The sequence below is a fragment of the Salmonella sp. SAL-020 genome, from assembly GCF_017372215.1.
Lineage (GTDB): Bacteria > Pseudomonadota > Gammaproteobacteria > Enterobacterales > Enterobacteriaceae > Salmonella > Salmonella enterica.
The window spans coordinates 4191368-4306710 of sequence record NZ_CP071690.1 but is presented as its reverse complement, the minus strand read 5'-3'; the positions used below and the strand labels follow the sequence as shown (position 1 = coordinate 4306710).

86 protein-coding genes and 2 pseudogenes (1 of these 88 cut by a window edge) are annotated in these 115343 nt (G+C 51.1%); 51 read left to right on the top strand and 37 right to left on the bottom strand.

The window, feature by feature from the left end:
* Window positions 1–28 precede the first annotated feature (28 nt).
* The 3 genes and pseudogenes from J1G48_RS20850 to J1G48_RS23475 form a co-directional block, all read right to left on the bottom strand.
* Window positions 29–757 carry a hypothetical protein gene (locus J1G48_RS20850; RefSeq protein WP_000587744.1) on the bottom strand — a complete coding sequence of 243 codons (729 nt, stop codon included), beginning with the start codon at window positions 755–757 and terminating at the stop codon, window positions 29–31.
* Between the two features lie 578 nt (window positions 758–1335).
* Window positions 1336–1623: a DapH/DapD/GlmU-related protein gene (locus J1G48_RS20845; protein WP_001675416.1), complete on the bottom strand. Its 288-nt coding sequence runs from the start codon at window positions 1621–1623 to the stop codon at window positions 1336–1338.
* 30 nt (window positions 1624–1653) lie between these two features.
* Window positions 1654–1879 (bottom strand): annotated as a pseudogene (locus tag J1G48_RS23475) (hypothetical protein); the annotation flags it as partial.
* Window positions 1880–2201: 322 nt separating this feature from the next.
* Here J1G48_RS23475 and J1G48_RS20840 point away from each other — a divergent pair.
* Complete coding sequence (locus tag J1G48_RS20840) at window positions 2202–2549, top strand: Mor transcription activator family protein (RefSeq protein WP_000615248.1); 348 nt, start codon at window positions 2202–2204, stop codon at window positions 2547–2549.
* Window positions 2550–2679: 130 nt separating this feature from the next.
* Here the strand turns inward: J1G48_RS20840 and lysC are convergent, their stop codons facing one another.
* Window positions 2680–4029: a lysine-sensitive aspartokinase 3 gene (gene lysC, locus J1G48_RS20835; protein ID WP_000136394.1), complete on the bottom strand. Its 1350-nt coding sequence runs from the start codon at window positions 4027–4029 to the stop codon at window positions 2680–2682.
* 387 nt (window positions 4030–4416) lie between these two features.
* Here lysC and pgi point away from each other — a divergent pair, with 387 nt between their 5' ends.
* The 6 genes from pgi (at window position 4417) to psiE (ending at window position 10837) form a co-directional block, all read left to right on the top strand.
* Entirely contained in the window at window positions 4417–6066 is a 1650-nt protein-coding gene (gene pgi, locus J1G48_RS20830) for a glucose-6-phosphate isomerase (protein WP_000790036.1), read from the top strand.
* A gap of 443 nt (window positions 6067–6509) precedes the next feature.
* Window positions 6510–6752, top strand: coding sequence for an exopolysaccharide production protein YjbE (gene yjbE / locus J1G48_RS20825; RefSeq protein WP_001541297.1), 243 nt, complete (start codon window positions 6510–6512; stop codon window positions 6750–6752).
* A 63-nt stretch (window positions 6753–6815) separates the two neighbouring features.
* The gene (locus J1G48_RS20820) at window positions 6816–7454 is read left to right on the top strand and encodes a YjbF family lipoprotein (protein ID WP_000824806.1); all 639 of its coding nucleotides are present in this window, start codon (window positions 6816–6818) and stop codon (window positions 7452–7454) included.
* Window positions 7451–8188 (top strand): capsule biosynthesis GfcC family protein, encoded by a 738-nt coding sequence (locus J1G48_RS20815; protein WP_000977891.1) that lies wholly within the window; start codon window positions 7451–7453, stop codon window positions 8186–8188. Before J1G48_RS20820 ends, J1G48_RS20815 begins: the two co-directional genes overlap by 4 nt.
* A complete protein-coding gene (locus J1G48_RS20810; protein ID WP_000750805.1) occupies window positions 8188–10284 on the top strand; it encodes a YjbH domain-containing protein in 2097 nt (698 codons plus the stop codon). Before J1G48_RS20815 ends, J1G48_RS20810 begins: the two co-directional genes overlap by 1 nt.
* Window positions 10285–10426: 142 nt before the next feature.
* On the top strand, window positions 10427–10837 hold the full coding sequence (gene psiE / locus J1G48_RS20805; RefSeq protein WP_000982752.1) for a phosphate-starvation-inducible protein PsiE: 411 nt from the start codon (window positions 10427–10429) through the stop codon (window positions 10835–10837).
* A 165-nt stretch (window positions 10838–11002) separates the two neighbouring features.
* Here psiE and malG read toward each other — a convergent pair whose 3' ends face one another.
* The 3 genes from malG to malE form a co-directional block, all read right to left on the bottom strand.
* A complete protein-coding gene (malG, locus tag J1G48_RS20800; protein ID WP_001252085.1) occupies window positions 11003–11893 on the bottom strand; it encodes a maltose ABC transporter permease MalG in 891 nt (296 codons plus the stop codon).
* 14 nt (window positions 11894–11907) lie between these two features.
* Window positions 11908–13452 (bottom strand): maltose ABC transporter permease MalF, encoded by a 1545-nt coding sequence (malF, locus tag J1G48_RS20795; RefSeq protein WP_000382570.1) that lies wholly within the window; start codon window positions 13450–13452, stop codon window positions 11908–11910.
* Window positions 13453–13583: 131 nt separating this feature from the next.
* A complete protein-coding gene (gene malE, locus J1G48_RS20790) occupies window positions 13584–14774 on the bottom strand; it encodes a maltose/maltodextrin ABC transporter substrate-binding protein MalE (protein WP_000695412.1) in 1191 nt (396 codons plus the stop codon).
* Between the two features lie 361 nt (window positions 14775–15135).
* Between malE and malK the strand changes: the two genes are divergently transcribed.
* The 5 genes from malK to ubiA all read left to right on the top strand — a co-directional run bounded on the left by malK (window position 15136) and on the right by ubiA (window position 20337).
* Window positions 15136–16245 (top strand): maltose/maltodextrin ABC transporter ATP-binding protein MalK, encoded by a 1110-nt coding sequence (gene malK, locus J1G48_RS20785; protein WP_000179176.1) that lies wholly within the window; start codon window positions 15136–15138, stop codon window positions 16243–16245.
* Between the two features lie 88 nt (window positions 16246–16333).
* A complete protein-coding gene (locus tag J1G48_RS20780) occupies window positions 16334–17692 on the top strand; it encodes a maltoporin (RefSeq protein WP_000973645.1) in 1359 nt (452 codons plus the stop codon).
* A 163-nt stretch (window positions 17693–17855) separates the two neighbouring features.
* On the top strand, window positions 17856–18773 hold the full coding sequence (gene malM / locus J1G48_RS20775) for a maltose operon protein MalM (RefSeq protein WP_000782497.1): 918 nt from the start codon (window positions 17856–17858) through the stop codon (window positions 18771–18773).
* A gap of 180 nt (window positions 18774–18953) precedes the next feature.
* Window positions 18954–19451: a chorismate lyase gene (gene ubiC, locus J1G48_RS20770; protein ID WP_000019219.1), complete on the top strand. Its 498-nt coding sequence runs from the start codon at window positions 18954–18956 to the stop codon at window positions 19449–19451.
* 13 nt (window positions 19452–19464) lie between these two features.
* Window positions 19465–20337 carry a 4-hydroxybenzoate octaprenyltransferase gene (gene ubiA / locus J1G48_RS20765; protein ID WP_000455249.1) on the top strand — a complete coding sequence of 291 codons (873 nt, stop codon included), beginning with the start codon at window positions 19465–19467 and terminating at the stop codon, window positions 20335–20337.
* A gap of 98 nt (window positions 20338–20435) precedes the next feature.
* On the opposite strand, the gene plsB is transcribed toward ubiA, so the two are convergent.
* Window positions 20436–22856: a glycerol-3-phosphate 1-O-acyltransferase PlsB gene (plsB, locus tag J1G48_RS20760; protein ID WP_000017360.1), complete on the bottom strand. Its 2421-nt coding sequence runs from the start codon at window positions 22854–22856 to the stop codon at window positions 20436–20438.
* 170 nt (window positions 22857–23026) lie between these two features.
* Here plsB and J1G48_RS20755 point away from each other — a divergent pair, with 170 nt between their 5' ends.
* From J1G48_RS20755 to J1G48_RS20735, 5 genes are all read left to right on the top strand, one after another.
* Window positions 23027–23395, top strand: coding sequence for a diacylglycerol kinase (locus tag J1G48_RS20755; protein WP_000002900.1), 369 nt, complete (start codon window positions 23027–23029; stop codon window positions 23393–23395).
* Between the two features lie 108 nt (window positions 23396–23503).
* Window positions 23504–24112, top strand: coding sequence for a transcriptional repressor LexA (gene lexA / locus J1G48_RS20750; RefSeq protein WP_000646079.1), 609 nt, complete (start codon window positions 23504–23506; stop codon window positions 24110–24112).
* A gap of 178 nt (window positions 24113–24290) precedes the next feature.
* Complete coding sequence (gene dinF / locus J1G48_RS20745; protein WP_001128105.1) at window positions 24291–25616, top strand: MATE family efflux transporter DinF; 1326 nt, start codon at window positions 24291–24293, stop codon at window positions 25614–25616.
* Complete coding sequence (locus J1G48_RS20740) at window positions 25613–25726, top strand: hypothetical protein (RefSeq protein WP_001575282.1); 114 nt, start codon at window positions 25613–25615, stop codon at window positions 25724–25726. Before dinF ends, J1G48_RS20740 begins: the two co-directional genes overlap by 4 nt.
* A 21-nt stretch (window positions 25727–25747) precedes the next feature.
* Window positions 25748–25957 (top strand): CsbD family protein, encoded by a 210-nt coding sequence (locus J1G48_RS20735; protein WP_001030592.1) that lies wholly within the window; start codon window positions 25748–25750, stop codon window positions 25955–25957.
* A gap of 98 nt (window positions 25958–26055) precedes the next feature.
* Here J1G48_RS20735 and zur read toward each other — a convergent pair whose 3' ends face one another.
* Window positions 26056–26571, bottom strand: a complete 516-nt coding sequence (gene zur / locus J1G48_RS20730; RefSeq protein ID WP_000416271.1) for a zinc uptake transcriptional repressor Zur — start codon at window positions 26569–26571, stop codon at window positions 26056–26058.
* A gap of 246 nt (window positions 26572–26817) precedes the next feature.
* Between zur and J1G48_RS20725 the strand changes: the two genes are divergently transcribed.
* The 3 genes from J1G48_RS20725 (at window position 26818) to pspG (ending at window position 29624) form a co-directional block, all read left to right on the top strand.
* A complete protein-coding gene (locus J1G48_RS20725) occupies window positions 26818–28128 on the top strand; it encodes a conjugal transfer protein TraF (protein WP_001039337.1) in 1311 nt (436 codons plus the stop codon).
* Window positions 28129–28215: 87 nt separating this feature from the next.
* Window positions 28216–29214 carry a tRNA dihydrouridine(20/20a) synthase DusA gene (gene dusA, locus J1G48_RS20720; RefSeq protein ID WP_001182227.1) on the top strand — a complete coding sequence of 333 codons (999 nt, stop codon included), beginning with the start codon at window positions 28216–28218 and terminating at the stop codon, window positions 29212–29214.
* A gap of 167 nt (window positions 29215–29381) precedes the next feature.
* Window positions 29382–29624 carry an envelope stress response protein PspG gene (pspG, locus tag J1G48_RS20715; RefSeq protein WP_000891414.1) on the top strand — a complete coding sequence of 81 codons (243 nt, stop codon included), beginning with the start codon at window positions 29382–29384 and terminating at the stop codon, window positions 29622–29624.
* 174 nt (window positions 29625–29798) lie between these two features.
* Here the strand turns inward: pspG and J1G48_RS20710 are convergent, their stop codons facing one another.
* Window positions 29799–30782: a quinone oxidoreductase gene (locus J1G48_RS20710; RefSeq protein WP_000235559.1), complete on the bottom strand. Its 984-nt coding sequence runs from the start codon at window positions 30780–30782 to the stop codon at window positions 29799–29801.
* A 64-nt stretch (window positions 30783–30846) separates the two neighbouring features.
* On the opposite strand from J1G48_RS20710, the gene dnaB reads away from it, so the two are divergent.
* The 6 genes from dnaB to J1G48_RS20680 all read left to right on the top strand — a co-directional run bounded on the left by dnaB (window position 30847) and on the right by J1G48_RS20680 (window position 36556).
* A complete protein-coding gene (gene dnaB / locus J1G48_RS20705; protein ID WP_000918353.1) occupies window positions 30847–32262 on the top strand; it encodes a replicative DNA helicase in 1416 nt (471 codons plus the stop codon).
* Window positions 32263–32293: 31 nt separating this feature from the next.
* Complete coding sequence (alr, locus tag J1G48_RS20700) at window positions 32294–33373, top strand: alanine racemase (RefSeq protein WP_001147297.1); 1080 nt, start codon at window positions 32294–32296, stop codon at window positions 33371–33373.
* A 185-nt stretch (window positions 33374–33558) separates the two neighbouring features.
* Complete coding sequence (tyrB, locus tag J1G48_RS20695; RefSeq protein WP_000486908.1) at window positions 33559–34752, top strand: aromatic amino acid transaminase; 1194 nt, start codon at window positions 33559–33561, stop codon at window positions 34750–34752.
* 186 nt (window positions 34753–34938) lie between these two features.
* A complete protein-coding gene (gene aphA, locus J1G48_RS20690; protein WP_000724435.1) occupies window positions 34939–35652 on the top strand; it encodes an acid phosphatase AphA in 714 nt (237 codons plus the stop codon).
* A 128-nt stretch (window positions 35653–35780) separates the two neighbouring features.
* Window positions 35781–36197, top strand: a complete 417-nt coding sequence (locus J1G48_RS20685) for a secondary thiamine-phosphate synthase enzyme YjbQ (protein WP_000270392.1) — start codon at window positions 35781–35783, stop codon at window positions 36195–36197.
* A gap of 2 nt (window positions 36198–36199) precedes the next feature.
* Window positions 36200–36556 (top strand): MmcQ/YjbR family DNA-binding protein, encoded by a 357-nt coding sequence (locus tag J1G48_RS20680; protein WP_000155666.1) that lies wholly within the window; start codon window positions 36200–36202, stop codon window positions 36554–36556.
* Here the strand turns inward: J1G48_RS20680 and J1G48_RS20675 are convergent, their stop codons facing one another.
* From J1G48_RS20675 to uvrA, 3 genes are all read right to left on the bottom strand, one after another.
* The gene (locus tag J1G48_RS20675; protein ID WP_000146599.1) at window positions 36557–36895 is read right to left on the bottom strand and encodes a membrane protein; all 339 of its coding nucleotides are present in this window, start codon (window positions 36893–36895) and stop codon (window positions 36557–36559) included. It abuts the gene before it with no gap.
* Window positions 36882–37337, bottom strand: coding sequence for a hypothetical protein (locus tag J1G48_RS20670; RefSeq protein ID WP_000432197.1), 456 nt, complete (start codon window positions 37335–37337; stop codon window positions 36882–36884). Before J1G48_RS20670 ends, J1G48_RS20675 begins: the two co-directional genes overlap by 14 nt.
* Window positions 37338–37468: 131 nt before the next feature.
* Window positions 37469–40294 (bottom strand): excinuclease ABC subunit UvrA, encoded by a 2826-nt coding sequence (gene uvrA, locus J1G48_RS20665; protein ID WP_000357725.1) that lies wholly within the window; start codon window positions 40292–40294, stop codon window positions 37469–37471.
* Between the two features lie 247 nt (window positions 40295–40541).
* Between uvrA and ssb1 the strand changes: the two genes are divergently transcribed.
* From ssb1 to siiF, 7 genes are all read left to right on the top strand, one after another.
* Window positions 40542–41072 carry a single-stranded DNA-binding protein SSB1 gene (ssb1, locus tag J1G48_RS20660; protein ID WP_000168322.1) on the top strand — a complete coding sequence of 177 codons (531 nt, stop codon included), beginning with the start codon at window positions 40542–40544 and terminating at the stop codon, window positions 41070–41072.
* Between the two features lie 1040 nt (window positions 41073–42112).
* Window positions 42113–42745, top strand: coding sequence for an SPI-4 type I secretion system auxiliary protein SiiA (gene siiA / locus J1G48_RS20655; protein ID WP_000389238.1), 633 nt, complete (start codon window positions 42113–42115; stop codon window positions 42743–42745).
* The gene (locus J1G48_RS20650; RefSeq protein ID WP_000875190.1) at window positions 42742–44130 is read left to right on the top strand and encodes a MotA/TolQ/ExbB proton channel family protein; all 1389 of its coding nucleotides are present in this window, start codon (window positions 42742–42744) and stop codon (window positions 44128–44130) included. Before siiA ends, J1G48_RS20650 begins: the two co-directional genes overlap by 4 nt.
* Window positions 44120–45439: an SPI-4 type I secretion system protein SiiC gene (gene siiC / locus J1G48_RS20645; protein WP_001541306.1), complete on the top strand. Its 1320-nt coding sequence runs from the start codon at window positions 44120–44122 to the stop codon at window positions 45437–45439. Before J1G48_RS20650 ends, siiC begins: the two co-directional genes overlap by 11 nt.
* Window positions 45436–46713, top strand: coding sequence for an SPI-4 type I secretion system protein SiiD (gene siiD / locus J1G48_RS20640; RefSeq protein ID WP_001081935.1), 1278 nt, complete (start codon window positions 45436–45438; stop codon window positions 46711–46713). Before siiC ends, siiD begins: the two co-directional genes overlap by 4 nt.
* A gap of 16 nt (window positions 46714–46729) precedes the next feature.
* Window positions 46730–63409 carry a non-fimbrial adhesin SiiE gene (gene siiE / locus J1G48_RS20635; RefSeq protein WP_001713859.1) on the top strand — a complete coding sequence of 5560 codons (16680 nt, stop codon included), beginning with the start codon at window positions 46730–46732 and terminating at the stop codon, window positions 63407–63409.
* A 39-nt stretch (window positions 63410–63448) separates the two neighbouring features.
* Window positions 63449–65515 (top strand): SPI-4 type I secretion system protein SiiF, encoded by a 2067-nt coding sequence (siiF, locus tag J1G48_RS20630; RefSeq protein WP_000358566.1) that lies wholly within the window; start codon window positions 63449–63451, stop codon window positions 65513–65515.
* Between the two features lie 277 nt (window positions 65516–65792).
* Here the strand turns inward: siiF and J1G48_RS20625 are convergent, their stop codons facing one another.
* Entirely contained in the window at window positions 65793–66074 is a 282-nt protein-coding gene (locus tag J1G48_RS20625) for a YjcB family protein (protein WP_000719058.1), read from the bottom strand.
* Between the two features lie 562 nt (window positions 66075–66636).
* Here J1G48_RS20625 and J1G48_RS20620 point away from each other — a divergent pair.
* Window positions 66637–68238 (top strand): EAL domain-containing protein, encoded by a 1602-nt coding sequence (locus J1G48_RS20620; protein ID WP_000083642.1) that lies wholly within the window; start codon window positions 66637–66639, stop codon window positions 68236–68238.
* Here J1G48_RS20620 and soxS read toward each other — a convergent pair.
* A complete protein-coding gene (gene soxS / locus J1G48_RS20615; protein WP_000019483.1) occupies window positions 68226–68549 on the bottom strand; it encodes a superoxide response transcriptional regulator SoxS in 324 nt (107 codons plus the stop codon). The two genes, J1G48_RS20620 and soxS, sit on opposite strands and share 13 nt — an antisense overlap.
* Before the next feature lie 86 nt (window positions 68550–68635).
* Between soxS and soxR the strand changes: the two genes are divergently transcribed.
* The 4 genes from soxR to J1G48_RS20595 all read left to right on the top strand — a co-directional run bounded on the left by soxR (window position 68636) and on the right by J1G48_RS20595 (window position 73549).
* Window positions 68636–69094: a redox-sensitive transcriptional activator SoxR gene (soxR, locus tag J1G48_RS20610; protein WP_000412686.1), complete on the top strand. Its 459-nt coding sequence runs from the start codon at window positions 68636–68638 to the stop codon at window positions 69092–69094.
* A 292-nt stretch (window positions 69095–69386) separates the two neighbouring features.
* Window positions 69387–70055 carry a glutathione S-transferase gene (locus J1G48_RS20605; protein WP_000958572.1) on the top strand — a complete coding sequence of 223 codons (669 nt, stop codon included), beginning with the start codon at window positions 69387–69389 and terminating at the stop codon, window positions 70053–70055.
* A gap of 348 nt (window positions 70056–70403) precedes the next feature.
* Window positions 70404–71753: a guanine/hypoxanthine transporter GhxP gene (ghxP, locus tag J1G48_RS20600; protein WP_000106907.1), complete on the top strand. Its 1350-nt coding sequence runs from the start codon at window positions 70404–70406 to the stop codon at window positions 71751–71753.
* A 149-nt stretch (window positions 71754–71902) separates the two neighbouring features.
* Window positions 71903–73549 (top strand): Na+/H+ antiporter, encoded by a 1647-nt coding sequence (locus J1G48_RS20595; protein WP_000402189.1) that lies wholly within the window; start codon window positions 71903–71905, stop codon window positions 73547–73549.
* 94 nt (window positions 73550–73643) lie between these two features.
* Here the strand turns inward: J1G48_RS20595 and J1G48_RS20590 are convergent, their stop codons facing one another.
* A complete protein-coding gene (locus tag J1G48_RS20590) occupies window positions 73644–74531 on the bottom strand; it encodes a LysR family transcriptional regulator (protein WP_000354962.1) in 888 nt (295 codons plus the stop codon).
* Between the two features lie 103 nt (window positions 74532–74634).
* On the opposite strand from J1G48_RS20590, the gene J1G48_RS20585 reads away from it, so the two are divergent.
* Window positions 74635–75045: a CidA/LrgA family protein gene (locus tag J1G48_RS20585; RefSeq protein ID WP_000257347.1), complete on the top strand. Its 411-nt coding sequence runs from the start codon at window positions 74635–74637 to the stop codon at window positions 75043–75045.
* Complete coding sequence (locus J1G48_RS20580; protein WP_001067096.1) at window positions 75038–75727, top strand: LrgB family protein; 690 nt, start codon at window positions 75038–75040, stop codon at window positions 75725–75727. The genes J1G48_RS20585 and J1G48_RS20580 overlap by 8 nt, the downstream gene beginning before the upstream one ends.
* Before the next feature lie 38 nt (window positions 75728–75765).
* Here the strand turns inward: J1G48_RS20580 and actP are convergent, their stop codons facing one another.
* From actP to acs, 3 genes are all read right to left on the bottom strand, one after another.
* Window positions 75766–77415: a cation/acetate symporter ActP gene (actP, locus tag J1G48_RS20575; RefSeq protein WP_000832535.1), complete on the bottom strand. Its 1650-nt coding sequence runs from the start codon at window positions 77413–77415 to the stop codon at window positions 75766–75768.
* A complete protein-coding gene (locus tag J1G48_RS20570) occupies window positions 77412–77726 on the bottom strand; it encodes a DUF485 domain-containing protein (protein ID WP_000999623.1) in 315 nt (104 codons plus the stop codon). Before J1G48_RS20570 ends, actP begins: the two co-directional genes overlap by 4 nt.
* Before the next feature lie 245 nt (window positions 77727–77971).
* On the bottom strand, window positions 77972–79930 hold the full coding sequence (acs, locus tag J1G48_RS20565; RefSeq protein WP_000083880.1) for an acetate--CoA ligase: 1959 nt from the start codon (window positions 79928–79930) through the stop codon (window positions 77972–77974).
* Between the two features lie 431 nt (window positions 79931–80361).
* On the opposite strand from acs, the gene nrfA reads away from it, so the two are divergent.
* The 7 genes and pseudogenes from nrfA to gltP all read left to right on the top strand — a co-directional run bounded on the left by nrfA (window position 80362) and on the right by gltP (window position 88600).
* Entirely contained in the window at window positions 80362–81798 is a 1437-nt protein-coding gene (gene nrfA / locus J1G48_RS20560) for an ammonia-forming nitrite reductase cytochrome c552 subunit (protein ID WP_000101770.1), read from the top strand.
* Between the two features lie 111 nt (window positions 81799–81909).
* Window positions 81910–82476, top strand: coding sequence for a cytochrome c nitrite reductase pentaheme subunit (gene nrfB / locus J1G48_RS20555; protein WP_000115065.1), 567 nt, complete (start codon window positions 81910–81912; stop codon window positions 82474–82476).
* Window positions 82473–83144, top strand: a complete 672-nt coding sequence (nrfC, locus tag J1G48_RS20550) for a cytochrome c nitrite reductase Fe-S protein (protein ID WP_001278036.1) — start codon at window positions 82473–82475, stop codon at window positions 83142–83144. The genes nrfB and nrfC overlap by 4 nt, the downstream gene beginning before the upstream one ends.
* Window positions 83141–84097, top strand: a complete 957-nt coding sequence (nrfD, locus tag J1G48_RS20545) for a cytochrome c nitrite reductase subunit NrfD (protein WP_000199678.1) — start codon at window positions 83141–83143, stop codon at window positions 84095–84097. The genes nrfC and nrfD overlap by 4 nt, the downstream gene beginning before the upstream one ends.
* Window positions 84090–86328: pseudogene (nrfF, locus tag J1G48_RS20540) on the top strand (heme lyase NrfEFG subunit NrfF). The gene nrfD and the pseudogene nrfF overlap by 8 nt, the downstream one beginning before the upstream one ends.
* Window positions 86325–86945, top strand: coding sequence for a heme lyase NrfEFG subunit NrfG (gene nrfG / locus J1G48_RS20530; RefSeq protein ID WP_000083244.1), 621 nt, complete (start codon window positions 86325–86327; stop codon window positions 86943–86945). The pseudogene nrfF and the gene nrfG overlap by 4 nt, the downstream one beginning before the upstream one ends.
* A 344-nt stretch (window positions 86946–87289) precedes the next feature.
* Window positions 87290–88600 carry a glutamate/aspartate:proton symporter GltP gene (gltP, locus tag J1G48_RS20525; protein ID WP_000793278.1) on the top strand — a complete coding sequence of 437 codons (1311 nt, stop codon included), beginning with the start codon at window positions 87290–87292 and terminating at the stop codon, window positions 88598–88600.
* A gap of 157 nt (window positions 88601–88757) precedes the next feature.
* Here gltP and yjcO read toward each other — a convergent pair whose 3' ends face one another.
* The 6 genes from yjcO to J1G48_RS20495 all read right to left on the bottom strand — a co-directional run bounded on the left by yjcO (window position 88758) and on the right by J1G48_RS20495 (window position 94776).
* Window positions 88758–89447 carry a Sel1 family TPR-like repeat protein YjcO gene (yjcO, locus tag J1G48_RS20520; protein ID WP_000771451.1) on the bottom strand — a complete coding sequence of 230 codons (690 nt, stop codon included), beginning with the start codon at window positions 89445–89447 and terminating at the stop codon, window positions 88758–88760.
* A gap of 176 nt (window positions 89448–89623) precedes the next feature.
* Window positions 89624–91771 (bottom strand): formate dehydrogenase H subunit alpha, selenocysteine-containing, encoded by a 2148-nt coding sequence (locus J1G48_RS20515; protein ID WP_011233236.1) that lies wholly within the window; start codon window positions 91769–91771, stop codon window positions 89624–89626.
* A gap of 354 nt (window positions 91772–92125) precedes the next feature.
* The gene (gene lpxO / locus J1G48_RS20510; protein WP_000457031.1) at window positions 92126–93034 is read right to left on the bottom strand and encodes a lipid A hydroxylase LpxO; all 909 of its coding nucleotides are present in this window, start codon (window positions 93032–93034) and stop codon (window positions 92126–92128) included.
* A 257-nt stretch (window positions 93035–93291) separates the two neighbouring features.
* Entirely contained in the window at window positions 93292–93726 is a 435-nt protein-coding gene (phnO, locus tag J1G48_RS20505; protein ID WP_001576546.1) for an aminoalkylphosphonate N-acetyltransferase, read from the bottom strand.
* A 151-nt stretch (window positions 93727–93877) separates the two neighbouring features.
* Window positions 93878–94321, bottom strand: a complete 444-nt coding sequence (gene yjdN / locus J1G48_RS20500) for a VOC family metalloprotein YjdN (protein ID WP_001131305.1) — start codon at window positions 94319–94321, stop codon at window positions 93878–93880.
* Window positions 94322–94440: 119 nt separating this feature from the next.
* Window positions 94441–94776, bottom strand: coding sequence for a zinc ribbon domain-containing protein YjdM (locus tag J1G48_RS20495; RefSeq protein WP_000056484.1), 336 nt, complete (start codon window positions 94774–94776; stop codon window positions 94441–94443).
* Window positions 94777–95243: 467 nt separating this feature from the next.
* On the opposite strand from J1G48_RS20495, the gene proP reads away from it, so the two are divergent.
* Together proP and pmrR are read left to right on the top strand one after the other, a co-directional pair.
* Window positions 95244–96746: a glycine betaine/L-proline transporter ProP gene (gene proP / locus J1G48_RS20490; RefSeq protein ID WP_000919710.1), complete on the top strand. Its 1503-nt coding sequence runs from the start codon at window positions 95244–95246 to the stop codon at window positions 96744–96746.
* A gap of 69 nt (window positions 96747–96815) precedes the next feature.
* Window positions 96816–96905 carry an LpxT activity modulator PmrR gene (pmrR, locus tag J1G48_RS20485; protein WP_000844399.1) on the top strand — a complete coding sequence of 30 codons (90 nt, stop codon included), beginning with the start codon at window positions 96816–96818 and terminating at the stop codon, window positions 96903–96905.
* Window positions 96906–96912: 7 nt separating this feature from the next.
* Here the strand turns inward: pmrR and pmrB are convergent, their stop codons facing one another.
* The 7 genes from pmrB to melR form a co-directional block, all read right to left on the bottom strand.
* Window positions 96913–97983: a two-component system sensor histidine kinase PmrB gene (gene pmrB, locus J1G48_RS20480; protein WP_001212189.1), complete on the bottom strand. Its 1071-nt coding sequence runs from the start codon at window positions 97981–97983 to the stop codon at window positions 96913–96915.
* Between the two features lie 9 nt (window positions 97984–97992).
* Complete coding sequence (gene pmrA, locus J1G48_RS20475; protein ID WP_000697899.1) at window positions 97993–98661, bottom strand: two-component system response regulator PmrA; 669 nt, start codon at window positions 98659–98661, stop codon at window positions 97993–97995.
* Window positions 98658–100301 carry a phosphoethanolamine transferase EptA gene (gene eptA, locus J1G48_RS20470; RefSeq protein WP_000919304.1) on the bottom strand — a complete coding sequence of 548 codons (1644 nt, stop codon included), beginning with the start codon at window positions 100299–100301 and terminating at the stop codon, window positions 98658–98660. Before eptA ends, pmrA begins: the two co-directional genes overlap by 4 nt.
* 133 nt (window positions 100302–100434) lie before the next feature.
* Entirely contained in the window at window positions 100435–101772 is a 1338-nt protein-coding gene (gene adiC, locus J1G48_RS20465) for an arginine/agmatine antiporter (RefSeq protein ID WP_000093130.1), read from the bottom strand.
* A gap of 139 nt (window positions 101773–101911) precedes the next feature.
* The gene (locus J1G48_RS20460; RefSeq protein ID WP_001217074.1) at window positions 101912–102673 is read right to left on the bottom strand and encodes an AraC family transcriptional regulator; all 762 of its coding nucleotides are present in this window, start codon (window positions 102671–102673) and stop codon (window positions 101912–101914) included.
* 297 nt (window positions 102674–102970) lie between these two features.
* Entirely contained in the window at window positions 102971–105238 is a 2268-nt protein-coding gene (gene adiA / locus J1G48_RS20455) for an arginine decarboxylase (protein ID WP_001669297.1), read from the bottom strand.
* A 232-nt stretch (window positions 105239–105470) separates the two neighbouring features.
* A complete protein-coding gene (melR, locus tag J1G48_RS20450; RefSeq protein WP_000106992.1) occupies window positions 105471–106403 on the bottom strand; it encodes a transcriptional regulator MelR in 933 nt (310 codons plus the stop codon).
* Between the two features lie 268 nt (window positions 106404–106671).
* On the opposite strand from melR, the gene melA reads away from it, so the two are divergent.
* Both melA and melB read left to right on the top strand, forming a co-directional pair.
* Window positions 106672–108027, top strand: a complete 1356-nt coding sequence (gene melA / locus J1G48_RS20445) for an alpha-galactosidase (RefSeq protein WP_001520868.1) — start codon at window positions 106672–106674, stop codon at window positions 108025–108027.
* Window positions 108028–108110: 83 nt separating this feature from the next.
* Window positions 108111–109541 (top strand): melibiose:sodium transporter MelB, encoded by a 1431-nt coding sequence (melB, locus tag J1G48_RS20440; protein ID WP_000028066.1) that lies wholly within the window; start codon window positions 108111–108113, stop codon window positions 109539–109541.
* A 97-nt stretch (window positions 109542–109638) separates the two neighbouring features.
* On the opposite strand, the gene fumA is transcribed toward melB, so the two are convergent.
* The 5 genes from fumA to J1G48_RS20415 form a co-directional block, all read right to left on the bottom strand.
* Window positions 109639–111285, bottom strand: a complete 1647-nt coding sequence (fumA, locus tag J1G48_RS20435) for a class I fumarate hydratase FumA (protein ID WP_000037202.1) — start codon at window positions 111283–111285, stop codon at window positions 109639–109641.
* Window positions 111286–111380: 95 nt separating this feature from the next.
* Window positions 111381–112721 (bottom strand): anaerobic C4-dicarboxylate transporter DcuB, encoded by a 1341-nt coding sequence (dcuB, locus tag J1G48_RS20430; protein ID WP_000899149.1) that lies wholly within the window; start codon window positions 112719–112721, stop codon window positions 111381–111383.
* Window positions 112722–112867: 146 nt separating this feature from the next.
* A complete protein-coding gene (locus J1G48_RS20425; protein ID WP_001576548.1) occupies window positions 112868–113134 on the bottom strand; it encodes a hypothetical protein in 267 nt (88 codons plus the stop codon).
* 316 nt (window positions 113135–113450) lie between these two features.
* Entirely contained in the window at window positions 113451–114170 is a 720-nt protein-coding gene (gene dcuR, locus J1G48_RS20420; protein ID WP_000611307.1) for a two-component system response regulator DcuR, read from the bottom strand.
* Window positions 114167–115343: the 3' portion of a sensor histidine kinase gene (locus tag J1G48_RS20415; protein WP_000682894.1), read on the bottom strand. It continues 455 nt past the right edge of the window; the window shows 1177 of its 1632 coding nt (coding positions 456–1632); its start codon lies off the right edge, out of view — the gene reads right to left on this strand; it ends in the stop codon at window positions 114167–114169. The genes dcuR and J1G48_RS20415 overlap by 4 nt, the downstream gene beginning before the upstream one ends.

Below are 115343 nucleotides of genomic sequence, written 5' to 3'. Positions count from 1 at the left end.
AAGCGCCGGCATTGAAGAGAAGGAAGCTTTAACGCAGTGATAACTTATATTGTTTCACTTTGCTTTGGATTGTGTTTTTTAAACTAAAATAAGGCACCCAAGGCAATGCTGTGTTCCAGGGGCGAGGGGAACCATGAAAACAGACTATGCTTACTCCGTCAGGTAATTTTCCATTACCTGTCCCATCGTATAGTTCAGGGTTAAAACCAATCATTTTTGGTGTTGCTATATTAGCTTTGTAACTAATAATTCTTCCGGGTAAGATGTTTTGCCATCTTTCAGCATCTTGACATATTCTGCCGATAAATCCTTGATCGCCATGATAGGGCGGGGTTCTTATGGCATTGATTTCCTTTTCAGGATTTTTCATAAATTCATCCCACACATTTTTTTTTGCGGGTGCAGGAATAAACATAATACCTGTTGCTGGCGCAACTGAAGCACCATGCTGAGAAAAGTCATTAAGTAATGTTATTTTTTTCATAGTTGTCAGAGGAGTAATATCTCCCACAACAACGCTATCTATATCAATATAGAGAATATCCTCATTACCAAGAACAGGATGCAGTGGATTGAAAAGTTCTAGTTTTGCCCACCATCCTGGCCAATCATACAAAAGAGGCGCTGTATTTACCCCTTTTATCTTTAGCGCATCTGTTAAACAAACAGAATCATAACCTTTGAGCTGCTTATGTAACCATTGAGCATGTTTTGTGGTGAAGTCTTTGCTTTGTCTGAGCACAGAAACAATAATCATTATATTCCCCGGTGAATATTAGGTGTTTTTAGCCATGTTCCACTATATTTAATGTGCTTTATATTGCAACAAAATTAGTGTTCATATGGTTATTGAAGTTTAATTACATTCAAGATGTGAATGTAATTAATTTGTTTATAATGTTATTAATATATGTAATGTAAGTTGATAAATGTTTTAATGATTGTTTTGTCTTTTATATTTCCATGGGGAGATATAAAATAAGAGTTGGGATGGGAGTGATCTTATTTCCCCTTTTTGTTTCTGGTGGTTTTTATGTTGCTGAATTGGATTAAACACTTCAGTGTTTAAAGCGCGAGGTCCGCAGTATTTTTATCCATCTTCTCAGGCAACCGGGAGGCAGGTATCCCGGAGTTGGACAGACTGCAGTGATGTTACGAGAACGATGCCCGATAGCGTTTACGCTACCGGGCCTTACTAAACGCTCTATCAGAATAGTGATGTAGACATCAGGTCAGAGAATGAACATAAAAATCATTCACAAAAGAAATGTTTTATTTTTAGTCTATTAACCTGACGAGAAAAGTCTATAAAATATTGCAATCTTAAGATTTAGATTAATCCCATTTTTTGTGATTTATTACTGGGATTACTTCTGATGTTTTTTTTGTAATATATATGCTATTTGCTGGAATGCTCTTATTTACAAATGACATTGCTCCAATAGTAACATTATCACCGATAGTAATAGAGCCTATAATGCAGGTGTTGGCTCCTATATCTACATTATTGCCAATAATAATGAAATCATCTTCTTTTAAACCTTGCTTGTTCCCTACTGTTGTATTTTGCTTAAGCGATAAATTACAACCGATACGAGCCTTTTTCGTGATGACGATCCCCATGTGATGCGGAATATCCAAACCATAGCCGATTACTGCTCCCAGCTCTATATCAATTCCAAATTTGGAATTTAGTTTGCGATTAATCCATAATCCAGTTTTTTTCTGTTTTTTTGAACTATAGATATACATCTCATTTGCCAGACGCCACCAAAATAAAAATTACGTCGGCGATTGTTATTGGCCTGCATAAGTAATCGACATAATGAAAATTCATTCCTGCGAATAATCTCATGCCGCCAGTATTCCCGTAATCCACTTCCTTTTTTAGATATGGAAAATAATAAGCAATGTAAGAGTTTGATTTTTTCTTCCTCCAATGAAGAAAGCTAGCTTGTTAAATAAATGTTATTATCGTAGGAGGTTCACGTATCAATTGGTAAAAATACTATAAGATGGTTTTTTATAATACTTCATTTGCTATGCAAACTGAACATTCTTTTAATTTATAATTAAATGCCGTTGATAGTAAATATTTATATATATTTTGAATGTATTGATGGGTAGTTATTTCACCGTTTTTTACGCTTCCCTTTTTGGTGCCGTCACGGGGAGCATGGTGCTGGATATGGAGATAAAATATGATTCAGAAATCAAAAGAAATGGTTCGGCTTCCGGAGATTATTAACGATCTGGCGTTTCATGCGTCGCAGGTACTTATTGAAAGCATGAATATTGATAGCGCGTCAGCCGAAAATGCCGGTCAGGCAATTGCTGACAGAATGATGCGCAACTGGGGCGGGCAAAGCATTTATTTCCCCAAAGGTATCTCTGGTCGAGCCTCGGAGCGGGATTATCAGATTTACAGCGAGTGCGATGGGCGTAATTATGCGGAGCTGGCCAAAAAGTACAATTTGACACTGCAGTGGATCTATAAAATCGTTAAGCGGGTCCACACGGAAAAACAGCACCAGCGGCGTATGCTGTAAGCGATATCGGGTATGGCGTATAGCGACAAGCGCTATACGCCGGGAGCTGCGACAGGCCGGATAAGGCGCTTGCGTCGCCATCCGGCAGCGTATTGCCTGATAGCGCTCACCCGCTGTCGTGTCAGGGCGATTATTCAAATAAGTTCTGATGTAGCTTTTGCACCACTTTCTCGGCATCGTCTCCCGGCACGAGGAAGCACAGATTGTGGCTGGAGGCGCCGTAACAAATCATGCGAATGTTGAACGGTTCCAGGACGCCAAACACTTCTTTACCAACACCGCAGGCTTTTGACAGGTTGTTGCCAATCAGCGCGACCAGCGCCAGTCCTTCTTCGACTTCGACCCGACACAGCGCGGAAAGCTCCATCAATAAGGATTGGGTCAGTAACGTATCGCCCGTGGAGGTGGAGCCGGTAGTATCCAGCGTCAGCGCAACGCTCACCTCCGAAGTGGTAATCAGATCTACCGAAATATTATGCCGCGCCAGAATGCCGAACACCTCTGCCAGGAAACCTCGTGAGTGCAGCATATTCAGGCTGTGCAGCGTCAATAGCGTTTGATTGCGGCGCAGCGCCAGCGCGCGGAACAGCGGCGGGTTTTGGGTTTTATTGCACACCAGCGTACCGCCCGCTTGCGGATCTTTACTGGAGCCAACGAAGACCGGGATATCGCTGCGCACGGCCGGGAGTAAGGTGGCTGGATGCAGTACTTTTGCGCCGAAGGTTGCCATCTCCGCCGCTTCTTCAAAGTCGATTTCATCAATTCGCTGCGCGACGGGCACTACGCGCGGGTCGGTGGTGTAAATACCGGGCACATCTGTCCAGATATCAACTCGCGCGGCATGGAGCGCTTCAGCCAGCAACGCTGCCGTATAGTCGCTGCCGCCGCGGCCTAATGTCGTGGTGCGGCCTTTGCTTTCACTGCCGATAAAGCCCTGAGTAATGACCAACGTTTCGCTCAGGCGCGGGAGCAACTGCTGCGCGGCCAGTTCCGCAAGCGCTGCGACGTCCGGTTCCGCACGACCAAAGCGATCGCTGGTACGCATCACTTTGCGCACGTCGAACCAGTGGGCCTGTACGTCGCGTTCACGCAGGATCTCAACAAATAGCAGGGTAGACATCAGCTCGCCGTGGCTGACCAGTTCATCGGTCAGGGCTGCCGATGTCGCCAGCGATGCCGCCTCCGCCAGAATAGTGATGTTTTCCAGCAGGCGTTCAATCTCTTCGCGAATGACATTCGGATGACGCAGACGATCAAGGATATCGAACTGGATTTTACGGATGGCGTCGAGCGTAGCGAAACGTTCGCCGGGCTCCATCCCTTCGGCCAGCGCCACCAGCAGATTAGTGATGCCGGCAGACGCGGAAAGCACGACTAAACGAACATTGGCGTCGGAAAGTACGATATCCGCGCTACGGTTCATGGCGTCAAAATCAGCGACGCTGGTACCGCCAAATTTGGAAACAACGATCTCTGTCATATCAACCTCGTGTCAGGAAATGAAAAACGCGACCATGGCACAAGGGCAGAACAGAAACCGGTGCAGGCGCAAATGCAAGTAACGTATTTATAAATAAAAGTTGTGGCCTGGACTGTCAACGTTGGGATTATGCGGATTTTTTATGCTGAGTTTAGGCTCAGTAACAGCGCTTATAACCCCGATACCCGTTTGTAGTATGTTGGCTTATCTATGCGCCCGGCGACTCACCCACTTGCCGCCTTTCTGCACCTCGAATTATTTAGGGTATATACTTTTTATCCTCATTCGACAGTGCCTGGGGCAACGGCACTAAAACAATCACACTTTTCTGTGACTGGCGTTACAATCGATCCCAGTCACAATTCTCAAATCAGAAGAGTATTGCTAATGAAAAACATCAATCCAACGCAGACTTCTGCCTGGCAGGCGCTCCAGAAACACTACGATGAAATGAAAGACGTTACGATCGCTGAGCTTTTCGCGAACGATAGCGACCGTTTCGCTAAATTTTCCGCGACGTTTGACGATCTGATGCTGGTGGATTTCTCCAAAAACCGCATCACCGAAGAGACGCTGGCAAAATTACAGGATCTGGCGAAAGAGACCGATCTGGCCGGCGCGATTAAATCCATGTTCTCCGGCGAGAAGATCAACCGCACCGAAGACCGCGCCGTGCTGCACGTGGCGCTGCGTAACCGTAGCAATACGCCGATCATTGTGGACGGCAAAGATGTGATGCCGGAAGTGAACGCCGTGCTTGAGAAAATGAAAACTTTCTCGCAAGCGATTATCTCCGGTCAGTGGAAAGGCTACACCGGTAAGGCCATCACCGACGTGGTGAACATCGGTATCGGCGGTTCCGACCTCGGCCCGTTCATGGTGACCGAAGCGCTGCGTCCGTATAAAAATCATCTGACTATGCACTTCGTCTCTAACGTTGATGGCACCCACATCGCTGAAGTGCTGAAAAAAGTGAACCCGGAAACCACGCTGTTCCTGGTCGCTTCTAAAACTTTCACCACCCAGGAAACCATGACCAACGCCCACAGCGCGCGCGACTGGTTCCTGAAAACTGCAGGCGATGAAAAACACGTGGCGAAACACTTTGCTGCGCTCTCCACCAACGCCAAAGCGGTCGGCGAATTTGGTATCGACACGGCCAATATGTTCGAGTTCTGGGACTGGGTCGGCGGTCGTTACTCGCTGTGGTCTGCCATCGGGCTGTCCATTATTCTGTCCGTCGGTTTCGACAACTTTGTCGAGCTGCTTTCCGGCGCGCACGCGATGGACAAGCATTTCTCCACCACTCCGGCGGAGAAAAACCTACCCATTCTGCTGGCGTTGATTGGCATCTGGTACAACAATTTCTTCGGCGCGGAAACCGAAGCCATTCTGCCGTACGACCAGTATATGCACCGTTTCGCCGCCTACTTCCAGCAGGGTAACATGGAATCCAACGGTAAATACGTTGACCGTAACGGCAACGCCGTGGATTACCAGACAGGCCCAATTATCTGGGGCGAACCAGGCACCAACGGTCAGCACGCGTTTTATCAATTGATTCACCAGGGTACTAAAATGGTGCCGTGTGACTTTATCGCCCCGGCTATCACCCATAACCCGCTATCCGATCATCATCAGAAGCTGCTGTCTAACTTCTTCGCGCAGACCGAAGCGCTGGCGTTTGGTAAATCCCGCGAGGTGGTTGAGCAGGAATATCGCGATCAGGGTAAAGATCCGGCGCAGCTCGAACACGTTGTGCCATTCAAAGTGTTTGAAGGCAACCGCCCGACCAACTCTATCCTGCTGCGTGAAATTACACCGTTCAGCCTGGGCGCGCTGATTGCGCTGTATGAGCATAAAATCTTTACGCAGGGCGCCATCCTGAACATCTTTACTTTCGACCAGTGGGGCGTTGAGTTGGGTAAACAGTTGGCTAACCGTATTCTGCCGGAGCTGGGCGATGATAAAGCTATTTCGTCCCATGATAGCTCTACCAACGGTCTGATTAACCGTTATAAAGCCTGGCGCGCCTGATGGCGCTGCGCTTATCCGGTCTACGTAATGCATAGCGTCTGTGGGCCGGATAAGGCGTTTCGCCGCCATCCGGCAAAAAGAGAATAAGATAATAAAAAGGCCGATATTCACATCGGCTTTTTTTATAAGATAATTCCGCTTGTCCGTCTTTACCCCCACAATTTTATATTGAGCTTAATCCTAAAATAAGCAATAACCAGAAAATCACTCTGCGTTATTTTCAGATTATACGGATGCCTTTGTGTTTTTATTTAATTCTAACTTATTGATTTGATTTACTTATTAATTAAATAGAGGATGTGTTGTTTCTTTAAAGTTTAATTATCCTAAAACCTCGCTGTTATTTCTCCCGGACATAATCCGCCTGCTTTGGTTGTGTATACTCGGTAGCGCCCGAAATTCTTTTGGGTAAATCTCCATTCATTCAATGAAGGGAAATTATGATGAAAAAAGTACTGTATGGCATTTTTGCCATAACCGCGCTTGCGGCGACATCTGTCTCGGCAGCCCCCGTTCAGGTGGGTGAAGCGGCAGGGTCGGCAGCGACGTCGGTATCGGCGGGAAGCTCCTCCGCTACCAGCGTTAGCACCGTAAGTTCGGCGGTGGGCGTCGCGTTAGCGGCAACCGGCGGCGGCGATGGTTCCAATACCGGGACCACGACCACCACGACCACCAGTACCCAGTAGTATCGGTACGTTTAACCATAACCACACTCCGGTGTGGTTATTTTGCCCCTCTGGAGAAGCGTCGTGAAGCGACTCGCACTTATCCTGATTTGCCTGCTATTACAGGCGTGTTCGGCCACCACTAAAGGCCTGGGCGATTCACTGTGGGACAGTTTGTTCGGTACGCCAGGCGTACAGCTAACGGATGACGATATTCAAAACATGCCGTATGCCAGCCAGTACATGCAGCTTAACGGCGGCCCTCAACTGTTTGTGGTGCTCGCTTTCTCGGAAAACGGGCAGCAGAAATGGGTGACGCAGGATGGCGCGACGATCGTGACGCAGCATGGCCGTCTGGTCAAAACTCTGCTCAGCGGTGACAACCTGATCGATGTGAATAATCTGGCGGCCGACCCGCTGGCGAAACCAGGACAGATTATCGATGGCGCGACCTGGACTCGCACCCTGGGCTGGACCGAACATCGCCAGGTGCGTTACGCCACCGCCCGCTCCGTTTTTACATGGCGAGGGACCGATAGCGTGAACGTCGGCAGTGAAGAGACCGCCGTGCGGGTGTTAGATGAAGAAGTGACGACCGATCAAACGCGCTGGCGTAATCGCTACTGGGTTGATAGTGAAGGCCAAATTCGCCAGACGGAACAGTATCTGGGCGCGAATTACTTTCCGGTGAAAACCACGCTGATTAAGGCGGCAAAATCATGATGAAAAGGATGATAAGCGCGCTGGCACTGGCCTTTATCGCGTCATCCGTCTTTGCCAGCGGCACTGTTACCGTTTTTACCCAAGGTAATAGCGAGCCTAAAACGCTGACAGACGCTGAACGTCTGCTCGATTTAGTCGGACAGCCGCGCCTGGCAACGAGCTGGTGGCCTGCGGCGGTGATAGGCGAAGAACAGGCGACCGTGACGGCGCGTCAGCAGCAGCAGGAACTTCTCGGGCGACTGGCGGCGCTCGGCGCTGAGGAAGATGGCGATGCGGCGGCGGCGATAAACACACTACGCCGACAGATTCAGGCGGTGAAGGTGACGGGCAGACAATTAGTGAACCTTGATCCTGACGTGGTTCGGGTGAGCGAACGAGGTAACCCGCCGCTGCAAGGTCACTACACGCTCTGGGTCGGGCCGCAACCCACGCAGGTGACGCTCTTTGGCTTGATTAGCCAGCCGGGCAGCCAGCCGTTCGTCCCTGGGCGGGACGTCGCCAGTTATCTTGAGGGTCAGCGCTTACTCAGCGGCGCGGATCGTAGCTATGCCTGGGTGGTTTACCCTGATGGACGCAGCCAAAAAGCGCCGGTGGCTTACTGGAATAAACGTCATATCGAGCCAATGCCCGGCAGCATTATTTTTGTCGGTTTTGCCGATTCCCTTTGGCGCGGCACGCCGAAGGCGATAAATGCCGACATTCTTCATACCCTGACGCAGCGGATACCGGAATAATGAAAAAAACACATCTGCTCAGCGTGCTGGCGCTGGGTATTAGCGCGGCCTGCCATGCCGAAACATATCCAGCCCCTGTTGGGCCTTCACAATCTGACTTTGGCGGCGTGGGCCTGCTGCAAACGCCGACAGCGCGTATGGCGCGTGAAGGGGAGATGAGCCTGAACTATCGTGATAACGATCAGTACCGCTACTACTCGGCTTCGGTTCAGCTTTTCCCGTGGCTGGAAACCACGTTGCGCTATACCGATGTCCGTACGAAAAAGTACAGCAGCGTGGAATCATTCTCCGGCGACCAGACTTACAAAGATAAAGCGTTTGATGTGAAACTGCGGTTGTGGGAAGAGAGTTACTGGATGCCGCAGGTGGCGGTTGGCGCGCGCGATATCGGCGGGACGGGGCTGTTTGATGCGGAATATATTGTAGCGAGTAAGGCCTGGGGGCCGTTTGATTTTTCATTAGGTCTCGGCTGGGGCTATCTTGGCACCAGCGGCAATGTGTCTAATCCTTTCTGTTCGTATAGTGATAAATTCTGTTCGCGTGATAACAGTTATAAAGAGGCCGGTTCCGTCGACGGTAGCGATATGTTTCACGGCCCGGCCTCGCTGTTTGGCGGCGTGGAATACCAGACCCCGTGGCAACCGCTACGCCTGAAGCTGGAGTATGAAGGCAATAACTATCAGCAGGATTTTGCGGGTAAACTGGAGCAGAAGAGCAAGTTTAACGTCGGCGCCATTTACCGCGTCACCGATTGGGCCGACGTTAACCTCAGCTACGAGCGCGGCAACACCTTTATGTTTGGCGTTACGCTGCGCACCAATTTCAACGATTTACGTCCCGCGTATCATGACAATTCACGCCCGCAATACCGACCACAGCCGCAGGATGCCATCCTGCAACATTCGGTAGTGGCTAATCAATTAACGTTATTGAAATATAATGCCGGTCTGGCGGACCCGAAAATCCAGGTCAAAGGCGATACGCTATACGTTACCGGTGAACAGGTGAAGTACCGCGACTCCCGTGAAGGGATCGTGCGCGCTAACCGGATCGTCATGAACGATCTGCCGGAGGGGATCCGCACGATCCGCGTGACGGAAAACCGCCTTAATCTGCCGCAGGTCACCACTGAAACCGATGTCGCCAGCCTGAAACGCCATCTGGAAGGCGAACCGCTGGGACATGAAACTCCGCTGGCGCAAAAACGCGTGGAGCCGATCGTGCCAGAGAGTACTGAACAGGGTTGGTATATCGACAAGTCGCGCGTTGATTTTCATCTTGATCCCGTGCTGAATCAGTCGGTAGGCGGCCCGGAAAACTTCTATATGTATCAGTTGGGCGTAATGGGAACCGCGGATCTGTGGGTCACAGATCATCTGCTCACCACGGGCAGCGTGTTTGCCAATATCGCCAACAACTACGACAAATTTAACTACACCAATCCGCCGAAGGACTCGCATCTGCCGCGGGTGCGTACGCATGTCCGTGAGTATGTGCAGAACGATGTTTATGTGAATAACCTACAGGCCAACTACTTCCAGTATTTTGGCAATGGTTTCTATGGGCAGGTCTACGGCGGTTATCTGGAGACCATGTTTGGCGGTGCCGGGGCGGAAGTCCTGTATCGCCCGGTAGACAGCAATTGGGCGTTTGGTCTGGATGCCAACTACGTGAAACAGCGTGACTGGCGTAGCGCGCAGGATATGATGAAGTTTACCGATTACAGCGTGAAGACCGGACATTTGACCGCATACTGGACGCCGTCGTTCGCCCAGGATGTGCTGGTGAAAGCCAGCGTTGGTCAGTATCTGGCGGGCGATAAAGGCGGTACGCTGGAGATCGCCAAACGCTTCGATAGCGGCGTCGTTGTCGGCGGTTACGCGACGATTACCGATGCGTCGCCGGATGAATATGGGGAAGGGGATTTTACCAAAGGCGTATATGTTTCCGTACCGCTGGATCTCTTCTCGTCCGGCCCAACCCGAAGTCGTGCGGCAATTGGCTGGACGCCGCTGACGCGTGACGGTGGTCAACAGCTTGGCCGTAAGTTTGGCCTGTATGATATGACCAGTGACAGGAGCGTAAATTTCCGTTAATACTCAGGCCGGATAAGGCGTTCACGGCGCTATCCGGCAAATTACCTTATTGAACAAAATATAAACACAAATAAAAAATATAGATGCCCGTCACATTTGTGCGTTATACAGAAACCTCGCCGCAGAGAAAGAGGGGGCTGTTATGATGCCATTATCGCGCTCACGTCTTGAGTTTATCGCCACGATTTTACAAAACGTACTAAATTTGGGGCTGCTTACCCTCGGTCTGATCCTGGTCGTTTTTCTCGGTAAAGAGACGGTTCATCTGGCGGATGCATTATTCGTGCCTGAGCAAGCCAGCAAATATGAACTGGTGGAAGGGCTGGTGATCTACTTTCTTTATTTCGAATTTATTGCGCTGATTGTGAAGTACTTTAAGTCTGGCCTTCACTTTCCGCTGCGCTATTTCGTGTACATTGGGATCACGGCGATTGTGCGCCTGATCATTGTCGATCATAAAACGCCAATGGATGTATTACTCTATTCGGCGGCGATCCTCCTGTTGGTTATCACGTTGTGGTTATGTAATTCGAACCGACTACGGCGAGAATAGGCGTCGCCACACCGTAACGGACGTATGGCGTGGCAATAAATCAGCTGCTGTCTATAACGCATAAAAAAAGCGCTCCGAAGAGCGCCAAAATACGACCATAAGTGGGGATAACATAACTTGAGGGCAGTGGCATTGCCCGTTGCCGGGCAGGTACTTCGATAAAACTTAACCTTTCACACCCCCAGCCGTCAGGCCGTTGACCAGCCAACGTTGCGCCAACAGGAACACCAGGGTGATAGGAATAGCTGAAAGGACGGCGGCGGCGGCAAAGTCGCCCCACAAATAGTTTTGCGGGTTGAGATATTGCTGCATACCCACGGCCAGCGTATAGCTGTCCACATCGCGCAGTAACAACGAGGCGACCGGAACTTCGGTAATCGCTGCGATGAACGACAGAATAAACACCACCGCCAGAATCGGTACGGAAAGCGGCAGCAGCACCAGGCGAAACGCCTGCCACGGGGTTGCGCCATCCAGCGCGGCGGCCTCTTCCAGCGAACTGTCGATAGTTTCGAAGTAGCCTTTAATCGTCCAGACATGCAGCGCGATGCCGCCAAGATAGGCGAAGATCACGCCGCCATGCGTATTCAGACCGATAAATGGAATGTATTGTCCCAGGCGATCAAATAACGCATACAGCGCTACCAGAGACAAAACCGCCGGAAACATCTGGAAAATCAGCATCCCTTTGAGCAGTGTTGCTTTACCTGGAAAACGCATTCGTGCGAAAGCGTAGGCGCAGGTGGTGGAGAGCGCCACGATGCCGATGGCGGTAATACCGGCGATTTTCACCGAGTTCCACAGCCACAGCAGGACCGGGAAGGGAGGCGGCGTTACCCGACCATCCGCATGTTCCACGCTGAAACCCAGCGCCAGCCGCCAGTGTTCCCAGGAGATTTTATCCGGGATCAGGCTTCCGGTGGCGAAGTTCCCTTCACGTAGCGAGATAGCGATGACCATCAGCAGCGGGAACATAATCGCTGCGATGAAAATCAGCAGCCCCAGGTGCGTGATGAGGAGACGCAGTTTCTGAGATTTGGGTTGGACCATAGCCATTGTTATTATCTCCCTTAATCAAACTTCATACGCGTGGCTTTCAGGTTCACTATTGCCAGCGCGCCTACCAGCAGGAAGATCAGCGTGGCAATGGCCGCCGCCAGACCGAAGTCCTGACCGCCGCCGCCTTCAAAGGCGATACGGTAGGTGTAGCTGACGAGCAAATCGGTATAACCGGCAGGCGTGGTGGTGCCGAGACGGTCTGGCCCGCCGTTGGTCAATAACTGAATCAGGACAAAGTTATTAAAGTTAAAGGCGAAGCTGGCGATCATCAGCGGCGTTAGCGGCTTAATCAGCAGCGGTAAGGTGATCTTAAAGAAATTCTGAAATGGACCGGCGCCGTCCATTGCGGAGGCTTCGTACAGGTCATCCGGAATCGCTTTCAGCAGTCCCATGCACAGGATCATCATGTAGGGATAGCCCAGCCAGGTATTCACGATAATCACCATTGCCCGCGCGGTGTTGGGGTCGCTGAACCAGGCAGGTTTAATGCCAAACAGCGCGCTCAGCATCATATTGATTTCGCCAAAGCTTTGGTTGAATAACCCTTTGAAAATCAAAATTGAAATAAACGACGGTACGGCGTAGGGCAGAATCAGCAGGACGCGGTAGATAGCTTTACCTTTCAGCGCTTCCCACTGTACGAGGCAGGCCAATACCATCCCAACCGCCACAGTTAACACCACAGTGAGGACCGAAAAGACCACGGTCCAGACGAAGATAGCGAAAAAAGGCTTCTGGATCCCTTCGTCGGTAAAGACGCGCGTAAAGTTTTTCGCGCCGATAGTAACGGTATAACCAGGACTGAGTTTTTCATCACCCCAGCTTCCGTCGGCGTTGATCGACTGATAATAACCGCTATCGTTATTTGGCCGGTATTTTACGCCGCTCTGGTTATTGGTAAGCAGGCCGTCATCAGCCAGTGTGTACAGCGGACGGGTACCGGAAAACTGACGCAGCGAGCTCATAATCACTTTACTTTCATCCGGCAGGACGGCGGTTATCTGGTTCAACGCCAGACGGTTCTGGGTGATTATCCGCAGATTGGCGCGTTCGCCGCCCGGCAGGGCATCGGTCTCTTTCAGCTGTAATTTTTGTTCGCCGCCGAAGGAAAATGCGTCAGACAGGTAATGTTTGCCCGTTTCTCCGTCGGTGAGGGCCAGTTGCCACTCGTCGCCGCTCGGGTAAAGACCGAAGTTATAGGTTTTTCCTGCCTGATAAGAACGGTCCATCAGCACTTGTTGGGCGCGTTCAAAGGTGAGCTGGTTGGTGCTGCTGTAGTTAGTAAAGGCGATAGCGATGGTGCACACCAGCGGGAATAGCACAAACAGCCCCATGCCGGCGAGGCCAGGGTAAACGTAGCGCCAGGCATAGGTTTTACGATTTGCGAAAATATACAGGCCAGCAGAGCTTAAAATCAGCGTCATGATGGCGAACAGATACTCCCCTTGTACGTACATTAAAACTACAAGGTAACCCACCAGCAGGCCCAGCAGACCAATTACTGACCATTTAAGCTGGTCGCTTTGCCACCAGTGTTTCTTTTTAATGACATCCATGGGGGTTTTCCTCTACAGCGTTGAAACTTCCTGGCCGGAGATGTGCCTGATGGCGCTGCGCTTATCAGGCCTACGGTGTGTTGTAGGCCTGATAAGGCATTTATGCCGCCATCCGGCACAGGCTCGCGGCATTACTTAGTGATACGGCTTTGTGCATCTTTCAGCGCGGCATCCACGGTTTGACGGCCGCTGGCGGCGTTGATCACAGCCGTACGTACCGCATACCAGAAGGCGGACATTTGCGGAATATTCGGCATGATCTCGCCTTTCTGGGCGTTATCCATGGTGGCGGCGATACGGGGGTCTTTCGCTAACTGCTCCTGGAAAGATTTCAGCGCCACGGCGCCCAGCGGTTTATCTTTGTTCACCGCTTCCAGACCCTGATCGGTCAGCAGGTAGTTTTCGAGGAACTCTTTCGCCAGCTCTTTATTCGGGCTGGCAGCGTTAATCCCCGCGCTCAGCACGCCGACGAACGGTTTCGAGGGTTTACCTTTGAAGGTCGGCAGCAGGGTGACACCGTAGTTGACTTTGCTCTTGTCGATGTTCGACCATGCCCACGGACCGTTGATGGTCATTGCCGTTTCGCCTTTATTGAAGGCCGCTTCGGCGATGGAGTAATCGGTATCGGCGCTCATATTTTTGTTCTTGATCATATCGATCAGGAAAGTCAGGCCCGCTTTCGCGCCGGCGTTGTCGACACCAACGTCTTTCACGTCATACTTGCCGTTTTCAAATTTGAACGCGTAACCGCCGTCAGCGGCGATCAAAGGCCAGGTGAAATACGGCTCTTGCAGGTTGAACATTATCGCCGACTTCCCTTTCGCTTTTAGCTCTTTATCCAGCGCCGGGATCTCTTCCCAGGTTTTCGGCGGGTTCGGGACGAGGTCTTTGTTATAAATCAGGGAGAGGGCTTCAACGGCGATGGGGTAGGCGATCAGCTTGCCGTTATAACGTACCGCATCCCAGGTGAACGGATAGAGTTTGTCCTGAAACGCTTTATCCGGAGTGACCTCCGCCAGCAGACCAGACTGCGCGTAGCCGCCAAAACGGTCGTGCGCCCAGAAGATAATGTCAGGACCGTCGCCGGTGGCTGCCACCTGCGGGAATTTCTCTTCCAGCTTATCCGGGTGCTCAACGGCCACTTTAATGCCGGTGTCTTGCTCAAATTTTTTACCGACCTCGGCCAGACCGTTATAACCCTTGTCGCCGTTGATCCAGATAACCAGTTTACCTTCTTCAATTTTGGCGAGAGCCGGGGCGGAAATCATCATCGTCGTAAGTGCGGATAATGCGAGGATGCCTACGCCAGTTTTAATCTTCATATCTCCCATCCTTTTTGGTGATGTACACAGAGGTGGTTTAACGGTCTCTAGTTTCTTTATACGACAACCTCTTTCCATCCTCCCCGCCCCTACGCCCCACCCCGACTTTATGTGATCTGTGTTGCATAAATGTGAGTAATGCGTGCTGGCGCACACAAAAACACGCCGATTTTTGCGGGCGGCATCACGAAATTCCTTTTCTGTCCGCGCCCGTGGTCTCAGGTGTTGTGTCCTCATCCTCCCGCCTCCTCCCCCATAAAAAAGCCGGGGGGTGGAGGATTTACCCCAGTCAGGGATCGCGCATAGTCAGGCCATCATGAATGTTGCTGTCAATGACAGGTTGTAACGAAGGGAGAAGGGCATGGCGAGCGTACAGCTACGAAATGTAACGAAAGCCTGGGGTGACGTGGTGGTATCGAAAGATATTAACCTCGATATCCATGACGGGGAGTTCGTGGTGTTTGTGGGACCGTCAGGCTGTGGTAAATCGACCTTGCTGCGTATGATCGCCGGGCTTGAAACCATCACCAGTGGCGACCTGTTTATCGGGGAAACCCGTATGAATGATATTCCGCCTGCCGAGCGCGGCGTGGGCATGGTATTCCAGTCTTATGCGCTCTATCCCCATCTCTCCGTTGCAGAAAACATGTCTTTCGGCCTCAAGCTGGCGGGCGCCAAAAAAGAGGTAATGAATCAACGCGTCAATCAGGTGGCGGAAGTACTGCAACTGGCGCATCTGCTGGAACGTAAGCCAAAAGCGCTTTCCGGCGGTCAGCGTCAGCGCGTAGCGATTGGCCGCACGCTGGTGGCGGAGCCGCGTGTGTTTTTGCTGGATGAACCGCTCTCTAACCTGGATGCCGCGCTACGCGTGCAGATGCGCATTGAAATTTCTCGCCTGCATAAACGTCTGGGCCGCACGATGATTTACGTCACCCACGATCAGGTCGAGGCGATGACGCTGGCCGACAAAATCGTGGTGCTGGACGCCGGTCGCGTCGCGCAGGTCGGTAAGCCGCTGGAGCTGTACCACTATCCGGCGGACCGTTTTGTCGCGGGCTTCATCGGCTCGCCGAAGATGAACTTCCTGCCGGTGAAAGTGACCGCCACCGCGATTGAACAAGTCCAGGTCGAACTGCCGAATCGCCAGCAAATCTGGCTGCCGGTCGAAAGTCGCGGCGTGCAGGTCGGCGCCAATATGTCTTTAGGTATTCGGCCGGAACACCTGCTGCCGAGCGATATCGCCGATGTCACCCTGGAAGGCGAAGTCCAGGTGGTCGAGCAGTTAGGGCACGAAACACAAATTCATATCCAGATCCCCGCCATCCGTCAAAACCTGGTTTATCGCCAGAATGACGTGGTGTTGGTAGAAGAGGGCGCCACATTCGCTATCGGCCTGCCGCCAGAGCGCTGTCATCTGTTCCGCGAGGATGGCAGCGCATGTCGTCGTCTGCATCAAGAGCCGGGTGTTTAAGGCCTCCATAAAAAAACGAAACGCAAAACCATTCGCAGTTTTAGAAGGTGGCAGCGTTTAAAGAAAAGCAATGATCTCAGGAGATAGAATGATGATTACTCTGCGCAAACTCCCACTGGCGGTTGCTGTCGCAGCGGGCGTAATGTCCGCTCAGGCAATGGCTGTCGATTTCCACGGTTACGCCCGTTCCGGTATTGGCTGGACGGGAAGCGGCGGCGAACAACAGTGTTTCCAGGCAACGGGTGCCCAAAGTAAATACCGTCTTGGTAACGAATGTGAAACCTATGCGGAACTGAAACTGGGCCAGGAAGTGTGGAAAGAGGGCGATAAGAGCTTCTATTTCGACACCAACGTCGCCTATTCGGTTAACCAGCAGAACGACTGGGAATCGACCGATCCCGCCTTCCGCGAAGCGAACGTGCAGGGTAAAAACCTGATTGAATGGCTGCCGGGCTCTACCATCTGGGCCGGTAAGCGCTTCTATCAGCGTCATGACGTACACATGATCGACTTCTACTACTGGGATATTTCAGGTCCTGGCGCAGGTATCGAAAATATCGATCTGGGCTTCGGTAAGCTTTCACTGGCGGCGACCCGGTCTACTGAAGCGGGCGGCTCTTACACCTTCAGCAGCCAGAATATTTATGATGAAGTAAAAGATACCGCTAACGACGTCTTTGACGTACGTCTGGCTGGTCTGCAAACGAACCCGGACGGCGTACTGGAGCTAGGCGTTGATTACGGTCGCGCCAATACGACCGATGGTTATAAGCTGGCTGATGGGGCATCGAAAGACGGCTGGATGTTCACCGCCGAACACACGCAAAGCATGTTGAAAGGCTATAACAAGTTTGTCGTGCAATATGCCACCGATGCCATGACCACGCAGGGTAAAGGCCAGGCGCGCGGTTCCGACGGTTCTTCATCTTTCACTGAAGAATTGTCTGATGGAACCAAAATTAATTACGCCAATAAGGTCATCAATAATAATGGCAATATGTGGCGTATTTTGGATCATGGCGCCATCTCGCTTGGTGATAAATGGGATTTGATGTACGTCGGTATGTACCAGAATATCGATTGGGATAATAACCTGGGTACTGAGTGGTGGACCGTGGGTGTACGTCCAATGTACAAGTGGACGCCAATCATGAGCACCCTGCTGGAAGTCGGCTACGACAACGTGAAATCTCAGCAGACCGGCGATCGTAACAATCAATATAAAATCACCCTGGCGCAACAGTGGCAGGCGGGCGACAGCATCTGGTCGCGTCCGGCTATCCGTATTTTCGCCACCTACGCGAAATGGGATGAGAAATGGGGCTATATCAAAGACGGCGATAACATTTCCCGTTATGCCGCAGCGACTAACTCCGGCATTTCCACCAACAGCCGTGGCGATAGCGATGAGTGGACCTTCGGCGCCCAGATGGAAATCTGGTGGTAATACGATGGTCATCTGACGTAACGAGGGGCGCAAGCCCCTCTGAAACATCAGGTCTGATGATGCTTGTAAGCCGAATAAGGCGCCAGCCGCCATTCGGCGATATGTTTGGGTTGGCGCGCTATTGCCTGGCTACCGCTGAACCCGCCTTATTGAGGTGAGAATAATGAAAATGAAGAAAAGTCTCGTCGCCCTCTGTTTAACCGCAGGGCTGTTCGCCAGCGTGCCGGGTATCAGCCTGGCGGAAGTGAACTATGTACCGCAAAATACCAGCGCCGCGCCCGCTATTCCTGCTGCTGCGCTACAGCAATTAACCTGGACGCCTGTAGATCAGTCAAAAACGCAGTCTACCCAACTGGCGACTGGCGGCCAGCGCCTTGACGTCGCCGGCATTACCGGCCCGGTCGCCGCTTATAGCGTTCCGGCGAATATCGGCGAGCTGACATTAACTCTGACCAGCGAGGTCAATAAGCAAGCCAGCGTTTTTGCGCCAAACGTGTTGATTCTTGACCAAAATATGACGCCTTCGGCGTTCTTCCCCAGCAGTTACTTTACTTATCAGCAGCCGGGCGTCATGAGCGCAGACCGGCTGGAAGGCGTGATGCGCCTGACGCCTGCGTTGGGGCAGCAGAAACTCTATGTTCTGGTGTTTACGACCGAAAAAGATCTTCAGCAAACCACTACGCTGCTCGATCCGGCAAAAGCCTATGCCAAAGGCGTCGGCAACTCTATCCCGGATATTCCCGATCCAGTTGCTCGCCATACCACTGACGGCGTGGTGAAACTGAAGGTGAAAACCAACAGTAGCTCCAGCGTATTGGTCGGGCCGTTGTTTGGCTCGTCCGGTACCGGGCCGGTAACGGTAGGCAATACCGCCGCGCCGGTCGCTGCGCCAGCGCCAGTCGCGCCGAAGAAAAGCGAGCCGATGTTGAACGATACGGAAAGCTACTTTAATAAAGCGATTAAGGATGCCGTAGCGAAAGGCGACGTCGATAAAGCGCTGAAACTGCTTGATGAGGCCGAACGTCTGGGATCGACATCTGCCCGTTCCACCTTTATCAGCAGTGTAAAAGGCAAGGGGTAATTATTTCCCCACAGTGCTGATTTTGCAGCAACTGGTGCGTCTCCTGGCGCACCTTTTTTTATCATTTCATGCGAATTGTTATTTTTTTGTTGCGCAACAGATCACTTAATTGTGATTGCGCCCCCCGTAATGTCTTTTCTGAGATACAATGACTTTAGGTTATGAATCGGAGAGTAAGGCATGTCACACCCTGCGTTAACGCAACTGCGTGCGCTGCGCTATTTTGATGCGATTCCTGCGCTTGAACCCCATTTGCTGGACTGGCTGTTGCTGGAAGATTCTATGACTAAACGTTTTGAGCAGCAGGGAAAGCGGGTAAGCGTGACGCTGATTCGGGAAGCGTTTGTCGGCCAAAGTGAGGTCGAGGAAGCATCAGGTTTACTGCCATCCGAGTCCCGCTACTGGTTACGTGAGATACTGCTTTGCGCTGACGGCGAGCCCTGGCTTGCCGGACGTACCGTGGTACCGGAATCCACGCTGTGCGGACCTGAACAGGTCTTACAACATCTGGGTAAAACCCCGCTTGGACGTTATCTATTTACATCATCGACACTGACCCGCGATTTTATTGAAATTGGACGCGATGCAACGCTGTGGGGGCGCCGCTCTCGACTGCGGTTGAGCGGAAAACCGCTGTTGCTTACCGAGCTTTTTTTACCTGCATCGCCGCTGTACTGAGAGGAAGATAAAGATGGAGTGGAGTCTGACGCAGAGTAAGCTGCTGGCGTTTCACCGTTTGATGCGTACAGATAAGCCTATTGGCGCGTTGCTGCTGCTCTGGCCGACGCTTTGGGCGCTATGGGTGGCGACGCCGGGTATGCCTCAGCTGTGGATTTTGGCAGTTTTTGTCGCTGGCGTGTGGTTAATGCGCGCGGCGGGCTGCGTGGTAAATGATTATGCCGATCGTAAATTTGACGGACATGTAAAACGTACGGTCAACCGGCCTTTACCCAGCGGCGCCGTGACAGAGAAAGAAGCGCGCAACCTGTTTGTGGTGCTGGTGCTGCTGGCGTTTCTGTTGGTGCTGACGCTGAACGCCATGACGATTCTGCTTTCCGTGGCGGCGCTGGCGTTGGCCTGGGTTTATCCCTTTATGAAACGCTACACCCACCTGCCGCAGGTCGTGCTGGGGGCCGCTTTCGGCTGGTCAATCCCCATGGCGTTCGCCGCGGTGAGCGAATCCCTGCCGTTGAGCTGCTGGCTAATGTTCCTCGCCAATATTCTCTGGGCAGTGGCTTACGATACGCAATATGCGATGGTCGACAGAGATGATGATATCAAGATAGGCATTAAATCGACGGCGATCTTGTTTGGTCGTTATGACACATTGATTATCGGGATTCTGCAGCTTGGCGTCATGGCGTTAATGGCGCTGATCGGCTGGTTGAATGGTCTGGGATGGGGATATTACTGGGCTGTGCTGGTGGCGGGCGCGCTGTTTGTCTACCAGCAAAAACTGATTGCGAACCGTGAGCGTGAAGCCTGCTTTAAAGCCTTTATGAACAATAACTACGTTGGCCTGGTGCTATTTTTAGGGCTGGCGATGAGTTACTGGCACTTCTGATGTCATGCCGGGCGGACCCGGCCTACAAAGCCAAAATTTTCAATACGTCATATCAGTTGCCCGATAAGCTTACGCCATCGGGCATTTCAGGCACTGGCTTACTCGCCCTGCGTCGCGCTTTCAATCGTCAGACGGACATCAGAGGTAATCAGATCGGCAAGCATCTGATATATCTTCATCGTTTCTGCCGGTTCGGCATCGCCCGTATCACTGATATAACCCTCATCCCGTAGCGTCAACACGAGTGAACTGAACACCGCTTTGTCGAAAAACTCCGGCGCGTTAATACCGTGCAGGACAGACAGACGTTGCGCCACGGTACGGCTTTCTTTCTCCAGCGTACTGCGGTTGATGGACGGATTGGCGCTCAACAGCCAGAACGTAATGGCATAACGCTGTAGCGTTTCGCGCGCGCCTGCCGCCAGCAGTTGCAGCGTACGGGAATGCGTCGGGTTGATATGCAGTTCATCATCCTGCAGGGTAATTAGCCCCTGACGCTGCATTTCACTGGCCAGCGCGTCAATGACCGAGGCTAACTCCTCGCGCTCCCAGCGCAGGAACAGCTCCGCTTTTAACATCGGATAGAGCGCTTCAACATGCTGCTGCAACGCATCACGCGAAATGCGACGATGCTGGGTGATAATCGCCGCCATCAGCGAAGGCATAATCAACATATGCGCGATATTGTTACGATAGTAGGTCATCAACACCGCCTGCTCGCGCGGCAGAATGATGATATCGCCAATGGTGTCTTTCTCGACCTCAAACTTATTCATCTGCAGCGCGTGAGCGATGAGCTCGCCAGCGCTGGCGGCAGGAACGGTTGAGTCTGTGGAATAAGGGACATTGCGCATCAGATCGAGATAGCAATCAAGCTGCTCGGTGAGCTGCTCGCGGGTGAGCGAGCGCTGACGCGACGCTAACAGCGCGGTACAACACAGGTTCATCGCGTTTGCCGCGCCAGCGTTGTTAATACGCACCATCAGATCGGCGGCGATACTATTTACCGTCGGCGTCAGCCAGGCTGGGCGTATGGCCTCTATAGGGTCGATAGATTCGCGCCACTCCGGCACATGCTGGTTCAGGTACGTCATGAGCGGCATCGGTTCGCCAAAGTTAACGTAGCCCTGACCCAGATTGCGCAGCTTGCTCAAGCCTTTCAGCATCTGCGGCAGGCTCTCTTTCTCTTTTGTCGCGCCGCGCAGTTCTTTCGCATAGGTGCCCACTTCCATGACGTGCTCATAGCCGATGTAAATAGGCACTAACGTAATTGGACGGGTACCGCCGCGCAGCATCGCCTGGATAGTCATCGACAGGGTGCCGGTTTTCGGGTCTAACAAACGTCCGGTACGCGAACGTCCTCCTTCGACAAAATACTCAACCGAGTAACCGCGGCTGAACAGCTCGCCCAGGTATTCGCGAAAGACGGTGGAATAGAGTTTATTCCCCTTAAAGGTGCGACGAATAAAGAACGCGCCCAGACGACGGAAAATCGGGCCAGCGGGCCAGAAATTAAGGTTAATGCCTGCGGCAATGTGCGGCGGAACCAGTCCCTGATGGTACAGCACATAAGAAAGGAGCAAATAGTCCATATGGCTGCGGTGACAGGGCACATAGACGATTTCATGCCCGTCGTGCGCCAGTTGGCGTACGCGCTCGGCGTTATGCACGTTAATCCCCTGGTACAGTCGGTTCCAGGTAAACCCCAAAATCCTGTCGGTCAAACGAATCATCTCGTAAGAGAAGTTCGCCGCGATCTCTTCCATCAGCGCAATGGCGTTTTGCTGCGCTTTTTCATGAGAGATTTTCTTACTGCGCGCTTCGTCTTCTACCGCGCGGGCGATCGCTTTCGAGGCCAGCAGTTTGTTAAACAGATCCTGACGGGCGGGCAGGCGTGGGCCAACCGCCGCCAGGCGCTGGCGAGCAAAGTGCATACGCGCCACGCGAGCCAGCTTCTGCGCGATGATTTTATCGGTGCCGTGTTCATCAGCCATGCGACGCAATGAGACGGACGGCGAGAATCGGACAAAGCTATCGCGACCCAGCCAGGAGATGGCAAAGAATTTCTGTACGCCGTTCAGCATACGTAAAGGCGGGTTATCTTCTCCCTTTTCACGACCCGGCGCGCGGCCAAACATCACGGAAACGGGCACCATCTGCACGTCCAAAGCCGGATTACTCCGATGCAGATCGAGATAATCGTGAAAAAGTTTCACCGACTCTTCTTTTGGCGTGTAATAGGTAAAGACACGCGGTCCGCCGTGAATAAATACATAGCGTGGCAACAGCGCGCCGTCGATCTCCAGCGGCTCCAGCGGATCCGGGAGATCGTGCGCCAGACATTGCGCCCGCAGCGTCAGTAAGTCCGCTTTTGAGTTGTATGGCAAGACATACATAATGGGGCGAGAAGTATCGAGCCCCAATTCCTGGGCGGGTTCCGCCGGAATAGACTTGCTTTTTACCAGTATGCTTAATGGTAAATTCAGTAATTTGTAGTAAATTCGTGGCCAGCCGGACATAAACGATGTAAAGCCTCTGGTTAATAATGCAAATGCGGTGCAAGGATATCAGAAAGTTTAGCGAATTTCTGTTGTATCCCGTCATACTTCGCGCTGCGTTACGGCAGTCCGAATCGTGCAGGGCAACCGTATAATGTCATTGACGTTAATAATGTAAAAAGGTTCTTTTGATGGCCAATAATACCACTGGATTCACCAGAATTATCAAAGCGGCAGGATATTCCTGGAAAGGATTTCGCGCCGCATGGACTCACGAAGCGGCGTTTCGCCAGGAAAGTATCGCGGTATTGCTGGGCGTCATCATCGCCTGCTGGCTGGATGTGGATGCGATTACCCGTGTGTTATTGATAGGTTCCGTTTTACTTATCATGATTGTTGAAATCCTCAACAGCGCTATTGAAGCGGTCGTTGACCGCATCGGTTCTGAATACCATGAGCTTTCCGGCCGTGCGAAAGATATGGGATCGGCTGCGGTGCTACTGTCTATTTTCGTTGCCCTGATGACCTGGGGCATCCTGTTATGGTCACATTTTCGATAAAGGTTCCAAATTTTATAAATCTCTTGTTTTTTGCGCCGTTTGTGGTTCCAAAATCACCTTTAACTGTATATACTCACAGCATGACTGTATATACACCCAGGGGGCGGAATGAAAGCGTTAACGGCCAGGCAACAAGAGGTGTTTGATCTCATCCGGGATCACATCAGCCAGACAGGTATGCCACCGACGCGTGCGGAAATCGCGCAGCGTTTGGGGTTCCGTTCCCCAAACGCTGCGGAAGAACACCTTAAAGCGCTGGCGCGCAAAGGGGTGCTTGAAATCGTTTCCGGCGCATCGCGAGGTATCCGTCTGTTACAGGAAGAAGAGGACGGATTACCGCTTGTCGGGCGTGTCGCGGCGGGTGAACCGCTTCTGGCGCAGCAGCATATTGAAGGCCATTACCAGGTCGATCCTTCGCTGTTCAAACCCAGCGCCGATTTCCTGCTGCGCGTGAGCGGTATGTCGATGAAAGACATCGGTATTATGGATGGGGATTTGCTGGCGGTACATAAAACGCAGGACGTCCGTAATGGCCAGGTGGTTGTCGCTCGCATTGACGATGAAGTGACAGTAAAACGCCTGAAAAAGCAGGGCAATAAAGTGGAGCTGCTGCCGGAAAACAGCGAGTTTACACCGATAGTGGTGGATCTGCGCGAACAAAGCTTTACGATTGAAGGGCTGGCGGTAGGCGTCATTCGCAACGGGGAATGGTTGTAATCTCGTTTTAATCTCCTTGTAAGCCGTCATCCGGCAATCGTGCAGCCTGATGGCGCTGCGCTTAGCAGGCCTACGGGAATGCAGTTCCTGAGATGATTAATTTGTAGGCCGGATAAGGCGTTACGTTGCCATCCGGCAATGCGCTCGTTTCGTTTAACTCCTTGTCAGGCTTTTCTCCATGCCGCTTTTTACCTCCTCTGATAAAGCTCTCTGGCATCTCGCGCTGCCGATGATTTTTTCTAACATCACCGTCCCCTTGCTGGGGCTGGTCGATACGGCGGTGATTGGTCATCTGGACAGCCCGGTTTTCCTGGGCGGCGTGGCGGTGGGCGCGACTGCCACCAGCTTTCTTTTCATGCTGCTGCTATTTCTACGTATGAGCACCACCGGCCTAACGGCGCAGGCATTTGGCGCCAAAAATCCGCAGGCGTTAGCCCGGGCGCTCATTCAACCGTTATTACTGGCGCTGGGCGCTGGCGTGATGATTGTGCTATTTCGCACGCCGCTTATCGAGCTGGCTTTATATATTGTCGGCGGGAACGACGCTGTCCTGGTGCAAGCGAGACGCTTCCTTGAAATTCGTTGGCTAAGCGCTCCCGCGTCACTGGCGAATCTGGTGCTGCTCGGTTGGCTGTTAGGCGTTCAGTATGCGCGGGCGCCGGTTATCTTGTTGGTCGTGGGCAATATCCTCAATATCGCGCTCGACCTGTGGCTGGTGATGGGGCTTCATATGAACGTGCAGGGTGCTGCCCTGGCGACGGTCATCGCAGAATATGTCACGTTACTGATCGGCCTCATGATGGTACGTAAAGTTCTCCATCTCCGCGGTGTGTCGCTGGATATGCTAAAACAGGCCTGGCGCGGCAACGTGCGCCGCCTTTTGGCGCTCAATCGCGATATCATGCTGCGCTCATTGCTCCTTCAGCTTTGTTTTGGCGCAATCACGGTGTCAGGCGCGCGGCTGGGCAGCGATATTATCGCGGTAAATGCAGTCCTGATGACCTTACTCACCTTTACGGCCTATGCGCTGGACGGTTTTGCTTATGCGGTGGAGGCGCACTCCGGTCAGGCTTACGGCGCGCGTGACGGTAGCAAGCTACTGGACGTCTGGCGAGCGGCGTGTCGTCAGTCAGGAATTGTGGCCTTGTTGTTTTCCACAGTCTATGCCCTGGCAGGCGAACATATTGTCGCGTTACTGACCTCATTGCCGCAAATACAGCTACTGGCGGATCGGTATCTTATCTGGCAGGTGGTATTACCGCTGGTGGGCGTATGGTGCTATCTGCTCGACGGTATGTTTATTGGCGCGACGCGCGCTGCCGAAATGCGCAATAGCATGGCTGTCGCCGCGGGAGGATTCGCGCTGACGCTCTTCGCCCTGCCGGTATTAGGAAATCATGGTTTATGGCTGGCATTAACCGTGTTCCTGGCGCTTCGCGGTCTGTCGTTGAGCCTTATCTGGCGTCGTCACTGGCGCGAGGGTACATGGTTTGCCAGATCGTGACGGTTAAAAATTCTGAATATAAAACCGAAGGCCGAATTCCTGCCTACAATTATTATCACGTCCAGCAGAAATTGCAGTGCATTTGGGCGAATAACACCTGCTATTCCTAACCGAATGATGAGGACAAGATGATGAATAAAGACGAAGCCGGCGGTAACTGGAAACAGTTTAAAGGTAAAATGAAAGAACAATGGGGCAAACTGACCGATGACGATATGACCGTTATCGAAGGTAAACGCGACCAACTGGTAGGTAAAATCCAGGAGCGTTACGGTTACCAGAAAGATCAGGCGGAAAAAGAGGTTGTTGACTGGGAAACCCGTAACAACTATCGCTGGTAATATGTTTTCCCCTACCAGGAGTACATGGATGTGCTTCCCACTGTTTGCTTATGAATGCGGGCGTGCCCCTCTCTACTGCCGCCCGTTTTCCGTTCAGGCTAACGCGGTTTTTTCTTCACCAGCACCGAGTGATCGTGACCACAGTCGCCCGGATGGCGACACGCTTCCACTTCTACGCACGCAGGGCACAGACCGTGCGCCTCAATAACGTTATGTCGTAGCGCAAATCCCATTTTAGCCGCCAGCGTATGCATGATGTCTTCCACGCCCTCGGCACACTCTTCCTTCACCACGCCGCAACGATCGCAGATAAACATGGCCGAGCTGTGCGTCGGCTGGTCGAACAGGTGGCAAACCACATAACTATTGGTGGATTCCACTTTATGGACAAAACCCTGTTCGAGCAAAAAATCCAGCGCGCGGTAAATGGTGGGCGGTTTGGCCTGTGGTTCCGTTTCGCGCAGCAAATCGAGCAAATCGTATGCGCTGATGGCACCCTGTTGCAGACTCATCAGGCGCAGCACTTCGAGGCGCTGAGGCGTCAGGCGCACGTTGCGCTGCGCGCAGAGTTTTTCAGCTTGCGCCAGTAACTCTTGCGTTGTGGTCTTTTCCATGTAGCACCTCGAATGGCATGAAAGTCTAATCCGTTACTTTACCACGAGCTGCTTAAAACTCTGAAATTACCCCGCGACAATATATCGCCTGCTAAGCTTTTCCGCGCCAGTATTCTCATCTATACATAATGAGGGTCGATATTATAACAACAGGATTTAACATCACTATTTCACAGCAATAGTTCGCCTCTGTCCGGTAAAGCGTGGCGGAGGAATTACTTCACCTGATAATAAGATGGGCTAACTGTGAACAAAAACGTCAAACTTTCACTGATTGCTATCGCGGTCTCGCTTTTTATGGCAAAGCAGGCGAGCGCCGCCAATACCTGGACGGAAGCGCGTAATGACGCAATGGGCGGGACGGGCGTTGCGTCCGCGAATTATGGCAGCGGAGTACTATTAAATCCGGCGTTACTGGCAAAAGCCAAACCGGAAGACAATATCACTGTTGTCCTTCCTGCGGTCGGCGTCCAGATTACGGATAAAGACAATCTCCAGGATGAAATTGACGATATCAGCGATAAAGTGGATTACTACGATGAGGTCGTCGATAACCTTACGCTGGGGCAAATTCTGCTCAATCCGCGAGGCGTGCTGAATCAATTTCAGGGCGCCGCGCGCGACCTGGCCGATGAGCTGGAATATCTCAACGGAAAAACCGCCCGCGCCAATGCCGGCGCCGGGTTGGCGGTAAGTATTCCAGGGCAAACGCTTTCCGTGGCGTTTATCGCCAAAGGTTATGCGCATGGGCGCGTGAGTTCGTCCATTGATCAGAACGATATTCAGTATCTGCGCGATATCCAGCATGATGAACGTGTCGCGCTTCGTGAAGCAGGACGCGCTGCTTTGCTGGGGTCTGACGAAATTACAAAGCATTTAAACTCTACCGCGTCGGGGCGGGTAGCGATTGTGTCTGACTACGGTATTGCACTGGCGAAGCAGTTTGTGGTGGGCGAGGTGCCTGTTTCCATTGGCGTTACGCCAAAACTGCAAAAAACCTGGCTCTATAACTACACCACCTCAATTTATAACTACGACAGTAGCGACTGGAATAGCAGCCGTTATCGCAATGACGATACGGGTTTTAACATTGATGCGGGGCTTGCTGCCGATATCGGTGAAAACTGGACGTTGGGGCTGAGCGGGCAAAATCTGGTATCTCGCGATATCGATACGAAAGATATTTACATCACTAATGGTATGACGGGAGAAACCACCAACTACAAAGATACATACCAAATCCGCCCCCTGGTTACCGCGGGCGTCGCATGGCATAACGATTTGCTGACCGTAAGCGCCGATGGCGATCTGACGGAAACGAAAGGCTTTAAGAGCGAAGACAATTCACAGTACGTTGGCGTCGGCGCTGAAGTTCGACCGTTATCATGGCTGGCGGTGCGCGCAGGGTATCGTGCGGATGTGAAAAATAACGATAGCAATGTGGTTACCGGCGGTCTTGGCTTTGCGCCCTTTAACCGTGTGCATCTCGATTTAATGGGACTGTACGGCGAAGATGAAACCTGGGGGGCAGGCGCGCAGCTTACGATGACATTCTGAGGTGCTTTCACCGGAGGCGCTACGCCTCCGGTTTAGCGTTATGCTATAGTAACGCCCCTTTTTTAACCGGATGCTTATTTATTCGCCATGCAGCCTGAAACCCAGTCCTCCGCTTTCCCTGCTTATCGCTTCTCCATCGCGCCTATGCTCGACTGGACGGACAGACATTGCCGCTATTTCCTGCGTTTGCTGTCTCGCCAGACGCTGCTCTACACCGAAATGGTGACCACGGGCGCGATTATTCACGGTAAGGGTGACTATCTGGCTTATAGCGAAGAAGAGCATCCGGTCGCTCTACAGCTTGGTGGAAGCGATCCGGCTCAGCTTGCGCATTGTGCAAAGCTGGCGGAAGCGCGTGGCTACGATGAAATTAACCTCAACGTGGGGTGCCCCTCCGATCGTGTGCAAAATGGTATGTTTGGCGCCTGTTTGATGGGCAATGCGCAACTGGTCGCCGATTGTGTTAAAGCCATGCGTGATGTCGTCTCGATTCCGGTAACGGTAAAAACCCGCATTGGTATTGACGATCAGGACAGTTATGCGTTTCTGTGTGATTTCATCGATACGGTTTCCGGTCGGGGCGAATGCGAGATGTTTATTATCCATGCGCGCAAAGCCTGGCTTTCTGGCTTAAGCCCGAAAGAAAATCGTGAGATCCCGCCGCTGGATTACCCGCGCGTATACCAGCTAAAGCGGGATTTTCCGCACCTGACCATGTCCATTAACGGCGGCATCAAATCGCTGGAAGAGGCGAAGGAGCACCTGCGCCATATGGATGGCGTCATGGTTGGCCGCGAAGCTTATCAGAATCCGGGTATACTGGCCGCGGTGGATCGGGAGATTTTTGGCGCCGATACCACCGATGCCGACCCGGTTGCGGTGGTTCGCGCGATGTATCCCTATATTGAGCGTGAATTGAGCCAGGGAGCGTATCTGGGGCATATCACTCGCCATATGCTGGGGTTGTTCCAGGGCATTCCCGGCGCGCGACAGTGGCGTCGCTATCTGAGCGAAAACGCCCATAAAGCTGGCGCGGATGTTGCTGTACTGGAGCAGGCGCTAAAACTGGTAGCAGACAAGCGTTAAAAGTTCGCCAAAAATTAGTCAATCTCACCACGCTCTGTGCAGTCTTGCAGGGCGTTTTCTTTATATATCAAAAACATAAATATTGGCATGATTTTTGTAATAGCTTACCTGACCAGACCCGGTAAGCGCCGTGCCGCCGGGCAATGCCATCTTTATGGGGAGCGACTATGCTGGAACTACTTTTTGTGCTTGGCTTTTTTCTGATGTTAATGGTGACGGGCGTCTCCTTGCTGGGCATTCTGGCCGCGCTGGTTGTAGCGACTGCCGTCATGTTCCTGGGTGGAATGTTCGCCCTGATGATCAAGCTGTTACCGTGGCTACTGCTGGCGGTGGCTGTGGTGTGGGTGATCAAAGCAGTAAAAACGCCAAAAATCCCACAGTATCAGCGCAATAACCGTCGGTTTTACTAAGGTATTGAGCGGTTCGTCACAACCTGGAACTTTGCCCTCACAAGCAAATAGGAATCGATTATTAAATCTGTCATGATTGCGCAGGTAACGAATTCATCGCGCTGTACCCTACATACAGCCGAACAAAAAAAGAAAGGGCTTCCCGGGTGGAAGCCCAATTTCTTTGCAGAGCTATTACGGAATCAGCAGGCTTGAGCCCTGTGTGGCCCGGCTTTCCAGCACTTCATGCGCGCGACGGGCATCTTTTAACGCATAGCGTTGATTTTCAGCCACATCAACTTTAATCACGCCGCTGGCGATCAATGAGAACAATTCATTGCTGGCTTCGGTCAGTTCTTCACGCGTCGTAATATACCCCTGTAGTGAAGGTCGCGTGGCATACAGGGAACCTTTCTGATTCAGAATACCTAAATTCACGCCAGTGACGGGGCCGGACGCATTGCCGAAACTGACCATCAGTCCCCGACGTTGCAGGCAGTCCAGTGAGGCTTCCCAGGTATCTTTCCCCACGGAGTCATAGACCACGCGGACTTTTTTGCCGCCGGTGATCTCTTTTACCCGTTCGACAATGCTCTCCTCACGGTAATTAATCACCTGCCAGGCGCCGGCGTCCAGCGCCCGCTGCGCTTTTTGCGCGCTACCGACGGTACCGATAAGCTTCGCGCCCAGCGCTTTCGCCCATTGGCAGGCGATCAGACCGACGCCGCCCGCAGCGGCATGAAACAGGAAGGGTTCGTCGGGTTTCACTTCATAGGTTTTGCGCAACAGGTAAAAAACGGTCAATCCCTTGAGAAAAGAGGCTGCCGCCTGTTCGAAAGAAATGGCGTCAGGCAAAATCGCGGCTTTATCTGCGGTGACGTTATGGACGGAACTGTAAGCGCCGAGCGTTGACTGCGCGTAGACGACGCGATCGCCGACGCGAATGTGCTCCACGCCGTTGCCGACTTTACTGACCACACCCGCAGCTTCGGTTCCCAGGCCCGCAGGCAACGACGGGGGCGGATAGAGTCCGCTACGGATATAGGTGTCGATGAAGTTGATACCAATGGCTTTGTTCTCAACCTGGATTTCGTGTTCCGCCGGTTCCGTTGGCGTAAACTCCACGGTCTGAAGCACTTCCGGACCACCATGCTTGTGAAATTCAATACGCGTTGCCATGCTTCCTCCAAAAGAAATGTGGTAATCTTTCGACCCAATCACTATCTCGGTAACTCCATTCACTATGGCAGGAAATAAACCCTTCAACAAACCACAGACTGATGCCCGCGACCGCGATCCGCAGGTTGCCGGGATAAAAGTGCCGCCGCACTCGATTGAAGCGGAACAGTCGGTGTTGGGCGGTTTAATGCTGGATAACGAGCGCTGGGACGATGTGGCCGAGCGCGTGGTGGCGGAAGATTTCTATACCCGTCCGCATCGCCATATCTTTACGGAGATGGGGCGCTTGCAGGAAAGCGGCAGTCCTATCGACCTGATCACGCTCGCGGAATCGCTGGAGCGGCAGGGCCAACTGGACAGCGTCGGCGGTTTCGCCTATCTGGCGGAACTGTCTAAAAACACGCCAAGCGCGGCGAACATCAGTGCTTATGCGGACATTGTGCGCGAACGCGCCGTGGTCCGCGATATGATCGCGGTGGCGCATGAAATTGCGGACGCCGGTTACGATCCACAGGGGCGCAATAGCGACGAACTGCTGGATCTGGCGGAGTCGCGCGTCTTCCAGATCGCGGAAAACCGGGCCAACAAAGACGAAGGTCCGAAAAGCATCGACCAGATCCTCGACGCTACCGTGGCGCGTATTGAGCAGTTGTTCCAGCAACCGCACGATGGCGTTACAGGCGTGGATACCGGCTATCAGGATCTCAATAAAAAGACGGCAGGGTTACAGCGTTCGGATTTGATTATCGTCGCGGCGCGTCCCTCCATGGGTAAAACCACTTTTGCGATGAACCTCTGCGAAAATGCGGCGATGTTGCAGGATAAACCGGTACTGATCTTCAGCCTGGAGATGCCCGGCGAACAGATCATGATGCGTATGCTGGCCTCGCTGTCCCGCGTCGATCAGACACGTATTCGTACCGGTCAACTCGATGATGAAGACTGGGCGCGAATCTCCGGCACGATGGGCATTCTGCTGGAGAAACGCAATATGTATATTGACGACTCCTCAGGTCTTACGCCGACAGAAGTCCGTTCGCGCGCGCGGCGTATTTTCCGCGAACATGGCGGGTTAAGTCTGATTATGATCGACTACCTGCAATTGATGCGTGTGCCGTCGCTTTCTGATAACCGTACTCTGGAAATCGCCGAAATTTCTCGCTCGTTGAAAGCGCTGGCGAAGGAACTCCAGGTGCCGGTCGTGGCGCTATCGCAGCTTAACCGCTCCCTGGAACAACGCGCGGATAAACGTCCGGTGAACTCCGACCTGCGTGAATCCGGCTCTATTGAACAGGATGCCGACTTAATTATGTTTATCTACCGTGATGAGGTTTATCACGAGAACAGCGACTTAAAAGGCATTGCTGAAATTATTATTGGTAAGCAGCGTAACGGTCCTATCGGTACGGTTCGTCTGACGTTCAATGGTCAGTGGTCGCGCTTCGATAACTATGCGGGACCGCAATACGATGATGAGTAACTCTCCGTCATTCTGTTAACAAGGAATTCAAATGCAAGCGGCAACAGTCGTCATTAACCGCCGCGCTCTGCGACACAACCTGCAACGTCTGCGTGAACTGGCGCCTGCCAGTAAGCTGGTTGCGGTGGTGAAAGCGAACGCTTATGGACACGGTCTTCTGGAGACCGCGCGAACGCTCCCTGATGCTGACGCTTTTGGCGTGGCGCGTCTTGAAGAGGCTCTACGTCTGCGAGCGGGCGGGATCACGCAGCCTATCCTGCTGCTGGAGGGTTTTTTCGACGCCGCCGATCTGCCGACCATTTCCGCGCAATGTCTGCATACTGCCGTACATAATCAAGAGCAGCTTGCCGCCCTGGAGGCGGTGGAGCTGGCGGAGCCGGTAACGGTCTGGATGAAACTGGATACCGGTATGCATCGTCTCGGCGTGCGTCCCGAAGAGGCGGAGGCGTTCTACCAGCGTCTGACGCACTGTAAAAATGTACGCCAGCCGGTGAATATCGTCAGCCATTTTGCCCGTGCGGATGAGCCGGAATGCGGCGCTACCGAACATCAGCTCGACATTTTTAATGCCTTCTGTCAGGGTAAACCCGGTCAGCGCTCTATTGCCGCGTCTGGCGGTATCCTGCTGTGGCCGCAGTCTCACTTTGACTGGGCGCGTCCGGGCATCATTTTGTATGGCGTATCGCCGCTGGAGCACAAACCCTGGGGGCCGGATTTTGGTTTTCAGCCGGTGATGTCCTTAACCTCCAGTTTGATCGCGGTGCGTGACCACAAAGCGGGCGAACCGGTGGGCTACGGCGGGACATGGGTGAGTGAGCGCGACACGCGCCTGGGCGTGGTGGCGATGGGTTATGGCGATGGCTACCCACGAGCGGCGCCTTCCGGTACGCCAGTACTGGTCAATGGTCGTGAAGTTCCGATTGTCGGGCGGGTGGCGATGGATATGATTTGCGTAGATTTGGGGCCAAACGCGCAGGATAACGCGGGCGATCCGGTGGTCTTATGGGGTGAAGGTCTGCCGGTTGAACGTATCGCTGAAATGACAAAAGTAAGTGCTTACGAACTTATCACGCGCCTGACCTCAAGGGTGGCGATGAAGTATATTGATTAAATACGCGGCGGGCCGGGTGGCGCCTGCGCTTATCCGGCTTGTATCGCGCATTGGCTGTAGGCCGGATAAGACGTTCACGCCGCTATCCGGTAATATGCGCATCCACCACAACATCCTCTCGATCTTCTCGTCCTTCCGGTTTATTGTGTTATTTCCTGCCCTCTGTAAACCTGGAGAACCATCGCGTGTTTCAAAAAGTTGACGCCTATGCCGGCGATCCGATTCTTTCACTGATGGAGCGTTTTAAAGACGACTCCCGTCACGACAAAGTAAATCTGAGCATTGGCCTGTATTACAACGAAGACGGGATTATCCCACAGCTCAAAACGGTGGCCGAAGCCGAAGCCCGGCTTAACGCGCAGCCGCATGGCGCTTCGCTGTACCTGCCGATGGAAGGACTCAATACTTATCGCCATACTATCGCGCCTTTGCTCTTTGGCGCCGATCACCCGGTTCTTCAGCAACAGCGCGTGGCCACTATCCAGACATTAGGCGGCTCCGGCGCGCTGAAAGTAGGCGCGGATTTCCTGAAGCGTTATTTCCCCGACGCAGGCGTATGGGTGAGCGACCCCACCTGGGAAAACCATATTGCGATATTTGCCGGGGCAGGATTCGAAGTGAGTACTTACCCCTGGTATGACGACGCGACTAACGGCATCCGTTTTAACGATCTGCTGGCCACGCTGAATACGTTACCTGCGCGCAGTATCGTGCTGCTGCACCCCTGTTGTCACAACCCGACCGGGGCGGATTTAACGCCTTCGCAATGGGATGCGGTGATTGAAATAGTGAAAGCGCGCGATCTGATTCCGTTCCTTGATATTGCCTATCAGGGGTTTGGCGCAGGCATGGACGAGGATGCTTACGCTATTCGCGCCATTGCCAGCGCCGGGTTACCTGCGTTAGTCAGTAATTCTTTTTCGAAGATTTTCTCGCTGTACGGCGAGCGCGTCGGCGGCCTGTCCGTGGTGTGTGAAGATGCTGAAATCGCCGCGCGGGTTCTGGGACAGCTAAAAGCGACGGTGCGCCGAATTTACTCCAGTCCGCCGTGTTTCGGCGCTCAGGTGGTCGCTACGGTCCTGGGCGATGAGGCGTTAAAAGCGGGCTGGCTGGCGGAAGTCGACGCGATGCGTAACCGCATTATATCGATGCGCCAGACGCTGGTGAAGGAGCTGAAGGCGGAGATGCCTGACCGCAACTTTGATTACTTGTTACAGCAGCGCGGTATGTTCAGCTATACCGGGTTAAGCGCGGAGCAGGTCGAGCGGTTGCGCGATGAGTTTGGCGTTTACCTGATTGCCAGTGGCCGCATGTGTGTCGCCGGGCTTAATGCTTCAAATGTACACCGCGTGGCGAAGGCATTTGCCGCTGTCATGTAATATTCAGGCCGGACGGCGATAACAGTGCCCTCCGGCCTGACAATAGCTGTTGTGATCATCCTCTTTTTTCGTAACAAAACCGCAGATAATCCTTCCTTTTGACCGTTACTGGCGTTATGGTCAGATAGTTTTTTGAGCAAAGACTCATCTTAATAATTATAATATTTTGAATTTTAAGGGAAAACCATGAAAAAAATAACCCTGGCGCTGAGTGCCGTCTGTTTGTTGTTTACGCTAAACCATTCCGCGAATGCGTTAGTATCTTCCCCTTCGACACTCAATCCGGGCACTAATGTTGCAAAACTCGCGGAACAAGCGCCTGTCCATTGGGTCTCTGTCGCCCAGATTGAAAACAGCCTCACCGGACGCCCGCCGATGGCGGTCGGCTTTGATATTGACGACACCGTGTTATTTTCCAGCCCCGGATTCTGGCGCGGAAAGAAAACCTATTCCCCGGACAGCGACGATTATCTGAAAAATCCGGCCTTTTGGGAAAAAATGAACAACGGCTGGGATGAGTTCAGTATTCCAAAAGAAGTGGCCCGACAGCTCATTGATATGCATGTTCGCCGTGGCGACAGTATTTACTTTGTCACTGGTCGTAGTCAGACGAAAACGGAAACCGTGTCGAAAACGCTGGCGGATAACTTCCATATTCCGGCGGCGAATATGAATCCGGTGATTTTCGCCGGCGATAAACCGGAACAAAATACGAAAGTACAGTGGCTGCAGGAGAAGAACATGCGTATCTTCTACGGCGATTCGGATAACGATATTACCGCGGCTCGTGATTGTGGTATCCGCGGTATTCGCATCCTGCGCGCGGCTAACTCCACCTACAAACCGCTGCCGCAGGCAGGAGCGTTTGGCGAGGAAGTCATTGTCAACTCGGAGTACTAAAAATCAGGAGAGCGTCAGGCTCTCCTTTTTTGCATGATTTTTGCACAAACTTGCCCCGCTGGCTTTTACCTTTTCCAGACTTGCTGCACACTATTCAGGAGACGTTTGTTTTTAGGAAGGAGCAGCCTATGTGGTATCAGCGCACCATTACACTGAGCGAGAAGCCGCGCGGGTTTCATCTGATAACAGATGAAATTATCGATAAATTGTCTGGCTTACCGCCTGTCGAAACGGGTTTGCTGCATCTGTTGTTGCTACATACCTCGGCCTCGCTGACGCTAAACGAAAACTGCGATCCCACCGTGCGCGCTGATATGGAGCGCCATTTCCTGAAAACCGTTCCCGATAATGCGGCGTATGAACATGACTACGAAGGCGCGGATGACATGCCTTCGCATATTAAGTCGTCAGTATTGGGCGTCTCGTTGCTGCTGCCTGTACGCCAGGGGCGTTTACAGTTAGGAACATGGCAAGGTATCTGGTTGGGAGAGCACCGTATTCACGGCGGTCCACGTAAAATCATCGCGACACTACAAGGGGAATGATAATGACCATTTCGGAATTACTGCAATACTGCATGGCAAAACCTGGCGCAGAGCAGAGCGTCCACAGCGACTGGAAAGCGACGCAAATTAAAGTGGAAGATGTACTTTTCGCGATGGTAAAAGAAGTTGAAGGACGCCCGGCAGCCTCTCTCAAAACCAGCCCGGAACTGGCAGAGTTGTTACGTCAGCAGCACAGCGATGTACGACCGAGTCGGCACCTTAATAAAGCGCACTGGAGCACGGTCTATCTGGACGGCTCGCTGCCGGATTCACAACTCTATTATCTGGTCGATGCCTCTTATCAACAGGCGGTAAATGCGCTGTCGGAAGATAAACGCAAGCAGTTGCCGCAGTCCTGATTATAGCGCGCCGACCAACAACGCCAGGGCGATATCAATGAGGCGGATGACCGTAGACCGGATACGGCTGCCGAGGGCGATTTGCGCATTATTGGCGCGTAGCCTGGCGAGGTCCCGCTGTCCTTCCAGCAGAATAATCATATCGTCGTCGTCCAGCCAGCCGCGAGCATGTTCCTGAAGCGCGCGGGCGATAAACGCGGCGGACTCGCGGATAGCGTCGTCGCTGTCTTCTCTTGCCTGCTTATACGTCTGGATAAACTCGGCAATCGCCGAGGACGCTACAGGGTGTTCGGCCCGGGCGGTGGTCATCAGGTAATGTATTTCGTTAATAGACGCCATTTTCATCTCCTTGAGTGCAGTGGGCGCCCCAATGCAGACACTCACCCTGTATAGCTAATTTCCAGACCTGATTATTTTGCTGTTGGTATCTCTCTGCCTGGATGTGAGTAAGTGGTTGCTTACGTTGCATAACCCGCGCATAAAGACGCAAATAGTGATTTTTCAGCAGCGCCAGATTATCGAGTCGGTGTTTATCCCCACCTTGACGGGCGACCCGCTCAGCCTGAAAAAATGTCTGGCGGATATCGCGGTCATCCTTGAGCAGTGTCTCTTTTTGCCACGGTATTCGCGCCGCGTCCTGCAGGAAGCGGGTTGAGCGCGTTTGTAATAGCGTCAGTTGTTGAAAAGCCACGGCGCTAAAGCGGTCAGGCAGCGTACAGGCGGCTAAAAACAGGCACAGCAGTAGTGTGATTGCGTAGGGCAACTTCATGGTGTTTTCCATAACAGACCGTTTGCGCTATCACATGTCAGAGCGAGGCGGCACGCAAATCACAAATGCTCAACACGGATACAATGAGGTGGGATGAGGAAAAATGATGCCGCTTCCCGGCGAATCGGAAAGCGGCGTGAAGGTTATTTGAGCATAGGTTTAAGGAAGCGGGCGGTATGCGACGCCTCGCACTCCGCCACGGTTTCCGGCGTACCGGAGACGAGAATTTCGCCGCCGCCGCTGCCGCCTTCCGGGCCGAGGTCGACAATCCAGTCCGCCGTTTTAATGACGTCCAGGTTGTGTTCGATCACCACGATGGTGTTGCCCTGATCGCGCAACTGATGCAGAACGTCAAGCAACTGCTGAATATCGGCAAAGTGCAGGCCGGTGGTCGGCTCGTCGAGAATATACAGCGTCTGCCCGGTGCCGCGCTTCGACAGTTCGCGCGCCAGCTTCACGCGCTGGGCCTCGCCGCCGGAAAGCGTCGTCGCCGACTGACCAAGACGGATATAGGTCAGCCCCACGTCCATCAGCGTCTGCAGCTTACGCGCCAGCGCCGGAACCGCATCAAAGAACTCACGCGCTTCTTCAATGGTCATATCCAGCACTTCGTGGATGGTCTTGCCTTTGTACTTAATCTCCAGCGTTTCCCGGTTATAGCGCTTGCCTTTGCACTGGTCGCACGGCACGTAAATATCCGGCAGAAAGTGCATTTCGACTTTAATGACGCCATCGCCCTGGCACGCTTCGCAGCGACCGCCGCGCACGTTGAAGCTGAATCGCCCTGGCGTGTAGCCGCGCGAGCGAGACTCCGGCACGCCAGCAAAAAGCTCGCGAACCGGGGTAAAGACGCCCGTATAGGTCGCCGGGTTGGAACGCGGGGTGCGCCCGATTGGGCTCTGGTCGATATCGATCACTTTATCGAAATGTTCCAGCCCCTGAATATCCCGATACGGCGCCGGTTCGGCGATAGTCGCCCCGTTTAACTGACGCTGGGCGATGGGGAACAGCGTGTCGTTAATCAGCGTCGATTTACCGGAACCCGAGACGCCGGTGATACAGGTAAACAGCCCTACCGGTAGCGTAAGGGTCACATCTTTCAGGTTGTTGCCGCGCGCGCCGGTGAGTTTGAGCACTTTTTCTGGATTTGCCGGCACGCGTTGTTTCGGCACTTCAATTTTGCGTTTACCGCTCATGTACTGGCCGGTCAGCGATTCCGGTACCGCCATAATGGCTTCCAGCGGGCCTTCCGCCACCACCTCGCCGCCGTGAACGCCCGCGCCGGGGCCAATATCGATCACATGGTCGGCGGCGCGAATGGCGTCTTCATCATGTTCCACCACAATCACGGTATTGCCAAGATTGCGCAGATGAATCAGCGTACCCAGCAGCCGTTCGTTATCGCGCTGGTGCAGACCGATGGACGGCTCATCCAGCACATACATCACGCCGACTAACCCGGCGCCTATCTGGCTCGCCAGACGAATACGCTGGGCTTCGCCGCCGGAAAGCGTCTCTGCCGAGCGGGAGAGCGTGAGATAGTTCAGGCCGACGTTCACCAGAAACTTGAGGCGATCGCCGATCTCTTTTAGCACTTTTTCGGCGATTTTCGCTCGTTGCCCGGAAAGCTTGAGATTAGTGAAAAAATCCATCGCATGGCCAATGCTCATATCGGAAATAGCAGGCAGCGGCGTATTTTCCACAAATACATGGCGCGCTTCGCGATTCAGTCGCGTTCCTTCACAGCTGGCGCAGGGGCGATTACTGATGAACTTCGCCAGCTCTTCGCGCACCGCGCTGGATTCCGTCTCTTTATAACGGCGCTCCATATTATGCAGCACGCCTTCGAACGGATGGCGGCGCACGGAAGTATCGCCGCGATCGTTCATATATTTAAATTCAATGTTCTCTTTGCCGGAACCGTACAGCACGACTTTATGTACGTTGGCGCTGAGGCTTGCCCACGGCGCATCCACGTCGAACTTATAGTGTTCCGCCAGCGACTTGAGCATTTGAAAGTAATAAAAATTGCGACGATCCCAACCACGAATCGCGCCGCCTGCCAGCGACAGGTCGGGATTCTGGATCACGCGGTCCGGATCGAAATATTGCTGAACGCCGAGCCCGTCACAGGTCGGGCAGGCGCCTGCCGGGTTGTTGAACGAGAACAGACGCGGTTCCAGTTCGCGCATACTGTAGCCGCAAATCGGACAGGCAAAATTGGCGGAGAACAGAAGCTCCTCCGCTTTCTCATCGTCCATATCGGCAACAACCGCCGTGCCGCCGGATAATTCCAGCGCCGTTTCGAACGACTCCGCCAGGCGTTGGGAAAGATCGTTGCGAACTTTGAAGCGATCGATCACCACCTCAATGGTATGTTTCTTTTGTAGCTCCAGCTTCGGCGGATCGGAGAGATCGCAGACTTCGCCGTCAATACGGGCGCGAATGTAACCCTGGCTTGCCAGATTTTCCAGCGTTTTGGTGTGTTCGCCTTTACGCTCTTTAATAATCGGCGCGAGCAGCATCAGACGTTTGCCTTCCGGCTGTGACAGCACGTTATCGACCATCTGGCTAACGGTTTGCGCCGCCAGCGGCACGTCATGATCCGGACAACGCGGCTCGCCCACGCGGGCAAACAGCAGGCGCAGGTAGTCGTGGATCTCGGTAATAGTACCCACCGTAGAGCGCGGGTTGTGCGATGTCGATTTCTGTTCAATTGAGATCGCGGGCGATAGCCCCTCAATATGGTCGACATCCGGTTTTTCCATGAGCGACAAAAACTGCCGCGCGTAAGCGGAGAGCGATTCAACGTAACGACGCTGCCCTTCGGCATACAGAGTGTCGAAAGCCAGTGAGGATTTGCCTGAACCCGAAAGCCCGGTCACGACAATCAGTTTGTCGCGGGGGATGACGAGGTTAATATTTTTGAGATTATGGGTGCGGGCGCCCCGAACTTCGATCTTATCCATTCACCTTTCCCGGTAGAGACTCGGATGCCTGGTTTGTTTGAAGGACAAACGGCAGAAACGGCTAATTATGACACAATTTAACCTGTTTGAATATACAGTATTGGAATGCATCTTCAGCTAAAGTATGCAACAATATGAGGTTCGCGCGAGTGACCTGGAACCTGCATCGCAGCTATTAAAATGCTACGTGGAAATGGTACACTCACGCGTTTACACTATTTATGAAACGTATTCAGGAGACTCAATTATGGCCAGCAGAGGCGTAAACAAGGTGATTCTCGTTGGTAATCTGGGCCAGGACCCGGAAGTACGCTATATGCCGAGTGGCGGCGCTGTCGCCAACTTAACGCTGGCTACTTCTGAATCCTGGCGCGATAAGCAGACCGGCGAAATGAAAGAGCAGACTGAATGGCACCGGGTGGTGATGTTCGGCAAACTGGCGGAAGTGGCCGGCGAATATCTGCGTAAAGGTTCTCAGGTGTATATCGAAGGTCAATTGCGTACCCGCAAGTGGACCGATCAGAGTGGCCAGGAACGCTATACGACTGAAATTAACGTTCCGCAGATCGGCGGCGTGATGCAGATGCTGGGTGGTCGCCAGGGCGGCGGCGCGCCGGCAGGCGGTCAGCAGCAGGGGGGTTGGGGTCAGCCACAACAACCTCAGCAGCCGCAGGGCGGCAACCAGTTCAGCGGCGGCGCGCAGTCGCGTCCACAGCAATCCGCGCCAGCGCCGTCTAACGAACCGCCAATGGATTTTGACGACGACATTCCGTTCTGATTTTTGGTAAAAAAGTCAAAGCGTTATTTGCATTTTCGCTATAGCTCTCGTCTGCTGAAATGCCTGGTGTAAACCAGGCATTTTCTTACCTGGTATTATTGTCTTTGTATCCCTTTCAAAAAAGAGAAGCGCATATCTTACGGAAAAATGTCGCTTATCGCCTCTGGCCGACTCGCCTCGGCACATCATTATCCAGCCGAAGTTCATAAATGTACTGCAATAACCCGGATTGTCTTAAATATGAAAGAGAAAACTCATCTGCAAAATATATAATTTATAGCCATTTTTTGACAACAAAAAGATATTATAAAATAACGTTAGAGAATGGTCGGTATTATCAATGGTTAATTAAATGTTTGCTTTAGCTTGTGATGAGCTCAAATATGATATGTGCATCTTGCTTTATTTTTAATTGCTGAAGATAAAGTTGTTACTTATAGCTGGCTTTATATAAAAAATGGTTTTATTTGTGTGTGTTTTTACGCAATTCTGATTTTTTACTCCCCACTTATTATATTGTTAATGATTTAAGTTATATTGAAGTCCCTATGACCCTATGTTTTAATTGTGAAAATTAATTTTATCCTCTGGAGGCAAATTTATTAAATACGTATGGTTATAACGCGTATTAAAAAGAAATATGTCCTTAAAATGATTTAGAGTTTCAATGATTAGCTAACAAATCTATTTATCGGTGGGTGGTTTTAATTTGCTGATGACTATTTTTTATTTATGAGTTGAGAGCTTATGCGATACCTATTATTGGGGAAGATATAGTTAGTGCAATAATTGATGTCTACCTAATTAAAAAAATGAAGAGTGTTTTTAATTAAAGCACTCATCTTTGTTGTGGGCGCATAAAAATGGCGTCGTTGTTTTTATTTTTCTGATTACGAGATGTAGGAAAACTGAAATCTATAAAGCGTATTGGTAGCAGGAAGCCAAGGGCGGTAGCGTTCACTTTCTGAATAAGTTGAGCATCCTTTATCCTTTCTAATCCACAAAAACATTTTATTCACAATGTAATATCAGGAGACAACATGGAAGACGAAAGTAATCCGTGGCCTAGTTTTGTTGATACATTCTCTACGGTATTGTGTATTTTTATATTTCTTATGTTGGTGTTTGCACTTAATAATATGATTATTATGTATGACAACTCAATTAAAGTTTATAAAGCAAATATAGAGAATAAGACTAAATCTACTGCTCAAAATAGCGGAGCCAATGACAATTCAAATGATAATGAAATAGTTAATAAAGAAGTGAATACTCAAGATGTGTCGGACGGAATGACTACAATGTCAGGTAAGGAGGTTGGAGTATACGATATCGCCGATGGTCAGAAAATTGATATAACATCTACAAAAAATGAGCTTGTTATTACGTATCATGGCAGGCTGAGAAGCTTTTCTGAAGAGGATACTCATAAAATAGAGGCTTGGTTAGAAGACAAAATCAATAGTAATTTATTGATAGAAATGGTTATTCCTCAGGCAGACATCTCTTTCTCTGACTCTTTACGACTGGGATATGAACGGGGAATTATTTTAATGAAAGAGATTAAGAAGATATATCCTGATGTAGTTATTGACATGAGTGTTAACTCCGCAGCATCAAGTACAACGAGTAAAGCTATTATCACGACTATTAATAAAAAGGTGTCAGAGTGAAATATATAAATCATTACCGCTATTTGTTTGTCTGTTTTTTCCTTGCTATACTCCCTTTTTTCGCTTTATCTTTTCCCGGTATAAGAGAGTATGTTTTTGATAACTTTATGGTTTCTGCAATTTACAATGGGGTCATTATTGCCATTTATATTACAGGTTCTTTGTGTGCATTATTCACTATTCTTAAAAATATTTCAGCAAAAGACATATTAATAGCTCAGGACGCCAGTAGAAAAAATAGCATTCTTTCTAACCTCAATCAGGTTTTGTTTGCCGGGGAACCCAAACAGTGTGATTTCAATTTGCTGATGGAATTAGATGACAATGTGTCTACCGCCCGTAATCAACGATTGTCATTTATTATGAGCTGTAGCAATGTGTCGACGCTTGTTGGCCTGTTGGGGACGTTTGCGGGTCTGTCTATTACGATTGGTTCAATCGGGAACTTATTGAGCTCGCCATCAGATGTTGGCGGTGATAATGCAAGTAATACACTCAATATGATCGTGACAATGGTAGCGTCGCTTTCTGAACCATTGAAAGGGATGAATACCGCATTTGTATCTTCTATCTATGGTGTTGTTTGCGCCATACTCCTGACCTCACAAAGTGTTTTTGTTCGCAGCTCCTATTCCCTTGTTTCTACGGAAATCAAAAAATTAAAAATCATAAGCAACAGATCCAATAATAAACAACGAAGCCTGCGGGTTGAATCAGAGACGCTTGTAGAATTTAAAGAGTTGTTTAAAGCGTTTTTTGATAACTACCTGACAGTTGAAAACTTACGGACGCAGGATGAAGAAAAGAAACGAGTGATGCTATCAGATAGCTTTGTCACTTTGCAAAACCGACTATTGGATAACTCAGCAAAACTGGAACAACTTTCTACGCTGATTGATGGTTATCTGGTAAGCAATAACGAAAATACCAAAAAATTAGTTGACGGTGTAATAACAATTACCTCTCGTTTATCTGAAGGTAATACCCTGCTTGCTGATAATAATGCACGACTGGAGGCAATGAGTACAATACAAAATATTATAGATAAAAAGAATGATTCAATAATGACATCAGTTGATAAATGTTATCAGGAATCTCTTTCACATGGTAAGACCATAAACGATATTGCCGCTGGCAGTGCCGATATTTCTCATACTCTCGATGGGCTGAGAAAAGAAATGGATGAGGATATGAATAATGTTCATTTAGCGCTATCCGATCTATCGGCTACTGATAAAAAGATTATTGCCAATACTAAAGAGATTAGTGCTGAAATGGTTAGCTACCGTGATACCTATATGCCATTAATGGAAAAAATAACATCTATGCATCAGGAAATAGTAAAGCAACGTTTGTTAAACAAGGAGGAAAAAAATGAAGATTAAGATGTTTTTTCTGACGACTGCTTTTATTACACAAAGCACATACGCCAGCGAGCTTCCGGTCATTCCTCTAAGAGATTTAGTTAATGCCGCATTAACGCATCAGCCCTCTGTTGCTGTTTCATATTATGAGACTGAAAAGAAAAACAGTGACTTAGATCTTTCACGGGCAGCACTTTATCCTACCCTGGATCTAACATCTGGCCTTAATAATAACAGGAAAGAGTCATCAGGTACCGAGAGGAACGTTGAAAATAAGGTGTCTTTATCATACCGAATAACGGATTTTGGAGTGAGGGGGGCTAATATCAGGAAATCTGAATATGAAAGAGATAATAGTAAAACTGACTATGAAAAAACAAAGAATATAGTGTCTCAGGAGGTTGTGACAACCTATTACAACATCAGTAAATATCGTGAAATGATTGATGGCGTAAATCTGGAGAAAGAGTTTTATAAAAAGATGCTGGAAACTTTTTCGTTGCTGGTATCTTCCGGTGTAGCTATGCAATCTGATATGCGTAAAGTACAAGTATCTATCGATGCATTAAATACCAGAAGCATTATGTATCAGTCGATGTTGGATGATGAAATGTATAAAATGCAGAATATGACTGGTCTGAATTTATCGCCAGTTCAGATTCAAAGCGATGAAAAATTCAACCTCTTCAAAAAATATATCTTTGTCGAAAGCCCTGAAAAACTTATGGACATGGTGATGAAATACAACGATGACTATAAGATGCTTGTCAATACCCGAAAAGCCGCGACCGAAGATATTAATGCCGCAAAATCATCCTATTTTCCGACTGTAGATCTTGTTTCCAGCTATGTACAGAATAACCCGAGCGGTAGTGCCAAAAAAAGTGATTATGAAGATGAATTTAAAACGGGTATCAATGTCAGTTTCAACATTTTTAATGGGTTCAGAAATTCAGCCCAGGAAAGAAAAATGGTGGCAAGTTATTCGCAGGCTAAGCTGCAAATTGACGATTTTTTGATTAAAACGCGTTATAACATTGATTCACAACTTTCAAGATACGCCGCTGCAAAAGAGACTTACTCAGTGGCGGAACGTTCACATACAAACGCGTTACAGCTTACTGAATTATATGAGCAGGAGTTTCAGTTAGGGCAAAAAAGTTTGCTTGATTTAATTTCAAGCCGTAATGAAGCATTTCAGGCATATGTAAGCATGATCGACAGCAAATATAGCCTGTATATTTTAAAGCTACAGCAACTCTCATTGATTTTTCATTTAATGGATTATTTAAAAGGAAATACTGAAAGTGAGTTAAATGTAATGAAATGAATAGAAGACAAAGCGATCATCTCATGATGATAATTATTTCTTTGACGATCTTAATTATTATCCTTACCTACTTTATAGAAATTAATTCAGTGGTTCATGGTCAGGGCGTTATCACTACTAAAGATAATGCTCAGTTAATATCTCTTTCTAAAGGAGGGACGATACAAGATATTTATGTAGCCGAGGGTGATACTGTAAAAAAAGGAGAACTCCTTGCAAAGGTCGTTAACCTTGATCTGCAAAAAGAATATCAAAGGTATAGAACTCAAAAAGGGTATCTGGATAAAGATGTTAACGAAATATCTTTCATTCTTGATAAAGAAAATGAGAGTGGGTTGATTACCCTGGATGGCACCCGTTCTTTAAGCAATAAAGAGGTAAAAGCGAATATTGAATTAGTGCATAGTCAGATAAGAGCTAAAGAGTTAAAAAAAACCTCTCTTGATTCTGAGATTAGCGGATTACAAGAGAAGCTGAGTTCGAAAGAAAAAGAACTCGCATTGCTTGCCGAAGAAATAAATATTCTTTCCCCACTGGTAAAAAAAGGAATTAGCCCATATACCAATTTTCTTAACAAGAAACAGGCGTATATAAAAGTTAAGTCTGAAATTAATGATATTGAAAGTAGCATCACTTTAAAAAAAGATGATATTGAGTTGGTTGTTAATGATATTGAGGCGCTTAATAATGAATTGCGACTATCTTTATCTAAAATAATATCTAAAAATCTTCAGGAACTTGAGGTTGTTAACTCTACATTAAAAGTAATAGAGAAGCAGATAAATGAGGAGGATATCTATTCACCGGTTGACGGTGTAATTTATAAAATCAATAAAAGTGCCACTACTCATGGTGGTGTGATTCAGGCGGCGGACTTACTTTTTGAAATAAAACCAAAAGTAAGGACTATGCTGGCCGATGTGAAAATATTACCCAAATACCGTGACCAAATATATGTAGATGAAGCCGTTAAACTGGATGTGCAGTCAATTATCCAACCAAAGATAAAATCGTATAATGCGACTATCGATAATATTAGCCCTGATTCCTATGAGGAAAATACCGGAGGAACAATTCAGCGTTATTATAAAGTAATTATTGCATTCGATGTTAATGAAGATGATTTACGGTGGTTAAAACCAGGTATGACTGTTGACGCCAGTGTAATTACCGGAAAACACAGCATTATGGAATACCTGTTATCTCCCTTGATGAAAGGCGTGGACAAAGCCTTTTCAGAACCAGTTAATACTAAACGATTAGATACACCTTGAGAGTGAATATAATATTATGGGAAATAAAAGCATACAAAAGTTTTTTGCCGATCAAAATTCTGTAATTGATTTATCTTCTTTGGGTAATGCCAAAGGCGCAAAAGTTTCTCTTTCCGGGCCAGACATGAACATTACCACGCCGCGTGGTTCAGTGATCATTGTCAATGGCGCTCTTTATTCAAGTATCAAAGGCAATAACCTCGCTGTTAAATTTAAAGATAAGACTATTACCGGCGCTAAAATTCTGGGCAGCGTAGATTTAAAAGATATTCAACTGGAGAGAATTGACAGCTCATTGGTTGATTCTGCTCAGGTAGAAAAGAAAGGTAATGGCAAACGACGAAATAAGAAGGAAGAAGAGGAATTAAAAAAGCAGCTTGACGATGCTGAAAACGCAAAGAAAGAAGCTGATAAGGCGAAGGAAGAAGCAGAGAAAGCTAAGGAGGCTGCAGAAAAAGCGCTCAATGAAGCGTTTGAAGTACAGAACTCGTCAAAGCAAATTGAAGAAATGCTGCAGAACTTTTTGGCTGACAATGTAGCAAAAGACAATCTGGCTCAGCAAAGCGATGCTTCCCAGCAAAATACACAGGCTAAAGCAACGCAGGCTTCTAAACAGAACGATGCTGAAAAAGTTCTTCCTCAACCTATTAATAAAAATACCAGTACTGGCAAAAGTAATAGCAGTAAAAATGAGGAAAATAAGCTCGATGCCGAGTCTGTTAAAGAGCCGCTTAAAGTCACATTAGCGCTTGCGGCCGAGAGTAACAGCGGTAGCAAAGATGATAGTATAACTAATTTTACCAAACCTCAGTTTGTAGGTAGCACTGCTCCCAATGCCACGGTTATTATTAAAATTAATGGTATTGCTGTCGGTCAGGCTGTAGCGGATAGTTTGGGTAACTTCACCTTTACAGCGCCTGAAACATTGACTGATGGAGCATATAATCTGGAGGCAGAGGCCAAGACTGCTGATGGGAGCGGTAGCGCCAAACTTGTCATTACTATCGATTCCGTTACCGATAAACCAACATTTGAACTTTCGCCTGAAAGTAGTGTGTCCGGTCATAAGGGCTTAACGCCGACCTTGACGCCTTCAATTGTTGGTACGGCGGAAGAGAATGCTAAGGTTGACATTTATGTAGATAATAAACTGGTTGCCAGCGTTGATGTCGATAAAGATGGAAACTGGAGTTATGAATTTAAGGATAATGAATTATCTGAGGGCGAAAATAGTATAAAAGTCGTTGCTGTAGATAAAGCAGGTAATAAAAACGAAACGACGGATAGTATCATAACCGACACCATTCCTCCGGAAAAGCCGACGATTGAGCTGGATGATAGTAGTGATTCCGGCATTAAAAATGACAACATTACAAATAGCACCCTGCCAACATTTATTGGTGTGGCGGAACCCGGTTCTACAGTCTCTATTTATCTTGGACTTAAACATCTTGGTGAGGTCATTGTTGCTAAAGATGGGACATGGAGCTATACGCTTACTACGCCGCTCAAGGATGGCGAATACAATATAACAGCAACAGCTACTGATATTGCCGGGCATACCTCAGCGACGGCAAATCTGCCTTTTACTATTGATACACGTATCAGCTATTTCAGCGCTGAGATTGAAACGACGAATGATAGCGGTATTGTCGGAGATAACGTTACTAACAATACTCGCCCAACCTTTACAGGTAAAACTGAGCCAAATGCTATTATCAGTGTCATAAATAGTGAGACTGGCGAAGAGGTTATTTTTAAAGCGAATGACAAGGGCGAATGGACGTTCAATTTCACTTCCGACTCAGTGGAAGGGATTAACAATCTTACGTTCACTGTTGAAGATGTCGCTGGCAACAAAAAGGATTTTTCCTTTAGTTACGTTATCGATACTATTGCCCCTGTACCTCCGACGGTTTCTTTGGAGGACTTTGTTGTTTTACCGAATGGTATAATTTTATCAGGGAATGATTTACCGGCTTTAGTCGGTACGGCAGAGCCAAAGTCTACCATCTTATTGATGCGAGATGGTAAATTATATGACAGCATTGAGGTTGACTCAAACGGGACCTGGAATTATCAGTTTAGTAATAAATTTCTTCAGGGCGCCTATGATATTGAAATCATCTCTCAGGATGCCGCCGGTAATAAATCCTCTACTGTTAAATATTCTTTTACTATTCAAACTGAAGTTGTACCTCCAAAAGCGGAACTCGATGCCAGTGATGATTCCGGTGCAAAAGGCGACTGGATTACCAATAAACATAATGCTCTGACATTACTGGGAACAGCTGATAGGTTTGCTACCGTAAATATCCTTATCGATGGTAAAACGATAGGCGTGACGACTGCGGATGCAGACGGTAACTGGAATTTTGATATTTCCCGAAATCTGTCTGACAATGTTTATAAGATTACGGTTGAATCCATCGATCCTTTAGGAAGAACGTCATCTGTAGATTATCAGCTTACCATTGATAGCTTTACGCCGATCCCTACTGTTATGTTGCATGATAGCGCTGATTCTGGCGTTAAAGGCGATATGATTACTAAAATTAATACGCCGTTGTTTACCGGGATGGCTGAAGCTAATGCTAAGGTTTCCATCTATGTTGACGGTGTGTTAAGTGGTGAGGCTATTGCTGGCGATGATGGTGTATGGAATTTTCAATTTACCACAGCGTTATCCGATGGCTCGCATGACGTAACGGTAAAAGTAGAAGATATTGCCGGTAATACTGCCTCCTCATCAGCGTATAATTTCCAAATCGTAACGCAAACGCAAAAACCAACAATAGAGTTGGTCAACGATACGGGGGTTGATAATACAGACCATATTATTAATGAAAAGAATCCTGCACTGACAGGAACCGCTGCACCCTATTCAACGGTTAAACTCTATATTGATGGCGCACTGATCGCTGAGGTCAGAACAAATAAAGATGGCAGATGGGAGTATACCCTGAAAGCCGATCAAGGTTTGGTTGATGGCGATCATAGAATAACCGCTTCAGTTGAAGATATCGCTGGCAACATTGCCCATTCGGATCCTTTCTTAATTAGCGTCGATACTGCTATTTCAATACCGATAGTTTCATTGAGCCCGGATTCAGATTCGGGAATTGCAGATGATAATTTAACGAATATCGTTAAACCTACCTTGCACCTAAAAGATATTGATCCGGACATTATCAGTGTTCAGGTATGGGATGCCATGTCTGATACGCAGATCGGTGTTGCCACGCAACAACCTGATGGTTCATGGGCCTATACCTTTACTTCAGATTTAACGGAAGGCTTGCATCAGGTTTATGTCAAGGTTGAGGACATTGCGGGTAATAAAGCGAACAGTGCGGTATTCGATTTTACTATCGATACCACAGTATCAACGCCGGTGATTTCCCTGCTTTCTAAGGATGATACGGGGGTTACAGGCGATAACCTGACCAATATCAATAAGCCAGGTTTTGCTATTTCCGGTGTTGATGCCGATGCGCATCGGGTCGTCGTACAGGTGATGCATAATGGCGTGAGCGAAGAGATCGAACTTTCCCACCTCAATGGTAGTTGGTTATTTACACCAGGGAATACGTGGGCGGATGGCAGCTACACGTTAACGGTGAAAGTAGAAGATAAGGCAGGAAATACCAGCTATTCAGCGCCGCTGACGGTCGTTATCGATACCCAAATCGCCATTGATGGGGTGGAACTGGTCAACGATAGCGGTGTGAAAGGCGACAATATGACCAACGACGACCGTCCCCACTTTCGTGTGACGGTACCTACGGATGTCAATGAAGTCCGTCTGAGCATTGACGGTGGTAATTCGTGGGTTCAGGCAACCCCGGGCGTGGCAGGCAGCTGGGAGTATATCTGGCCGACAGACCTGGCAGATGGTCAATACACGCTAACGGTGGAGGCGACTGATAAAGCAGGCAATACCGTGACGAAGACCATCGATTTCGCGGTGGATACCACGCTGTCAGTGCCGGTCATCGTACTGAATAGCGCGGACGATACCGGTGTCCAGGGCGATAACATGACGAATCGCACCCAGCCGACATTTGCCCTGCAGCATATTGATGATGATGCCGTTCGCGTTACGGTCAGCGTGGAGCATGGCGGCGTCACCACCACATTTGACGCCACGAAAGGCACAGGCGGATGGACCTTTACGCCGCCGACATCATGGGCGGATGGTGATTATACCCTGAGTGTGTCAGTCGAAGATAAAGCGGGGAACACCAGCCATTCTGCATCGCTGACGGTGACGGTGGACACGCAAATCGCCATTAATAACATTGAACTGGTCAATGACAGCGGTATTCCCGACGATAATCTGACTAATAACGTGCGTCCGCACTTCCAGGTGACGGTACCGACGGATGTCAACGTGGTGCGCCTGAGCATTGACGGCGGCAAGACGTGGTTCAACGCTACCCAGAGCGCGACGCCGGGCGCCTGGGATTATATCTGGCCGGATGATGTGGCCGACGGAGGCTATACCCTGACGGTAGAGGCGACCGACAAGGCGGGAAACAAGACGACGCAGGAACTTGATTTCACCATCGATACCACTCTGTCTGTGCCGACCCTCTCGCTGGACAGCGCAGATGACAGCGGCATCGCGGGCGATAATATCACCAATGTTAAAACGCCGGGCTTTACCCTCAACAATATTGATACCGATGTCAGCCGGGTGATAGTGGAGGTAATGCACAATGGCATTAAACAGGAGGTGCCACTGGTTCAGACCGGCGGACAGTGGCGCTTTGCGCCGACCAGCGACTGGGCGGACGGCGACTATATCCTGACGGTGAAGGTAGAAGATAGGGCCGGAAATGTGAAGCAGTCCGCGCCGTTGACGGTGACAGTAGATACGCATATCGCCATTGACCGTATTGAACTGGTTAACGACAGCGGTATCCCCGGCGATAATCTGACCAATGAAGCGCGCCCGCACTTTCAGGTGACAGTACCGGCGGATGTTAACGGTGTAAGACTGAGTATTGATGGCGGCAAAACGTGGTTTGACGCCACGCAGAGCGCGACGTCGGGCGTCTGGGATTACACCTGGCTGACGAATGTGGCTAACGGCCCTCACACCCTGATGGTGGAAGCGTCCGACAAGGCGGGAAACAAAACGACGCAGAAACTGGACTTCATCATCGATACCCTGCTGTCAGAACCGACTATTACCCTGGACAGCGCGGATGATAGCGCCGCTGGCGATAACATCACCAACGTTAAGATGCCAGGCTTTACCCTCGGTAATATCGACGCCGACGTGACCAAAGTGGTGGTGACGGTGGCGCATGATGGTAAGAACCAACAGATAGAGTTGATTAAGAACGGCGGTGTGTGGCGCTTTACGCCGGGCGCAGCCTGGACCGATGGCGACTATACGTTGACGGTAAAGGTAGAAGATAAGGCGGGTAATACAAATTATTCTGCGCCGCTGACGGTGACTATCGATACGCAAACGTCTATTGATCGCATTGAGCTTCTTAATGACACGGGTATTGTCGGGGATAACCTGACCAATGAAGCACGTCCACAGTTTCATATTACGGTACCGACGGACGTGAACTCTGTGCAACTGAGTCTTGATGGCGGCATCAACTGGGTTAACGCAACGCTGACGTCTGACGGCGTTTGGGAGTATATATGGCCGACAGATCTGGTCGAAAATACGTATACCCTGACAGTGAAAGCAACCGATGTTGCAGGCAACACGGCGACGGAAACGCTCAATTTTATCATTGATACCACATTGTCGACACCGACCATCACGCTGGATAGCGCAGATGATAGCGGCACCGCCAACGATAATAAGACTAACGTTAAAACGCCGGGTTTTATTATCGGCGGTATTGATTCTGACGTGACTCAGGTCGTCGTGCAGGTGATGCGCGATGGTCACAGCGAGGAGGTGGAGCTGACGCAGACTAACGGGCAGTGGCGTTTTGTACCCGGCAGCGCGTGGACTGATGGCGACTATACGCTGACGGTAACGGTGAAAGATGAGGCGGGTAATATTCGCCACTCAGCGCCGTTGACGGTCACCATCGATACGCAAATCACCATTGACCATATTGAACTGGTCAATGACAGCGGTATTCCCGACGATAATCTGACTAATAATGTGCGTCCGCACTTCCAGGTGACGGTACCGACGGATGTCAACGTGGTGCGCCTGAGCATTGACGGCGGTAAGACGTGGTTCAACGCTACCCAGAGCGCGACGCCGGGCGTCTGGGATTATACCTGGCTGGCTGATGTGGGAGAGGGTAAGCATACCCTGACAGTGGAGGCGACCGACAAGGCGGGAAACAAAACGACGCAGCAACTGGACTTCATCATCGATACCCTACTGTCAGAACCGACTATCGTGCTGGACAGCACGGACGACAGCGGAACAAAAGGCGATAACCTGACCAACGTAAATAAGCCGACGTTTTTACTGGGCAATATTGACGCAGACGCGCGGTATGTCACGGTTGAGGTACAGCATGGCGGCACGAAAGAGGTGCTGACGGCCACCAAAGACGCGACCGGCAACTGGAGCGTAACACCGACCGGCACATGGGCAGATGGCGACTATACGCTGACAGTGAGGGTGGAAGATGAGGCGGGGAACGAAAAACACTCAGCGTCGCTAACGGTCACTGTTGATACCCAAATCACCATTGATGTTATTGAACTGGTTAATGATAACGGTATTCCCGGCGACAATATGACTAACGACGCCCATCCGCAGTTCCGCGTGACGGTACCGGGGGACGTTAACGAAGTTAGTCTGAGCATTGACGGTGGCGTGACCTGGGTTAAGGCGACACAGAGCGCGACGCCGGGCGTCTGGAATTATACCTGGCCGGGCACCGTGCCGGATGGCGACTATACGCTGAATGTGAAAGCGACTGACAATGCGGGTAATACGGTGACGGAGACACTCCACTTCACTATTGATACCACGCTGTCAGTGCCGGTCATCGTACTGAATAGCGCGGACGATACCGGTGTCCAGGGCGATAACATGACGAATAGCACCCAGCCGACATTTGCCCTGCAGCATATTGATGATGATGCCGTTCGCGTTACGGTCAGCGTGGAGCATGGCGGCGTCACCACCACATTTGACGCCACGAAAGGCGTAGGCGGATGGAGCTTTACGCCGACAGGGGCGTGGGCGGATGGTGATTATACCCTGAGTGTGTCAGTCGAAGATAAAGCGGGGAACACCAGCCATTCTGCATCGTTGACGGTGACGGTGGACACGCAAATCGCCATTAATAACATTGAACTGGTCAATGACAGCGGTATTCCCGACGATAATCTGACTAATAACGTGCGTCCGCACTTCCAGGTGAAGGTACCGACGGATGTTAACGAGGTACGCCTGAGCATTGACGGCGGCAAGACGTGGTTCAACGCTACCCAGAGCGCGACGCCGGGCGTCTGGGATTATACCTGGCTGGCTGATGTGGGAGAGGGGAAGCATACCCTGACAGTGGAGGCGACCGACAAGGCGGGAAACCAGACGACGCAGAAACTGGACTTCATCATCGATACCATGCTGTCAGAACCGACTATCGTGCTGGACAGCACGGACGACAGCGGAACAAAAGGCGATAACCTGACCAACGCGAATAAGCCGACGTTTATACTGGGCAATATTGACGCAGACGCGCGGTATGTCACGGTTGAGGTGCAGTATGGCGGCACGAAAGAAGTGCTGACGGCCACCAAAGGCGCGACCGGCATCTGGAGCGTGACACCGACCGGCACATGGGCAGATGGCGACTATACGCTGACGGTGAGGGTGGAGGATGATGCGGGGAACGTAAAATACTCAGCGCCGCTGACGGTCACGGTTGATACCCAAATCACCATTGATGTTATTGAACTGGTTAATGATAACGGTATTCCCGGCGACAACCTGACCAATGACGTTCGTCCACACTTCCGCGTCACGGTGCCAGGGGATGTCAACGAGGTACGTCTGAGTATCGACGGCGGTAATACGTGGGTTCGTGCAACACAGGGCACGGCAGGGATCTGGGATTACACCTGGCCGAAAGATGTGACCGACGGGCTACATACCCTGACGGTAGAAGCGACCGATAAGGCGGGAAATAAGACGACGCAGACGCTCGATTTTACCATTGATACCCGGCTGTCAACGCCTACCATCACTATGGATAGCAGGGACGATACAGGTGCCATTGGCGATCATATTACGAGCGTCAAAAGACCGGGCTTTACCATTGGCAATATTGACTCCGATGCGCAATCGGTCATTTTGCGGATCACACAGGGCGGCAATAGCCAGGAAGTGACACTAACCCAGGTTGGAGGACAGTGGCGCTTTACGCCAGATGCTGACTGGGCGGACGGTAGCTATACACTGACGGTAGAGGTAACGGATAACGCAGGAAACGTTCGTCAGTCCACGCCGCTGATAGTGACGGTAGATACGCAAACCAGCATTACTGATATTACATTGGTCAATGATCATGGCGTGCCTGATGACAATCTAACTAACAGCACCCGTCCGCAGTTTGAGATCACGGTGCCGGCGGATGTGAATTCTGTGCAACTGAGCATTGATGGGGGCGCAAACTGGGTGAGCGCGGCGCAGGGTATTGAAGGCGTCTGGGGCTATACCTGGCCAACGGATATGGGCGATGGAAAACACACCCTAACCGTCATGGTCACCGACAGAGCGGGCAATACGGCGACGCAAACGCTTGAATTTTTCATCGACACCCGGTTGTCGACGCCGACTATTGCGCTGGATAGCACGGATGATACCGGTACGCCTGGCGATGATATGACCAATCGCACCCGACCGACCTTTATTCTGCAGAATATCGATTCGGATGTTATCAACGTTACAGTCAGCGTCACGCATAATGGAACGACAACCTCGTTTACCGCGACACAGGGGGCTGGAGGCTGGAGCTTTACACCGCCAGCGCCGTGGGGCGACGGTGATTATACGCTGACGGTGACAGTGGAGGATCGGGCGGGAAATACGCGTCCGTCTACGCCGCTGACGGTGACAGTGGATACGCAAATAGCCATTGATCATATTGAATTAGTCAACGATAGCGGCGTCCCTGGCGATAATGTGACAAAACATGTGCGTCCGCAGTTCCAGATCTCGGTACCGGATGATGTGGAAAAGGTTCTTCTGAGTATTGACGGCGGCACGACCTGGGTTACCGCAATCAAGAGTTCGACGGCTGGCATTTGGGATTACACCTGGCCGACGGATATGCCAGAGGGACAGCATACCCTGACCGTGGAAGTGACTGACGGTGCGGGTAATAAGATGACGGAGACGCTCAATTTCACTATCGACATCACGTTGATGACGCCAACCATTGAGCTGGCGCCCGATCAGGATACCGGACAGAATAAGAACGATAATCTGACCAGCGTCACTCAGCCAGTATTTGTGTTGGGGAGTATCGATAAAGATGTTCGACACGTGGAATTGAGTATTGAGCATAACGGCACGTTTAAAACGGTGGTACTCACCGAATCAGCCGACGGCTGGCGCTATCGACCGGATTCTGCTTTGGCGGACGGTAGCTACACATTCACCGTGACGGTAACAGATGTGGCAGGCAACCAGCAAACATCCGCGCCTTTAAAGGTGACGATAGACGGTACGTTGACTACGCCGGTGATTGAACTGGCAGCTGGCGAAGATAGCGGTACTGTTGGCGATCGCCTCACCAATCACGATCGGCCTGTGTTCGACATACGCCAGGTTGATTCTGACGTTACGCGCGTGATGGTCAAAGTAACTTACAACGGTAAAACGCACGAGGAAGCGGCGGTATTCACCAATGGTCAATGGCGCTTTACGCCTTCTGCGAGCTGGGCTGATGGCTCATATCAGTTAGCCGTTGTGGTGGAAGATCTGGCGGGGAATGTAAAAGAGTCTGCGCCGTTTGAGGTGCGTATTGACACCACGACAACCATTAACAATATCGTATTGCTTAATGATACTGGCGTGCAGAATGATCAATTAACGAATGTTGCCAAACCGTCATTCAGAATTGACGTTCCCGGTGATGTCGTCCAGGTACGCGTAACCCTGGATGGTGGCGCTAACTGGAATGTGATACGCAAAAATGCCGACGGACAGTGGATTTTTGACAGCCCGAATACTCTGGTTGACGGCACATATACCCTTCGCGTAGAGGCCACGGATGAGGCAGGTAATATTGCGAATAAAGATTTAGTATTTAATATCGATACTAATATACAGGTTCCGACTATTGCTTTAGACGCAGGACAAGATACCGGAGCGAATACAGCCGATAATATCACTAATATTTCACGACCCACCTTTACGATTGGTAATGTTGACCCCGATGTTATCAAAGTCGTGGTGACGATTGATGGTCATGATTATAACGCGACTAAGGTTGGGGCTGGTTGGCAATTTACGCCAGGCAATGCCATTCCGGATGGTTCTTATAATATTACCGTTACGGTTGAAGATAAGGCCGGAAATACCGCGACATCGAAACCATTACCTGTTGTGATAGATACGACGGCTGAAATTGAAAGCGTCACGTTGGTTACAGATAGCGGTGATAGCGATGTAGATAACATTACCAAAGTCGACAAGCCGCAGTTTAGTATTGTTACCGCTGATGATATTACTCATGTGCGCGTTAAAATCGATAACGCCGCTAATTGGATTGAACTCACAAAAGGAGGGGATGGCCGCTGGATATTTAATGTCGGTTCGGCATTACCTGATGGGCAACACACTCTCTTGGTTGATGTGACTGATATCGCCGGCAACGTTGCGCAAGAAACGCTGCAGTTTACGATTGATACGACTCTGCGAGAGCCGACAATTGTACTCGATCCCACCCATGATACTGGTGATGATACTAATGATAATCTTACCAGGATTAACAAACCGGTGTTTATTATCGGTAATGTCGATAATGATGTATCACACATTGTGGTTCATATTGATGGTCGGGATTACACCATTGAAAACACAGGGGGGAATTTAACCTTTACGCCGGATCAACCGCTGTCTGACGGTCAGCATACGATCTCTGTTACCGTAACGGATATTGCTGGTAATACCAAAACATCGGCCGAACTGAAGATTGAAATCGACACGCAGGTTCAGATTGACAGTGTTACGTTAACAACAGATAGCGGCGTCAACGATCACGATAATGTCACCAATGCTACCCGTCCCTCTTTTGAAATTGCAACGCCTGATGATGTGACATCGGTGCTGGTTTCTTTCGATGGCGTAAACTGGACGCCCATCAGTAAAAATGCGGCCGGGCAGTGGGAATTTACTGCAGGTAGCGCATTGCCTGATGGTCATTATACTCTCCATGTCCAGGCGACGGATCGGGCAGGGAATACGGCAAATTCCACGCTGGGCTTCACCGTGGATACGCAGATTGACGGCCTGAGCGTCGTGATGCTGGACGACGCCGGAAAGGATTCTACGGATGGTATTACGAATATTACCTCTCCACGTTTTGAAATTTCAGCCAGAGAACCGCTGCAGAGCGTGACGGTAATTTTAAACGGGAAATCCAGCACACTGACTCAGGGGGCAGGTAATAAATGGCTGTTTACCCCTGATACACCGTTAGTGGATGGAACTTACAAAATAGAAATAGTGGCTGAAGATATCGCAGGTAATAAAATTAGCAAAGAGGTATCATTCACAATAGACACTATTGTTTCTGATCCCAGTATTGATTTGCTGGATGCGGATGATACTGGCGAAAGCGCTGTTGATAATATTACGAGTGTCACTAAACCACGTTTCGTTATTGGCAATGTACCCGCCGATATTGATACTGTTGTAATCAGAATTAACGGCGTTTCTTATCCGGTTACGGCAAATGGCAATAACCTCTGGGAATTCCAGGTTCCCGTTGCGTTAAACGATGGCGTATATGAAGCCGTTGTTGTCTTCAGAGATATTGCCGGAAATACTTCTGAAACTAAGCTGCCCTTTACCATTGATACCACGACAAGCGTCAGTGTCAGAATGGAGCCAGCGTCTGATACCGGAAATTCCAATAGCGATAACCTTACGAATAAGCAAAATCCCAAATTCGAAGGTACTGCAGAGCCCAATGCGAAACTGGTGATTACCATTGTTGACGATAAGTCAGGTCGGGAGGTTTTAAAACAAACGATTACGGTTGGCGCTGATGGCAACTGGAGTGTGACGCCGAATATACTGCCGGATGGCATGTATACCATCAACGTCGTCGCAACAGATGTCGCGGGAAATACTGCGCAAACGCAGGAAAGATTCACTATCGATACGGTTACGATCGATCCCACCATTCGCCTTTCGGATCCATCTATTGATGATCAGCATGAAGCAACCAGCCTGCGTCCTGAGTTCAAAGGGTTTGCCGAAGCGTTCTCGACGATTATGATTCAGTGGGATGGGAAAGTGGTCGGCTCGGCAAACGCCAATGCGAATGGCGAATGGAGTTGGACGCCGCCATCAGTATTAGCGCCAGGCTCCTATGTTGTGAGCATTGTTGCCAAAGATAAAGCGGGTAATGAATCGTCGCAGGTCGACTTTCCTGTCGTAATACCTGTTATTGATGTCACGCCTCCAACCATAAAGCTCAGCGAGGAGAGCGATAGTGGTGCCTTAGGAGACTTTACCACGAATAATAAAACGCCGACCCTGGTTGGGAACACGTTACCTAATGCGATTGTGAGTATTTATGTGGATGGCGTGAAGGTCGGCGAGGCGACAGCGGATACAGCGGGTCGATATACTTTCCAGTTATCGGAAATGAAAGATGGCCATTATGTCGTCCAGGTGGGTATAGTCAACCCTCGCGATAATAGCGAACTGCGTTCCACCGCCGTTGATGTCACTATCGATACCGAGGTTGCTGAACTGGTATGGAATATATCTGGAATGCATGAGGGCGGATATATCAATACGGTGACGCCGGAGATTGGCGGCACCAGTGAGCCAAACAGCAAAATCACTATCTTTGTGAATGGCGTTGAAAAAGCGATTGCTTATACGACAGGCGCAGGACACTGGGGCGTAGTATTACCTGCTTTGGGTAATGACGGTAATTATGTATTAACGTTTAAAGTTGAAGATGTTGCCGGCAATATCAGAGAGTTTGGTCCGCAGAATGTGATACTGGATACGGTAATTTCGCCGTTAACCGTGGTATTACGCGAAGCTGATGACAGTGGCAAAGTTGGCGACTGGATCACCAATAAATCTCATGTCACCATCGATGGTACTGCCGAAGCCGGAAGTACTTTAACCATCAGGAGTCCGCAGGGGGTGGTTATTGCTACCCTGGTGGTAGGCAATGATGGTCGATGGAGCGCAGAATTAGATCTGCGTGAAGGTAGTAATGCCTTTGTCGTGGTATCGGAAGATAAAGCGGGCAACAGCCAACAAAAAGATATCCTGATAGAACATGATACGCAGATTGAAATCAGCGATATTTCATTAAGTCGGGATACTAATAGCGGTGATAAATATGATCTGATTACCAATAATAAGTCTCCGGTACTGGTTGCCATGACCGATCCCGGCGCGACGGTACAGGTTTATATTAATGGTGTGTTACAAGGCACAGTAGAGGCGAGTTCGTCAGGTAATATTAGCTATACCATGCCGGCAAATAGCGCCGACGGCGAGTATCAGGTGCAATTTGTTGCTACGGATACTGCTGGTAACCGGGTTGAGTCTGCGATTACAACCGTGACAATCGATTCTCAAATTGCTGTCTTTGACATTGATGAAGATTCATTACCGGCCCTCTCTAATAACCGGGCGTTGTCAGTCTCAGGTGTCGGGGAGGCTGGTTCTCAGGTCAGCATCTTTGTCGATGGTAAATTAGTCAACGTTGTTATGGTTGAGGCTGATGGCACATGGCGCGCGCCGATACTGCTGCAAGATGATGGTACGTTTAATATTCATTTCAGCATTACTGACGTTGCTGGCAACACTGAAGTGAGCAAGGATTATAGCGTGGATGTCGATTCATCAACCGACTTCCCAACGCTCAACCTTGAAGATGCAAGCAACTCTGGTTCACTTGACGATCTGATTACTAATCACAACAAGCCTGTGTTAGTTGGCACCGCAGAAGCGGGAGCCACAATCCATATTTATGTGGATGAAAAGATCGTGGCAAATGTGCTTGTGCTTGAAGATGGAACCTGGTCCTACCAGTTTGATAATGTGTTAAAAGATGGTGAATATTCTATCCGTGTGGTTGCCGAAGACCCGGCAGGTAATACGGCAGAATCGCCTCGCTTACTCGTCACGATAGATACCAGTACGTTTATCGATAATCCTGCTATGGTGGCAGGTTCTGATAACGGTATTTTCAGTAATGATAGTATAACGAGTCAGACCCGGCCTACGTTTAGTATTTCTGGAGAAATGAACCAGAGTGTTCAGATTTTCATTGATGGGGTGTTAGTCGATACGATCACGGTGACGGACAGAAATCAAGTTTATCGACCTGAGTCACCGTTGGGCGATGGTTCCCATAGCATTTATTATGTTATCACCGATAAAGCAGGCAACACGGCTACCTCGAAAACGCTAAACTTTACTATCGATACCTTTAATACGACGCCTGTCGCCATTGATTCTATCGGTGGACAAACGTTAGCAGAGATGACCGGTAGTGATGGCAAAATATATATAACGGACACGACGCGTAACTTATTGTTTAGTGGCAGTGCCGAGCCCAATAGCAAAATAGAAATCATCATTAATGGCTTAAATGTGGGGGAAGTTTGGGTTAATGAAAAAGGCCACTGGCAGATGCCGGTGAACCCGCTTTATTTCACAGAAGGCCAACTGGATATCACTGTTAAATCTACGGACCGTGCTGGTAACGTAAATCAGGAAAAGTATTCCATTTGGGTCGATACGCATATCCAGGTATTTACCAGCGAGCTTGATGACAATAAATCATCATCGAAAACGGACTGGTGGAGTAATAGCTCCACTATTACCATGAGAGGTATGGGGGAAATTGGCGCTACGGTATCATTAATCGTGGCAGGGGTCACGTTGGCAACCGCTGTCGTTGCGGCTAATGGGCAGTGGGAATTATCGACCGATCAGCTTCCGGAAGGTAAATACGATATCACGTTGAGTATTGAGGATAACGCAGGCAACCGTAAGGAAGAGGTACATGAAATATTTATTGATCGAACGCCGCCAAACGCTCCGGTCGTAACTTATTCAGATATTGTCAACGATCTAATTATTATGCAGGGGACGGCGGAAGCCAAATCTCAGCTAATAATAACCGATAGTAATGGGAATACTTATACGTTAACCGTTCCTGATAATGGTAAATGGAGTATGGCTATCCCGTATCCATCGGAAGGGAAGTTTACCATTACGAGTGTGGATGCGATTGGTAACCGGAGTGATGATGTCTCTCTCGATATCATGAAAGAGGTTCCCGTTATTTCATTATCTCCAGACTCAGACAGTGGTACGGTGGGCGATAATATTACGCGAGATAAGCAACCTACCTTTATTATCGGGAATCTGGAAAGCGATGTTGTGGTCGTTCAGGTCGATATCAATGGGACCGTATATAATGCTGAAAAAAATGCCGATGGCGTTTGGTTCTTTACGCCAGGTACACCGTTAGCTGATGGTTCCTATACGATATCGGTAATCGCAAGCGATGCCGCGGGTAATCAGAAAAACTCGTTACCCATTACCGTTACGATCGACAGTACGCTGACGGTGCCGGAGATTGCGTTGGCAGCAGGTGAAGACAATGGCGTTTCAGACAGCGATAACGTGACGAATCACACCCAGCCTAAGTTCACGCTGCAGCATATTGATGCTGATGTGACCGGGGTGACCGTAAACGTGACGCATAACGGCGTGACAGACACCTATCAGGCGACGCAAGGCGCGGATGGCTGGACCTTCACGCCGCCAGCCGCCTGGAATGATGGTACCTACACGCTGAGCGTGACGGTGGTGGATCGCGCGGGGAACTCACAGCAATCTGCTTCGCTAGCGGTGACGGTTGACTCAACGGTGACGGTAACAGCGGATAGCCAGCATGACGATGCGAGCGATGACGCCACGGCAACAGCGGTTACTCCACCGGAGTCTGAAACAGTGAATGCCGAAAGCGCTACGCATCTTCGTACAGTGCCGTCTGCGGCGGAAGAAAGCGTGGTGAAGGAGACAGCCTATAGTATTACATTGTTAAACGCTGACTCTGGGGATGAAATAGATCGTTCAATTAGTCAGACACCTTCTTTTGAAATATCAGTACCTGAGAATATTGTTAATGTCAGTATTATGTTTGAAGGAGAAGAGTTTACTCTGCCGATAACTAACCAGAAAGCAATATTCGAAGTTCCGCTATCTTTGGAAGATGGTGAATATACTATGGACGTGAAATTCATTGATAAAGACAATGATTTCCTGATTAAGGAGAAAACATTCTCAGTCGATCACTCCTCGGCGGATATTGTGAACGCAATGAATGCAAGAGGAAAGACCGAGGATGATATTAATGATTCCCCTTCCACGAGTTCTGTAGGGCACAACAATAACGGCGCTATTGATGTTTTCGCCGTTAATGAAGTTACGCTACCTGTAGATAATCAAGAAGAACACGCATAATAACGGAGGCCCCTCACCTTTGGGTGAGGGGGTTTACTTATGGATAAAAAACTAGAACCTTATTATTTAAGTGCGGAAACGGCATTATCTATAGTGTCTAAAAAATTCAACATAAAAATTGATATCAAAGAGGATGATATAAATTTAAGATTTAAAAAGTACGACAGAAATAACACTGATGACTCTATACAAATGAAGAATTTCTTTTTGTCGTTAGGGCTTTCTCTACAGGATATATTATTTAATAATGGTGAGGATTTACTAAATGAGCCTATGCCGATTTTACTATTAACACCAGAAATGAAGTGGATGGTGTGTGTGAGTGGCGGGCAAAAAATAAAGTTGGTAAACGCGCGCGGTGAACTCTGTTATGTTGAAATTGAAGATGAATATTTAAAAGAGTTATCTGCATTTAGTATACTACCTTTAAATAAAGTTGTTGATAGTATAAGAGTAAAAAATATCATAAAAAACTCTTTATCGATGAACAAGATTTTTTATACTAAATACTTTTTTTCATCTCTTTTTATGGCAATTTTTGCGTTAACTATCCCAGTATTTAGTAATCTGTTCTATGATAAGCTTGTTCCAAGCGCTTCGGTTTCATCTTTATTTGGCGTGGCTATAATTGTTGCTGTATTTATTGTTTTTGAGTTTATCCTTCGTACTTCGAAAGATATTTATCAGTCTATCACAGCAAGGCAGGATGACGTCGATATTGATATCGCATTTCTTGAAGCGGTACTTTATAGTAAAAAGAAAAATGGCAGATCCATGTCATCAGCATTTGTGCTATGGAATGAGTTTCAGAAAATTAAACCCGTTTTATTAAACTCGATCTTTCAACGTATAGCCGATATTCCAATATTTATTATATTTCTCATTGTTATATATGTAAATTTAGGTCTGGTTGTTATTGTACCTATTACCATGTTTATCGTCTCTATTATTATTTCCCTCGTTAACCACCATTATACTAATGAGTTAATGAACAAACAAAAAGAAGGACAGAAGAACAGGAATATTTTTATCTCAGAAGTTTTCTTATCTATTAAAATGATCCATACCTTAAATAATCAAGGTTTACTTTTTGATTGGGTTAATACGTCAAATGAACAGTCGTATCTTAACCTGAAGATAAGGAAATTAAATCTTATCTATCAATCTATATTGGGGAGTATGTCATCTATTACCCAAATAACTATTATGGTAATAGCCTTTTTTATGGTAATCAAGGGTGATGTTACTACTGGCGCAATTGTTTCATCTGTCATTGTCTCTGGCCGTATTTCCGGGATCATTTCGAATTTTTCTTCTACATTAATCTCTATTTTATCAGCAGAAAAAACCGGTAAGGATCTGCTTTCTTTTTTTGATGAAGATCAGGCAGAAAAAACACCGGCATTACAGTCAATATCAAAGTGCAATGGCGATATCTCTATCCGGGGCGTGAGTTATCAGTATGATGCTCAATCTCCGATGATTATTAACCGACTGTCTATAGACATACCTGCGGGGCAACGTGTCGCGGTGGTAGGCGAATGCGGAGCAGGAAAAAGCTCATTACTGGGAATGCTATCTGGCTACCTTTCGCCAACAGACGGTGCCATTTTATATGATGGATATAACTTAGGACATTTATCGCAGAACTTTTTTTCTCAGCATTTAAGCGTGGTGACGACACATGATGTTTTATTCACCGGAACCATTGAAAGTAATTTCGCGTTAAAACCGCAAAACGACAGGGGCCGGGTACTCAAGGCGCTTCAGCTGGCGAACTGTGGTTTTATCTTGCAACATCCTATGGGGCTGAAGTTTCCGGTGAATTTTATGGCTAAAAACCTGTCATCCGGACAGCAGCAGCAGTTATTATTAGCACGTAGTCTGAGTAGTGACGCCAGCGTCTTTTTATGGGATGAACCAACATCAAATCTGGATGAGAATACCGAGAAGCAAATTTTTGATAACTTAGATGAGTTTATTCATGGGAAAACGTTGATCATGGTGACGCATCGTCGATATCTGATAAAGTATTTTGACCGGGTCCTGGTAATGAAAGGTGGAAAAATAATCCGTGATTGTTCTCCGGATAAATTATTAATGTAAAATAAGCAGCGCTTGTCGCTGTTATCAGGTGGTACTGCTTAATAAAAAAGACCCGTTGCACAAACGGGTCTTTTTTGTCATTTAACGAGTCGGCAACGTCTTCAATAAGTTTAGCTCGATTCTGTTAGGGCTATTCCACTTGCCATTTTTGGATAACCACACCTGGCGGCCCTCATCAACGGCAATGCGAGGGACGTGATGGTGCGCAAGGCTACCCCTGGCGCGCGATTCCGCGTTGAGATAACCGGTGGGCGGCTTCAGCGGCAGCGATAGCGTATCAGGTCAGCACCATCGGCCATTCTGGCGGGGTCTGGCTCATCGTTTCGACCATTACGGCTTCAATGTTATGCCAGATCGCAGCGAGATCCATCATGGTAATACCGAGTAAACCGGTGGCAAACCAGCAGGCGGATACCACGCCCAGACCGCTACTGATCACCGCCAGACCAATATAATCTGATTTACGGAAACGGATATTGAGCGTGCTGGCTAAAAACATGAGCACGGCGCTCAGCAGTTGCCAGCGGAGAAGAACGACACCAGTGGTTATGGCAGCCATGAAACATTTCCTCTGAATAGACCTTTGTCCAGGACAGCACGGCGTTGTTCCCGGGAAACGTGGGACATTCTGGCTATCAACGGACATCACATCAACATCGAATGAAACATTGTTTCTATTTCATTGTTTTTGTGAACTATATCACAAAAAACAGCTTGTTCGCCAGATCGGCAATGTATTTTTTGTGCGTTTTATAACCGTATTTTTTGTGTGACTTCTACGCGTCCGTAGAGAAACTGCCGGAAAGCAAAGATGTATTATTACTACTCTTTTATTTTTTTTCGTGAAATTCAGACCTGATAAAAATATCAAGTTATTTATCAAAAGAAAGGAGTAAAGATGTATACCCCATCGTTTACTTGAGTATAAATCTGATATTATCAAAAATATTTAGTGTCCTGCCTGGTATGCGAAAGAGATTGCGCGTAGTTATTAATGGTAAATGTTGATCGGTAAAAGTCTGTTGCTAATATTGATAAATTCATGCACCGTAAGCCTCCATTTGGTTCACGTCTTATTTTGCCAACAATAGTCACAAATAATGCAGGGAAATAGGCTGAAAATGAGTCAAAGCACACGACGCAAGGTGTTGAGATTTCTCGGAACGATCATTGTGGTGTTACTTCCTATATTGCTGGCGATCTGGTTTGCTCATATCCGGGCAGTCTCTGAAACCAGAAATCAGTTACATTCATTTGCGCAGTTGGTATTAGATAAAACGGAGCGGGTTATCCTGCAAGCAGATTTAGCCCGCGATGCCGCTGAACAATATCAGGGGCAAGCCTGTACGCCAGCCCATCAACAGCGAATGCTGAATATTATCCGCGGTCGTTTGTACATTAATGAGTTGATTTATGCTAAGGGCCAGCGTTTTCTATGCTCTACGGTTATGACGCCAACAAGTCCTTATTTTATTCCCCGCGCTGACTATAAACGAAAGCCTGACATCGCTATTTATTACTATCGTGATACGCCTTTTTTCAACGGTTATAAAATGACATATATGCAGCGGGGAAACTATGTCGCGGTTATCAATCCCTTATCTTATAGCGAGGTGATGTCAGACGATCCGGCGTTGGCCTGGGGAATGTATGATACGGTGACCAACACCTTTTTCTCCCTGAGTGAACAGGCGCAGGCTGATCAGCTATTACCTTTGGTACGACGGAGTGAACCTGTGTTCCAACAGGGTGAGCGTTTTTATACTCTGGTTAAATCAGCAAAACGACCGGTTGCCACGATTGTTTCAACCTCAAAGCAACGCTTTTACCAGAACCTCTTTCATCAGCTTACGTTAACGCTACCGTTAGGGATCATCTGTAGCATTATCGTCTTATTTATGTGGTCACGATCCCGGCAGGCATATTACTCACCGCGTCGATTGCTGCAACGGGCCATTACCAGGCACCAGCTTTGCCTTCATTATCAGCCGATCATTGATATCCGAAACGGGACATGTGTAGGTGCCGAAGCGCTATTGCGTTGGCCGGGCTATCACGGTCCGGTGATGAGCCCGTGCGAATTTATTCCGCTGGCGGAAAAAGAGGGGATGATTGAGCAGATCACCGATTATGTCGTCGAAGAGGTATTTAATGATTTAGGTGGTTTTCTGGCCGCGCACCCGCATCTTTATGTCTCTATCAATCTCTCTGCCGCTGATTTTCTCTCTTCCCGGCTAATTGTGATGATTCATGAAAAAACGCGTCAGCATTCAGTGCTTGCGCAACAGATAAAAGTTGAAGTGACCGAGCGCGGATTTATTGATGTGCCTAAAATGACGCCGATTATTCAGGCGTTTCGCCAGGCGGGATACGAGGTGGCAATTGATGACTTTGGTACCGGCTATTCGAACTTGCATAACCTGTACTCATTAAATGTCGACCTTTTAAAAATTGATAAATCTTTTGTCGACACGCTAACCACTAATAGCGCCAGCCATTTGATTGTGGAACATATTATTGAAATGGCGCAAAGTTTGCGGCTAAAAATCATTGCTGAGGGGGTTGAAACGGCTGAACAGGTTAGCTGGTTGCTAAAACGCGGCGTTCAGTATTGTCAGGGATGGCACTTTGCGAAGGCGTTGCCACCGCAGGAATTCATCGCCTGGTTACAACAAACGCCCGCGCCTCTGACGATACGCGGGCAGAGGCCCTACAGGCGGTGACGGTAATCGCTGGGAGTGCGATCGAACTCGCGGCGGAATACACGCGAGAAGGTTTGCTGCGATACATAGCCCAGGTCCATCGCGATATCAAAAATCGGGCGCTCGGTCGTTCGTAGCTCAACGGCCGCCAACAGGAGACGGCGCTGGCGAATATACTCGCCTAATGTTTGATGCGTTACCGTACGAAACATCCGCTGCAAATACCACTTGGAGTAGCCCGATTTTTTTGCCACCACATCAATGTTTAGCGGTTGGTCGATATGTTCATCAATCCATTCGATAAGGGTCTGAATTATCTGCTGATGCGACATATTGTTGCCTCTTAAACAGTATTCGATTCGTCGTTTTGTCTGCGGGCGAGTATAATTCCTCAAGTTAACTTGAGGTAAAGCGATTTATGGAAAAAAAATCTCCCCGTTTAAAAGCCTTACTGACGCCGGGGGAAGTTGCGAAACGTAGCGGTGTTGCTGTGTCCGCCCTGCACTTCTATGAAAGCAAAGGGCTAATTACCAGTATCCGTAATAGCGGTAACCAACGGCGATACAAGCGTGACGTGTTGCGTTATGTCGCGATTATCAAGATCGCCCAGCGTATCGGCATCCCGCTGGCAACTATCGGCGACGCGTTTGGTATCTTGCCGGAAGGACATACGTTAAGCGCGAAAGAGTGGAAGCAGCTCTCCTCGCAGTGGCGCGAAGAGTTAGACCGACGTATTCATACGCTGGTGGCGTTGCGCGATGAGCTGGACGGTTGTATCGGCTGCGGCTGTTTATCGCGTAGCGACTGTCCGCTGCGAAATCCAGGCGACAGGCTTGGCGAACACGGGACGGGCGCCCGGCTGCTTGAAGATGATTAACATGCACTCGGCCATCGGGCTGAGTTCACCTAAAACTAAAGCGCCGCTAAGGGCGCTTTAGTTTGTTTCCGGTCTTTGTCTTTCGCTCTATCCCGCTGATTACAGGAGGGTTTCCCCCGACGTCAACACCCCTCATATCGAGCACATGGTGGAGGTTCCGGTTTGTGTTGATACTGTAAGTGTAAGCGACGACGCCCTGTTCGCCAGCGAAATGCTGATTTTTTAGCCGAAATTTTTACGGCAACTGCCATAATTTTCTATAGTTAGTTGGCATACCTTACAGGAGACAGCCATGCTGACGGTGCACCATTTAAATCAGTCTCGTTCGCAGCGCATCCTCTGGGCGCTGGAAGAGCTGGCGTTGCCTTACCAGATTGTGCGTTACCAGCGTGAAAAGACCATGCTGGCGCCGCCGGCATTGAAAAAAGTGCATCCGCTGGGCAAGTCTCCGGTTATCGAAGATCACGGTATGGTTATTGCGGAATCGGGCGCCATCCTGGAATATTTGCAGGACACTTACGACAATATCGGACGCTTTAAGCCTGCGGATGCGCAGGGAAAACAACACTATCGATTCTGGCTACATTACGCTGAAGGTTCGCTCATGCCCTTGCTATTGATGAGACTGCTCTTTACCTCTCTGGGTAAACCGCCGGTCCCATTGGGCCTGCGAACGTTGGGCGGCGTTATCGGTAAGGGCGCGCAAAAAGCGTACCTCAATCCGCAACTGGAAACCCATGCGCGCTTTATTGACGGGCATCTGGCAAATCACCCCTGGTTTGCCGGAGAGCAGTTAAGTATGGCGGATATCCAGATGAGCTTCCCGCTATTTGCGCTGCTTGCCCGAGGCGGAATCGCTCATCTCGACCATATCAACGCATGGAAAGCGCGGGTAGAAATGCGTCCAGCCTGGCAGCGAGCGATTCAGCAGGGCGGTCCGTTTACCATTTCCGGCGGATAATGGCGTTTTTGTGAGCAGATTGCGCAACGTATTTGCTAACAGCGATGCGAAAAATTGTTGCTGGATTGCGCAGGGACGATAACGTTTGCGCATCGTCTGGCTATTTATTGAGCATACTAAGCAGAAAAGCATAAAAAGCGGCAAAGTTCAGTTGAAAAAGCGTTGATGATCGCTGGATAATCGTTTGCTTTTTTTTTGCCACCCGTTTTGTATACGTGGAGCTAAACGTTTGCTTTTTTTGCGGCGCCCCGGCTGTCGTAAATGTAGCACAAGGAGATAACGTTGCGCTGTTAGTGGATTACCTCCCACGTATACCGACGAATAATAAATTCTCAGGGGATGTTTTCTATGTCTACGCCTTCAGCGCGTACCGGCGGTTCACTCGACGCCTGGTTTAAAATTTCACAACGCGGGAGCACCGTTCGCCAGGAAGTCGTTGCTGGCTTAACCACGTTTCTCGCGATGGTTTACTCCGTCATCGTGGTGCCAGGGATGCTGGGTAAAGCCGGGTTCCCGCCTGCCGCCGTCTTTGTAGCGACCTGCCTGGTCGCAGGCGTCGGCTCTATTGTTATGGGGCTATGGGCGAATCTGCCGCTGGCTATCGGTTGTGCTATATCGTTGACAGCGTTTACCGCGTTTAGCCTGGTCCTGGGGCAGCATATTAGCGTCCCGGTCGCGCTTGGCGCCGTATTCCTGATGGGCGTACTGTTTACCGTTATCTCCGCCACCGGCATTCGTAGCTGGATTTTGCGTAACTTGCCGCAGGGCGTGGCCCACGGAACCGGTATCGGTATTGGCCTGTTTTTGTTGCTGATTGCCGCCAACGGCGTCGGCCTGGTCATTAAAAACCCGCTGGATGGCCTGCCGGTCGCGCTGGGCGATTTCGATACCTTCCCGGTGATTATGTCGCTTGTGGGTCTGGCTGTTATTCTCGGTCTGGAAAAGCTGAAAGTCCCCGGCGGCATTCTGTTGACCATTATTGGCATTTCTATTGTGGGTTTGCTCTTCGATCCTAACGTCCATTTTTCCGGCATTTTCGCCATGCCTTCGTTGAGCGATGAAAACGGCAACTCGCTGATCGGCAGCCTGGATATTATGGGCGCGTTAAACCCTGTCGTTCTGCCAAGCGTGCTGGCGCTGGTGATGACGGCGGTGTTTGATGCGACCGGCACGATTCGTGCGGTCGCAGGGCAGGCTAATCTGCTGGACAAAGACGGACAAATTATCGATGGCGGCAAAGCGCTAACCACCGACTCACTGAGTAGCGTTTTCTCCGGCCTGGTCGGGGCGGCGCCAGCCGCGGTGTATATCGAGTCTGCGGCCGGTACGGCGGCGGGTGGTAAAACGGGCCTGACGGCGATTACCGTGGGCGTGCTGTTTTTGCTGATCCTGTTTCTTTCGCCGCTCTCTTATCTCGTTCCCGTCTACGCAACCGCCCCGGCGCTCATGTATGTCGGTCTGCTGATGCTGAGTAACGTGGCGAAAATCGATTTTGCTGATTTCGTCGATGCGATGGCGGGGCTGGTAACGGCCGTATTTATTGTACTGACCTGTAACATCGTCACCGGGATTATGATCGGCTTTGCCACGCTGGTCGTCGGGCGTCTGGTTTCCGGTGAATGGCGTAAGCTGAATATCGGAACTGTCGTCATTGCGGTCGCGCTGGTCGCTTTTTATGCCGGCGGCTGGGCTATCTAGTTCTGCCTTCATTCTGAAAAACGGGCGGCGTTGGTCGCCCGTTTTCATTTTCAGGACACATCACGTTACCTTTTGCGTTAATCTGAAGAAGGTGAAACCGAGGCATGATGCCTCTCTCCATCATAAAAAACATCGCAAACAGGGAACGCATGGAAATTTTCTTCACAATACTCATCATGACCCTTGTGGTCTCGCTGTCGGGGGTATTTACGCGTGTATTACCCTTCCAGCTTCCTTTACCCCTTATGCAGATCGCCATTGGCGCGCTGTTGGCGTGGCCGACGTTTGGTTTGCATGTGGAATTCGACCCGGAACTCTTCCTGGTGCTGTTTATTCCGCCGCTGCTGTTTGCGGATGGCTGGAAGACGCCGACCCGTGAATTTCTTGAGCATGGACGAGAGATTTTCGGGCTGGCGCTGGCGCTGGTCCTGGTAACGGTCGTGGGAATCGGCTTCCTGATTTATTGGCTGGTGCCCGGCATTCCGCTGATCCCCGCCTTTGCGCTGGCCGCCGTGCTGTCACCGACCGATGCGGTAGCGCTCTCCGGAATTGTGGGCGAGGGGCGTATCCCGAAAAAAATCATGGGCATTCTGCAGGGAGAGGCGTTAATGAACGACGCCTCCGGTCTGGTATCGCTGAAATTCGCCGTCGCGGTGGCGATGGGGACGATGGTCTTTACCGTCGGCGGCGCGACGCTGGAATTTTTTAAGGTCGCTATCGGCGGTATTCTGGCGGGTTTTGTGGTCAGTTGGCTGTATGGCCGCTCGCTGCGTTTTTTGAGCCGCTGGGGCGGCGATGAACCCGCGACGCAAATCGTCCTGCTGTTTCTGCTGCCCTTCGCGTCTTACCTGATTGCCGAACATATTGGCGTCTCAGGCATCCTGGCCGCGGTTGCCGCCGGGATGACCATCACCCGTTCTGGCGTAATGCGCCGCGCGCCGCTGGCAATGCGTTTGCGCGCGAACAGTACCTGGGCGATGCTGGAATTTGTCTTTAACGGTATGGTCTTTCTGCTGTTGGGACTGCAACTGCCGGGGATTCTGGAATCTTCGCTGGCGGCGGCGGAAGCTGACCCGAATGTCGAAACCTGGATGCTCTTTACCGATATCGTGCTGATTTATGCGGCATTGATGCTGGTTCGCTTCGGCTGGCTGTGGACCATGAAAAAGTTCAGCCTGCGCTTTTTGAAGAAGAAACCGATGGAGTTCGCCAGCTGGACGTCGCGTGAAATTCTGATTGCTTCCTTCGCTGGCGTTCGTGGGGCGATCACCCTGGCTGGTGTGCTCTCTATACCGTTACTTTTGCCGGATGGCAGCGGATTTCCGGCGCGTTATGAACTGGTATTCCTGGCGGCTGGCGTCATTCTGTTCTCGTTGTTTGTCGGTGTGATCATGCTGCCGCTGCTGTTGCAACATCTGGAAGTCGCCGATCATGCGCAACAGTTGAAAGAGGAGCGTATCGCCCGTGCGGCGACGGCGGAAGTGGCGATTGTTGCCATTCAGAAAATGGAAGAGCGTTTGGCGGCGGATACCGAAGAAAACATCGATAATCAGTTGCTTACTGAAGTAAGCTCACGTGTCATTGGTAACTTGCGTCGCCGTGCCGATGGGCGAAACGATGTCGAAAGCTCCATACAGGAAGAAAACCTGGAGCGACGTTTCCGTCTGGCGGCGCTGCGTTCCGAACGCGCCGAGTTGTATCATCTGCGCGCCACGCGAGAAATCAGCAATGAAACATTGCAAAAGCTGCTGCACGACCTGGATTTGATGGAAGCGCTACTGATAGAAAATCAGTAGTCCTTGTGGCCCGGTGGCGCCATGCTTACCGGGCCTACAAGTAGGCCGGATAAGGTGCTTGCGCCGCCATCCGGCAAGGGTCTTAACCCATGGCTTACGGTTGTTTCAGCCAAAACCCTTCGCAACAGGTTAACCATGCCCGGGCGCTGTGCGACAGATACACGCCCTCGCGCCAAATCATGCCCAACTGCCAGCGGAGATCGCTTTCCAGCGGTAGCCAGCGCAGCGTGGCCTTATCCAGACGCTGACAAATCGGCTCCGGCAAAATGGCGATGCCGACGCCCGCTTGCACCATGGCGGCGAGAAAATCCCATTGCCCGCTGCGCACGGCAATCCGTGGTTTTACGTCATGCTGGCTAAATAAGGTCATCAACTGGCGGCTCAGGGCAAAGTCTTCGTTATAGATAAGAAGAGGATGCTCCGCCAGAGCTTCAGGCGCGATGGAGTCGCAGGTTGTCCACTGACCGGAACGGGGAACCAGCACGCACAGCGGATGACTGAACAGCGATAACGTCGTCAGCCCGCTCGCTTCTTCCACCGGGAGCGCGGTCATCGCAACATCCAGCTCGCCATTCATTACCGCCTGCTGTACCGTCAGGCCGCCAAACTCCGAAATTTTGAGTTCAACGCCAGGGTAGCGTTGTCGAAACAAACTGATTGGCCCGGCCATCAACATGCCGACCATCGGGGGAATACCCAGCCGCAGCACGCCCTTATTGAGATGGTTAATATCGCTCAACTCGGCCTCTAACTGGCGAAACTCAGCGAGGATCGCCAGACCGCGTTCAAACACCACGCGTCCGGTATCGGTCAGCAATAACTTACGTCCGTCGCGGATCAGTAGCGTACAGTTAAGCTCATCTTCAAGATTTTTCAGCATCTTGCTAATGGTGGGCTGGGTGACAAATAACTTCTCCGCTGCGCGGGTGAAACTTTGCTGGCGCACCACCTCGACAAAATAACGCAGCGTTCTGATATCCATGATTATTCCTTCCGACTATGCCTGCAATGATTTTAATTCATTTCTGCCCGTGACGGAGGTTCTCTATACTGGCGCTCCGTATTATTTTTCAGGACATTCCCTCATGGCTGTGGCGATAAGCCGCGTTACGCCTGCCGTTGTGCAACGACTCCAGGTACCGGTTCAGGTACTGCTCTATGCAGGTTTATTCATTTTTTCCCAATATCTTGTCTCCTGGCTGCACCTGCCGTTGCCCGCGAATCTGGTCGGCATGGTGCTTATGTTGGCGCTGATCGTTTGCCGGATTATTCCGCTTAGCTGGGTACGCGCAGGCGCACGCTGGCTGCTGGCGGAGATGCTGTTATTCTTTGTTCCCGCCGTCGTGGCGGTAGTGAACTATGCCCATCTGTTACTGGTGGACGGCTGGCGCATCTTCTCGGTGATAGCGATCAGTACCTTAATGGTACTCGGCGCGACGGCGTGGGTGGTGGATAAAGTGTATCGCTATGAGATGAGTAGGCTAAACCGTGAATAACGTTCAGTTAAGCGTACTGTGTCTGGTGATTACGCTGGGGATTTACTTCGCCAATAAGCGTCTGTATCGCCGTTTTCGCAAACTGCCGTTGATGCCATTAGTGTTGACGCCGGCACTGCTGGTGTTAATGCTGGTGTTCGGTCATATCTCCTGGCAAAACTATATTGGTGAATCGCACTGGCTATTGTGGCTGCTCGGCCCGGCGACTATTGCCTTTGCGGTGCCGGTGTACGATAACCTCGCGATTATCAAACGTCACTGGATGTCGCTCACCGCGGGCGTAGTGACGGCGACGGTGGTGGCAGTCACCAGTTCCGTTTGGCTGGCGCGTCTGTTCACGTTATCGGATGAGATTCAGCGTAGTCTGGCGGTACGTTCCGTTACTACGCCGTTTGCGCTGGCGGCGGCAGAACCCCTGGGCGGGCAGCCAGATCTGGTGGCGCTGTTCGTGGTCGTCACTGGCGTGTTTGGCATGGCGGTCGGCGACGCGCTATTTTTGCGTCTCTCTATCCGGGAAGGCATGGCAAAAGGGGCAGGATTCGGCGCGGCGTCACATGGGGCGGGCACGGCGCGTTCCTATGAACTTGGTCAGCAGGAGGGCGTCGTCGCCAGTCTGGTAATGATGCTGTCCGGCGTGGTGATGGTGCTGGCAGCCCCGCTGGTGGCGAGGGTGATGTTCTGATTTTCCTCCGACCCACGGGGCCGGAGGAAACGGTAAGATTAATGCGCACGCCCTTGTTCTACGCCGAATCCCGTTTGGGAGCGGATAAACTGAGCGCGGAACTGCTCACGTTCACGGTTGCCTTCTGCCGAGTTATCGGTGGCCGAGAAAAACCAGATCCCCAGGAACGCCACACTGATAGAGAACAGCGCCGGATACTCATACGGGAAGATCGCTTTTTCGTGGCCGAGGATCTGCACCCAAATGGTAGGGCCAAGAATCATCAGCACCACCGCTGTCAGTAAACCTAACCAGCCGCCCAGCATAGCGCCGCGCGTGGTCAGTTTTGACCAGTACATGGAAAGCAGAATGATGGGGAAGTTGCAGCTCGCGGCGATAGCAAACGCCAGGCCCACCATAAAGGCGATGTTCTGATTTTCAAACAGGACGCCGAGGATAATGGCGATCACGCCCAGCACCAGGACGGTGATTTTCGACACCTTCAGCTCTTCACGTTCGGTTGCGCCTTTGCGGAACACGTTGGCGTACAAGTCATGCGACACCGCCGATGCGCCCGCCAGCGTCAGACCGGCGACCACCGCCAGAATGGTGGCAAACGCCACTGCCGAAATAAAGCCGAGGAACAGGTTGCCGCCTACCGCGTTGGCCAGATGCACCGCCGCCATGTTATTGCCGCCAATCAGCGCGCCCGCCGCATCTTTATAGGCGGGATTCGCCCCCACCAGCATGATAGCGCCGAAGCCGATAATAAAGGTCAGAATGTAGAAATAGCCCATAAAACCGGTGGCATAGAACACGCTCTTGCGCGCTTCGCGGGCATCGCTGACCGTAAAGAAACGCATCAGAATATGCGGCAAGCCGGCGGTGCCGAACATCAGTCCCAGACCCAACGACAATGCCGAAATCGGATCTTGCACCAATCCTCCTGGGCTCATAATCGCCGTGCCTTTCGGGTGTACCGCCATGGCTTCGGTAAACAGATTATTGAAGCTAAAGCCGACGTGTTTCATCACCATAAAGGCCATAAAACTGGCGCCAAACAGCAACAGGACGGCTTTGATAATTTGCACCCACGTTGTCGCCAGCATCCCGCCGAACAGCACGTACATCATCATCAGCACGCCGACCAGCACCACGGCGATGTGATAGTTGAGGCCGAACAGCAGTTCAATCAGTTTACCGGCGCCGACCATTTGGGCGATGAGATAAAGCGCCACCACTACCAGGGAGCCACAGGCCGAAAGAATACGGATTGGCCCCTGTTTCAGGCGATAAGAGGCAACGTCAGCAAAAGTATAACGTCCCAGATTACGCAGGCGCTCGGCAATCAAAAACAGGATGATTGGCCAGCCGACAAGAAAGCCCAGCGAATAGATCAGCCCGTCATAACCGGAGGTAAACACCAGCGCGGAAATGCCGAGAAATGACGCGGCGGACATATAGTCGCCGGCAATCGCCAGCCCGTTCTGGAACCCGGTGATATTGCCGCCAGCCGTGTAGTAGTCGCTACGGGAACGTACGCGTTTAGAGGCCCAGTAGGTAATACCGAGCGTAAACACGACGAAAATCAAAAACATGATAATCGCCTGCCAGTTGGTGGGCTGGCGTTCAACCGCGCCGCTAATGGCATCCGCCGCATGAGCGGCGAAGGGGAGTGCGGCGGCAAGCGCCGTCAGAACTCTCTTCATAATGCTTTCACCTCATGCAGTACGGCGTTATTAAGACGATCGAATTCGCCGTTCGCCCGCCAGATATAAATTCCGGTCAACACAAAAGAAATCACAATCACCCCGACGCCAATGGGAATTCCTCGGGTGACGCTGGTTCCCGCATGTAGAGGCGTGCCCAGCCAGCCAGGCGCGAAGGCGATCAGTAAAATAAAGCTGATATAAACCGTCAGCATGATAACCGACAGAATCGTGGCAAACCGTTGCCGTTTTTCAACTAATTCCCTGAAACGCGCACTGTCTTCTATCCGCTGATAAATTTGGTCATTCATCACAGAGCTCTCCAGAGGTCCCCCTGCGTCTTTCGCGCTACAGGCGCGTTGGCCGCACTCGCGCGCCCCAGCCACATAGTGAACTTGAACTATGCTGCTGAGGGTGTGCTCGCTTGCCGCCTTCCTGTAACACGAAATCCTTTGGGGGAGGGTTTTTTATATTTCCCTCTCCCGGTTTGAGAGAGGGCAGGGGTAGGGTCGTAGGCCGGATAAAACGCGTTCGCGTTGCCATCCGGCATTTATGGTTATGACGGCATCGCGATGGCCTGCTTCTCTTCGAGCAGTTTCTCCACCACGCCAGGATCGGCGAGAGTCGAGGTATCGCCCAGATTGCTGGTATCGCCCGCCGCGATTTTGCGCAAAATGCGGCGCATAATTTTGCCGGAACGGGTTTTTGGCAGTGAGTCGGTCCAGTGCAGCACGTCCGGCGTCGCCAGTGGGCCAATCTCTTTACGTACCCAGTTGCGCACCTCCGCGTACAGTTCTGGCGACGGCTCCTCGCCGTGGTTGAGCGTCACATAAGCGTAAATCGCCTGGCCTTTGATAGCGTGTGGAATACCCACCACCGCCGCTTCGGCGATCTTCGGATGCGCCACCAGCGCTGACTCGATTTCCGCCGTACCCAGACGGTGGCCGGAGACGTTTAACACGTCATCCACGCGACCGGTGATCCAGTAATAGCCGTCCTCATCGCGACGCGCGCCGTCGCCGCTGAAATACATATTCTTAAAGGTAGAGAAATAGGTCTGCTCAAAACGTTCATGATCGCCGAACAGAGTGCGCGCCTGGCCCGGCCAGGAATCGGTGATGACCAGATTGCCTTCCGTCGCGCCTTCTTGCGGATGGCCTTCGTTATCCACCAGCGCAGGCTGTACGCCAAAGAAAGGACGGGTGGCGGAACCGGCTTTCAGTTCGATAGCGCCTGGTAGCGGCGTGATCATAAAACCGCCTGTTTCAGTCTGCCACCAGGTGTCGACGACCGGACATTTTTCCTTGCCGATCTTCTTCCAGTACCATTCCCACGCTTCGGGATTGATCGGCTCGCCGACGGAACCCAGAATGCGCAGTGAAGAACGGTCGGTGCCTTCAATGGCTTTATCGCCTTCCGCCATCAGCGCGCGGATAGCCGTCGGGGCGGTATAAAGAATGTTGACCTGGTGTTTGTCGACCACCTGGCACATGCGAGCGGGCGTTGGCCAATTCGGCACGCCTTCAAACATTAAGGTGGTCGCGCCGCAGGCCAGCGGGCCATACAACAGATAGCTGTGCCCCGTCACCCAACCCACATCGGCGGTACACCAGTAAATATCGCCAGGGTGATAATCAAAGACATACTTAAAGGTGGTCGCGGCGTAGACCAGATAGCCGCCGGTGGTGTGCAGCACGCCTTTCGGCTTGCCGGTGGAGCCGGAGGTATAAAGGATAAACAGCGGATCTTCGGCATTCATCGCTTCAGGCTGGTGCTCAGGGCTGGCTTTTTCAATCAAATCGCGCCACCACAGGTCGCGGCCTTCTTGCCAGTCAATGTCGCTGTCGGTGCTCTTCAGGACGATCACATGCTCAACGCTAGTGACATTCGGGTTTTTCAGCGCGTCATCGACATTCTTTTTCAGCGGGATACTGCGTCCGGCACGTACACCTTCGTCAGCGGTGATCACCAGCCGCGAGCTGGAGTCGATAATGCGTCCGGCGACGGCTTCCGGCGAGAAGCCCCCGAAGATCACCGAATGCACCGCACCGATGCGGGCGCAGGCCAACATTGCCACCGCCGCTTCCGGCACCATCGGCATATAAATCGCTACCACATCGCCTTTTTTAATGCCCAGATCCAGCAGCGTATTCGCGAAACGGCAGACATCGCGATGCAGTTCGCGATAAGAGATATGTTTACTCTGCGACGCGTCATCGCCTTCCCAGATAATGGCGGTGCGATCGCCATTTTCCTGCAAATGGCGGTCAAGACAGTTCGCCGCCAGATTCAGCGTGCCGTCCTCGTACCATTTAATCGACACATTGCCTGGCGCAAAGGAGGTGTTTTTCACTTTTTGGTACGGCGTGATCCAATCGAGAATTTTTCCCTGTTCGCCCCAAAACGTATCGGGGTCGTTAATAGACTGTTTATATTTAGTCTCATACTGCTCTGGATTTATCAGGCAACGATCCGCAATGTTGGCGGGAATGGCGTGTTTATGTGTTTGGCTCATGCTGTTGTTCTCCTTGTAGGATGTTAATAATATGTCGCATAAACGTTAAATGTAGGGTCTTAATAAGTTTTGTTTAGTATTTGGGCGACAGATCACGCAAAAAGGGAACTGTGCAAATAAGCAGCAATCTATTTTTTGATTGTGTCCCGCAAAATTAGATAAATTTTCGGGATAACATGACGTTATATGAAATTTTTTAAAAAAGTGATCCGTGTCCGGAAATCAGAAAAGAGAGGGAGTTTTGTCCAGGTTACTAACTCTAAAGTGGTATTTTACATACACTTACAATTGATTAAAGACAACATTTTAAGTGTGGTTATTTGTTACACATAGAGGAGATCAATGTAATAACAGTATTTGTGCGGTTGCTGTTATGGAAAACGATAAAAAATCGCCATTAAAGATAATGGCGCAATCTGGATGAGACCTCTATGGCAAGGAAAACACTACGCGCACGCCGTTTCTTCAGCCTTATATTTCCTTTTTTCTTCATTACCTCTGTTTACGCTGAGCAAACGCCTGAATCCGCAAAAACCGTTACTGTTGAAGCGAAAAATGAAATGTTCGCGCCTCAACACCCCGACCAATATCAGTCATGGAAAGCGACGTCAGAACAGTCTGCCCGTGAAGATGCGCTGGCGGAAGACCCTCGTCTGGTGATCCTGTGGGCGGGCTATCCCTTCTCCCGTGATTACAACAAACCACGCGGCCACGCGTATGCGGTAACTGACGTGCGCGAAACACTGCGTACCGGCGCGCCAAAAACGGCGGAAGACGGCCCGCTGCCGATGGCCTGCTGGAGTTGTAAAAGCCCCGATGTCGCGCGCCTTATCCAACAAGAAGGCGAAGACGGCTACTTCCATGGCAAATGGGCGCGCGGCGGCCCGGAAATTGTCAACGATTTGGGCTGTGCCGACTGTCATAACACCGCGTCGGACGATTTCGCCCAGGGGAAGCCAGCGTTAACGTTGTCGCGCCCCTATGCCGAACGGGCGATGGAGGCTATCGGCAAACCGTTTGATAAAGCGGGACGATTTGATCAGCAATCGATGGTCTGCGGTCAGTGCCACGTGGAGTACTACTTTGACGGTAAAAACAAAGCCGTTAAGTTCCCGTGGGATGAAGGCATGAAGGTCGAAAATATGGAGCAATACTACGACGCCATCGCCTTCTCTGACTGGACTAACTCGCTGTCGAAAACCCCAATGCTCAAAGCGCAGCACCCGGAATATGAAACCTGGAGCGCGGGCATTCACGGTAAGAACAACGTGACCTGTATCGACTGCCACATGCCGAAAGTACAGAACGCCGAAGGCAAGCTCTACACCGACCATAAAATCGGCAACCCGTTCGACAATTTCGCGCAAACCTGCGCCAACTGCCACACCCAGGACAAAGCGTCCCTGCAAAAAGTGGTCGCCGAGCGTAAACAGGCGATTCATGACCTGAAAATCAAGGTTGAAGATCAGCTGGTACATGCGCACTTCGAAGCGAAAGCCGCATGGGATGCGGGGGCGACAGACGCGGAAATGAAACCGATTCTGAACGATATTCGCCACGCGCAGTGGCGTTGGGATCTGGCGATTGCGTCACACGGTATTCATATGCATGCCCCGGAAGAAGGTCTACGGATGTTAGGCAGTGCGATGGATAAAGCCGCGGATGCCCGTACTAAACTGGCGCGACTGCTGGCGACCAAAGGCATTACCCATGAAATTCCGCTGCCGGATATTTCGACGAAAGAGAAGGCGCAGAAAGCGATTGGTTTGAATATGCAACAAATCAACGCGGAGAAGCAGGACTTCCTGAAAACGGTCGTACCGCAGTGGGAAGATCAGGCGCGTAAAAACGGTCTGTTAAGCCAATAACCTCACATGTGACAAATTTGCCGGATGACAGCGCAAGCGCTTTATCCGGCCTACAGAAGTCTTGTAGGCCTTAAAGCTGCGCGCCATCAGGCATTATGTAATGGAGTGAATATGAGCGTATTACGTTCGTTATTAACTGCTGGGGTGCTGGCGTCAGGCCTGTTCTGGAGCCTGAGTGGAATTACTGCCACGCCAACGCCGCAGGAGTCGGATCAACGCTGGACGGTCACCCAGCAGCGTAATCCGGATGCTGCCTGTCTGGACTGTCACAAGCCGGACACCGAAGGTATGCACGGTAAACATACGGGCGCTATCAACCCGAACAATAAATTGCCGATAACCTGTACCAACTGCCACGGTCAACCGTCGCTTCACCACCGTGAAGGGGTGAAAGATGTGATGCGTTTTAACGACCCGATGTATACGGTAGAGCAGCAGAACAGCGTCTGTATGTCCTGCCACTTGCCTGAACAACTGCAAAAAGCGTTCTGGCCGCACGATGTTCATGTTACTAAAGTGACCTGCGCCAGTTGCCATTCCCTGCATCCGCAGCAAGACACGATGCAGACGCTAAGCGAGAAAGGGCGGATCAAAATATGCGTGGATTGCCACAGCGATCAGCGTACTAACCCGCACTTTAATCCGGCGTCCGTTCCGTTGCTTAAGGAGCAGCCATGAGTTGCACCCGACGTCAATTTATTACCCGCGTCGGCTCGCTGGCGGCGGTCAGTGGGATGGCAGGACGCGTTGTAGCGAACACGTTGAATATTAATGGCGTGCGTTATGGCATGGTACACGATGAGTCATTATGCATCGGCTGCACGGCCTGCATGGATGCCTGTCGGGAAGTCAACAACGTGCCGGAAGGCGTATCGCGCCTGACGATTATTCGCAGCGAGCCGCAGGGGACGTTTCCTGATGTGAAATATCGCTTCTTCCGCCACTCGTGCCAGCATTGCGACCATGCCCCCTGCGTTGACGTCTGCCCGACGGGGGCATCATTCCGCGATGCCGCCAGTGGTATTGTCGACGTGAACCCGGACCTTTGCGTCGGCTGTCAGTACTGCATTGCCGCGTGTCCCTACCGCGTGCGCTTTATCCATCCGGTCAGTAAGACGGCGGATAAGTGCGATTTCTGCCGGAAAATCAACCTGAAAGCGGGCAAACAGCCCGCCTGCGTTGAGTCATGTCCAACGAAGGCGCTGACGTTTGGTAATCTGGACGATCCCAACAGCGATATCTCCCGTTTGTTGCGGCAAAAAACCACCTATCGTTACAAGCTGGCGCTGGGCACAAAACCGAAGGTCTACCGCGTTCCCTTTAACTATGGGGAGGTGAGCCAATGACATCCGCTTCTCCATTTCATTTTGCATCACTGGTGTGGGACTGGCCCATCGCCATCTATCTGTTTCTGATTGGCATCTCCGCCGGACTGGTCACGTTGGCGATTCTGCTGCGTCGCTTCCATCCGGAGGCGGGCGGTTCGGACAGCACGCTGCTGCGCACTACGCTGGTGTTAGGGCCGGGGGCGATTATCTTCGGTCTGCTGATTCTGGTCTTCCACCTGACGCGCCCGTGGACCTTCTGGAAGCTGATGTTCCACTACAGCTTTACCTCGGTGATGTCGATGGGGGTGATGCTGTTCCAGTTGTACATGGTAGTGCTGGTGCTGTGGCTGGCGAAAATCTTTGAAAAAGAGGTGATTGCCCTGCAACAGCGTTGGCTGCCGCGGTTAGGGATCGTGCAAAAAGTGTTGGCGCTAATAACGCCGTTTCATCGCGCGCTGGAGACGTTAATGCTGGTACTGGCGGTTCTGCTCGGAGCGTACACCGGCTTTCTGCTGTCGGCGCTGAAATCCTATCCGTTCCTGAATAACCCGATCCTGCCGGCGCTGTTTCTGTTCTCCGGCATCTCCTCCGGCGCGGCGGTGGCGCTGATCGCTATGGCGTTACGCCATCGTAGCAACCCGCACAGCACCGAGGCGCGCTTTGTACATCGCATTGAAACCCCAGTGGTATGGCTGGAGATCTTCCTGCTGGCGGCCTTTTTTATCGGGCTGGCGCTGGGCGATGACGGCAAAATGCGCGCGCTGGCGGCGGCGCTGGGCGGCGGATTCTGGAGCTGGTGGTTCTGGCTTGGCGTCGTAGGGCTGGGATTGATTATCCCGCTGCTGCTGAAGCCCTGGGCAAACCGTAGCGTCACGTTTCACGGCGTGCTGGCCGTTTGCGGCGCCAGTTTGACCGGCGTGCTGCTGCTGCGCTTTTTCATTCTTTATGCGGGACAGCTAACGGTTGCATAATCTGGACATCTTCCTTCCTGAAGCCGGATTTCTGGCGCTGTTGTTGAGTCTCGGGGTCAACGTGCTGACCCCGCTGGCGACGTGGTGCGGGATGGGGCTGCACTGGCGCGGCGTCATGCGCCTGACGACCTGCGGCGCGTGGACGGCGTTCACGCTGCTGCTACTGGCGTTTGCGATTCTGGTTAGCTGTTTTCTGACCAGCGATTTTTCGGTCGTTTATGTTGCGCAGCATAGCCATAGTCAGTTGTCATGGGGACTGAAACTGGCGGCGGTATGGGGCGGTCATGAAGGCTCGCTCCTGCTGTGGGCGCTGCTTCTTTCGGGGTGGACGGCGCTATTCGCCTGGCGCTCCCGGCATGAATCTGACGCGCTTTTTCCGCTGACCCTGAGCATCTTGTCCCTCATTATGGCTTCGCTGCTGCTATTTATTGTGCTGTGGTCCGATCCGTTCCTGCGTATTTTCCCTCCCGCCATGGAAGGGCGCGACCTTAATCCCATGCTGCAACATCTGGGGCTGATCTTACATCCGCCGCTGCTCTATCTGGGTTATGGCGGCCTGATGACCGCGGCGAGCGTAGCGCTGGCTTCGCTACTGTGCGGCGGCTTTAACGCCGCAACCGCCTGGGTTTGCTGGCGCTGGGCGTTACCCGGCTGGTGCGCTCTGACGCTGGGGATCATTCTCGGATCGTGGTGGGCGTATTGCGAACTGGGCTGGGGCGGCTGGTGGTTCTGGGACCCGGTGGAAAATGCCTCGTTGTTGCCGTGGCTTGCCGCCAGCGCGTTGCTGCACAGTCTGTATGTCAGCCGCCAGCGCGGGAGCTTCCGTCACTGGTCGTTGCTGCTGGCGATACTGACGCTGATCCTCTCGTTGCTGGGAACGCTGATTGTGCGTTCCGGCATTCTTGTTTCGGTACATGCCTTTGCGCTGGATAACGTGCGCGCGGTGCCGCTGTTTACCCTTTTTGCCGCGTTAAGTCTGGCATCGCTTGTTCTGTACGGCTGGCGGGCGCGGGAGCCGTATCCGGCGACGCGTTTGGGCGGCGGAAAGTGCGAAACGCTCATTCTGGCGACGCTGCTGCTCTTTAGCGCCGTCTTGTTGATCGTGCTGGTCGGGACGCTCTACCCCATGATTTATGGTTTGATGGGCTGGGGAAGGCTTTCGGTGGGCGCGCCCTATTTTAATCGCGTCACGCTGCCGTTTGGCCTGCTGATGCTGGTAGTTATCGTGCTGGCGACAATCAGAAGCCGCAAAGTCTCTGTGCGTTGTCAGCTTCCGGCATTGCTGGCGCATACGGGCGTATTTATCTTCGCCGCCGGGATCATGGTTTCCAGCGGCAGTCGGCATGAAATCAGCCTTAACCTCAGCCCCGGTCAGCAGGTGGTACTGGCGGGCTATACCTTTCGTTTCGAGCGTCTGGATCTGGAGGCCAAAGGCAACTACACCAGTGAAAAAGCGCGGATCACGTTGTGGCGGAATGAAAAACGCATTGGCAGCCTGCAGCCTGAAAGGCGCTTCTATGCCGCGCGTCGTCAACAGATGATGGAGCCGGGGATTCACTGGAACCTGCTACATGACTGGTACGCGGTGATGGGCGAAAAAAACGGACCGGATCGTTACGCCATGCGCTTATACGTGCAGACCGGCGTGCGCTGGATCTGGGGTGGGGGATTGTTGATGGTGTGTGGAGCGCTGCTGAGCGGATGGCGGGGGAGGAAGCGTGATGCGTAAATTACTCACAGCGTTGCCGGATGGCGGCGTAAACGCCTTATCCGGCCTACAGGATGCGCAAACCGTAGGCCGGATAAGCGTAGCGCCATCCGGCAGAAAGTTTTTACTCTTAACGATCGTCCTGTTTTTAATCACCTTCGCCACCCACGCCCAGGTGGTGGATACCTGGCGCTTTGACAATCCACAACAGCAGGAAAAAGCGCTATCTATTGCCAGTCAACTGCGCTGTCCGCAGTGTCAGAACCAGAATTTGCTGGAATCCAATGCGCCCGTGGCGGTCAGTATGCGCCATCAGGTTTACAGCATGGTGGCCGAAGGTAAAAGCGAAGCGGAAATCACCGCCTGGATGACCGACCGTTATGGTGATTTCGTACGCTACAACCCGCCGTTGAATGAGCAAACGCTGCTGTTGTGGGCGCTGCCGTACCTGCTGTTATTGCTGGTGGGCGTGGTGGCCTGGCGGGTGAGAAAGCGTCAGCACGCAGGAGAGGGGGAACAATGAGCCAGTCTGAACACTCCACTGTGCCGTTACGTCCCATGCCCGTAAAGCGTCTGGCGGCTGCGGCGGTGTTGATGGTGGCTGCCTGTGTCGGCGGCTATCTGTTGACGCCGAAATGGCAGGCTGTGCGTAGCGAGCAACAGCGTCTGGCCGATCCGCTACGTGACTTTACGAACCCGCAAACGCCAGAGGCGCAGCTTTCCAGGCTGCAAGAAAAAATCCGCGCCAATCCGCAGGATAGCGAGCAATGGGCGCGGCTGGGCGAGTATTATCTCTATCGCAATGCGTATGACAATGCGCTGCTGGCATATCGTCAGGCGTTGCGTCTGCGAGGCGATAACGCGCAGCTTTTCGCCGCGCTGGCAACGGTGCTGTATTACCAGGCCGGGCAACATATGACGCCTGCGACGCGTGAAATGATTAATAAAGCGTTAGCGCTGGATGCGACAGAAGTGACCGCGCAGATGCTGCTGGCGGCGGATGCGTTTATGCAGGCGGATTATGCGCAAGCCGTGTCGCTGTGGCAAACCTTACTGGATGCCAACTCGCCGCGAGTGAACCGCGCGCAGCTGGTAGAGGCCATTAATTTGACTAAATTGTTACAAAATCGGCAGAAATAATTTTTTCTTTTTTGTGACTTTTGTCATGTGTGCTGTTTAAAAAAACGGCGAATGAGACACAAGTAAAAATTAATTACCTCAGTGTATTATTCGTTTTTGACGAAGTAAAAAACTTTCCATAACAAATAGTTATTCATCATTAACGCCATAAACTCGCGTTATTATGCATAAAAACAGCCAAAAGCCCTGTTATGAAAGGGTTGCGCAAGACGCTATGCAAATGATACTGATTATGCGCGTTAAAAAACTCTACAAACCAACGCAACACAAATCATACCCTTTCAGTATGTATTGCTCTCATGCTTTCGGCGGAGAGCAACGCTTCATCGAGGAAGTCTGTTGTTATGAAAAATTTGAAAGTCAGCCTGGCCTGGCAAATTTTGCTGGCTATGGTGCTGGGCATTCTGTTGGGCAGCTATCTGCATTATCACAGTGACAGTCGTGAATGGCTGATTGCCAACCTGCTGTCGCCTGCTGGCGATATCTTTATCCATCTGATTAAAATGATCGTCGTGCCGATCGTGATCTCGACTCTGATTGTCGGCATCGCCGGCGTTGGCGATGCGAAACAGCTAGGCCGTATCGGCGCCAAAACCATTCTCTATTTTGAACTGATCACCACGGTGGCGATTATCCTCGGCATTACGCTGGCGAATGTCTTTCAGCCAGGCTCAGGCATTGATATGTCGCAACTGGCGACCGTCGATATTTCGAAATACCAGAACACCACGGCGGAAGTACAAAGTCATGCGCATGGGCTGATGGGGACGATACTGTCGCTGGTGCCGACCAATATCATCGCATCGATGGCCAAAGGGGATATGCTGCCAATTATCTTTTTCTCGGTCCTGTTTGGGCTGGGGTTGTCGTCCCTGCCGGCAACGCACCGCGAACCGCTGGTGACGGTATTTCGTTCCATCTCTGAAACCATGTTTAAAGTCACCCATATGGTGATGCGCTATGCGCCAGTGGGCGTTTTTGCGCTGATCGCCGTCACGGTAGCGAATTTTGGTTTCGCGTCGCTGTGGCCGCTGGCGAAACTGGTGCTGCTGGTACACTTTGCCATTATCTTCTTTGCGCTGGTGGTGCTGGGTATCGTGGCGCGCCTGTGCGGGTTAAGTATCTGGATTCTGATTCGCATTCTGAAAGATGAATTGATTCTGGCGTACTCGACCGCCAGCTCCGAGAGCGTGCTGCCGCGCATTATCGAGAAGATGGAAGCTTACGGCGCACCAGCCTCTATCACCAGTTTCGTGGTACCGACCGGTTACTCATTTAACCTCGACGGCTCCACGTTATACCAGAGCATCGCCGCCATTTTTATCGCGCAGCTATACGGTATCGACCTGTCGCTGTGGCAGGAAATTGTACTGGTGCTGACGCTGATGGTGACGTCGAAAGGGATTGCCGGCGTGCCTGGCGTTTCCTTCGTGGTGTTACTGGCGACGCTGGGCAGCGTGGGCATTCCGCTGGAAGGGCTGGCGTTTATCGCCGGTGTCGACCGTATCCTCGACATGGCGCGTACTGCGCTAAATGTGGTGGGGAATGCGCTGGCGGTGCTGGTGATCGCCAAGTGGGAACACAAGTTTGACCGCAAAAAAGCGCTGGCCTACGAGCGCGACGTGCTGGGCAAATTTGATAAGACCGCCCAATAACGGATTGCCGGATGGCGCTTTGCTTATCCGGCCTACAGCGAAAGAGAATGTAGGCCGGATAAGGCGTTCACGCTGCCATCCGACAACCTGCTCCGGGTTGCCTGATGGCGCTACGCTTATCAGGCCTACAACGACTACGTTCATCCGGCAATAAACATCAGCCATTTGTTAGCGTTTCGAACTCTTCGCAACCGGTATCAAACCCTTCCAGACAGCTTAGATTCAACCAGTGCAACGCCTTCTGCTTGTTCTTTTCAATAAAGCCCGGTTCTCCGTTTAAAAACATCATTCCCGCCCAGTATTCTGAATAGCCGGTACGGGAAATGGCGGAACTGCGTTTGAAATACCAGGCGGCTTTTTCATCATCGGCGGCAATGCCCACGCCGTTGGCGTAAATCAGGCCAAGCAACATTTGCGCATCCACCGCGGAGTCGTTATCCAGATCTTCAGAGGCCTTTTGCAGCAGCGAGATGGCTTTTGGGTAGTCCGGACGCCCGGCCTGGGTGTTGATCAGGATCCGCGCCAGCGTAATTTCGCCCGCTTTACTGCCCGCGTTAGCCGCCTTTTCAGCCAGCTTTTTCGCGTCGGGATAATCCAGGCTTACCGGATTAGTGATTTTGATTTGCGCCAGTAGCGCGCAGGCGTCGGCGTCGCCACTGTCGGCGGCTTTTTGCGCCCAGTATTCAGCTTTGTTCAAATCGCCATAGCTCAACCAACTGTCGGCCAGAAAATATTGTGCGCGTCTGTCACCTGCCTCTGCTGCCTGCAAATACTGGCTACCCGGCTCAGGATCTGCGGCATGGGCAAAGAATGTCATAAACAACATCAATGCAAGAAGTAGTTTCATTTTGAATTTTATTTAGGGTACGGAAAAGACAGTATAAAGAGATCGTATGGATAAAAAAACAGCCTCCGGGCGGAGGCTGTTATAGGGAAAATGCCTGATGGCGATGCTAATGCATCTAATCAGGCCTACAGTAGACGCAGGCCGAATAAAGCATTCTGATGCCGCCATCCGGCAGATCAACCCATTGCGCTTTCGCGCAGGCGGGTTTTCAGCTTGTTGTACTCATCAATCACATACTGCTCGGCGGCTCGCTGATCGGCGATCGGCTCAACGCGTACGGCGCAGTATTTGTACTCCGGCGTTTTGGTAATCGGGCTGAGGTTTTCAGTCACCAGCTCGTTACAGGCGCCAATCCACCACTGGTAGGTCATGTAAATCGCCCCTTTGTTTGGGCGATCGCTGACCTGCGCGCGGGTGATGATTTTGCCTTTGCGCGAATGAACCCACACCAGCGCTTCATCTTCAATGCCCAGACGCGCGGCGTCGGCGGTATTGATTTGCGCATAGCCCGGTTCATCGGCCAGCGCGGCCAGCGCCGCACAGTTACCGGTCATTGAGCGGCAGGAGTAGTGGCCGACTTCGCGCACCGTCGACAGTACCATCGGGTACTCTTCGGTGAGTTTATCGATAGGCGCTACCCAGTCGCAGGTGAAGAACTGCGCCAGACCGTTGGGGGTATCGAACTTCTCTTTAAAGAGGTACGAGGTTCCCTGATCGGCATCCGACGTGTCGCGGCATGGCCACTGGATATAGCCCAGTTCGCCCATCTTCTCGTAAGTGGCGCCGTAGAAATCCGGGCACAGATGACGCAACTCATCCCAGATTTCCTGGGTATTGTTGTAGTGCATCGGATAGCCCATCCGGGTGGCGATTTCACTGATAATCTGCCAGTCGGTTTTCAGGTCCCACTTCGGTTCAACGGCTTTAAAGAAGCGCTGGAAGCCACGGTCAGCCGCAGAGAAGACGCCTTCATGCTCGCCCCAGGAGGTGGAGGGTAAAATCACATCCGCCGCCGACGCGGTTTTGGTCATGAAGATATCCTGCACGATGACCAGTTCCAGATCCTCAAACGCTTTACGTACTGCAGAGAGTTCCGCATCGGTTTGCAGCGGATCTTCACCCATAATGTACGCCGCGCGCACTTCGCCATGCGCCGCACGGTGCGGCAGCTCGCTGATGCGATAGCCGGTATGCGCAGGCAGACTTTCTACGCCCCAGGCTTTAGCGAACTTCTCGCGGTTTTCCGGGAACTTAACGTACTGGTAGCCCGGATAAGTATCCGGGAGCGCGCCCATATCGCACGCGCCCTGAACGTTGTTCTGGCCGCGAACCGGGTTAACGCCCGCGCTTGGCTTGCCGAGGTTGCCGGTCAGCATCGCGAGGCTGGTCAGTGAACGCACGGTTTCCACACCCTGATAGAACTGCGTGACGCCCATACCCCACAAGATCGCTGCGCTTTTCGCGCTGGCATACATCCGCGCCGCCTGACGAATTTCCTGTGCGCTCACGCCAGTGATCTCTTCGACGGACTCCGGCGTATAGCCTTCGACAATCTTACTGTACTCTTCAAAACCTTCGGTACGGCTGGCGACAAACGCTTTGTCGTACAGGTTTTCTTCAATAATGACATGCCCCATGGCGTTGAGCAGCGCGATATTCGAGCCGTTTTTCAACGCGATATGCATGTCAGCGATGCGCGCGGTTTCAATTTTGCGCGGATCGCAGACGATAATTTTCGCCCCGTTGCGTTTAGCGTTAATTACATGATTCGCCACGATAGGGTGGGAATCCGCCGGGTTATACCCGAAGACGAACACTAAATCAGTGTTATCAATTTCGTTAATCGCATTACTCATTGCGCCGTTACCGACCGATTGGTGCAGACCTGCAACCGATGGGCCGTGTCAGACGCGAGCGCAGCAGTCAACGTTATTGGTACCAATAACGGCGCGTGCGAATTTTTGCATTACATAGTTGGTTTCATTTCCGGTACCGCGAGAGGAGCCGGTTGTCTGGATTGCATCCGGACCGTACTTCGCTTTGATGGCGCTCAAACGTTCAGCGACGTAATTGAGCGCTTCATCCCAGGAAACAGATTCCAGTTTGCCGCCACGCTGGCGACGGATCATTGGGGTTTTCAGGCGCGGGGTCAGGATCTGGGTATCATTAATAAAATCCCAGCCGTAGTAGCCCTTCAGACACAGGGTACCCTGGTTGGTTTTCCCCTGCGCCGCCTCAGCCCGGACGATTTTGCCGTTATCGACCACCAGATTGATTTTGCAACCTGATGCGCAATACGGGCAAACCGTGACGACTTTTTTCATCGGTTTCGCTCCAGTTAATCAAATCGCGCATACGCGCTGTCGCCCTCAGTATGCATGTTTTATGCCACTTTTTTAGTATGGGCTTTCCCTGATATTACGGGCGAATTTTGCTCAAAACCCTGACGAAAAACAGGCTATCGTCAGTTTTGACGTGTCGAAAGAAAATACCGCATGACATTTATTATGGGGAGAAACGCGGAGCGCAGGCCAGATAAGGCGGAGCCGCTATCCGGCAATCTGCTCTGCCTGAAGTGGAAATTATCCGGATGGATAGACTCAAGGCCAGGGAACGCTTTGAGACTAACGCCAGGATAGAACAGGCCGCGGCAGGCAGTTCCATACCGCGGCCCGGCTTCAGAGGAGGCTGAAAAGGATTATCGCGGCAAAAATAGCAGCAATAACGAGATATTTCAGCGCGTAATAGAGAGTGCGGTTTTTCTTTTTCAGACGTTGCCCGGCATCGCGTGCTGCGTGAACGTATTTAAAGATGCGATTAATCGCACCGGTGCGATCGTTCTCGTCGTTTGGCGAACTGGCGGCGGACATCAACGATGCGCCGACCCAGTGGTTTACGCTCTGCGCCCAGCGCCATTTCATTGGGCGCTCAATATCGCAAAAGAGGATAATACGCGTCTGTTCAGTTTTATTTTCCGCCCAATGAACGTAGGTTTCGTCGAAGATGACGGCTTTGCCGTCGCGCCAGCTATGGCGCTGTCGATCAACTTCAATAAAACAGCGGTCGTCATTCGGTGTGCTTAATCCAAGATGGTAACGTACTGAACCGGCATAGGGGTCGCGATGTTTTCCCAGATAGGCCCCGGGAGGCAACTCGGCGAACATCGCCGCTTTAATAGAGGGGATGCTGTTGACCAGCTTTGTCGTTATCGGGCATAACGTTTCCGCCGACGGGTGGGCATCGGAATACCATTTAAGGTAAAACCGTTTCCAGCCGCGCTTGAAAAAGGTGTTGAATCCGGCGTCGTTATTGGCCTGCGCGGCTTTTATGTGATGCTGAAGCCGTAGCGCCTCTTCACGAATCACCTGCCAGTTTTCCGTCAGCTTCTGCAGCTCTGGAAATGCCGTGGTATCAAAGTACGGCTGCTTTGCCGGTAACGTTGAGAAGCGAGTCATGAACATATTGATCGGCGCCATAAACGTCGAGTGGTCAAAGAGTTGACGGGAAAGTTTTTGTTTTTCCACACCGCGTGAATGCGCATAAATGACGCTGATAATAAAAATACCGATAATGATTGCTGCGAACATAACGTCACTGTCCTTCTAAGAAAACCTCATCCCGGGATTTTCAGGCAACCCTCCCGGTGATGCCAAAGAGAAAAGTGTAGTTCGTTGACAATAAATTTACATTTCTACAACTTAAAAGGGCCATTTTTGCTAAAGAAGCGAGTCAGCCCGTTTAACCTTTATCCAGGCTTGCCGACAGTAGAATTGAGATGGCTCCGCTACTTCACCCGGTGACGGCTGATTACGTTATGCCTTATCTCCTGATGACGGCTGCCAGATCACAATGCTTTGGTAAACCGGAAATGACTTTGCTTGTAACCTTCGCGAAGATAAAAACGGTGTGCATCGCGGCGTTTAATATTTGTGGAAAGCTCCGTTAGCTCGGCGCCCGCCTGACGTGCTTCTTCTTCTGCCCAGGCCAGAAGCTGACTGCCAATTTTTTGTCCCCGCATCGGCGGTAATACCACCAGCTCCTGAATTTCGCCAATCCAGTTGGCATGATGGAGATGAAACTGCATATGCAGGCTGATCATGCCGACTACCTCTCCGTTACGCAGCGCTAAACGATAATGAAAGTTGGGGTCCAGTAAATTAGCGGCGAACCCATCCCTGAAAGCCTGATAATCAAGCTCATTTTTAAGTAACTCACAGATAAGCGCGTAAACAGAATCGGTATCCTCTGTTGTCGCGTGGCGTAATTCACAGACTGGCATAATGTCCTCCCGACGCTTCATCAGGATCAACCATCTTTCGACAGACTGTAGCAAACTACCGTCATTATTTATTCTATGGCAGTTAAACGGCGGATAACGTGCAGCCAAAGATCACTCTGATGGCAAGGGGGAGGGCGAGCCTCCCGGGGAGTTAGGTGGCAGGCTGATGTTTAACCACGTTAATCATCCACGGCACACCGAAACGATCGCTGACCTTGCCGAAACCCTGCGCCCAGAAGGTCTCCTGCCAGTCCATTTCGATTTGCCCTTGTGCGGCAAGGTTATCAAACCAGCGCTTCCCTTCTGCTACATCCTGGGTATCAAGCACCAGCGTAAAGCCGGAATAATGCGCCGTTCCCGACGGGCTGGCATCACTCATCATGATATCGCTGCCGGCAATACGCATGTTGGCGTGGGCGATAGCAGTATCGGGAAAGCGCATTCCTGACGGGCAGCCCTCTTCGTTATCCGCCGCCGAGGGGGGCATTTCACCGAAGCTGAGTTTATAAAGCAGTTCTGCGCCTAACGTTTGTTGATAATACGCGATGGCGTCGGCACAGTTGCCGGCAAAAGAGAGATAGGGACTTAACGGCATGATGGTTACCTCAGGTAAGAGATGCTCGTTAAGTGTAGTTCGAAATTGGCACAATATTGTCGGTGGCAGGGCCGCTCAGGCCCGGTAAGCAAGGCGCTACCGGGCAATGACGCGGTAAATCAGTTCTTTTTCACGAACTCTGATTTCAGTTTCATCGGGCCAAAACCATCGATTTTGCAGTCGATGTTATGGTCGCCTTCAACCAGACGAATGTTCTTCACTTTGGTGCCGATTTTCAGCATGGAAGAGCTGCCTTTTACTTTCAGATCTTTCACGATGGTGACGCTATCGCCTTCTGCCAGCAGGTTGCCGTTGGCGTCTTTGACAATCAGCTCATCGCTCTCCTGAGCGGGTTCCGCATCGTTCCATTCGTGAGCGCATTCCGGGCAGATGAACATGCCGTTATCTTCGTAGGTATATTCGGAGTTACATTGCGGGCAGTGGGGTAATGACATGTTGGTATCCTCAAAAAGTCAGCGGGGGCAAACGCGCCCAAAAATGGCAGATCGCCGAAAAAGGCCGCAATTATACACAAAATCCTTAGCGTTGTCGGGACTATTGCCGCTTTTATAAAAGGGTCTGCGCCACGCCAGTCAGCAATGGTTTACACTCGAATAACCGCTTTTTTACTGTCACCACAGCGCATTAGGGCGTCCTTGTTTACACCTTTTGACCGAATTGACATATATGTGTGAAGTTGATCACATATTTAAACCCTGTTAGGGTAAAAAGGTCATTAACTGCCCATTCAGGCGTCAACAGGTTCGGTTGTACAGTCCGTAACCGGACAGTGTAAGTAAACCTGCTACGCTTGTATGAGGGATAGCGTTCGCGCCCCTCCCTCCGCTCGACGGCGACGCTGGCGCGGTATGCCAGTGCCCGCCGTATATAGCGCTACAGGGCTTAGCCTATGAGGACAGCTATGCTGAAAAGGAAAAAAATAAAACCGATTACACTGGGCGATGTGACCATCATTGATGACGGTAAACTTCGCAAAGCGATTACCGCCGCCTCGCTGGGCAACGCGATGGAGTGGTTTGATTTTGGTGTTTATGGATTTGTTGCCTACGCGTTGGGTAAAGTCTTTTTCCCCGGCGCCGATCCCAGCGTTCAAATGATTGCCGCGCTGGCCACGTTTTCCGTTCCCTTCCTGATTCGTCCGCTCGGCGGGTTATTCTTTGGTATGCTCGGCGATAAATACGGGCGCCAGAAGATCCTGGCGATCACGATTGTGATTATGTCGATCAGTACCTTCTGTATCGGGTTAATCCCCTCTTACGCGACGATCGGTATCTGGGCGCCAATACTGTTGTTGCTGTGTAAAATGGCGCAGGGCTTCTCGGTTGGCGGGGAATATACCGGCGCGTCGATCTTTGTCGCGGAATATTCGCCGGATCGTAAACGCGGATTTATGGGAAGCTGGCTGGATTTTGGTTCCATCGCCGGGTTCGTGCTGGGCGCGGGCGTGGTGGTCTTGATCTCGACGATTGTCGGCGAGGAGAATTTCCTTGAGTGGGGCTGGCGTATTCCGTTCTTTATCGCCCTGCCATTGGGGATTATTGGTCTCTACTTACGCCATGCGCTGGAGGAGACGCCAGCGTTTCAGCAGCACGTGGATAAACTGGAGCAGGGCGACCGCGAAGGGTTGCAGGATGGGCCGAAAGTCTCCTTTAAAGAGATTGCCACCAAACACTGGCGTAGCCTGTTGTCATGTATCGGTCTGGTGATTGCCACCAACGTGACCTACTACATGCTGCTCACCTACATGCCGAGCTACCTGTCGCATAACCTGCACTATTCTGAAGATCACGGCGTGTTGATTATCATCGCCATTATGATCGGGATGCTGTTTGTGCAGCCGGTGATGGGGCTGCTGAGCGACCGTTTCGGTCGACGTCCATTTGTGATTATGGGCAGCATTGCGCTGTTCGCGCTGGCGATCCCGGCCTTCATCCTGATTAACAGTAACGTTATTGGCCTGATTTTTGCCGGTTTGTTGATGCTGGCGGTGATTCTGAACTGCTTTACCGGGGTGATGGCCTCGACATTGCCGGCGATGTTTCCGACGCATATTCGTTACAGCGCGCTGGCGGCGGCTTTTAATATCTCTGTATTGATTGCCGGTCTGACGCCAACGCTGGCGGCCTGGCTGGTGGAAAGCTCGCAGGATCTGATGATGCCGGCGTATTATTTGATGGTCATCGCGGTGATAGGCTTGATTACCGGTATTTCCATGAAAGAGACGGCCAATCGTCCGTTAAAAGGCGCAACGCCAGCGGCGTCGGACATCCAGGAAGCGAAGGAAATTCTGGGCGAGCATTACGATAATATTGAGCAGAAAATCGACGACATCGATCAGGAAATTGCGGAGCTGCAGGTCAAACGTTCGCGTCTGGTACAGCAACATCCGCGTATCGATGAATAAATTTCGCGCTTAAGGTTCGCTTAATCTCTCGCGGGCATACTCTCCTCCATACCTTTGGAGGAGAGCGTCATGAAAAGCTATATTTATAAAAGTTTGACGACCCTGTGTAGTGTGCTGATTGTCAGCAGTTTTATCTATGTGTGGGTCACGACGTATTAAACGCCTGTTATGCCTTTTTCAACAGCACCCAGGCACGGGTGCCTGTTCTTTCCGTACGGTTTTGCAGGAAAAACTGTCCCTGATGTAGCTGGGTGATGCGGCTGACGATACTCAGCCCCAGGCCAATTCCGCCATAACGGCTGTCCATCCGCACGAACGCTTCGCTTAGCTTCCCGCATTTGCTTTCATCAATACCCGGCCCCTCGTCTTCGACCGCCATAATAGCGTCGGGGTCGGCGCTAATGTGGATAGTGATATGGGTTCCTTCAGGGCTATAGCGATGCGCGTTTTCCACCAGATTTCGCAGCAGCATACGCAGTAACGTCGCGTCACCGCGCACTACCACGTCCGCCGCACTTTCCGGCAGCAACAGAGTTTGCTGGCGCGTTTCCAGCATGGTGTTCAGCTCATCGTAGGAGGGGAGGATCACATCTTCCAGCAGTTTTACTTCCTGATAATTCCCGGAAGAGAATGACTGGCCCACGCGCGCCAGTTGCAGAAGCTGGGAGACGCTATCCATCATCTGGTCAAGACGGGCGATAAGCGGCGCGACATCAACATTGTGGGTTTTTGACAATAATTCCAGATGCAAACGCACCCCCGACAGCGGCGTGCGTAGCTCATGGGCCACATCGGCGGTAAAAAGGCGTTCATTGTCGAGCGTGGTGGTCAAACGCGTAACCAGTTGATTGATCGCCGAGACGACGGACTCAATCTCAAGCGTGGAGCTGTGAATGGCGATCGGCGCCAGATTATCCGCCGTCCGCGCTTCCAGCTCTTTTTGCAGTTCGGCGAGCGGACGGGTAATACGCCGTACCGCCTGGTAACAAATTAGCAGCGTCAGGCTAACCATAAATACGCCGGGGACGATCAGGCTGGCGACCGCCTCGCGAATTTCGTGCATGATATGGCGATCGTTGTTGCGATTATCCCGCAGCGCCTGCTCGAACAATTGGATTTGCTCAGTGCTTTCATGCCATAACCAGAAGGTACTGATTAACTGGAACACCAGCAGAATAAGACCAATTGTCAGCATTAAACGCTGGCGAAGGGTCATCGCTCTTCGCTGAAAACGCATCAGGCTCACTTAGCTTTCCTCAGTGGCAACCAGCATGTAGCCAAACCCGCGAACCGTGCGAATGCGCGACTTGCCGACTTTGTCGCGCAAATTATGTATATGCACTTCCAGAGTGTTGGTCGAGGGTTCGTTATCCCAGTTGTAGATATCGTTATAAAGAATTTCCCGGTGCACCGGACTGCCTGCCTTGAGCATCAACCGTGAGAGCAACGCGTACTCCTTAGGCGTCAGGGTCAGTTCCTGTCCATCCCTCCATGCCTGATGACGGCCTATATTGAGCGTCAGATTGCCAACCGTCAGTTCACTTTCACCCTGGTTATTATGGCGGCGCAGCAGCGCGCGGATGCGGGCGTGCAACTCCTCCAGGGCGAAGGGTTTAACCAGATAATCATCTGCGCCGACATCCAGCCCGGTAATGCGGTCATTGAGCGTATCGCGGGCGGTCAGAATGAGTACCGGCAGGGTATATTTTTTCTGTCGGATTCGCGTCAGGAAATGCAGGCCATCCTCATCGGGCAGCCCTAAATCCAGCACCATCAGACTGTAATGACCAGACTCCAGACTATGCTCGGCGGCACGCGCTGTCGAAACGCCATCACACGCATAGCCTTCGGTTTGCGCGGCGAGTATTAACCCCTGTAATAATAGCGTGTCGTCTTCAACAATCAGTATCTTCATTCGCTTAGTCTCCTGCACGGTTGCAGAATATCATCTGCGGCCTGGTAATACGTCGTTTGTACGCCGGTTAATCCCAGCATGGTTGAGAAAAGATTGTCCTGTGAATAATCCAGCGTGCTCGCCCGTTTTTGCAGGCAGGCCTGATCCACCTGATAACGCTGTTGATAATCTTTAGAAAGCCAAATGAGCATCGGGACATGTTTTTGCGTATCCGGCGCAATGGAATACGGCAGACCGTGTAAATAAACGCCATTTTCACCCAATGATTCGCCGTGATCGGAAAGATAGACCAGGCTGGTGGTGAATTTATCCTGATGAGATTTCAGCAGGTTAATGGCTTTATCTACAATATAGTCCACGTACAGCACGGTATTATCATAGGTGTTGATCAACTGCTGTTGGGAACAGTTCTGAATTTCGTTAGTGTCACAGGTTGGGGTAAATTTTTTAAACTGCGGTGGATAACGGTTGTAATAGGTTGGGCCGTGGCTGCCGATGGTATGTAATACAATAACGCCATCGCCTTTCAAATGGTCGATATAGTCTTCCAGACCGTGAAATAACACTTCATCGTAGCACTCGCCGTCGATACATTGTCCGGGCAGGTTTAGCTCGGTGACATTTTGATGCGGAACGCGATCGCATGCGCCTTTACAGCCGCCGTCATTATCATTCCACAGTACGTTAATCCCCGCGCGCTGGATAATATCCAGCAGCCCTTCCTGGTGATGCGCCAGCTCTTCGTCATAATGTTTGCGCGGCATATCAGAAAACATGCAGGGAACGGAGATCGCGGTCGCCGTACCGCAAGAGGTGGTATGCGGGAAATAGATCACATCGTCTTTCGCCAGCCGCGGATTGGTGTCGCGCGGATAGCCGCCAAGAGAGAAATCATCGCCGCGCGAGGTTTCGCCAACGATGAGAATCGTCAGGTTTTTGCGATCGCTTTTCAGCATTAATGGATTGCGATGGGCATCCTCGCCAATGCGTACCAGCGGCAAATTCGCCAGCCGTTGATGCGAATACCATGACCAACTGGCGACAATACTGTTCGATGGGCTTAACGCTTTGATCAACTGTTTATTATTTCGAAATAGCGAGGCGTAATCTTTATAGAAAAAGGCGGCGACCAGAATAACTAATAAAATAGAGATCAGGACGCTGACCAGGCGGTAAAGCCCGCTACGTAAGCGCGGCGTCGCCGGACGGATTTTGACCCAGAAGGCAATCACGGCTGCCAGAACGCCGCTTAATCCCAGCGTCAGCACCATTTGCGGCGTCATCAGCGCAAAGGTTTCCGCGGGCGTGGTATCCATCATATTGGCGATCATGGAACGATCGATGATGATGCCGTAAGTCAAAATAAAATACTGCGCGGCAGCGCCGACCAGAATAAAAACGCAGGCCAGCGGTCGGTTTAGCCAAATAAATGAGGCCAGCGTCAGCACACTATTGACCACGCTAAACGCGACGACCGGCATGGAAATAAACACCAGTACATTGCGCAGCGAGTTTAACGGTAGGTCTTGTAGTACCTGCTTGTAGAACGCAATGTTCAGGCAGACGGCAATATAAAAGGAAAAAAGCAGAAGCCAGGCGATTTGCCCAAGAACAGGTCTTTTAAGAAAGCGCTTTAACATGTTGATGCGTCCATCGATTCGGTGACGCTAATCGTGACAAAGTAAAATTAAGTGAACCTTAAGAACTTAATGTTGGTGGCGGCCGGATAACCTGCGCTATCCGGCCTGTTGCGATAACATTAACTACACGTGGTCAATCCTGTTTAACCGGCGCATCCAGCGGATACGGGTTTTTGTGAATACGGTTGTAATTCAACGCATACAGCGCGGTGATCACCATCAACGTGACGAACGACCACATCACTTCTTTGGCGCCGGAACCGATGACCGCCCAGATGCAATACACAAACGCGACGAAGGTAATCAGCAGATACAGCGGGCGCGCTTTACCAAAGTGACCGTGGCCTAACAGCAACAGCGCGGCACAGGTGTAAAGATAAGGCACCAGGGTGAAGATAACCGACACGGAGGAGACCAGACCAAACTCTTTCGCGGCGTTCGGCGACATACTGCTGAACTGGAAGATAGTCATCAGCACGCCGACGATAAGCAACCCAGCCACTGGCGTACCGGCTTTATTAACCCGCGCGAAGATCGGCGGGAAGAGACCATCGTCCGCCGCCGCTTTTGCGGTTTGACCGGCAAGCAGCGTCCAGCCGCCGAGAGAGCCCAGGCAACCCGCTGCCGCACAGAAGGAAACAATAGCCCCTGCGGTATCGCCCAGCGCCATACGCGCCGCGTCACCGAAAGGCGATGCCGACACGCGCAGCGCCGCGTTGGGGATCATCCCCATAATCGCCGTTGTGGAGAGCACATAGCAGACGGCGGCGATCAGTACCCCGCCGATGGTGGCGATAGGCACATTGCGTTTCGGGTTTTTGACCACACCGGCCGCAACGGAGGCGCTTTCTACCCCGATGAATGACCACAGCGTAACGTTCAACGTGCTTTGAATCGCGCCGAAGGTATTCATGCCGCTCACGTTCCAGGCCGCCATATAGGTTTCGCCTTTAAACCAGAACCAGCCGAAGACCGCAATCCCTACGATAGGCACCAGCGCCAGTACGGTGGCGACGGCCTGTACGCGGGTAATCATTTTCGGCCCGACGATGTTCAGCAGAACAAAAATCCACAGCACCGCGACGCAGGTAAGCGTTAATACCAGCGGATCTTTCAGAATCGGGAAGAAATAGCTCAGATAGCCGACGCCGATAACGACCATCGCGATATTACCGATCCAGCATGCCAGCCAGTACAGCACGTTCGTTTGATAGCCCAAAAACGGCCCGAAGCAGCGGCGTGCGTAGGCATAAGAACCGCCGGGACTGGGATCTAAGGACGACATTTTGGCATAAACCATCGACAGCGCCAGGGCGCCGATGATAGTGACCAGCCATCCGTAGATTGCAATCCCGCCAGTGGCCGCCAGGTTGGCAGGGAGTAAGAATACCCCTGAACCCATAATATTCCCCGATACCATTAAGGTGACGGGGATTAGGCCCACTTTGTGAGCATCAGCATCCGAAGACATAATTTGGACTCCTGAAAAGGTGACTTCGTTACGATAAATTACGTCGTATCATACCCCTTCAGAATGCCGCTGAATTATGTCGGAGACGGGTTATCGCCAATGCTGTTATTATCGTGTCTTATCGTTGAGTGTAGAAAAATTAGGCAGCCGATCGTTCCCGATGTTGGCTAACATAATGCAGGGGGGTCATACCATAAAACTCTTTAAACACGGAAATAAAGTACGATGTGCTGTTATACCCACACAGCTGTGAGACTTGAGAGATATTCTTTCCGTCCATTAATAATTGGTTTACGGCATAACGCATTCGGCAGGTCGTGATTATTTGGCTATAACTGGTATTCTCGTTTTTGAGCTTTTTCTTTAACAAGCTTGGACTCAGGCACAGGCAGCTGGCAACGGCGCTCAGATTCCAGTCTTTATGAATATCGCTCTGAATGATGTGGTAAACGCTGTCACTGATGCGGCTGCGCAGCATGTGCATTAACAAAGAAATAAATTTTTTGTGGTCAAGAAAGCGGGATAAAACGGTGAAAAGGAGCGCACGGGTACGTTCACTAACAATTTCATCCGGTGCTTCCATCGCGCTGTAGCGGGCGGCGACCCTGAAGATATCCGGCGTCAGACAGTTGGCGGTCAATAAGGGATCGGCGTTGCGTTGCCAGACGGGAAGGTGTGAGAGATCTTTATTCAGGAATTGTAAATAGTCTTTAATATTATTGCGACTCACTTGTATTACTAGCACGCTATTTAATGATGAAATGTCAATAACGTTATTTTCACAAGCCAGAATGGCCATATGATTCGCTTTTAAGCTGATTGGCTCCTTACCATTTACTCGTAACCATGTATCTTTTTCGGTTAATAACACTATGCAAGGTTCGTTGCTGCAAATCCTCATACCCGAACTCCTGGAATATGAACATAAAATACCGGATCTCGCCAAACGGGAGAGATAACGGGGACTGAGTCAATTGTGTGATGAATTGAAACTGCACTAAAATAACTTTCCTGAATAATATTACAATATTTGTACGATGAATTAGGGTGTACAAAAAGTTGTACGCGAGTGGAAACTTGTCATTTTTGTATAAAAAAAGCGCGGGATGGGGCCCGCGCAAAAAGGTATGACAGTATTATTGTTTTGCAGCAATACTCAGGGAATACATGCCATCCTCAAAAAAAAGACTCTTTGTGATTAGGCTTTCACGCACATAACGTGATATACGCCATCAATAATTTCCGTGCCTTCGGTTTCATGCTCAAAGCCAGGGAAGTGATGATCCCAAGATTGCAGTGAGCGTAAGTAACCCACCTGCGGACTGTTTTCATCGCCAAAGTTTTCGCCGGAGAGCAGCATCGGGATGCCTGGCGGGTAAGGAATAACGGAGTTCGCCGCAATGCGACCCGGTAGATTTTCAATCGCCACCATTTCAATATTGTTGTTCACAATCGCGTTGTAGGCGTCGCGCGGGGTAATCTCCGCAACCGGCAGGGTGGAATAGGCGGCGTTGAGACGGGCGCCCGGGTTATTTTTACGTAGCCAGGCAAACATTTTATCGCCCAGGTCATGAATACCCATGTTCGCGTAAGTGTCAGGATAATCCTGCACCAGTTCCGGCATCACCTGCGCCAGCGGCGTATTAGCGTCGTAATGATGTTTGAAGGAGCACAGCGTGTTGATCAGCGTTCCCCATTTCCCGCGAGTTACCCCCATAGAGAACAGGAACATAATCTGAAAGTCGGTGGTGCGGGTCGGCACGATACCGTGGCGGCCAAGCCATGCTGTGACCAGCGCAGCGGGTACGCCGGATGCTTCCAGTTCGCCATCGTCGCCCATACCCGGCGCCAGGATACTGACTTTAATCGGGTCCAGCATACTCCAGTTATCCGGCAGGTCTTTAAAGCCGTGCCAGGTTTCCCCGGGGCGCATGACCCAGCAGTTCTGGTCGGTGGCTAGCAGTTTTGCCGGCGCGTCGGCGAAGTCATATGTTTTACCGGTTTGTGGATCGGTGACGACGTCTTTATTCCACGGTTTAAAGAACCAGTCGCCTTCATCGGTAAACTCTTTATAAAGACGCGCCATCGCCTGACGGAAATCAACCGCTTCGTCAATCACCTCTTGAGTCAGGGACAGGCCGCTGTTACCGTCCATCATCGATACCGCCACATCGTTGGATGCGCAGATGGCATATAACGGAGAGGTGGTGGCATGCATCATATATGCCTGGTTGAAGCGGGAGAAATTCACCGCGCCACGGCCTTCACGGACGTGAATGTAGGAAGCTTGTGAAAGCGCATTCAGTAGTTTGTGCGTGGAGTGGGTGGCAAACACGGTCGGACCGTTATGGTCGCCTGGCTCGCCGCGCATCGCGTAGTGATCGCAATAAATCGGGTTGAAGCGCGCATAGCCGTACCATGCTTCGTCGAAGTGAATGCGATCGCTGGTTTTTGCCAGCAGATCCTGCGCCTCTTTGGCGTTATAGCATACGCCGTCATAGGTACAGTTGGTCACTACGCTGTAAGACGGTTTCTGTCCGGCTTTAGTTTTGGTCAGTGGGCTGGCGCTGATTTTTTTCTGCAAGGTTTCAGGCTGCATTTCCTGCGGGTAGATTGGCCCGATAATGCCGTAACGGTTACGGCTTGGCACCATATATACCGGTTTGGCCCCAGTGAGGATCAGCCCCTGCTCGATGGATTTATGGCAGTTACGATCCAGTACAACGACATCATTATCCGTCATACAGGCCTGCATAATAGTACGGTTAGAACCGGAGGTCCCGACAACCACGGACCAGGAGCGGTCAGCACCGAATACGCGGGCGGCGTTTTTCTCGCTTTCGCCAAACGCGCCGGTATGGTCGAGGAGTGAACCGAGCGTGGTACGCTCAATCCCCATATCGCTGCGGAACAGGTTTTCGCCATAATAATCGTGATAAAAGCGACCGGCAGGCGTTTTAGTGAAACCGACGCCGCCCTGGTGTCCCGGCGCCGCCCATGAATATTCATGAATGTCGCTGTATTTCATCAACGCGTTAAACAGCGGCGGTAACAGTTGCTGGCGATACCGGGTCATGGCGGCAACGGCGCGTCCGGCGATAAAGTCAGCGGTGTCTTCCAGAATCCAGGCGAATTCATCGACAAGCTCCAGCAGGTCGCGGTCCAGCGATGCCGTCGCTTTTTCCCTGTCGCCTAACAGGAAAACGGGCACGTTTTGCTGACGCTCGTGAAGCTTACCGATCAATTGCCTGACGCTCAGGTGCTCATCCGGTTGTTCCATTTGGTAGCTAAACATCAGACAGTCAATGGCTTCGTTCGCGGACAAGATGGCATAGCCGTCATCGAAGGATGTCGATTTAATGACGGTAACATTTTGTTGGCTCAAGGCATCCGCCAGACGCTCAACCGCGTTGCCAACCCAGGTGTCCTGATGCAGAAACTCACTTTCAACAATTAATACTTTCATCATCTTTTACCCGGTTGTGGAGGCCGTGCAATTTACGCCTTGCCGACCCGCCGTATGAATGTGACGTGGGCAAGTATTACCCCGTCAAATAGGGGGTGTAAAGTGATGGAATAATGGTCAGTTATTGATATTATTATTTAATAAACAAAGGGTTAATTATTGATAGCGAGCGATTTCACCCGCCGTTTATCGACAGGTGAATTATTTTTTTGGCTGATAGTGGTATCCGGCTTTAGCCGGGCATCGTCTGGCGTCGTTGCTGGCTTAGCTTGCGGTATTGTTGCGGCGACATACCGACAAATTTGCTAAAAGTACTGTAAAAACGGCTGCTGGATCGGAACCCGGCAGTCAGAGCGACATCGAGGATCGTTTTGTCAGTATCACTCAATAAGGCACGTACGTGATTGATGCGCATCGCCGTGATGTACTGCTTCATCGTCAATTGCATAACCCGCTGGAATATCCCCATCGCGTAGTTAGCATTGAGTTTGACATGCTCCGCGACGTCGTTAATGGTTAGCGCCTGATCGTAGTTATCGGCAATAAATCCCAGCATCTGGCTTACGTAAAACTGCGCATGGCGTGAGACGCTATTCTTGTGGGTGCGTGATGTTTTATTGAGCAAAATGGGCTGCCAGCCGGAAAGGCTAAAGCGTTTAAGCATCAGGCCGATTTCATCGATCGCCAACTGGCGAATTTGCTCATTCGGGCTGCTTGTTTCCTGCTGCCAGCGCAACACTTCAAAGGTGCTAAGCTGCTGGGTCGCCAGTGATTTAACCACCATCCCGTGCGTGACGTGGTTGATAAGATCGCGATCCAGCGGCCAGGAGAGAAACAGGTGCATCGGCAAACTGAAAATCGCCATCTGGCGGCAGTTGCCGGGGCGGGTAAGCTGGTGTGGCGTACAGGCCCAAAACAGGGTGATATGCCCCTGCTTTATCTGCACGACTTCATTGTTGATTAAATACTCCACATCGCCGTCAAACGGAACATTCACTTCTACTTGTCCATGCCAGTGACTGCTGGCCATTCTGTGCGGCGGCCTCAGTTCAACGTCCAGTCGTTGATATTCGGAATAGAGCGACAGCGGGCTACGGGTTTGCTTTTCATCGCCGTTGCACATGTGCGGGTCGGGCGGGAGGAGGGATATTGCTTGCGTACTCATCGTGACTCCATTTCCTGAATTATCAGAATTATGCCCCTTTAGCCGGGAGGAAACCGGGAATCCGGACACAGAATCCGTCGATATTGTAGAGCGTAGCCTGACTATCAGGCCGAATACTCTGCTTTTTACGCCATTTTGTCCCAAAAACTCAGATCTCCCGCGCGCCAGCATACGATCTGAGTTTTCGGGAATGCTCATCGGGGAAGACGGAGGTTTTCACCGGGAACGCGTGCCACCATGAAGGTGTTCACTACTGTTCTGGAGAGTCATGATGACGGCACCCAAAATTACCTTTATCGGCGCAGGTTCTACGATTTTCGTCAAAAATATCCTCGGCGATGTGTTTCACCGCGAGGCGCTAAAGTCAGCGCATGTCGCCCTGATGGATATTGACGAAACCCGGCTGGAAGAGTCGCACATTGTGGTACGGAAACTGATGGACTCAGCGGGCGCTTCTGGCCGGATTACCTGCCATACCAACCAGAAAGCGGCGCTACAGGATGCGGATTTCGTGGTGGTCGCCTTTCAGATTGGCGGCTATGAACCCTGCACCGTGACCGATTTTGAGGTTTGTAAGCGTCATGGCCTGGAACAGACGATCGCCGATACGCTGGGGCCGGGCGGCATCATGCGCGCGCTGCGGACCATCCCGCATCTGTGGCGGATTTGCGAAGACATGACGGAAGTCTGTCCGAAGGCCACCATGCTCAATTACGTCAACCCGATGGCGATGAATACCTGGGCGATGTATGCCCGTTATCCGCATATCAAACAGGTCGGCCTGTGCCATTCGGTACAGGGAACGGCGGAAGAACTGGCGCGCGACCTGAATATCGATCCCACCTCGCTGCGCTACCGCTGCGCCGGCATTAACCACATGGCGTTTTACCTCGAACTGGAGCGCAAAACGGCTGACGGGACTTATGTCAATCTCTATCCTGAATTGCTGGCGGCCTATGACGCCGGACAGGCGCCGAAGCCCAATATTCACGGCAATGAACGCTGCCAGAACATCGTGCGCTATGAGATGTTCAAAAAGTTGGGCTACTTCGTCACTGAGTCATCAGAGCATTTTGCCGAGTACACGCCGTGGTTTATTAAACCGGGACGCGAGGATCTGATTGCGCGCTACAAGGTGCCGCTGGATGAATATCCGAAACGCTGCGTAGAACAACTGGCGAACTGGCATAAAGAGCTGGAGGAGTATAAAACCGCCGAGCGTATCGACATCAAACCGTCCCGCGAGTACGCCAGCACCATTATGAACGCTCTGTGGACCGGCGAGCCGAGCGTGATTTACGGCAATGTGCGTAACGAGGGGCTGATTGATAACCTGCCGCAGGGAAGCTGCGTGGAAGTGGCTTGTCTGGTGGATGCCAACGGCATTCAACCGACGAAGGTGGGGACGATCCCTTCCCATCTGGCGGCGATGATGCAGACCAACATCAACGTGCAAACGCTGTTGACCGAAGCCATCCTCACGGAAAACCGCGATCGCGTGTATCACGCGGCGATGATGGACCCTCATACCGCAGCGGTGCTGGGTATCGAAGAAATCTATGCGTTGGTTGACGATCTGATCGCCGCGCATGGCGACTGGCTTCCGGCCTGGTTACGCCGTTAATCTCCAGCCGCGCTGGACGGCAGATCCGGCGTTTAACCTCTACTAACAGAAGGCGGGCGCTGGTAACAGCGACCCGGTACCCTATGAGCATCTCTCTGACAACAAAGCTGAGTTACGGGTTCGGTGCGTTTGGTAAGGATTTCGCCATCGGCATTGTGTATATGTACCTGATGTATTACTACACCGATGTGGTGGGACTCTCGGTCGGCCTCGTCGGCACCCTCTTTCTGGTCGCGCGAATCTGGGATGCGATAAACGATCCCATCATGGGCTGGATTGTCAACGCCACGCGTTCGCGGTGGGGGAAATTTAAGCCGTGGATATTGATCGGCACCTTAACCAATTCGCTGGTGCTTTTCCTGCTGTTCAGCGCTCATCTTTTTGAGGGAACCGCGCAGGTTGTGTTTGTCTGCGTAACCTACATCCTGTGGGGCATGACGTATACCATTATGGATATCCCATTTTGGTCGCTGGTGCCGACCATTACGCTTGATAAGCGAGAACGCGAACAACTGGTGCCGTTCCCGCGTTTCTTCGCCAGTCTGGCTGGCTTCGTCACTGCCGGTATAACGCTGCCGTTTGTGAACTACGTTGGCGGAGCGGATCGTGGGTTCGGCTTTCAGATGTTTACGCTGGTGCTAATTGCGTTCTTTATCGCCTCGACTATCGTGACATTATGCAACGTCCATGAGGTGTACTCCTCCGACAACGGTGTAACGGCGGGCCGCCCACATCTGACGTTAAAAACGATCGTTGGATTGATATACAAAAATGATCAGCTCTCTTGCCTGTTGGGAATGGCGCTGGCGTATAACATTGCCTCCAATATTATCAATGGCTTTGCGATCTACTACTTCACCTATGTGATTGGCGATGCCGATCTTTTTCCCTATTACCTTTCTTACGCCGGCGCGGCGAATCTGCTGACGCTGATTGTCTTCCCCCGGCTGGTGAAAATGTTATCGCGGCGGATATTGTGGGCGGGCGCCTCCGTGATGCCCGTTCTGAGTTGCGCAGGGCTCTTCGCGATGGCGTTGGCGGATGTCCATAATGCCGCTTTAATCGTGGCGGCGGGTATTTTCCTGAATATCGGGACCGCGCTCTTTTGGGTGCTTCAGGTAATCATGGTGGCGGATACGGTCGATTATGGGGAATTTAAGCTCAATATTCGCTGCGAGAGTATCGCTTATTCCGTACAGACGATGGTCGTGAAGGGCGGCTCGGCGTTTGCGGCGTTCTTTATCGCTTTGGTGCTGGGGCTGATTGGCTACACGCCGAACGTGGCGCAGTCTGCGCAAACCCTGCAGGGGATGCAGTTTATTATGATTGTCCTGCCGGTACTGTTTTTCATGATGACGTTGGTTCTCTACTTCCGCTACTACCGTTTGAATGGCGACATGCTGCGCAAGATTCAGATCCACCTGCTGGATAAATACCGGAAAACGCCGCCATTCGTCGAACAGCCGGATAGCCCGGCGATTTCTGTGGTAGCGACCAGCGATGTAAAAGCGTGAGCATGTTCTCTCGTGCAGGCCGGATAAGCCGGATAAGCGTAGCGCCATCCGGCAATTAACCGATAACGCGGCCCGGGAGAACGCCGGGCCTGCCAAGTTATTTCGCGCAGTTAGCGCACTGTTTGCTGACAATCTGCTGGAAGAAATCGTTGCCTTTGTCATCCACCAGGATAAAGGCCGGGAAATCTTCTACTTCAATTTTCCAGATAGCTTCCATGCCGAGTTCCGGATATTCGACACACTCCAGATGCTTAATGCTCTGCTGTGCCAGTACCGCCGCCGGGCCGCCGATACTGCCCAAATAAAAGCCGCCATGTTTTTTACAGGCATCCGTGACCTGCTGACTACGGTTGCCTTTCGCCAGCATGATCATACTGCCGCCGTGGGATTGCAGTAGATCGACATAAGAGTCCATTCGGCCTGCGGTGGTGGGGCCTAATGAGCCAGATGGATAACCTGCCGGGGTTTTTGCCGGACCTGCGTAATAGATGGGATGGTCTTTAATATACTGCGGCAGGTCTTCGCCGGATTCAATACGCTCTTTTAGCTTCGCGTGGGCGATATCGCGACCTACGATAATGGTGCCCGTCAGCGACAGGCGAGTCGAGACCGGGTACTGCGATAGCTGGGCGAGGATCTCTTTCATCGGACGGTTGAGATCGACTTTTACCGCGTCGCCTTCGCCCGCCTGACGCAGTGCTGGCGGAATATACTGGCCCGGATTGTGTTCCAGTTTTTCGATCCAGATGCCTTCGCGGTTGATTTTCGCTTTGATGTTACGGTCTGCCGAGCAGGAGACGCCCATCCCCACCGGACAGGAAGCGCCGTGACGCGGCAGGCGAATTACGCGAATATCGTGGGCGAAATATTTCCCGCCGAACTGGGCGCCGAGGCCAAGTTTTTGCGCTTCTTCCAGCAGTTCCTGTTCCAGGTGGAGATCGCGGAATGCCTGGCCGTGCTCGTTACCTTCCGTCGGCAGCGCGTCGTAATAGTGGGTGCTGGCGAGTTTAACGGTTTTCAGCGTGCTTTCCGCCGAGGTGCCGCCAATGACAAAGGCGATATGGTATGGCGGACAGGCCGCGGTGCCCAGCGTGCGCATTTTCTCAACGAGGAAGTTTTTCAGCTTGCCTGGGGTGAGCAGCGCTTTGGTCTCCTGATAGAGATACGTTTTGTTTGCTGAACCGCCGCCTTTCGCCACGCAAAGGAACTTGTACTCGTCGCCGTCGACGGCATAGAGATCGATTTGCGCTGGCAGGTTGCTGCCGGTATTGACCTCTTTGTACATATCCAGCGGCGCGTTCTGCGAGTAGCGCAGGTTATCTTCGATATAGGTATTAAACACGCCTTTGGAGAGCGCGGCTTCATCGCCGCCGCCCGTCCAGACGCGTTGGCCTTTTTTACCCATGATAATCGCCGTGCCGGTATCCTGGCAGGTCGGCAGAACGCCTTTGGCGGCGATTTCGGAGTTTCTCAGGAATTGCAACGCCACATATTTGTCGTTTTCGCTGGCTTCGGGGTCATGGAGAATGGCGGCGACTTGCTGCTGGTGTTCAGGACGGAGCATAAAAGACGCATCATGGAAGGCTTGCTGAGCCAGCAATGTTAACGCCTGCGGCTCAACGTTGAGGATAGATTCTCCATTGAATTCACTGACGCTGACATAATCGGAGGTGAGCAGATAATACTCTGTTTTGTCCTCTCCCATCGGGAAAGGCGCCTGATAGATAAACTCTTTTTTCGACATGTGCTTCCAGCCTAATAGTAAGAAAATGTATTAAGAGCCTCACGGGCCAGGCTCTAAGTCGCGCGCCGCGCATAACCGGGCGGCGCGCGCGGCCATTACAGGAATCCGTACATTGCGGCAAAGATCCAGCCAAAGACGCAGGAGACGCTCACGCCAATCAAACCCGGCAGAATGAAGCTGTGGTTAATGACGAAGCGGCCAATACGGGTTGTGCCGGAACGGTCAAACTGAATCGCCGCCAGATCGCTTGGGTAGGTCGGCAGGATATAGTAGCCATAACATGCCGGCGCAGAGGCCACGATATACGCCGGATCGACACCGATAGCCAGCGCGACGGGAACAATCGCCGCCAGCGCCGCCGCCTGGGAGTTAACAAACTTGGAGACCAGAAGCAGAACGATGGCATAGGCCCACGGATACTCTTTGACCATTTCGCCCAGCACGCCCTGAATTTCCGACATATGCGCGCCGAACATGGTTTCCGCCATCCAGGCGATCCCGTATACCGCGACAATCGCAATCATACCGGAACGAAAAACTTCGTTTTTTGAGATAGACGCAGGATTGGTTTTGGTCAGGATGATAATGAGCGCCCCGGTCAGCAGCATGAACATCTGAATGACCAGCACCATCGACAACGGTTTGCCGCCGAAGGTTGGACGTAAGTCGGAGTCCGCGCCCAGGAGAGCGACCACGGCAATCGCCGCCAGGAAGATCCACATCGCCAGCCAGTTGCTTTTCGGCAGTTTTTTATCCAGCAGCGTCGCGGTATCGCCGTACACGTACTGACGGTTTTCCGGTACGGAAATAAATTTCTGAAACGCTTCGTCTTTATCCAGATCTTTACCGCGGAACCAACTAAAAATACCGATTGCCAGGATACCGAGCAGGGTAGACGGGATGGTGATCGACAGCAGATCGAGGAACTCCAGATGTTTTCCGTCAAATGTCACGTTGCCCAGCATCGCTACCAGAGAAACCACGGCGACGGAAACCGGACTGGCGATGATGCCCATTTGCGCGCCGATAGAACTGGCCGCCATTGGACGTTCCGGACGGATATTATTCTTGATCGCCACGTCATAGATAATCGGCAAAATGGTGTAGACCACGTGGCCTGTCCCACACAGAATCGTCAGGGTACAGGTGACGAACGGCGCCACAATAGAGACGTATTTGGGGTTGCGGCGCAGCAGCTTTTCGGCAATCTGCAACATCACATCCAGTCCGCCTGACGCCTGCAACGTTGCCGACGCGGCGACTACCGCGATAATGACCAGCATTACGTCAACGGGCGGTTTACCTGGCTGGAGATGGAAAACAAACACCAGAATGACCAGACCGATACCGCCCAACAACCCGAGCGCGATCCCGCCCTTTCGGGCACCATAAAACAGACATATTAATATTATGAGAAGCTGTATACTAAATAACATTTTTATTTATCCTCGCGATAAACCCAGTCAATTTTGATAAATGGATCACAGCCATCTTCTGATTTGTGTGAATGAGCATCAGGAAATGGCGAATATTCAATGCGCCAGTGGCGACGATTAACGATTAAGCTTTTTACAGAGTTGCTTTAAGTAATTATTTTCTTGCGATAGTGATGTTCAGAGGGGCGTACCCTCTGGCGATGGGCAGGTGGAGTCAGCGAGAGCAGTAAATTATGATTTGTCTGTTTTAAAAACAGGCGTTTATTATTTAATTTTTGTGTCTCGCCATCAGGTAAATCACGAGATAAATCGAACAGAATGTGACTTATGTGATCATTGTCACGCCATTTTTTTAAATTATTAGTATGGCGTGTGGAGACGCGTATCTGCTCACCAATATACGTATTGTCCATAGGCGTAGCACAAGCTCCATTGCTACAAACATAATTTTATTTAAGTGTCAGGAAAATTCCGGACAAATCCCTTTTTTAATAAAAATACACACTCTCGGCATGGGATAATACTTAATTAACTTTTGTTAGCGTTTTGAAATTAAAAACAGCGCAGAGCGCTGTAATAATAGAAAATAACGTTAACAGGCCTGGGGTGAGTATATTTGATCTGACACAATTTCCCAGGTTTGTTATTAATGTGATAGCGTTTTTATTGGCATTGTTATAATAAATGTTACCAGGATATAACGCTTCGCGTCGGCTTTATGCGGTATCCTTACTGACAATATTGTTTCAGTAAAGAGTAATGTTCCGGCTGAACGCGGTAGCGGTAAACCGGCCTGCCGGTCACGCCGTAATGAATACTGGTAAACAAGATATGGCAATTCACCAGCCAGATGAGATATTTACGGCAGGAGACGCGCGAGATATTCACTTCGTTGGCCAACTCGTCGGTAGAAAATTCCTGCTCCTGATGCGCATCAATCCACTGACATAAGGTGCGTAGCGTTTGCTGCGTCAGCCCTTTTGGTAGCCGACGAGGCTCCTGCTCGCTGGATGAATTACCGTGAATGAGCAGGTCAAGCTCAGACTGTTCGTAATACTGGCGTTTTTCCATCGCCGTTTTCTTACGTAGCCAGCCGGTCAACGCTTCTTCAAAGCGCGTGGCCTGAAAAGGCTTGATCAGATAATCCACCACGCCGTAGTGAAGCGAATCTTTAATGGTGGCGGCGTCAGCGGCAGAAGAAATGACAATAACGTCGCTTTTGCAGCCTGCGCTGTGCAGGACAGGCAGCAGATCCAACCCGTTTTCCTGCTGCATATAGATATCCAGCAGGATTAGGTCAATGTGATTTTCACTGTTGAAGATAAACTCTTTCGCTTTTTCCAGCGTCGAAGCGGTTCCACAACAATGAAAACCGGAGATTTGCGCGACATAGCGGCGATTTAACTCCGCGACCATCGCATCGTCATCGACAATTAATACATTGATCATAGGCTGGTCCTTTTTCCATCCCAGGGTAACTGTACAAAAAATTGTGTGAAGATCCCAGGCTCGGACTCCACGGAAATTACGCCGCCAAGTGCTTCAACCTGCTGTTTAACCAGCGCTAAACCGACGCCGCGTTCGGCGCCTTTCGACGAGACGCCTTTTTCAAAAATCGCCTCGATGCGCTCAGGTTCGATACCCGGACCGTCATCGCTCACTTCGCAATGCAGCCAGCCATGACGGTAGTGTAACGAGACGCTGATTTCGCCGCCGGATTCCTGGCTCAACGCTTCCAGAGCGTTTTCAATCAAATTACCCAGCGCCGTAATCAGCACCGTAACCTGATCTTCATTGTTATTATCCGGTAACTGGCTGTCGCTGCTTATCACCAGGCTGTGCCCGAAATCAGAGGCACGAGTAATCTTACTGAGCAAAAAGCCAGCGATAATCGGCGACTTTATTTTACCCAGCAGCAAACCGATCTCTTCCTGATAGTTATTGGCCGTCTTGATAATATACGCTTCAAGCTGCTTATAACTCTTCAGGTGCAATAATCCCAGAATCACATGTAATTTGTTCATGAATTCGTGGGATCGTTCACGGAGCGCATCCGCGTAGTTCACCATCCCGTCCAACCGCTGCATCAGTTGGCGAACTTCTGTTTTATCCCTGAAGGTGGATATCGCGCCGATAATTTCGCCGTTGCTGCGCACCGGAACGGTATTCACCAGCAGCAGGCGGCCTTTGACGATGATCTCTTCATCGCGGCGCGGCGTACCGTCACGCAACACTTCGCTAATGTCCACTACCTGCGACCAGGCATGGCTCAGGGTGGATAATCTGGCGTCATCCTGCGTTTTTCGATAATCGAGCAGCGCCTGCGCCGCATGGTTAATCAACGTGACTTCGCCGCTATCATCCACGGCGATAACGCCCTCTTTGATTGACTGCAGCATCGCCTGGCGTTGTTCAAACAGGGTTGAGATCTCATAGGGTTCGAGGCCAAACAGGATACGTTTCAGCACCTTGACCAGCGCATAGGTGCCTAATAACCCCACCAGAGCGCCGAACAGAATGGACCAGATAATACTGCCGCGGCTATTGTTGATCTGCTGCGTAACGTGACTGAGTTCCAGGCCAATCGCTACCACGCCGATCTGCCGGTGGCGTTCATCATAA

What these genes read in the sequence shown, in the direction of transcription:
- J1G48_RS20605 (WP_000958572.1), top strand. Translation starts at nt 69,387, where the DNA reads ATGCTGACGGTGCACCATTTAAATCAGTCTCGTTCGCAGCGCATCCTC.
- J1G48_RS20780 (WP_000973645.1), top strand. Translation starts at nt 16,334, where the DNA reads ATGATGATTACTCTGCGCAAACTCCCACTGGCGGTTGCTGTCGCAGCG.
- ubiC (WP_000019219.1), top strand. Translation starts at nt 18,954, where the DNA reads ATGTCACACCCTGCGTTAACGCAACTGCGTGCGCTGCGCTATTTTGAT.
- dnaB (WP_000918353.1), top strand. Translation starts at nt 30,847, where the DNA reads ATGGCAGGAAATAAACCCTTCAACAAACCACAGACTGATGCCCGCGAC.
- J1G48_RS20570 (WP_000999623.1), bottom strand. Translation starts at nt 77,726, where the DNA reads ATGAATGACCAAATTTATCAGCGGATAGAAGACAGTGCGCGTTTCAGG.
- J1G48_RS20675 (WP_000146599.1), bottom strand. Translation starts at nt 36,895, where the DNA reads ATGGCGTCTATTAACGAAATACATTACCTGATGACCACCGCCCGGGCC.
- adiC (WP_000093130.1), bottom strand. Translation starts at nt 101,772, where the DNA reads ATGTCTTCGGATGCTGATGCTCACAAAGTGGGCCTAATCCCCGTCACC.
- dinF (WP_001128105.1), top strand. Translation starts at nt 24,291, where the DNA reads ATGCCGCTTTTTACCTCCTCTGATAAAGCTCTCTGGCATCTCGCGCTG.
- nrfD (WP_000199678.1), top strand. Translation starts at nt 83,141, where the DNA reads ATGACATCCGCTTCTCCATTTCATTTTGCATCACTGGTGTGGGACTGG.
- soxS (WP_000019483.1), bottom strand. Translation starts at nt 68,549, where the DNA reads ATGTCGCATCAGCAGATAATTCAGACCCTTATCGAATGGATTGATGAA.
- melA (WP_001520868.1), top strand. Translation starts at nt 106,672, where the DNA reads ATGATGACGGCACCCAAAATTACCTTTATCGGCGCAGGTTCTACGATT.
- siiF (WP_000358566.1), top strand. Translation starts at nt 63,449, where the DNA reads ATGGATAAAAAACTAGAACCTTATTATTTAAGTGCGGAAACGGCATTA.
- fumA (WP_000037202.1), bottom strand. Translation starts at nt 111,285, where the DNA reads ATGTCGAAAAAAGAGTTTATCTATCAGGCGCCTTTCCCGATGGGAGAG.
- malM (WP_000782497.1), top strand. Translation starts at nt 17,856, where the DNA reads ATGAAAATGAAGAAAAGTCTCGTCGCCCTCTGTTTAACCGCAGGGCTG.
- ubiA (WP_000455249.1), top strand. Translation starts at nt 19,465, where the DNA reads ATGGAGTGGAGTCTGACGCAGAGTAAGCTGCTGGCGTTTCACCGTTTG.
- J1G48_RS20595 (WP_000402189.1), top strand. Translation starts at nt 71,903, where the DNA reads ATGGAAATTTTCTTCACAATACTCATCATGACCCTTGTGGTCTCGCTG.
- malE (WP_000695412.1), bottom strand. Translation starts at nt 14,774, where the DNA reads ATGAAGATTAAAACTGGCGTAGGCATCCTCGCATTATCCGCACTTACG.
- acs (WP_000083880.1), bottom strand. Translation starts at nt 79,930, where the DNA reads ATGAGCCAAACACATAAACACGCCATTCCCGCCAACATTGCGGATCGT.
- eptA (WP_000919304.1), bottom strand. Translation starts at nt 100,301, where the DNA reads ATGTTAAAGCGCTTTCTTAAAAGACCTGTTCTTGGGCAAATCGCCTGG.
- malF (WP_000382570.1), bottom strand. Translation starts at nt 13,452, where the DNA reads ATGGATGTCATTAAAAAGAAACACTGGTGGCAAAGCGACCAGCTTAAA.
- J1G48_RS20735 (WP_001030592.1), top strand. Translation starts at nt 25,748, where the DNA reads ATGAATAAAGACGAAGCCGGCGGTAACTGGAAACAGTTTAAAGGTAAA.
- siiE (WP_001713859.1), top strand. Translation starts at nt 46,730, where the DNA reads ATGGGAAATAAAAGCATACAAAAGTTTTTTGCCGATCAAAATTCTGTA.
- nrfG (WP_000083244.1), top strand. Translation starts at nt 86,325, where the DNA reads ATGAGCCAGTCTGAACACTCCACTGTGCCGTTACGTCCCATGCCCGTA.
- pmrB (WP_001212189.1), bottom strand. Translation starts at nt 97,983, where the DNA reads ATGCGTTTTCAGCGAAGAGCGATGACCCTTCGCCAGCGTTTAATGCTG.
- uvrA (WP_000357725.1), bottom strand. Translation starts at nt 40,294, where the DNA reads ATGGATAAGATCGAAGTTCGGGGCGCCCGCACCCATAATCTCAAAAAT.
- J1G48_RS20845 (WP_001675416.1), bottom strand. Translation starts at nt 1,623, where the DNA reads ATGGGGATCGTCATCACGAAAAAGGCTCGTATCGGTTGTAATTTATCG.
- malK (WP_000179176.1), top strand. Translation starts at nt 15,136, where the DNA reads ATGGCGAGCGTACAGCTACGAAATGTAACGAAAGCCTGGGGTGACGTG.
- aphA (WP_000724435.1), top strand. Translation starts at nt 34,939, where the DNA reads ATGAAAAAAATAACCCTGGCGCTGAGTGCCGTCTGTTTGTTGTTTACG.
- soxR (WP_000412686.1), top strand. Translation starts at nt 68,636, where the DNA reads ATGGAAAAAAAATCTCCCCGTTTAAAAGCCTTACTGACGCCGGGGGAA.
- J1G48_RS20425 (WP_001576548.1), bottom strand. Translation starts at nt 113,134, where the DNA reads ATGGACAATACGTATATTGGTGAGCAGATACGCGTCTCCACACGCCAT.
- pmrA (WP_000697899.1), bottom strand. Translation starts at nt 98,661, where the DNA reads ATGAAGATACTGATTGTTGAAGACGACACGCTATTATTACAGGGGTTA.
- ssb1 (WP_000168322.1), top strand. Translation starts at nt 40,542, where the DNA reads ATGGCCAGCAGAGGCGTAAACAAGGTGATTCTCGTTGGTAATCTGGGC.
- yjdN (WP_001131305.1), bottom strand. Translation starts at nt 94,321, where the DNA reads ATGCCGTTAAGTCCCTATCTCTCTTTTGCCGGCAACTGTGCCGACGCC.
- pmrR (WP_000844399.1), top strand. Translation starts at nt 96,816, where the DNA reads ATGAAAAGCTATATTTATAAAAGTTTGACGACCCTGTGTAGTGTGCTG.
- melR (WP_000106992.1), bottom strand. Translation starts at nt 106,403, where the DNA reads ATGAGTACGCAAGCAATATCCCTCCTCCCGCCCGACCCGCACATGTGC.
- yjbE (WP_001541297.1), top strand. Translation starts at nt 6,510, where the DNA reads ATGAAAAAAGTACTGTATGGCATTTTTGCCATAACCGCGCTTGCGGCG.
- J1G48_RS20850 (WP_000587744.1), bottom strand. Translation starts at nt 757, where the DNA reads ATGATTATTGTTTCTGTGCTCAGACAAAGCAAAGACTTCACCACAAAA.
- ghxP (WP_000106907.1), top strand. Translation starts at nt 70,404, where the DNA reads ATGTCTACGCCTTCAGCGCGTACCGGCGGTTCACTCGACGCCTGGTTT.
- J1G48_RS20625 (WP_000719058.1), bottom strand. Translation starts at nt 66,074, where the DNA reads ATGGCTGCCATAACCACTGGTGTCGTTCTTCTCCGCTGGCAACTGCTG.
- J1G48_RS20495 (WP_000056484.1), bottom strand. Translation starts at nt 94,776, where the DNA reads ATGTCATTACCCCACTGCCCGCAATGTAACTCCGAATATACCTACGAA.
- dusA (WP_001182227.1), top strand. Translation starts at nt 28,216, where the DNA reads ATGCAGCCTGAAACCCAGTCCTCCGCTTTCCCTGCTTATCGCTTCTCC.
- adiA (WP_001669297.1), bottom strand. Translation starts at nt 105,238, where the DNA reads ATGAAAGTATTAATTGTTGAAAGTGAGTTTCTGCATCAGGACACCTGG.
- dcuR (WP_000611307.1), bottom strand. Translation starts at nt 114,170, where the DNA reads ATGATCAATGTATTAATTGTCGATGACGATGCGATGGTCGCGGAGTTA.
- plsB (WP_000017360.1), bottom strand. Translation starts at nt 22,856, where the DNA reads ATGTCCGGCTGGCCACGAATTTACTACAAATTACTGAATTTACCATTA.
- J1G48_RS20620 (WP_000083642.1), top strand. Translation starts at nt 66,637, where the DNA reads ATGAGTCAAAGCACACGACGCAAGGTGTTGAGATTTCTCGGAACGATC.
- malG (WP_001252085.1), bottom strand. Translation starts at nt 11,893, where the DNA reads ATGGCTATGGTCCAACCCAAATCTCAGAAACTGCGTCTCCTCATCACG.
- J1G48_RS20680 (WP_000155666.1), top strand. Translation starts at nt 36,200, where the DNA reads ATGACCATTTCGGAATTACTGCAATACTGCATGGCAAAACCTGGCGCA.
- lexA (WP_000646079.1), top strand. Translation starts at nt 23,504, where the DNA reads ATGAAAGCGTTAACGGCCAGGCAACAAGAGGTGTTTGATCTCATCCGG.
- pgi (WP_000790036.1), top strand. Translation starts at nt 4,417, where the DNA reads ATGAAAAACATCAATCCAACGCAGACTTCTGCCTGGCAGGCGCTCCAG.
- zur (WP_000416271.1), bottom strand. Translation starts at nt 26,571, where the DNA reads ATGGAAAAGACCACAACGCAAGAGTTACTGGCGCAAGCTGAAAAACTC.
- siiC (WP_001541306.1), top strand. Translation starts at nt 44,120, where the DNA reads ATGAAGATTAAGATGTTTTTTCTGACGACTGCTTTTATTACACAAAGC.
- J1G48_RS20670 (WP_000432197.1), bottom strand. Translation starts at nt 37,337, where the DNA reads ATGGAAAACACCATGAAGTTGCCCTACGCAATCACACTACTGCTGTGC.
- nrfB (WP_000115065.1), top strand. Translation starts at nt 81,910, where the DNA reads ATGAGCGTATTACGTTCGTTATTAACTGCTGGGGTGCTGGCGTCAGGC.
- siiA (WP_000389238.1), top strand. Translation starts at nt 42,113, where the DNA reads ATGGAAGACGAAAGTAATCCGTGGCCTAGTTTTGTTGATACATTCTCT.
- nrfA (WP_000101770.1), top strand. Translation starts at nt 80,362, where the DNA reads ATGGCAAGGAAAACACTACGCGCACGCCGTTTCTTCAGCCTTATATTT.
- J1G48_RS20460 (WP_001217074.1), bottom strand. Translation starts at nt 102,673, where the DNA reads ATGAGGATTTGCAGCAACGAACCTTGCATAGTGTTATTAACCGAAAAA.
- J1G48_RS20710 (WP_000235559.1), bottom strand. Translation starts at nt 30,782, where the DNA reads ATGGCAACGCGTATTGAATTTCACAAGCATGGTGGTCCGGAAGTGCTT.
- J1G48_RS20815 (WP_000977891.1), top strand. Translation starts at nt 7,451, where the DNA reads ATGATGAAAAGGATGATAAGCGCGCTGGCACTGGCCTTTATCGCGTCA.
- proP (WP_000919710.1), top strand. Translation starts at nt 95,244, where the DNA reads ATGCTGAAAAGGAAAAAAATAAAACCGATTACACTGGGCGATGTGACC.
- lysC (WP_000136394.1), bottom strand. Translation starts at nt 4,029, where the DNA reads ATGACAGAGATCGTTGTTTCCAAATTTGGCGGTACCAGCGTCGCTGAT.
- melB (WP_000028066.1), top strand. Translation starts at nt 108,111, where the DNA reads ATGAGCATCTCTCTGACAACAAAGCTGAGTTACGGGTTCGGTGCGTTT.
- nrfC (WP_001278036.1), top strand. Translation starts at nt 82,473, where the DNA reads ATGAGTTGCACCCGACGTCAATTTATTACCCGCGTCGGCTCGCTGGCG.
- lpxO (WP_000457031.1), bottom strand. Translation starts at nt 93,034, where the DNA reads ATGTTCGCAGCAATCATTATCGGTATTTTTATTATCAGCGTCATTTAT.
- J1G48_RS20840 (WP_000615248.1), top strand. Translation starts at nt 2,202, where the DNA reads ATGATTCAGAAATCAAAAGAAATGGTTCGGCTTCCGGAGATTATTAAC.
- dcuB (WP_000899149.1), bottom strand. Translation starts at nt 112,721, where the DNA reads ATGTTATTTAGTATACAGCTTCTCATAATATTAATATGTCTGTTTTAT.
- alr (WP_001147297.1), top strand. Translation starts at nt 32,294, where the DNA reads ATGCAAGCGGCAACAGTCGTCATTAACCGCCGCGCTCTGCGACACAAC.
- gltP (WP_000793278.1), top strand. Translation starts at nt 87,290, where the DNA reads ATGAAAAATTTGAAAGTCAGCCTGGCCTGGCAAATTTTGCTGGCTATG.
- J1G48_RS20685 (WP_000270392.1), top strand. Translation starts at nt 35,781, where the DNA reads ATGTGGTATCAGCGCACCATTACACTGAGCGAGAAGCCGCGCGGGTTT.
- J1G48_RS20755 (WP_000002900.1), top strand. Translation starts at nt 23,027, where the DNA reads ATGGCCAATAATACCACTGGATTCACCAGAATTATCAAAGCGGCAGGA.
- J1G48_RS20590 (WP_000354962.1), bottom strand. Translation starts at nt 74,531, where the DNA reads ATGGATATCAGAACGCTGCGTTATTTTGTCGAGGTGGTGCGCCAGCAA.
- siiD (WP_001081935.1), top strand. Translation starts at nt 45,436, where the DNA reads ATGAATAGAAGACAAAGCGATCATCTCATGATGATAATTATTTCTTTG.
- actP (WP_000832535.1), bottom strand. Translation starts at nt 77,415, where the DNA reads ATGAAGAGAGTTCTGACGGCGCTTGCCGCCGCACTCCCCTTCGCCGCT.
- J1G48_RS20585 (WP_000257347.1), top strand. Translation starts at nt 74,635, where the DNA reads ATGGCTGTGGCGATAAGCCGCGTTACGCCTGCCGTTGTGCAACGACTC.
- psiE (WP_000982752.1), top strand. Translation starts at nt 10,427, where the DNA reads ATGATGCCATTATCGCGCTCACGTCTTGAGTTTATCGCCACGATTTTA.
- J1G48_RS20810 (WP_000750805.1), top strand. Translation starts at nt 8,188, where the DNA reads ATGAAAAAAACACATCTGCTCAGCGTGCTGGCGCTGGGTATTAGCGCG.
- yjcO (WP_000771451.1), bottom strand. Translation starts at nt 89,447, where the DNA reads ATGAAACTACTTCTTGCATTGATGTTGTTTATGACATTCTTTGCCCAT.
- phnO (WP_001576546.1), bottom strand. Translation starts at nt 93,726, where the DNA reads ATGCCAGTCTGTGAATTACGCCACGCGACAACAGAGGATACCGATTCT.
- pspG (WP_000891414.1), top strand. Translation starts at nt 29,382, where the DNA reads ATGCTGGAACTACTTTTTGTGCTTGGCTTTTTTCTGATGTTAATGGTG.